Annotated in this window: 108 protein-coding genes, 4 tRNA genes and 1 pseudogene (1 of these 113 cut by a window edge); 68 read left to right on the top strand and 45 right to left on the bottom strand. The window is 72.1% G+C overall.

Features of this window, described 5'->3' with window-relative positions:
- Positions 1 to 2: 2 nt before the first annotated feature.
- On the top strand, positions 3 to 407 hold the full coding sequence (locus ACZ518_RS18155; RefSeq protein ID WP_469114024.1) for an aggregation-promoting factor C-terminal-like domain-containing protein: 405 nt from the start codon (positions 3 to 5) through the stop codon (positions 405 to 407).
- 116 nt (positions 408 to 523) lie between these two features.
- On the opposite strand, the gene ACZ518_RS18160 is transcribed toward ACZ518_RS18155, so the two are convergent.
- Positions 524 to 1,693, bottom strand: a complete 1,170-nt coding sequence (locus ACZ518_RS18160) for a steroid 3-ketoacyl-CoA thiolase (protein ID WP_469114025.1) — start codon at positions 1,691 to 1,693, stop codon at positions 524 to 526.
- A gap of 265 nt (positions 1,694 to 1,958) precedes the next feature.
- Between ACZ518_RS18160 and ACZ518_RS18165 the strand changes: the two genes are divergently transcribed.
- Positions 1,959 to 3,203: a cytochrome P450 gene (locus ACZ518_RS18165; protein ID WP_469114026.1), complete on the top strand. Its 1,245-nt coding sequence runs from the start codon at positions 1,959 to 1,961 to the stop codon at positions 3,201 to 3,203.
- A gap of 342 nt (positions 3,204 to 3,545) precedes the next feature.
- Here the strand turns inward: ACZ518_RS18165 and ACZ518_RS18170 are convergent, their stop codons facing one another.
- A complete protein-coding gene (locus ACZ518_RS18170; RefSeq protein WP_469114027.1) occupies positions 3,546 to 5,561 on the bottom strand; it encodes a bifunctional glycosyltransferase 87/phosphatase PAP2 family protein in 2,016 nt (671 codons plus the stop codon).
- Between the two features lie 118 nt (positions 5,562 to 5,679).
- Between ACZ518_RS18170 and ACZ518_RS18175 the strand changes: the two genes are divergently transcribed.
- Positions 5,680 to 6,015: an antibiotic biosynthesis monooxygenase family protein gene (locus ACZ518_RS18175; protein ID WP_388936087.1), complete on the top strand. Its 336-nt coding sequence runs from the start codon at positions 5,680 to 5,682 to the stop codon at positions 6,013 to 6,015.
- 128 nt (positions 6,016 to 6,143) lie between these two features.
- On the opposite strand, the gene ACZ518_RS18180 is transcribed toward ACZ518_RS18175, so the two are convergent.
- The gene (locus ACZ518_RS18180; protein ID WP_469114028.1) at positions 6,144 to 6,539 is read right to left on the bottom strand and encodes a nuclear transport factor 2 family protein; all 396 of its coding nucleotides are present in this window, start codon (positions 6,537 to 6,539) and stop codon (positions 6,144 to 6,146) included.
- Between the two features lie 106 nt (positions 6,540 to 6,645).
- On the opposite strand from ACZ518_RS18180, the gene ACZ518_RS18185 reads away from it, so the two are divergent.
- Positions 6,646 to 7,185: a GNAT family N-acetyltransferase gene (locus ACZ518_RS18185; RefSeq protein ID WP_469114029.1), complete on the top strand. Its 540-nt coding sequence runs from the start codon at positions 6,646 to 6,648 to the stop codon at positions 7,183 to 7,185.
- Positions 7,186 to 7,238: 53 nt separating this feature from the next.
- Here ACZ518_RS18185 and ACZ518_RS18190 read toward each other — a convergent pair whose 3' ends face one another.
- Positions 7,239 to 9,314 carry a DHA2 family efflux MFS transporter permease subunit gene (locus tag ACZ518_RS18190; RefSeq protein WP_469114436.1) on the bottom strand — a complete coding sequence of 692 codons (2,076 nt, stop codon included), beginning with the start codon at positions 9,312 to 9,314 and terminating at the stop codon, positions 7,239 to 7,241.
- Between the two features lie 499 nt (positions 9,315 to 9,813).
- Here ACZ518_RS18190 and ACZ518_RS18195 point away from each other — a divergent pair, with 499 nt between their 5' ends.
- Positions 9,814 to 10,917, top strand: a complete 1,104-nt coding sequence (locus ACZ518_RS18195; protein WP_469114030.1) for a peptidoglycan-binding domain-containing protein — start codon at positions 9,814 to 9,816, stop codon at positions 10,915 to 10,917.
- A 132-nt stretch (positions 10,918 to 11,049) separates the two neighbouring features.
- A complete protein-coding gene (locus ACZ518_RS18200) occupies positions 11,050 to 11,739 on the top strand; it encodes an HAD-IA family hydrolase (protein WP_469114031.1) in 690 nt (229 codons plus the stop codon).
- Between the two features lie 204 nt (positions 11,740 to 11,943).
- Here the strand turns inward: ACZ518_RS18200 and ACZ518_RS18205 are convergent, their stop codons facing one another.
- The gene (locus ACZ518_RS18205; RefSeq protein ID WP_469114032.1) at positions 11,944 to 12,525 is read right to left on the bottom strand and encodes a TMEM165/GDT1 family protein; all 582 of its coding nucleotides are present in this window, start codon (positions 12,523 to 12,525) and stop codon (positions 11,944 to 11,946) included.
- Positions 12,526 to 13,049: 524 nt separating this feature from the next.
- On the opposite strand from ACZ518_RS18205, the gene ACZ518_RS18210 reads away from it, so the two are divergent.
- The 4 genes from ACZ518_RS18210 (at position 13,050) to ACZ518_RS18225 (ending at position 17,009) form a co-directional block, all read left to right on the top strand.
- A complete protein-coding gene (locus tag ACZ518_RS18210) occupies positions 13,050 to 13,724 on the top strand; it encodes an HNH endonuclease family protein (protein ID WP_469114033.1) in 675 nt (224 codons plus the stop codon).
- 179 nt (positions 13,725 to 13,903) lie between these two features.
- Positions 13,904 to 15,565, top strand: coding sequence for an alkaline phosphatase D family protein (locus ACZ518_RS18215; RefSeq protein ID WP_469114034.1), 1,662 nt, complete (start codon positions 13,904 to 13,906; stop codon positions 15,563 to 15,565).
- A 103-nt stretch (positions 15,566 to 15,668) separates the two neighbouring features.
- Positions 15,669 to 16,286, top strand: a complete 618-nt coding sequence (locus ACZ518_RS18220) for a DedA family protein (protein ID WP_469114035.1) — start codon at positions 15,669 to 15,671, stop codon at positions 16,284 to 16,286.
- 222 nt (positions 16,287 to 16,508) lie between these two features.
- A complete protein-coding gene (locus ACZ518_RS18225; protein ID WP_469114036.1) occupies positions 16,509 to 17,009 on the top strand; it encodes a hypothetical protein in 501 nt (166 codons plus the stop codon).
- Positions 17,010 to 17,020: 11 nt separating this feature from the next.
- On the opposite strand, the gene ACZ518_RS18230 is transcribed toward ACZ518_RS18225, so the two are convergent.
- Positions 17,021 to 17,251 carry a DUF2277 domain-containing protein gene (locus ACZ518_RS18230; RefSeq protein ID WP_469114037.1) on the bottom strand — a complete coding sequence of 77 codons (231 nt, stop codon included), beginning with the start codon at positions 17,249 to 17,251 and terminating at the stop codon, positions 17,021 to 17,023.
- Positions 17,252 to 17,258: 7 nt separating this feature from the next.
- A complete protein-coding gene (locus tag ACZ518_RS18235) occupies positions 17,259 to 17,912 on the bottom strand; it encodes a TRADD-N-associated membrane domain-containing protein (RefSeq protein WP_469114038.1) in 654 nt (217 codons plus the stop codon).
- A gap of 101 nt (positions 17,913 to 18,013) precedes the next feature.
- On the opposite strand from ACZ518_RS18235, the gene ACZ518_RS18240 reads away from it, so the two are divergent.
- From ACZ518_RS18240 to ACZ518_RS18255, 4 genes are all read left to right on the top strand, one after another.
- Positions 18,014 to 18,088 carry a 50S ribosomal protein bL37 gene (locus ACZ518_RS18240; RefSeq protein ID WP_099895366.1) on the top strand — a complete coding sequence of 25 codons (75 nt, stop codon included), beginning with the start codon at positions 18,014 to 18,016 and terminating at the stop codon, positions 18,086 to 18,088.
- Between the two features lie 783 nt (positions 18,089 to 18,871).
- Positions 18,872 to 19,354, top strand: a complete 483-nt coding sequence (locus ACZ518_RS18245) for a DUF4365 domain-containing protein (RefSeq protein WP_469114039.1) — start codon at positions 18,872 to 18,874, stop codon at positions 19,352 to 19,354.
- Positions 19,355 to 19,734: 380 nt separating this feature from the next.
- Positions 19,735 to 20,562, top strand: a complete 828-nt coding sequence (locus ACZ518_RS18250; protein ID WP_469114040.1) for a hypothetical protein — start codon at positions 19,735 to 19,737, stop codon at positions 20,560 to 20,562.
- 332 nt (positions 20,563 to 20,894) lie between these two features.
- Positions 20,895 to 21,248 (top strand): hypothetical protein, encoded by a 354-nt coding sequence (locus ACZ518_RS18255; RefSeq protein WP_469114437.1) that lies wholly within the window; start codon positions 20,895 to 20,897, stop codon positions 21,246 to 21,248.
- A gap of 1,119 nt (positions 21,249 to 22,367) precedes the next feature.
- Here ACZ518_RS18255 and ACZ518_RS18260 read toward each other — a convergent pair.
- Complete coding sequence (locus tag ACZ518_RS18260; protein WP_468622558.1) at positions 22,368 to 23,021, bottom strand: YdcF family protein; 654 nt, start codon at positions 23,019 to 23,021, stop codon at positions 22,368 to 22,370.
- Positions 23,018 to 23,812, bottom strand: a complete 795-nt coding sequence (locus ACZ518_RS18265) for a GntR family transcriptional regulator (RefSeq protein WP_468622560.1) — start codon at positions 23,810 to 23,812, stop codon at positions 23,018 to 23,020. The genes ACZ518_RS18260 and ACZ518_RS18265 overlap by 4 nt, the downstream gene beginning before the upstream one ends.
- A 148-nt stretch (positions 23,813 to 23,960) precedes the next feature.
- On the opposite strand from ACZ518_RS18265, the gene ACZ518_RS18270 reads away from it, so the two are divergent.
- The 13 genes from ACZ518_RS18270 (at position 23,961) to ACZ518_RS18330 (ending at position 31,206) form a co-directional block, all read left to right on the top strand.
- Positions 23,961 to 24,293: an SCO3933 family regulatory protein gene (locus tag ACZ518_RS18270; RefSeq protein ID WP_469114041.1), complete on the top strand. Its 333-nt coding sequence runs from the start codon at positions 23,961 to 23,963 to the stop codon at positions 24,291 to 24,293.
- Positions 24,294 to 24,295: 2 nt separating this feature from the next.
- Positions 24,296 to 25,645 carry an FtsK/SpoIIIE domain-containing protein gene (locus tag ACZ518_RS18275; protein WP_468622563.1) on the top strand — a complete coding sequence of 450 codons (1,350 nt, stop codon included), beginning with the start codon at positions 24,296 to 24,298 and terminating at the stop codon, positions 25,643 to 25,645.
- A 78-nt stretch (positions 25,646 to 25,723) separates the two neighbouring features.
- Positions 25,724 to 25,915 (top strand): hypothetical protein, encoded by a 192-nt coding sequence (locus tag ACZ518_RS18280; protein ID WP_468622565.1) that lies wholly within the window; start codon positions 25,724 to 25,726, stop codon positions 25,913 to 25,915.
- Positions 25,916 to 25,937: 22 nt separating this feature from the next.
- Complete coding sequence (locus ACZ518_RS18285) at positions 25,938 to 26,642, top strand: DUF2637 domain-containing protein (RefSeq protein WP_468622567.1); 705 nt, start codon at positions 25,938 to 25,940, stop codon at positions 26,640 to 26,642.
- Positions 26,643 to 26,658: 16 nt separating this feature from the next.
- Positions 26,659 to 26,847, top strand: coding sequence for a mobile element transfer protein (locus ACZ518_RS18290; RefSeq protein WP_468622569.1), 189 nt, complete (start codon positions 26,659 to 26,661; stop codon positions 26,845 to 26,847).
- 21 nt (positions 26,848 to 26,868) lie between these two features.
- Positions 26,869 to 27,024 (top strand): hypothetical protein, encoded by a 156-nt coding sequence (locus tag ACZ518_RS18295; RefSeq protein ID WP_468622570.1) that lies wholly within the window; start codon positions 26,869 to 26,871, stop codon positions 27,022 to 27,024.
- Positions 27,025 to 27,036: 12 nt separating this feature from the next.
- The gene (locus ACZ518_RS18300) at positions 27,037 to 27,354 is read left to right on the top strand and encodes a SpdD-like protein (protein WP_469114042.1); all 318 of its coding nucleotides are present in this window, start codon (positions 27,037 to 27,039) and stop codon (positions 27,352 to 27,354) included.
- 95 nt (positions 27,355 to 27,449) lie between these two features.
- Entirely contained in the window at positions 27,450 to 27,629 is a 180-nt protein-coding gene (locus tag ACZ518_RS18305) for a hypothetical protein (RefSeq protein ID WP_468622574.1), read from the top strand.
- A 5-nt stretch (positions 27,630 to 27,634) separates the two neighbouring features.
- Positions 27,635 to 27,805 carry a hypothetical protein gene (locus ACZ518_RS18310; protein ID WP_468622575.1) on the top strand — a complete coding sequence of 57 codons (171 nt, stop codon included), beginning with the start codon at positions 27,635 to 27,637 and terminating at the stop codon, positions 27,803 to 27,805.
- The gene (locus tag ACZ518_RS18315; protein ID WP_468622577.1) at positions 27,802 to 28,467 is read left to right on the top strand and encodes a methyltransferase domain-containing protein; all 666 of its coding nucleotides are present in this window, start codon (positions 27,802 to 27,804) and stop codon (positions 28,465 to 28,467) included. Before ACZ518_RS18310 ends, ACZ518_RS18315 begins: the two co-directional genes overlap by 4 nt.
- Positions 28,464 to 29,867, top strand: coding sequence for a replication initiator protein RepSA (gene repSA, locus ACZ518_RS18320; RefSeq protein ID WP_469114043.1), 1,404 nt, complete (start codon positions 28,464 to 28,466; stop codon positions 29,865 to 29,867). Before ACZ518_RS18315 ends, repSA begins: the two co-directional genes overlap by 4 nt.
- A complete protein-coding gene (locus tag ACZ518_RS18325) occupies positions 29,864 to 30,052 on the top strand; it encodes a helix-turn-helix domain-containing protein (protein ID WP_344333450.1) in 189 nt (62 codons plus the stop codon). The genes repSA and ACZ518_RS18325 overlap by 4 nt, the downstream gene beginning before the upstream one ends.
- A complete protein-coding gene (locus ACZ518_RS18330) occupies positions 30,052 to 31,206 on the top strand; it encodes a tyrosine-type recombinase/integrase (RefSeq protein ID WP_468622581.1) in 1,155 nt (384 codons plus the stop codon). The genes ACZ518_RS18325 and ACZ518_RS18330 overlap by 1 nt, the downstream gene beginning before the upstream one ends.
- Positions 31,207 to 31,293: 87 nt before the next feature.
- Here the strand turns inward: ACZ518_RS18330 and ACZ518_RS18335 are convergent, their stop codons facing one another.
- Together ACZ518_RS18335 and ACZ518_RS18340 are read right to left on the bottom strand one after the other, a co-directional pair.
- Positions 31,294 to 32,307, bottom strand: coding sequence for a NaeI family type II restriction endonuclease (locus ACZ518_RS18335; RefSeq protein ID WP_468622583.1), 1,014 nt, complete (start codon positions 32,305 to 32,307; stop codon positions 31,294 to 31,296).
- A gap of 198 nt (positions 32,308 to 32,505) precedes the next feature.
- Positions 32,506 to 32,580: transfer RNA gene (locus tag ACZ518_RS18340), tRNA-Val, on the bottom strand.
- 103 nt (positions 32,581 to 32,683) lie between these two features.
- Between ACZ518_RS18340 and ACZ518_RS18345 the strand changes: the two genes are divergently transcribed.
- The 3 genes from ACZ518_RS18345 (at position 32,684) to ACZ518_RS18355 (ending at position 34,938) form a co-directional block, all read left to right on the top strand.
- Positions 32,684 to 33,931 carry a hypothetical protein gene (locus ACZ518_RS18345; RefSeq protein WP_469114438.1) on the top strand — a complete coding sequence of 416 codons (1,248 nt, stop codon included), beginning with the start codon at positions 32,684 to 32,686 and terminating at the stop codon, positions 33,929 to 33,931.
- Between the two features lie 248 nt (positions 33,932 to 34,179).
- Positions 34,180 to 34,716, top strand: coding sequence for a DUF4383 domain-containing protein (locus ACZ518_RS18350; protein ID WP_469114439.1), 537 nt, complete (start codon positions 34,180 to 34,182; stop codon positions 34,714 to 34,716).
- Positions 34,717 to 34,725: 9 nt separating this feature from the next.
- A complete protein-coding gene (locus ACZ518_RS18355) occupies positions 34,726 to 34,938 on the top strand; it encodes an FmdB family zinc ribbon protein (RefSeq protein ID WP_125816540.1) in 213 nt (70 codons plus the stop codon).
- Positions 34,939 to 34,953: 15 nt separating this feature from the next.
- Here the strand turns inward: ACZ518_RS18355 and ACZ518_RS18360 are convergent, their stop codons facing one another.
- From ACZ518_RS18360 to ACZ518_RS18375, 4 genes are read right to left on the bottom strand one after another with little or no spacing between them, the layout of a single operon-like run.
- Positions 34,954 to 35,613: an O-methyltransferase gene (locus ACZ518_RS18360; protein ID WP_469114044.1), complete on the bottom strand. Its 660-nt coding sequence runs from the start codon at positions 35,611 to 35,613 to the stop codon at positions 34,954 to 34,956.
- Between the two features lie 37 nt (positions 35,614 to 35,650).
- Positions 35,651 to 36,484 (bottom strand): HAD family hydrolase, encoded by an 834-nt coding sequence (locus tag ACZ518_RS18365; protein ID WP_469114045.1) that lies wholly within the window; start codon positions 36,482 to 36,484, stop codon positions 35,651 to 35,653.
- Positions 36,481 to 39,015 (bottom strand): phosphoribosyltransferase, encoded by a 2,535-nt coding sequence (locus tag ACZ518_RS18370; RefSeq protein ID WP_469114046.1) that lies wholly within the window; start codon positions 39,013 to 39,015, stop codon positions 36,481 to 36,483. Before ACZ518_RS18370 ends, ACZ518_RS18365 begins: the two co-directional genes overlap by 4 nt.
- 11 nt (positions 39,016 to 39,026) lie before the next feature.
- A complete protein-coding gene (locus tag ACZ518_RS18375) occupies positions 39,027 to 40,202 on the bottom strand; it encodes an HpcH/HpaI aldolase/citrate lyase family protein (RefSeq protein ID WP_469114047.1) in 1,176 nt (391 codons plus the stop codon).
- Positions 40,203 to 40,396: 194 nt separating this feature from the next.
- On the opposite strand from ACZ518_RS18375, the gene ACZ518_RS18380 reads away from it, so the two are divergent.
- Entirely contained in the window at positions 40,397 to 41,179 is a 783-nt protein-coding gene (locus ACZ518_RS18380) for a TerD family protein (protein ID WP_469114048.1), read from the top strand.
- Positions 41,180 to 41,257: 78 nt separating this feature from the next.
- Here ACZ518_RS18380 and ACZ518_RS18385 read toward each other — a convergent pair whose 3' ends face one another.
- From ACZ518_RS18385 to ACZ518_RS18410, 6 genes are all read right to left on the bottom strand, one after another.
- Positions 41,258 to 41,998: a TerD family protein gene (locus ACZ518_RS18385; protein ID WP_469114049.1), complete on the bottom strand. Its 741-nt coding sequence runs from the start codon at positions 41,996 to 41,998 to the stop codon at positions 41,258 to 41,260.
- A gap of 117 nt (positions 41,999 to 42,115) precedes the next feature.
- Positions 42,116 to 43,249 (bottom strand): DUF475 domain-containing protein, encoded by a 1,134-nt coding sequence (locus tag ACZ518_RS18390; protein WP_042800857.1) that lies wholly within the window; start codon positions 43,247 to 43,249, stop codon positions 42,116 to 42,118.
- 25 nt (positions 43,250 to 43,274) lie between these two features.
- Positions 43,275 to 43,850, bottom strand: coding sequence for a TerD family protein (locus ACZ518_RS18395; RefSeq protein WP_362461002.1), 576 nt, complete (start codon positions 43,848 to 43,850; stop codon positions 43,275 to 43,277).
- 126 nt (positions 43,851 to 43,976) lie between these two features.
- Positions 43,977 to 44,552 (bottom strand): TerD family protein, encoded by a 576-nt coding sequence (locus ACZ518_RS18400; RefSeq protein WP_385769365.1) that lies wholly within the window; start codon positions 44,550 to 44,552, stop codon positions 43,977 to 43,979.
- Between the two features lie 171 nt (positions 44,553 to 44,723).
- A complete protein-coding gene (locus tag ACZ518_RS18405; protein ID WP_007263894.1) occupies positions 44,724 to 45,182 on the bottom strand; it encodes a peroxiredoxin in 459 nt (152 codons plus the stop codon).
- Positions 45,183 to 45,405: 223 nt separating this feature from the next.
- Complete coding sequence (locus tag ACZ518_RS18410; RefSeq protein ID WP_469114050.1) at positions 45,406 to 45,831, bottom strand: DUF3052 domain-containing protein; 426 nt, start codon at positions 45,829 to 45,831, stop codon at positions 45,406 to 45,408.
- Between the two features lie 438 nt (positions 45,832 to 46,269).
- On the opposite strand from ACZ518_RS18410, the gene aceE reads away from it, so the two are divergent.
- Both aceE and ACZ518_RS18420 read left to right on the top strand, forming a co-directional pair.
- Entirely contained in the window at positions 46,270 to 49,002 is a 2,733-nt protein-coding gene (gene aceE / locus ACZ518_RS18415) for a pyruvate dehydrogenase (acetyl-transferring), homodimeric type (protein WP_469114051.1), read from the top strand.
- Positions 49,003 to 49,073: 71 nt separating this feature from the next.
- Positions 49,074 to 49,874, top strand: a complete 801-nt coding sequence (locus tag ACZ518_RS18420; protein WP_469114052.1) for a potassium channel family protein — start codon at positions 49,074 to 49,076, stop codon at positions 49,872 to 49,874.
- Here ACZ518_RS18420 and ACZ518_RS18425 read toward each other — a convergent pair.
- Together ACZ518_RS18425 and ACZ518_RS18430 are read right to left on the bottom strand one after the other, a co-directional pair.
- Positions 49,855 to 50,235 carry a peptidase inhibitor family I36 protein gene (locus ACZ518_RS18425; RefSeq protein WP_469114053.1) on the bottom strand — a complete coding sequence of 127 codons (381 nt, stop codon included), beginning with the start codon at positions 50,233 to 50,235 and terminating at the stop codon, positions 49,855 to 49,857. The genes ACZ518_RS18420 and ACZ518_RS18425 overlap by 20 nt on opposite strands.
- Before the next feature lie 199 nt (positions 50,236 to 50,434).
- On the bottom strand, positions 50,435 to 52,033 hold the full coding sequence (locus ACZ518_RS18430; protein WP_469114054.1) for an MFS transporter: 1,599 nt from the start codon (positions 52,031 to 52,033) through the stop codon (positions 50,435 to 50,437).
- A gap of 184 nt (positions 52,034 to 52,217) precedes the next feature.
- On the opposite strand from ACZ518_RS18430, the gene ACZ518_RS18435 reads away from it, so the two are divergent.
- The 3 genes from ACZ518_RS18435 (at position 52,218) to ACZ518_RS18445 (ending at position 55,229) form a co-directional block, all read left to right on the top strand.
- Positions 52,218 to 52,880: a TetR/AcrR family transcriptional regulator gene (locus ACZ518_RS18435; RefSeq protein ID WP_469114055.1), complete on the top strand. Its 663-nt coding sequence runs from the start codon at positions 52,218 to 52,220 to the stop codon at positions 52,878 to 52,880.
- 229 nt (positions 52,881 to 53,109) lie between these two features.
- Positions 53,110 to 54,279, top strand: coding sequence for an alpha/beta hydrolase (locus ACZ518_RS18440; protein WP_469114440.1), 1,170 nt, complete (start codon positions 53,110 to 53,112; stop codon positions 54,277 to 54,279).
- A 95-nt stretch (positions 54,280 to 54,374) separates the two neighbouring features.
- Complete coding sequence (locus tag ACZ518_RS18445; protein WP_469114056.1) at positions 54,375 to 55,229, top strand: DUF4429 domain-containing protein; 855 nt, start codon at positions 54,375 to 54,377, stop codon at positions 55,227 to 55,229.
- 81 nt (positions 55,230 to 55,310) lie between these two features.
- Here ACZ518_RS18445 and ACZ518_RS18450 read toward each other — a convergent pair whose 3' ends face one another.
- Together ACZ518_RS18450 and ACZ518_RS18455 are read right to left on the bottom strand one after the other, a co-directional pair.
- Positions 55,311 to 56,333, bottom strand: a complete 1,023-nt coding sequence (locus ACZ518_RS18450) for an aldo/keto reductase (RefSeq protein WP_469114057.1) — start codon at positions 56,331 to 56,333, stop codon at positions 55,311 to 55,313.
- The gene (locus tag ACZ518_RS18455) at positions 56,330 to 56,782 is read right to left on the bottom strand and encodes a MerR family transcriptional regulator (protein ID WP_469114058.1); all 453 of its coding nucleotides are present in this window, start codon (positions 56,780 to 56,782) and stop codon (positions 56,330 to 56,332) included. The genes ACZ518_RS18450 and ACZ518_RS18455 overlap by 4 nt, the downstream gene beginning before the upstream one ends.
- Before the next feature lie 54 nt (positions 56,783 to 56,836).
- On the opposite strand from ACZ518_RS18455, the gene ACZ518_RS18460 reads away from it, so the two are divergent.
- Positions 56,837 to 57,655: a serine hydrolase domain-containing protein gene (locus ACZ518_RS18460; protein WP_469114441.1), complete on the top strand. Its 819-nt coding sequence runs from the start codon at positions 56,837 to 56,839 to the stop codon at positions 57,653 to 57,655.
- 3 nt (positions 57,656 to 57,658) lie between these two features.
- On the opposite strand, the gene ACZ518_RS18465 is transcribed toward ACZ518_RS18460, so the two are convergent.
- A complete protein-coding gene (locus ACZ518_RS18465) occupies positions 57,659 to 58,318 on the bottom strand; it encodes a pirin family protein (protein ID WP_469114059.1) in 660 nt (219 codons plus the stop codon).
- Positions 58,319 to 58,399: 81 nt separating this feature from the next.
- On the opposite strand from ACZ518_RS18465, the gene ACZ518_RS18470 reads away from it, so the two are divergent.
- The 5 genes from ACZ518_RS18470 to fabF all read left to right on the top strand — a co-directional run bounded on the left by ACZ518_RS18470 (position 58,400) and on the right by fabF (position 63,293).
- Positions 58,400 to 59,611: a PucR family transcriptional regulator gene (locus ACZ518_RS18470; protein ID WP_469114060.1), complete on the top strand. Its 1,212-nt coding sequence runs from the start codon at positions 58,400 to 58,402 to the stop codon at positions 59,609 to 59,611.
- 89 nt (positions 59,612 to 59,700) lie between these two features.
- Positions 59,701 to 60,618 carry an ACP S-malonyltransferase gene (locus ACZ518_RS18475; protein ID WP_469114061.1) on the top strand — a complete coding sequence of 306 codons (918 nt, stop codon included), beginning with the start codon at positions 59,701 to 59,703 and terminating at the stop codon, positions 60,616 to 60,618.
- A 19-nt stretch (positions 60,619 to 60,637) separates the two neighbouring features.
- A complete protein-coding gene (locus ACZ518_RS18480; protein WP_469114062.1) occupies positions 60,638 to 61,642 on the top strand; it encodes a beta-ketoacyl-ACP synthase 3 in 1,005 nt (334 codons plus the stop codon).
- A 54-nt stretch (positions 61,643 to 61,696) separates the two neighbouring features.
- On the top strand, positions 61,697 to 61,948 hold the full coding sequence (locus tag ACZ518_RS18485; protein WP_469114063.1) for an acyl carrier protein: 252 nt from the start codon (positions 61,697 to 61,699) through the stop codon (positions 61,946 to 61,948).
- A gap of 79 nt (positions 61,949 to 62,027) precedes the next feature.
- Positions 62,028 to 63,293 carry a beta-ketoacyl-ACP synthase II gene (gene fabF / locus ACZ518_RS18490; RefSeq protein WP_469114064.1) on the top strand — a complete coding sequence of 422 codons (1,266 nt, stop codon included), beginning with the start codon at positions 62,028 to 62,030 and terminating at the stop codon, positions 63,291 to 63,293.
- 66 nt (positions 63,294 to 63,359) lie between these two features.
- Here fabF and ACZ518_RS18495 read toward each other — a convergent pair whose 3' ends face one another.
- Complete coding sequence (locus ACZ518_RS18495; protein WP_007263912.1) at positions 63,360 to 63,854, bottom strand: DUF3145 domain-containing protein; 495 nt, start codon at positions 63,852 to 63,854, stop codon at positions 63,360 to 63,362.
- 248 nt (positions 63,855 to 64,102) lie between these two features.
- Here ACZ518_RS18495 and ACZ518_RS18500 point away from each other — a divergent pair, with 248 nt between their 5' ends.
- Positions 64,103 to 64,993: an SGNH/GDSL hydrolase family protein gene (locus ACZ518_RS18500; RefSeq protein ID WP_469114065.1), complete on the top strand. Its 891-nt coding sequence runs from the start codon at positions 64,103 to 64,105 to the stop codon at positions 64,991 to 64,993.
- Between the two features lie 100 nt (positions 64,994 to 65,093).
- Here the strand turns inward: ACZ518_RS18500 and ACZ518_RS18505 are convergent, their stop codons facing one another.
- A complete protein-coding gene (locus ACZ518_RS18505; RefSeq protein WP_469114066.1) occupies positions 65,094 to 67,595 on the bottom strand; it encodes a beta-glucosidase in 2,502 nt (833 codons plus the stop codon).
- A 155-nt stretch (positions 67,596 to 67,750) separates the two neighbouring features.
- Here ACZ518_RS18505 and ACZ518_RS18510 point away from each other — a divergent pair, with 155 nt between their 5' ends.
- The 3 genes from ACZ518_RS18510 to ACZ518_RS18520 are packed head-to-tail and all read left to right on the top strand — an operon-like array spanning position 67,751 to position 70,304.
- Positions 67,751 to 68,326, top strand: a complete 576-nt coding sequence (locus ACZ518_RS18510) for a TetR/AcrR family transcriptional regulator (protein ID WP_469114067.1) — start codon at positions 67,751 to 67,753, stop codon at positions 68,324 to 68,326.
- 54 nt (positions 68,327 to 68,380) lie between these two features.
- Entirely contained in the window at positions 68,381 to 69,583 is a 1,203-nt protein-coding gene (locus ACZ518_RS18515) for a low temperature requirement protein A (protein WP_469114068.1), read from the top strand.
- A gap of 4 nt (positions 69,584 to 69,587) precedes the next feature.
- Complete coding sequence (locus ACZ518_RS18520; RefSeq protein ID WP_469114069.1) at positions 69,588 to 70,304, top strand: carbon-nitrogen hydrolase family protein; 717 nt, start codon at positions 69,588 to 69,590, stop codon at positions 70,302 to 70,304.
- On the opposite strand, the gene ACZ518_RS18525 is transcribed toward ACZ518_RS18520, so the two are convergent.
- Positions 70,279 to 70,782: a winged helix-turn-helix transcriptional regulator gene (locus ACZ518_RS18525; RefSeq protein WP_469114070.1), complete on the bottom strand. Its 504-nt coding sequence runs from the start codon at positions 70,780 to 70,782 to the stop codon at positions 70,279 to 70,281. The two genes, ACZ518_RS18520 and ACZ518_RS18525, sit on opposite strands and share 26 nt — an antisense overlap.
- Positions 70,783 to 70,850: 68 nt before the next feature.
- On the opposite strand from ACZ518_RS18525, the gene ACZ518_RS18530 reads away from it, so the two are divergent.
- Positions 70,851 to 71,744, top strand: a complete 894-nt coding sequence (locus ACZ518_RS18530) for an imine reductase family protein (protein ID WP_469114071.1) — start codon at positions 70,851 to 70,853, stop codon at positions 71,742 to 71,744.
- 186 nt (positions 71,745 to 71,930) lie between these two features.
- Here the strand turns inward: ACZ518_RS18530 and ACZ518_RS18535 are convergent.
- The 3 genes and pseudogenes from ACZ518_RS18535 to ACZ518_RS18545 form a co-directional block, all read right to left on the bottom strand.
- A pseudogene (locus ACZ518_RS18535) lies at positions 71,931 to 72,755 on the bottom strand (EI24 domain-containing protein); the annotation flags it as partial.
- Positions 72,756 to 72,842: 87 nt separating this feature from the next.
- Positions 72,843 to 73,268, bottom strand: coding sequence for an organic hydroperoxide resistance protein (locus ACZ518_RS18540; protein ID WP_007263921.1), 426 nt, complete (start codon positions 73,266 to 73,268; stop codon positions 72,843 to 72,845).
- 65 nt (positions 73,269 to 73,333) lie between these two features.
- Complete coding sequence (locus tag ACZ518_RS18545) at positions 73,334 to 74,356, bottom strand: NADP-dependent oxidoreductase (RefSeq protein ID WP_469114072.1); 1,023 nt, start codon at positions 74,354 to 74,356, stop codon at positions 73,334 to 73,336.
- Between the two features lie 95 nt (positions 74,357 to 74,451).
- Here ACZ518_RS18545 and ACZ518_RS18550 point away from each other — a divergent pair, with 95 nt between their 5' ends.
- On the top strand, positions 74,452 to 74,874 hold the full coding sequence (locus tag ACZ518_RS18550) for a MarR family winged helix-turn-helix transcriptional regulator (RefSeq protein WP_469114073.1): 423 nt from the start codon (positions 74,452 to 74,454) through the stop codon (positions 74,872 to 74,874).
- 95 nt (positions 74,875 to 74,969) lie between these two features.
- Here the strand turns inward: ACZ518_RS18550 and ACZ518_RS18555 are convergent, their stop codons facing one another.
- Positions 74,970 to 75,656, bottom strand: coding sequence for an SCO2400 family protein (locus tag ACZ518_RS18555; protein ID WP_469114074.1), 687 nt, complete (start codon positions 75,654 to 75,656; stop codon positions 74,970 to 74,972).
- A gap of 78 nt (positions 75,657 to 75,734) precedes the next feature.
- On the opposite strand from ACZ518_RS18555, the gene ACZ518_RS18560 reads away from it, so the two are divergent.
- On the top strand, positions 75,735 to 76,313 hold the full coding sequence (locus ACZ518_RS18560) for a hypothetical protein (RefSeq protein ID WP_469114075.1): 579 nt from the start codon (positions 75,735 to 75,737) through the stop codon (positions 76,311 to 76,313).
- 48 nt (positions 76,314 to 76,361) lie between these two features.
- Here ACZ518_RS18560 and ACZ518_RS18565 read toward each other — a convergent pair whose 3' ends face one another.
- Entirely contained in the window at positions 76,362 to 77,063 is a 702-nt protein-coding gene (locus ACZ518_RS18565) for an esterase/lipase family protein (RefSeq protein ID WP_469114076.1), read from the bottom strand.
- Between the two features lie 222 nt (positions 77,064 to 77,285).
- Here ACZ518_RS18565 and ACZ518_RS18570 point away from each other — a divergent pair, with 222 nt between their 5' ends.
- The 4 genes from ACZ518_RS18570 to ACZ518_RS18585 all read left to right on the top strand — a co-directional run bounded on the left by ACZ518_RS18570 (position 77,286) and on the right by ACZ518_RS18585 (position 83,132).
- Positions 77,286 to 78,323, top strand: a complete 1,038-nt coding sequence (locus ACZ518_RS18570; RefSeq protein WP_405980805.1) for a rod shape-determining protein — start codon at positions 77,286 to 77,288, stop codon at positions 78,321 to 78,323.
- Positions 78,320 to 79,945 carry a sensor histidine kinase gene (locus tag ACZ518_RS18575; RefSeq protein WP_469114077.1) on the top strand — a complete coding sequence of 542 codons (1,626 nt, stop codon included), beginning with the start codon at positions 78,320 to 78,322 and terminating at the stop codon, positions 79,943 to 79,945. The genes ACZ518_RS18570 and ACZ518_RS18575 overlap by 4 nt, the downstream gene beginning before the upstream one ends.
- Positions 79,946 to 81,402: 1,457 nt before the next feature.
- A complete protein-coding gene (locus ACZ518_RS18580) occupies positions 81,403 to 82,746 on the top strand; it encodes a carboxyl transferase domain-containing protein (RefSeq protein ID WP_469114078.1) in 1,344 nt (447 codons plus the stop codon).
- Between the two features lie 83 nt (positions 82,747 to 82,829).
- Complete coding sequence (locus ACZ518_RS18585) at positions 82,830 to 83,132, top strand: putative quinol monooxygenase (RefSeq protein ID WP_469114079.1); 303 nt, start codon at positions 82,830 to 82,832, stop codon at positions 83,130 to 83,132.
- Positions 83,133 to 83,250: 118 nt separating this feature from the next.
- Here ACZ518_RS18585 and ACZ518_RS18590 read toward each other — a convergent pair whose 3' ends face one another.
- Positions 83,251 to 84,507, bottom strand: coding sequence for an MFS transporter (locus tag ACZ518_RS18590; protein ID WP_469114080.1), 1,257 nt, complete (start codon positions 84,505 to 84,507; stop codon positions 83,251 to 83,253).
- 213 nt (positions 84,508 to 84,720) lie between these two features.
- Here ACZ518_RS18590 and ACZ518_RS18595 point away from each other — a divergent pair, with 213 nt between their 5' ends.
- Positions 84,721 to 85,866, top strand: a complete 1,146-nt coding sequence (locus ACZ518_RS18595) for a carboxylate-amine ligase (protein WP_469114081.1) — start codon at positions 84,721 to 84,723, stop codon at positions 85,864 to 85,866.
- A 63-nt stretch (positions 85,867 to 85,929) separates the two neighbouring features.
- Here ACZ518_RS18595 and ACZ518_RS18600 read toward each other — a convergent pair whose 3' ends face one another.
- Positions 85,930 to 86,916, bottom strand: coding sequence for a helix-turn-helix transcriptional regulator (locus ACZ518_RS18600; protein WP_469114082.1), 987 nt, complete (start codon positions 86,914 to 86,916; stop codon positions 85,930 to 85,932).
- A gap of 291 nt (positions 86,917 to 87,207) precedes the next feature.
- Here ACZ518_RS18600 and ACZ518_RS18605 point away from each other — a divergent pair, with 291 nt between their 5' ends.
- Positions 87,208 to 87,429, top strand: a complete 222-nt coding sequence (locus ACZ518_RS18605) for a hypothetical protein (protein WP_469114083.1) — start codon at positions 87,208 to 87,210, stop codon at positions 87,427 to 87,429.
- 159 nt (positions 87,430 to 87,588) lie between these two features.
- Here ACZ518_RS18605 and ACZ518_RS18610 read toward each other — a convergent pair.
- The 3 genes from ACZ518_RS18610 to ACZ518_RS18620 form a co-directional block, all read right to left on the bottom strand.
- Positions 87,589 to 87,662: transfer RNA gene (locus ACZ518_RS18610), tRNA-Ile, on the bottom strand.
- Positions 87,663 to 87,846: 184 nt separating this feature from the next.
- Positions 87,847 to 87,919: transfer RNA gene (locus ACZ518_RS18615), tRNA-Asn, on the bottom strand.
- Between the two features lie 5 nt (positions 87,920 to 87,924).
- A tRNA-Asn gene (locus ACZ518_RS18620) sits at positions 87,925 to 87,997 on the bottom strand.
- Positions 87,998 to 88,142: 145 nt separating this feature from the next.
- On the opposite strand from ACZ518_RS18620, the gene ACZ518_RS18625 reads away from it, so the two are divergent.
- The 4 genes from ACZ518_RS18625 (at position 88,143) to ACZ518_RS18640 (ending at position 93,703) form a co-directional block, all read left to right on the top strand.
- A complete protein-coding gene (locus tag ACZ518_RS18625) occupies positions 88,143 to 88,442 on the top strand; it encodes a YtxH domain-containing protein (RefSeq protein ID WP_469114084.1) in 300 nt (99 codons plus the stop codon).
- 40 nt (positions 88,443 to 88,482) lie between these two features.
- Complete coding sequence (locus tag ACZ518_RS18630; protein WP_469114085.1) at positions 88,483 to 89,928, top strand: FGGY family carbohydrate kinase; 1,446 nt, start codon at positions 88,483 to 88,485, stop codon at positions 89,926 to 89,928.
- Positions 89,929 to 90,050: 122 nt separating this feature from the next.
- Positions 90,051 to 91,784: an ABC transporter ATP-binding protein gene (locus ACZ518_RS18635; RefSeq protein WP_469114442.1), complete on the top strand. Its 1,734-nt coding sequence runs from the start codon at positions 90,051 to 90,053 to the stop codon at positions 91,782 to 91,784.
- The gene (locus tag ACZ518_RS18640; RefSeq protein ID WP_469114086.1) at positions 91,781 to 93,703 is read left to right on the top strand and encodes an ABC transporter ATP-binding protein; all 1,923 of its coding nucleotides are present in this window, start codon (positions 91,781 to 91,783) and stop codon (positions 93,701 to 93,703) included. The genes ACZ518_RS18635 and ACZ518_RS18640 overlap by 4 nt, the downstream gene beginning before the upstream one ends.
- A 72-nt stretch (positions 93,704 to 93,775) precedes the next feature.
- Here the strand turns inward: ACZ518_RS18640 and ACZ518_RS18645 are convergent, their stop codons facing one another.
- Together ACZ518_RS18645 and ACZ518_RS18650 are read right to left on the bottom strand one after the other, a co-directional pair.
- A complete protein-coding gene (locus tag ACZ518_RS18645) occupies positions 93,776 to 94,927 on the bottom strand; it encodes an RNA polymerase sigma factor (RefSeq protein ID WP_469114087.1) in 1,152 nt (383 codons plus the stop codon).
- A gap of 106 nt (positions 94,928 to 95,033) precedes the next feature.
- Positions 95,034 to 97,109 carry a molybdopterin oxidoreductase family protein gene (locus ACZ518_RS18650; protein WP_469114088.1) on the bottom strand — a complete coding sequence of 692 codons (2,076 nt, stop codon included), beginning with the start codon at positions 97,107 to 97,109 and terminating at the stop codon, positions 95,034 to 95,036.
- Between the two features lie 163 nt (positions 97,110 to 97,272).
- Between ACZ518_RS18650 and ACZ518_RS18655 the strand changes: the two genes are divergently transcribed.
- Positions 97,273 to 97,845 (top strand): Uma2 family endonuclease, encoded by a 573-nt coding sequence (locus ACZ518_RS18655; RefSeq protein WP_469114089.1) that lies wholly within the window; start codon positions 97,273 to 97,275, stop codon positions 97,843 to 97,845.
- A 7-nt stretch (positions 97,846 to 97,852) separates the two neighbouring features.
- Here ACZ518_RS18655 and ACZ518_RS18660 read toward each other — a convergent pair whose 3' ends face one another.
- Positions 97,853 to 98,617 (bottom strand): glucose 1-dehydrogenase, encoded by a 765-nt coding sequence (locus ACZ518_RS18660; RefSeq protein ID WP_469114443.1) that lies wholly within the window; start codon positions 98,615 to 98,617, stop codon positions 97,853 to 97,855.
- 66 nt (positions 98,618 to 98,683) lie between these two features.
- On the bottom strand, positions 98,684 to 99,460 hold the full coding sequence (locus ACZ518_RS18665; RefSeq protein WP_469114090.1) for a SanA/YdcF family protein: 777 nt from the start codon (positions 99,458 to 99,460) through the stop codon (positions 98,684 to 98,686).
- Between the two features lie 313 nt (positions 99,461 to 99,773).
- Here ACZ518_RS18665 and ACZ518_RS18670 point away from each other — a divergent pair, with 313 nt between their 5' ends.
- The 4 genes from ACZ518_RS18670 to dnaG all read left to right on the top strand — a co-directional run bounded on the left by ACZ518_RS18670 (position 99,774) and on the right by dnaG (position 105,162).
- Positions 99,774 to 100,487, top strand: coding sequence for a sirohydrochlorin chelatase (locus tag ACZ518_RS18670; RefSeq protein WP_469114091.1), 714 nt, complete (start codon positions 99,774 to 99,776; stop codon positions 100,485 to 100,487).
- A gap of 56 nt (positions 100,488 to 100,543) precedes the next feature.
- Positions 100,544 to 101,857, top strand: a complete 1,314-nt coding sequence (locus tag ACZ518_RS18675; protein ID WP_469114092.1) for a deoxyguanosinetriphosphate triphosphohydrolase — start codon at positions 100,544 to 100,546, stop codon at positions 101,855 to 101,857.
- Between the two features lie 94 nt (positions 101,858 to 101,951).
- Complete coding sequence (locus ACZ518_RS18680; protein ID WP_469114093.1) at positions 101,952 to 103,226, top strand: NAD(P)/FAD-dependent oxidoreductase; 1,275 nt, start codon at positions 101,952 to 101,954, stop codon at positions 103,224 to 103,226.
- A 34-nt stretch (positions 103,227 to 103,260) separates the two neighbouring features.
- Positions 103,261 to 105,162 carry a DNA primase gene (dnaG, locus tag ACZ518_RS18685; protein WP_469114094.1) on the top strand — a complete coding sequence of 634 codons (1,902 nt, stop codon included), beginning with the start codon at positions 103,261 to 103,263 and terminating at the stop codon, positions 105,160 to 105,162.
- Between the two features lie 16 nt (positions 105,163 to 105,178).
- On the opposite strand, the gene ACZ518_RS18690 is transcribed toward dnaG, so the two are convergent.
- Positions 105,179 to 105,634, bottom strand: coding sequence for a gamma-glutamylcyclotransferase family protein (locus tag ACZ518_RS18690; protein ID WP_469114095.1), 456 nt, complete (start codon positions 105,632 to 105,634; stop codon positions 105,179 to 105,181).
- Positions 105,635 to 105,803: 169 nt separating this feature from the next.
- On the opposite strand from ACZ518_RS18690, the gene ACZ518_RS18695 reads away from it, so the two are divergent.
- From ACZ518_RS18695 to ACZ518_RS18710, 4 genes are all read left to right on the top strand, one after another.
- Positions 105,804 to 106,472, top strand: coding sequence for a hypothetical protein (locus ACZ518_RS18695; protein ID WP_469114096.1), 669 nt, complete (start codon positions 105,804 to 105,806; stop codon positions 106,470 to 106,472).
- A complete protein-coding gene (locus tag ACZ518_RS18700) occupies positions 106,469 to 107,776 on the top strand; it encodes an ATP-binding protein (protein WP_469114097.1) in 1,308 nt (435 codons plus the stop codon). The genes ACZ518_RS18695 and ACZ518_RS18700 overlap by 4 nt, the downstream gene beginning before the upstream one ends.
- 166 nt (positions 107,777 to 107,942) lie before the next feature.
- Positions 107,943 to 108,485 (top strand): hypothetical protein, encoded by a 543-nt coding sequence (locus tag ACZ518_RS18705; RefSeq protein WP_469114098.1) that lies wholly within the window; start codon positions 107,943 to 107,945, stop codon positions 108,483 to 108,485.
- Between the two features lie 130 nt (positions 108,486 to 108,615).
- Entirely contained in the window at positions 108,616 to 109,314 is a 699-nt protein-coding gene (locus tag ACZ518_RS18710) for a class F sortase (protein ID WP_469114099.1), read from the top strand.
- Positions 109,315 to 109,318: 4 nt separating this feature from the next.
- On the opposite strand, the gene ACZ518_RS18715 is transcribed toward ACZ518_RS18710, so the two are convergent.
- A protein-coding gene (locus ACZ518_RS18715) for a sulfite exporter TauE/SafE family protein (RefSeq protein ID WP_469114100.1) crosses the window boundary here: on the bottom strand, positions 109,319 to 109,864 show its 3' portion. Its footprint extends 234 nt past the window's final position; only the last 546 of its 780 coding nucleotides appear in the window; its start codon lies off the right edge, out of view; it ends in the stop codon at positions 109,319 to 109,321.

Consider the following 109,864-nt stretch of genomic DNA (forward strand, 5'->3'; position numbering starts at 1 on the left):
CCGTGTCCAACGCCGTCATCCGCCGCATCGCCGCTTCGAAGAAGACCCTCGCCGGTACTGTCCTCGCTCTGGGTGTCGCGGGTTCCATGCTCGCCGCCGTCCCGGCGCAGGCCGCTCCGACGGGTGCCAAGGCGATCGCCCAGCAGATGATCAAGGACCCGGCCCAGTTCGCCGCCTTCGACAAGATCGTCACGCACGAGAGCGGCTGGGACTACACCGCGACGAACTCCTCCTCCGGCGCCTACGGCCTGGTCCAGGCGCTGCCCGCGTCGAAGATGTCCTCCGCGGGCTCGGACTGGAAGACCAACCCGGCCACCCAGATCAAGTGGGGCCTGGACTACATGAACGAGCGCTACGGCAGCCCGGTCGAGGCCTGGAACTTCTGGCAGGCCAACCACTGGTACTAAACCCACCAGCGGACGAGCAGACATGTGAAGGCCCCGGTGGCCGGCCTCCCCAGGTCCGGCCACCGGGGCCTTCCGCATCCCATCCCAGGGGGTTCAGCGGGCGCCCGGAGCGGTGGTCACAGGCGCTGGATGATCGTGCCGGTCGCCAGCGCGCCGCCCGCGCACATGGTGATCAGCGCGAATTCCTTGTCGCGCCGCTCCAGCTCGTGCAGCGCGGTGGTGATCAGCCGGGCGCCGGTGGCGCCGACGGGGTGGCCGAGGGCGATTCCCCCGCCGTTCACGTTGACCTTCTCCAGATCCTGGCCGAAGACCTGCGCCCAGCTGAGGACCACGGAGGCGAAGGCCTCGTTGATCTCGACGAGGTCGATGTCCTTGAGGGACATCCCCGCCTTGCCGAGTACGGCCCGGGTCGCGTCGATCGGGCCGTCCAGGTGGAAGTGGGGGTCGGAGCCCACCAGCGCCTGCGCGACGATCCGGGCGCGCGGCTTGAGCTTGAGCGCGCGGGCCATCTTGCGCGAGGCCCACATCACGGCGGCGGCACCGTCGGATATCTGGGAGGAGTTCCCGGCTGTGTGCACGGCCGTCGGCATGACCGGCTTGAGCCGGGCCAGGCCCTCCATGCTGGTGTCGCGCAGCCCCTCGTCCCGGTCGACCAGCCGCCACATGCCCTGCCCGCCGGCCTGCTCCTCCTCCGTCGTCGGGACCTGGACGGCGAAGGTCTCGCGCTTGAAGCGCTCCTCGGCCCAGGCGGTGGCCGCCCGCTCCTGCGAGAGCACGCCGAGCCGGTCGACGTCCTCGCGGGTCAGACCCCGGTGGCGGGCGATCCGCTCGGCGGCCTCGAACTGGTTGGGGAGGTCGACGTTCCACTCGTCCGGGAAGGGCTTGCCGGGCCCGTGCTTGGAGCCGGAGCCGAGGGGGACCCGGCTCATGGCCTCGACCCCGCAGGCGATGCCGATGTCGACGACCCCGCCGGAGATCATGTTGGCGACCATGTGGTTGGCCTGCTGGGAGCTGCCGCACTGGCAGTCGACGGTGGTCGCGGCGGTCTCGTAGGGGAGTCCCATGGCGAGCCAGGCGTTGCGGGCGGGGTTCATGGACTGCTCGCCGGCGTGGGTGACGGTGCCGCCGACGATCTGCTCGACGCAGTCGGGCTGGATTCCGGTACGGGCCAGCAGCTCGCGGTAGGTCTCGCCGAGCAGGTAGGCGGGATGGAGGTTGGCCAGGGCTCCCCCGCGTTTCCCGATGGGGGTGCGTACGGCTTCGACGATGACGGGTTCCGCGGCCATGAGCTCGTCCTCTCCTGCACACTCTGCACAGCGCCGGCGTGGCGGGCCGTCCGGCGACTGCCCCGCGCGAACTAGTACGCGTTCTACTTCTCCCCCGCAGTCTTATGACCTCGACGCCCGGCACGCAAGGGTCTTGCACGCGCCTTACACGGATTCCACACGCAACAGTTGGCGCGAGAGCCCTTGTGACTTCTAGAACTCGTTACTACCTTCAGGCCAACATCTGATGGGCCGTCAGACCCTCGTCAGACCTTGGAGTCGCCCGATGCCCTGTCCCGCGCTGCCCGAAGGCTTCGACGCCACCGACCCCGACATCCTCCAGGACCGCGTCCCCTTCCCGGAGTTCGCTCAGCTGCGGCAGACCGCGCCCGTGTGGTGGTGCCCGCAGCGGCGGGGCGTCACCGGGTTCGACGACGAGGGCTACTGGGCCGTCACCCGGCACGCGGACGTCAAGTACGTCTCCACGCACCCGGAGCTGTTCTCCTCCACCACCAACACCGCCATCATCCGCTTCAACGAGCACATCCAGCGCGAACAGATAGATGCCCAGCGCCTGATCATGCTGAACATGGACCCGCCGGAGCACACCCGCGTACGCCAGATCGTGCAGCGGGGCTTCACCCCGCGCGCCATCCGCAGCCTGGAGCGGGCACTGCGCGACCGGGCCCGGAAGATCGTCGAGGAGGCCCGGGCGGCCTCGGCGGACGGATCGTTCGACTTCGTCACGCAGGTCGCGTGCGAACTCCCGCTCCAGGCGATCGCCGAACTGATCGGCGTACCGCAGGAGGACCGCTCCCGGATCTTCGACTGGTCGAACAAGATGATCGCGTACGACGACCCGGAGTACGCGATCACCGAGGAGGTCGGCTCCAACGCCGCCGTGGAGCTCATCGGCTACGCGATGAACCTCGCCGCCGAGCGCAAGGAGTGCCCGGCCAAGGACATCGTCACGCAGCTGGTGGCGGCGGAGGGCGAGGGCAACCTGCGCTCCGACGAGTTCGGCCTCTTCGTCCTGCTGCTGGCGGTCGCGGGCAACGAGACCACCCGCAACGCCATCAGCCACGGCATGCACGCCTTCCTCACCCATCCCGAACAGTGGGAGCTCTACAAGGCGACCCGGCCGTCGACCGCCGCGGAGGAGATCGTGCGCTGGGCCACGCCCGTGGTGTCCTTCCAGCGCACCGCCACCCGGGACACCGAGCTGGGCGGCCAGAAGATCAAGGCCGGTGACCGGGTGGGTCTGTTCTACTCCTCGGCCAACCACGACCCCGAGGTCTTCGAGGACCCGGACGCCTTCGACATCACCCGCGACCCGAACCCGCACCTCGGCTTCGGCGGCGGCGGCCCGCACTTCTGCCTCGGCAAGTCCCTGGCGATCCTGGAGATCGACCTGATCTTCAACGCCCTGGCCGACGCCCTGCCCGACCTTCGCCCCGCCTCCGACGGCCCGCGGCGGCTCCGCGCGGCCTGGCTCAACGGCATCAAGGAGCTCCGGGTCAGCGCGGGCTGACGGGCCCACAAGGCTGCGGGCCGGTGCGAACCGGCCCGTGAACCAGGACGGCAGGGGCCGCACACCCACGCCCCGGCCCCTGCCGTCCGCCGGTGAGGTGATCGCCCGAGTGGCGGTATCCCGGGACCTGGCCGATCCTGACAGGACGCGACGATCCACCGGAGGGGCGCCGGGGACACCATGCCCCGGCGTTCCTTCGGCCAATCCGCGCCCCGCTCGGGCCGGACGCCCCTCCGTCGGGCGGGCCGCAGGATCGCGCAGGTCGTCGTCCCGTGGGCGCAGAGCTCGCCGTCGTGCGTGCCGACGCCACCGCGGCCCCGGCCCTGATCCGCCGGACAGGCCCTAGGGCCGTCCCGAGCGCGCGGGGGTGCGTACGGGATCCGCGGCGGTCCCTCGCTGGACGGGGAGGGGCGCCTTCAGCCCGCGCGGCCCGGACAGCGCGTGGACCAGCCCGAAGCCGGCGGCGACGACGGCCGCGCCGCCGACCGCGTCGAGGACCCAGTGGTTGGCGGTGGCGACGATCGCGCACACCGTGATCAGCGGGTGGAGGACGCCGAGCAGCTTCTGCCACCGGCGGGGCGCGAGGACCACGATCACGATCCCGCACCACAGGGACCAGCCGAAGTGCAGCGAGGGCATCGCCGCGTACTGGTTGGAGATCGCGGTCATCGCCCCGTAGGAGGGGTTGGCCAGGTCCTGGACCCCGTGCACGGTGTCGACGAAGCCGAGGCCGGGCATGAGGCGGGGCGGTGCGAGCGGGTACAGCCAGAAGCCCGCCAGTGCGAGGACGGTGGCCAGCCCGAGGGAAGCGCGCGCCCAGCGGTAGTCGGCGGGGCGGCGCCAGTACAGGACGGCGAGGAGGGCGAGCGGGACCACGAAGTGGAAGGAGGTGTAGTAGAAGTTGAAGAAGGCCTCCAGCCAGGGCGTGTTCACCACGGCCTGGTTGACGGCGTGTTCGATGTCGATGCCGAGCGCCCGCTCGAACCCGTGGATCTGGCTGCCGTTGCCCTCGGCGAGGGAGCGGCTGGCGGGGGCCGCGGCACGGATGTGCGAGTAGATCGAGTAGCCGACCCGTATCAGCAGCAGTTCCAGCAGGACGTTGGGGCGCGAGGTCACCCGCCGCCAGAACGGCAGCAGCGGGACCCGGGACCAGCGCGCGTCGGCGGGTCGCGCGTAGGCGGTGGGCACGGGCGCACGCCAGTACGGGGAGGAGCGCGGCAGGAACGGCACGGCGCAGGCCGCCGCGAGGGCCGCGAGGAGCAGCACGTTGTCGCGTACGGGGGCCAGCGCGGCCAGGTTGGGCAGCAGTACGGCGCTCGGCAGGCTGATGGCCAGCACGACGGCGACGGGCCATACCGGGCGGTCGGCGGCGCGCCTGCCCACCTTGCCGGCCACGGCGAGGAGCACCCACAGCAGCTGGTGGCGCCAGCCGACCGGGGACACGGCGACGGCGACGCAGCCGGTGACGGCGACGGCGAGCAGCAGCTGGCCGTCGCGGGCGTAGCGGACCGCGCGGCGCAGGCCGGTCCAGGCGACGGCGGCGGCGAGGGCGAGGGCGAGCGCGATCTCGCCGGGGCCGCTGAGGCCGAGGCGCAGGAGGGCGCCGTGCAGGGACTGGTTGGCGAGGGCGTCGGGGGCGCCGCCGAGGCCGGTGCCGGCGAGGTACTCGACCCAGTACGTCCACGAGTCGCGCGGCAGTGAGGCCCAGGACAGCGCGGTGGCGCCGGCGAAGGTCACGGCGGCGGCCCGGGCGGCCGGGCGGCGCCCGGTGAGCCACAGCAGCGGGGCGAAGAGCAGCAGCGCGGGCTGGAGGGCGGCGGCGAGGCCGGCGAGGAAGCCGGCGGGCCGCCCGCCGGGGACCCGGAACACGGCGAGGAGCACCAGCAGTACGGGCAGGACGGCGGCCTGCCCGGGGGAGGCGGCCTCGCGGACGGGGAGGGAGGCCATCATCAGCGCGACCAGCGCCGGCGCGGCGAGCAGTGCGGTGCGGCGGGGCACGGGGTCGGGGAGCGCCCGCGCGGCGACGAGGCCGACGCCGGCGACGAGGAGCAGCGTCACGCAGGTCCAGGCCACCTCCAGGGAGGGGGCGGTGAGCCCGGTCAGCGGCTTGAGGACGAGCCCGGCGAAGGGGGTTCCGGTGAACTGCCCGGCGCCGTAGAGCGATCCGGGCAGGCTGCCGGGGAGGTCGAGGCCGCTGAGCCACTCGCCGGGCGGCACGCGCAGCACCGCGGCGGCCTGTCTGGCGCCGAGGACCGCGGCGAGCGCCCACAGCAGGATCCGTACCGCCCCGAGCCTGCCGCCACCGCCTATGACCCCGGCATGCCCCCCGGCACCGCCGCGCTCCACCGCATCAGCCACGCCCCGCCGCCCTCCGCCCTGTCGACCGCCACTGTCGCTTCGCCTGGCTGCCGCGCGTCGTGCCCCGTTCCATTACCTGGACGACGATATCCCGGGCGGGATCCCTAGGATGGCGGGCATGAGCATCGTGAAGATCAACGCGCTGACCGTCCCCGACGAGCAGCGGGAGCTGCTGGAGCAGCGGTTCGCCTCGCGGGCGGGCGCCGTGGAGGGTTCGGACGGGTTCGAGTGGTTCGAGCTGCTGCGGCCGATCGAGGGTACGGACCAGTACCTCGTCTACACCCGGTGGCGGTCGGAGGAGGACTTCCAGGCGTGGATGGAGGGTCCGATGAAGGCGGCGCACCAGGGTGGCGGCGCGGGCGGGGCCGGCGGTGAGCGGCCGAAGCCGGCGGCTTCCGGGTCGCAGGTGTGGTCGTTCGAGGTCGTGCAGCAGGCGGCGCCGAAGAAGGCCTGAGGCCCATCGGGTGTGAGGCCCATCGGGTGTGAGGCCCGTCGGGTGTGAGCTGTGAGGTGTGCGGAGGGGCCCGGGGCGCGCGTCGGCCCGGGCCCCTCCGGTCTGTTCTCGTCCGGCTCGGGCCCCCTTCAGCCCCAGAAGGCGTCGTTCTCGTCGATGTCCTGGGTGCACTGGTCGATGTCGGTGATCTTGCCGCCGACGATGGTGAAGAAGAGCCCTTCGTGGATCTCGATGCCCCGGTCGCCGCGGTCGCCCTGGGCGACGTGCACGGACATCGCGTGGCCCCGGCCGTCCACCATGACGTTCTCCAGGCGGACCCGGAGGGTGCCGTTGGTCTCCTCCCCGAGGCGGCGGTAGAGATCGAGGACGGCTTCCCGGCCCTTGTGGTGCCCCGAGAGCGCGTTGTTGCCGGGCACGTGGTGGATGACGTCGGCCGTCATCAGCGTGCCCAGGGTCTCCATGTCGCCCTTGCCGAAGGCCTCGTAGCCGCGGCGGATCAGGGCACAGTCCGGATGCTCCGACATGACGGTTCACACCCTCCGTTTGTGCGATTTACGCCTTTCCTCATCATCGGCCCGCGCCTGTGGATATTCCACGCGGGGGCTCCGGCGGGCGCTGCACAATGACGCCATGGACAGGAAACCGATCATCAGGACAGGCTCCACCACCACCGGAAACACCAGGTGGGAGGTGGTGGCGGAGCCCTTCGCCACCCCGGACGCGACGGCGCTGCGCCGCGCCTACTACGCGGAGGTCGCCGGGCGGTACTGGGAGCGGTCCGTCACCGAGGCCGAGATCGACCAGGGGATGCTGGACTACCCGGCCGACGGGCTCGTACCGCCGACGGGTCAGTTCGTGGTCGGCCGGCTCGACGGCCGGCCGCTGGCGTGCGGCGGCATACGCCTGCTCGACCCGGCCACCGCCGAGCTCACCAGGGTGTACGTGGACCGGCGCGCCCGCGGCACCGGCGGCGGGGCGGCCCTGCTCACCGCTCTGGAGGAGGCCGCCCGCGGGCTTGGCGCCACCCGGATGCGCCTGGACACCCGTACGGACCTGGTGGAGGCCCGCGCCCTGTACACGCGCCACGGGTACCGGGAGATACCGGCGTACAACTCCGGTCCGTACGCCCAGCACTGGTTCGAGAAGGCCCTGGACCTCGCGGCTGCCTAGTGCTGCGGCCGGGAAGGTTTGCCGGGTCGCGGTGGACCTTTCCGGGCACGGCACTAGGTGGCGGAGTGGTCGCGGCGCGGCAGCGCGTCGTAGGGCTCCTCGGAATCGGATCCGCAGAGCTCCCGGTTGAGTTCCTCGACCAGTTTGATGAGGTCGGTGGGCCGGTCCGGGCCCCACCAGTCGCCGAGCAGCTCGGCCAGGGACTCCTGCCGCGCCTGCGCCAGCCTGCCCGCCACCTCCCGGCCCCGGTCGGTGAGGACGAGCGCGAGCCCGTCGCGGGTGGCGAGTCCGCGTTCCTCGGTCTGGCGCGCGGCATCCGTGACGATCTTGAGCGGGATGGCGGTGCGCTCCGCCAGCACGGCCGGCTCGACGGAGCCGTACTTGTTGATCCGCAGCACCAGCCAGCTGGCGGCGGGCAGCAGGTCGTAGCCGGCCTTCGCGGTGATCTTCTCGTAGACGTGGCGGCGGCCTTCGCGGGTGCCGAGCACGGACAGCGCGCGGGCCACCTCCTCGTGCGAGGAGCGGTGCACGGGGTTGGAGGCGAGGGTCTCCGTCACGTCGGGGGCGGTGACGGACGCGCGGAGCTTGTCCTCCTTCAGGAACCACGAGACGAGGAAGGCGAGCAGGACCACGGGCACCGCGTAGAGGAAGACGTCGGTGATGGCGGAGGAGTAGGCGTCCAGCACCCTGGGGCGCAGCTCGGGCGGGAGCGCGCCGATGGCCCGGGGGTCGGCCTCCAGCCGTGCGGGCGTCGCGGCGGGCGGCAGCGGGATTCCGGCGAGGGTGGCGGACAGTTTGTCGCCGAGCCGGTTGGTGAAGACCGTGCCGAAGATGGCGACGCCGAAGGACGCGCCGATGGAGCGGAAGAAGGTGGCTCCGGAGGTGGCGACCCCGAGGTCGGCGTAGCTGACGGCGTTCTGCACGACGAGGACGAGCACCTGCATGACCAGTCCGAGGCCGGCGCCGAAGACGAAGAAGTAGACGCTCGTCTCCCAGTCGGAGCTGGTGCGCTCCAGCTGGTGCAGGAGCAGGAGGCCGACGGCGGTGACGGCCGTACCGGCGATCGGGAAGACCTTCCAGCGGCCGGTGCGGCTGACGATCTGCCCCGAGGCGGTGGAGGCGATCAGCAGGCCGAGCACCATCGGCAGCATGTGGACGCCGGACATGGTCGGTGAGACGCCCCGCACGACCTGGAGGAAGGTCGGCAGGTAGACCATCGCGCCGAACATCGCGAAGCCGATGACGAAGCTGATCACCGAGCAGAGGGTGAAGGTGCGGATCCGGAACAGTCCCAGCGGCAGGACGGGCTCGGCGGCCCGTCGCTCGACGAGGAGGAAGGCGACGAGGAGGACGGCGCCCAGGACCGCCAGCCCGATGATCCGGGCCGAGCCCCATCCCCAGGTGCCGCCGAGGGAGGCGACGAGCACGAGGCAGGTGGCGACGGAGGCGATGAGGAAGGTGCCGAGGTAGTCGATGGTGTGCCGGGAGGAGCGGGCCGGGATGTGCAGGGCGGCGGCGATCACGACGAGCGCGACGAGTCCGATGGGGAGGTTGATGTAGAAGACCCAGCGCCAGGAGAGGTGGTCCACGAAGAGGCCGCCCAGCAGGGGCCCGAGCACGCTGGTCGCGCCGAAGACCGCGCCGAAGAGTCCCTGGTACTTGCCGCGCTCGCGGGGCGGGACGATGTCGCCGACGATCGCCATCGACAGCACCATCAGTCCGCCGCCGCCGAGGCCCTGCAGGGCTCGGTATCCGATGAGCTGGGGCATGTTCTGGGCGAGGCCGCAGAGGGCGGATCCGATGAGGAAGATGACGATGGCGGCCTGGAAGAGCTTCTTGCGCCCGTACTGGTCGCCGAGCTTGCCCCACAGGGGTGTGGCGGCGGTGGAGGCCAGCATGTAGGCGGTGACCACCCAGGACAGGTGCTCCATGCCGCCGAGGTCACTGACGATCGTGGGGAGCGCGGTGGAGACGATGGTCTGGTCGAGTGCGGAGATCAGCAGGCCCAGCAGCAGGGCCCCGATCGAGACGAGCACCTCGCGTGAGGCGTGCTCGGCGGTGGGCTTCGGGTTTACGGCCGACGCGGTCACATCCTGAGCCATCGGCTCCTCCTCAGGCCGGATCAACATCTCCATCCTGAGCGGTGTGTCCGGTTATGGCCTCTCGGAAGGGTTGGGTGGGGCCAGAGGGGTCTGCATAATCGCTGGCAGTGTCCAGGGAGGGGTGCCAGTGAACGCAGAGCGCTGTCCGGAATGCGGCGCCGTGGGCGTCGGCTGCGAATGTGCGCGGGGGGTGGGGTTCAACCCGCTGCGCATTCGCCCGTACGTGTCCATGCCGGAAGCGGATCAGGGCCCGCCGCCGCCCCAGCCGGTCCTGGGGGCCATGGCCCCACCGGGCTCGGACCCCACCGCGCCTTTCCCCACCCTCCCCCCGCCCTCCGCTCCGGCGGCCCCGGCGGAACCCCCGTCGGCGGCCCCGGCACCGCCGACAGGAGCCTTGGCGCCCGCGGCCGAGGGCCCGACTCCCCCGGCTGAGACCTGGGCGGCCCAGCCGGGCGTCCCGACACCCCAGCCGACACCCCAGCCGGCCGCTCCGACGGCCCCGGGCGAACCGCTCGCGGCTCCGCCCGTGGTGGCTGGCACCGGGCCGGGGTCCGTGCAGCCGGGGCTGCCCGCGCCCGACGGCGCCCTGACGCCCCCGCCCGGGGGCCCGGTGCACCCGGCCGGGGCGTTCACGACGCAGCCGGGTGACTTCGGTGGACCGGCCGACGGTCCGACGGCTCGGCCGGGGGCCGCCGACGCCGCAGCCGGCGGCTTCGCGGGCGGCGGGTTCGCGGGCGGCGGCTTCGCGGGCGGGCCCGGGGATCCCACGCCGGGGACCCCGGTTCCGGATCCGGCCGCCGGGGCTCCGTGGCCCGCTTCCGGTGCGCCGGGGGGCGGTCCGCAGAGCCCGGACGCGGCAGCGCAGGGGCCCGGCGTCGGGGGCGACGAGGCCCCGACCGCCATGCTCGCGCCCGTCCCGGCCGGACCGCCGGCGGACCCGGACACGCCGGCGTTCGGGATACCCGTAGCCGCGCCCGTATCCGTACCGCCTGGACCCGTACCGCCGGCGGAGCAGACGGTTCAGCTGCGGGCCGTCCCCCTGCAGCGGTCTGGCGGCCGCCGCGCCGAGCAGCCGCGCTCCCGGCGGGTGCCGCTGCTGGCCGCGGCGGGTGCGGCGGTGGCCGTCGGCGCGGTGGCACTGGCCCTGGTGGTGTTCACGGGGTCCGACGAACACGACGCCGCGCTCGTGGACCCCAAGCCGTCGTCGCCCGTCACCGAGTCGGCCCCGGCCGGCCCGTCCGAGGCGCCTCCCAGCCCGACGGCGAGTTCCTCCGCGCCGGCCTCGCCCTCCCCCTCGGCGAGCGTCTCCCGCTCCGCGTCCGCCTCCCCGAGCGCGTCCCGCTCGGCGTCCCCCTCCCCCTCCGCGCCGACGGGGACGACCCGCGCTCCGAGCCCCACCTCCCCCGCGAAGCCCGTGAAGCCGGTGACGCTGCGTCCCGGTGACTCGGGGCCCGAGGTGGAGAAGCTCCAGCGGCTGCTGTCGGAGCGCGGAATGTACGGGGGCAGGTTCGACGGCCGGTACGGCCGCGGCGTGGAGCGGGCGGTGGCGGGCTTCCAGATGGAGTACGAGGTGTACGACGACGAGTTCGGCGTCTACGGCCCGGCGACCCGCCGCGCTCTGGAGGGATAAGTCACTCGGCCGTCGGTGGCGCGCACCCCGCCCGGTTTTGTATCGTGAAGAAACAAAGTGGTTCCGTCCGCAATCCCTGACCGGTGGACGGAACCGCTTGTTCTCTTTAACCGCCCGTCTGGAGCCCCGCCGATGCCGGCCAGCACCACCACGACCACCGCCCCCGCCGTCCTCACCGCCAGGGCGCTGCTCCTGGACATGGACGGAACCATCGTCAACTCCGACGCGGTGGTCGAGCGCTGCTGGCGCGAGTGGGCGCTGTCGCACGGGCTGGACCCGCAGGAGGCCCTGAAGGTGGTCCACGGCCGCCAGGGCTACGCCACGATGGCGATCCTGCTGCCCGAGCGCCCGATGGAGCTCAATCACGCCGAGAACGCGGTGATGCTGGCCCGCGAGACCGCCGACACCGACGGCGTGGTGCCCGTCGCGGGTGCCCCCGAGTTCATGGCGTCGATCGCGGGCCTGCCCCACGCCCTGGTCACCTCGGCCGACGCCGCCCTGGCCGAGGCCCGGATGACGGCCGCCGCGCTCCCGATGCCGCACGTGCGGATCACCGCCGAGTCCGTGGGGGCCAGCAAGCCCGACCCCGAGGGGTTCCTCAAGGGCGCCGCCGAGCTGGGCGTGGACCCGGCCGACTGCGTGGTCTTCGAGGACTCCGGGGCCGGTGTCGCGGCGGGCCTGGCGGCCGGCATGCGCGTGATCGGCATAGGCCCCCGCGCCGCTGCCCACGGCCCGACGGCCCACGTGCCCGACCTGACCTCGGTCCGCGTCGAGCCCGCCGCCGACGGCACCCTCCGCCTCACCCTCGCGCCGCTCGGCTGATCCCGCGCCGGGCGCTCCCGCCGCACGTCCGGCGTGGGCGGCGGGCCCGGGCCGTCACCGCCGGCAGCGGCCCCGGGCGGGGATCGGGGCGTAGACCGAAACGCCGCCGCCCGACCGGCGGGGCGGGGGTGGGGCTCCCACCCCCTCAGAACCCGGCCCCTCCGGATCCGCGCGCCGCTGGGGGCACGCGGCCCCCGGCCCGGATCAGCCCGCGATCGCCTCGTACAGCGAGAACGCGGCCAGCGCGGCCATGACGGCCGCCGCGATCTTGGTGATGAGCCGCAGCGGTACGTACTTCATGAGCGTGCGCCCGCCCAGGATGCCGATGCCGGCGACCGCCCAGAGCGCCAGCACCGCGCCGAGGCCGACGGAGAGCGGGTTGTCGTACCGGGCCGCGAGGTTCGCCGTCATGATCTGGGTCAGATCGCCGAACTCGGCCACGAGGATCAGCATGAAGCCGGCCCCCGAGACCTTCCAGAAGGACTGGTCGGCGGGCGGCTTGACCTCCTCGTCCTCGTCGTTCTTCTTCAGGAGCAGCATGGCCGCGCCCGCGAGGAAGAGGAGGCCGACGACGGCTTGGACGAGCCGGTGCGGGAGGAGCGTGAGCACGCTGCCCGCGGCGATGGCGAGCGCGACGTGCACGGCGAAGGCGGCGGCGACGCCGGCGAAGACGTAGGAGGCGCGGTAGCGGGTGCCGAGCATCAGGCCGGCGAGGGCCGTCTTGTCGGGGAGTTCGGCGAGGAAGACGACGCCGAAGGCGATCGCGAGGACGCTGAAGCTGAACACGGGGTGGAACCTCGATCGGTCGGTCGGGCAGGACGCCGTCGGACCGAGAGACCTGGGGTGTTTCAGGGGTCGCTTCGGCTCAGCGGCGCCCTGGGAGGCGTGAACACGTCACGCGCCACGCATCAGCATGCGTCGCACGCGCCGCGCCACATGGACAGGGCACTGCGGCCGAAGGTCTCGCTGGCCTACCGCTGACGCGGTCTGCCTCCGGGCGCCGGCTGGGTGACCCAGCAGTATGTCGACGGTCCGGCGAAGAGCTACTCCCCTTCTGCTCCGTCCAGGGTACGCGACGGCACCGACAGGGCGAAGACGCCCGTTATGTGAGCTTGGCCCCACTCGACCCCCTCCCCGGCTGCCGGAATCTCAACTTCCCCTTGAATGCGGGGGATTGATTGCCTTGATGTGACGTGCCCATGTCGGCAATCTGTCACCTGGTGCCCGTCCCAGCGACACCTGGCGCCGCCACCATGGCCGCGCCCCACCGGGGTTCGCACGGCCACCACCCCCGCACCAGGGAGCCCTCCATGGCCCTCATATCCACCCGCACGCCCTCCGTCTACGCGCGTCGCATCGGCCGCGCGGGCATGCTCGCGTCCGCCGTCGCCCTCGCCTCCCTCACCTCGCTGGTGAACGCCCCGGCCGCCCTGGCCGCCCCGCCCACCCCCATCACCGCCGCCGAGGCCCGCTCCTACCTGGCCACGGTCACCCCCGCCGCCGAGGGCTCCCTCACCGGCTACAGCCGCTCGCAGTTCCCGCACTGGAGCACGGTCTCCGGAACCTGCAACACCCGCGAGACGGTCCTCAAGCGCGACGGCGTGAACGTCGTGACCGACTCCTCCTGCGCCTCCGTCAGCGGCAGCTGGTACTCGGAGTACGACGGGGCCACCTGGACCGCCGCTTCCGACATCGACATCGACCACATGGTCCCGCTCGCCGAGGCCTGGCGCTCGGGCGCCAACTCCTGGACCACCACCAGGCGCCAGCAGTTCGCCAACGACCTGACGCGGCCCCAGCTCATCGCGGTCACGGACAACGTCAACCAGGCCAAGGGCGACCTCGACCCCGGCAAGTGGCTGCCGCCGCGCACCGAGTACCGCTGCACGTACGCCCGCATGTGGGTCCAGGTGAAGCAGTACTGGGGCCTGCGCATGGACTCCGGGGAGAAGACCGCCCTGGTGAACATCCTCAACGGCTGCTGACCCGAGCCCCCTCCGGCCCTCCACACCCTTCCCGGGGAAGCGGACGGGGAAGCGGACGGGGAAGCGATCGGGGTTTTCGCCCTCGGGGTTTTCACCCTGCCAATCCCCCGCGAGGGGGAGGCCTGCCCCCGCCCCGCCCCGTACCGTGATCGAAAGGGCTTCCGAGGAGGGGGAATTGGATGGCCGGGCTGCGACTGGGACCACTGCTGCGCCACGTCGACTGGGACACGGGCGACTCCGCCACGATATGGGTCGAGGCGGACCGCCCGTGCACCGCCGAGGTGCGGTGCGCCGACGGCTCGGGCGGCAGCGTCCGCACCTTCCAGATAGCCGGCCACCACTACGCGCTGGTGCCGGTCACCGGCCTGACCCCGGGCACGGCCACGGCGTACGAGGTACTGCTCGACGGGGTCCTGGTCTGGCCGGAGACCGGCGGCGGCTTCCCGCCGAGCACGATCAGCACACCCGCCGTCGGAGGCCGCCCCGGGCGGTCCGCGCCCGGGCTGCGCGTCACCTTCGGCTCCTGCCGGCAGGCGGCACCGCCCGCCGGCCGGCGCGGACCGCACGGGGCCGACGCCCTCGACACCCTCGCGGCGCGGCTGGCCCACGACCCCGAGGAGGTCCGGCCGGACGTCCTGCTGCTGCTCGGCGACCAGGTCTACGCGGACCACCTCTCGCGGGAGACCCGCCAGTGGCTCGCCGCCCGCCGCGACCTGCGGGAGGCGCCGGGCGCGCAGGTCGCGGACTACGAGGAGTACACCCGGCTGTACTACGAGTCCTGGCTCGACCCCGAGATCCGCTGGCTGCTGTCGACCGTCCCCAGCCTGCACGTATTCGACGACCACGACGTCATCGACGACTGGAACACCAGCGCGGCCTGGCTGGCGGAGATGCGGGCGACCGCATGGTGGCCGGAGCGGGTGCTCAGCGGGCTGATGTCGTACTGGGTGTACCAGCACCTGGGCAACCTCTCCCCCGCCGAGCTCGCGGCGGACGCGCTCTACGCCGCCGTACGGGCCACCCCGGACGGCACCGACGCGCTGCGCGCCTTCGCTGCCGAGGCGGACGCCGACCCGGCTTCGGCACGCTGGAGTTACCGGCGGGACTTCGGCCGGTCGCGGCTGCTGATGGTGGACACCCGGGCCGCCCGGGTCCTCGCCGAGGACGGCCGGGCCATGCTCGACCCGGCGGAACAGCTCTGGCTCCGGGAGAACGCGCTGGACGGCCACGGGGATTACGACCACCTGCTGATCGGCTCCTCGCTGCCGTGGCTGATGCCGCCGCTGATCCATGACGCTGAGGTGTGGAACGCCGCGCTCTGCCGGGGCGAGCGCGGGCCGCGGTGGGCGCGGATCGGGGAGGACCTGCGGCGGCGCAGCGATCTGGAGCACTGGGCGGCGTTCCCGGCGTCCTTCGCCGCGCTGAGCGACCTGATCGAGGAGGTGGGCACGGGCCCGAAGGCTCCGGCGACGGTCTGCGTCCTGTCCGGGGACGTCCACCACGCGTACGTGGCCGAGCCGCGAATACCCAGCACCGCCCGGGTGTTCCAGCTGACCTGCTCACCCGTGCACAACTCCATCCACACGGCGGTGAAGTGGGGGTTCCGGCTGGGCTGGTCGCGGCTGGGCCGGTGGCTGGGGCGCGGCTTCTCCCGGCACGGCCGGACGGGCCGGCCGCCGGTGAGCTGGCGGCGTACGGGTGGCCCGTGGTTCGGCAACCAGCTGATGACGCTGGCGCTGGCGGGCCGGAGTGCCCGGCTGCGGCTGGACCAGGCCCGTTCGGGCCGCCCGGGGGCCCGGCTGGTGACGGTGCTGGACCGGGAACTCACCGCCGCGGAGTAGGGCGGGCCGCCTCCGGACCGACTGCGGGCGTACGCTGTATGGCTGTCAGCCGCCCCTGCCGCTCCCCGCGAACATGCGGCGCTTCGGACTGGGGAGTCCCGCTTTGCTTGAGAGTCTGGGGTCGTTGACCGCGAGCCCCTGGATCTACGCCGCGGTCGCGGTGTCGGTGGTGCTCGACGTGTTCCTGCCGGTGCTGCCGAGCGGGGTGCTGGTGATCAGCGCCGCCGCGGCCGCTGCCGCGGCGGCGGCCACGGGCTCGCCGGCGCAGGCCCCGGACATCAGGCTGCTGCTGGTGATCGCCGCCACGGCCTCGGTGCTGGGTGACATGGCGGCATACCGGCTGGCCCGGCGCGGCGGGGCCCGGCTGGACCGTACCGTCGCCCGTTCACGCCGGCTGACCCGGGCACAGGAACGCCTGGGCACCGCCCTGGTGAGGGGCGGCGGCGCGCTGGTGGTCATCGCCCGCTTCGCCCCGGCCGGCCGCTCGGTGGTCTCCCTGGGGGCGGGCCGGACCGGGCGGAAGGTGACGGAGTTCCTGCCCTGGTCGGTACTGGCGGGCATGAGCTGGGCGAGCTACAGCGTGTCGCTGGGCTACTTCGGCACCCAGTGGCTGGGTACGGCCTGGCTCGGTACCTCGGTCTCCACGGTCGCCCTCTTCGCCGCGGGCTCCCTGGCCGCCTACCTCGTCCGCCGCCCCTCCGCGGGCCCGGCGCCCGCGTAACGCCGCCCGCGGCCACCTGCCGACGGGGCCGGACGGAACCGGGGCACGCCCACACCCACCGCTCCCTCCCCTCCCCCGGAGGGAGCAGGCCGGTCACCCGTTCACCCGGCAGCGATCGCCGCCACGCCCCGGGGCTTCTAGCGTCCGGAGAACGGCACGGCCGAACCGCGTCACGCCCCAGCCCTGGCCGCGCCGTTTCGACGAGCCCGAGGAGTTCCCTCCATGCCCCCCACGCGAACGCGCAACCGGCGCCGCCTGACCGGGATCGCGGCCGCGGCACTCGTCGCCGCGACCGTCACACCCGCCACGCTCGCCTCCGCCGCCCCCTCCGCCACCGTCTCCCCGGGCACCGTCGCTCCCGGCAGCCGCGTCACCCTCAACGTCGACGGCTGCGACGGCTCGAGCGCCAGGGCCTCCTCCCGCGCCTTCGGCGACGTCGGCCTCTCACCCGCCAGCCGGAGCGTGAACAGCTTCTCCGGCACGGCCATCGTCTACCGCGACGCCTCCGCCGGCTCCTACCCCGTCACCTTCGAGTGCGGCGGAAGCGGGGGCCGCCGTGTCACGGTCACCCTCCAGGTCAGCCCCGGTGCCGCCCGTGGCGGCCTCGGCGGCAGCGTCGAGTCCATGAGCCCGGGCCAGATCGCCCTGGGCGGCACCCTCGCGGCCGGCGCGCTCGGCACCGGCATCTGGCTGCTGCGCCGCCGCTGGGCCCACACCGGCTGACGGCCGACCGGTCAGACCGTCGCGGCGGCCGTCCGCCCCCGGACCTGCACGCCGTCGAGCAGAGCGGCGGTCGCCTCCGCGACGGCGTCCACGGCCGCGTCGAACACCTCCTGGTTGTGCGCGGCCGGAGCGCGGAAGCCGGACACCTTGCGCACGTACTGGAGCGCGGCCGCGCGGATCTCCTCCTCGGTGGCCTTCTCGGGGATGGCGGGCGGGCGCAGGGTCTTAATGGAGCGGCACATACCTCCACTATGGCGCGGCCGGCGGCAGCCCGGCCCCGGAAAGCTTCATGATGAGCCCGGCCTGGAGCCTTCCGCGCAGCTCCGGGTCGGTGACCTCCTCCAGGAGCCCCATCGCCTGCTGGATGGTCTCCGCGGCCCGCCGGTCCTCGCGCAGGGCGGCGGTCTGGGCGGCCATGTGCCGCAGGGCGAGGTCGGCGCGCCGGTGGAACAACTGCCCGACGAGGGTGACGACCAGGCCGACGGAGCTGGTGACGACCCCGAGGTACGCGTCCCCTGCGCTCTCGGCCTTCCACACCGCGAGCCCGACCCCGAAGAGCAGCACGGCCGCGCCGACCCCGGAGAACAGCTGGCTGGTCGCGAAGCTGCTGCGCGCCTGCGTCAGCCCGTAGGCGTAGTACTCGACGAGGATCGGGGTGAAGTCGTCATGCCGGTCCCCCAGCTCGGCCGACGCCCCCCGGTGCGCCCCGGCATCGACCAGCCGCGGCTCCCCCGCCCCCGCCCCCGCCTCCCGCGACCCGCCGCCCAGCGCCGCGAGCAGCCGCTTCCGCTCGGCGTCCCGCTCCCGCTCGAACCGGACCCGGCCCATCACCCCGGCCCCGAGCAGCCCGAGCCCGGCCACTCCGAGCCCCACGACCCACACCCACTCCACTGCGCCTGCCACACCTTCCAGTTCCCCGCCCCACCGCGCGGGAAACCGACCCGGAACCTAGACTGGCGAACGCCCGATTCATCCGGCATGAGGTACCCCCTAGGGAGCCACACATGGCCAAGCGAGGAAACAAGAAGCGCGCCCGCAAGAAGAAGAAGGCCAACCACGGCAAGCGCCCCAACGCCTGAGCCGCACACCCCCGGACACACGGAAGGCCCCCAACCATGATCGGTTGGGGGCCTTCGTGCTGGTGGGCGTGGACGGTTTCGAACCGCCGACATCTGCTTTGTAAGCTCGCCCAGAGGCAACCCGTCACAGCCTGAGCCCAGGCTTCAGAGCCTCTCCCCGGCTGCTCGCGAGTGCCACGGTCCGCCCACGTTGATGTCAGCTACGGATGTCAGCGGGCGGTCACCACCAAGACCACTTCTTCTTCCGAAGCGCCTGCTTCTTCGCCTTGGCTTCCGCCGCCTCGCGGTCCACCACCCCACGGGGCGTCCACTTGCCCTGATGCTGGTAGCACTGACCGCTGCCTACGATGGCCGGCCTCGCGCACCGGCCACCGCCCTTCTTCGCAGCTCCACACTTCGGCTGGGTCACTCCCTCGCGCCTCCTTCCCCTGGCCACACGGACGATGGCAGCGTCTCGCTGGCTATACAGGCTGGGAAGGCGCACACGGGAGCACAGCAGGGCACACGGCTCCGGAGGCCCCGTGCGTCTCGCACGTTCTGCAGGTCAAGGTCTCGGATGGTGTCGGTCCTGGCACGCCGGTCCGCAAATCGGCCGGGAGCCCCAGCCTCCCCCTCTCCAGCTGCCGGCCATACGTGACGACGGTTCACCAGATGGGCTACCAAGGCTCGCCTCGCGCCCCCTATCCTGTGATCTACGCAACAGCGTGGGGGGAATGGGTGATTGAGGCAGAAGTCAGCACTCCGCTAGGGCCACTCCGGGGAGAGCTTCCCAAGAAGCAACGAATGGAGATGCTTCAGGACAGCTACCTGAGGGCCGTGGCGGCTGCAGCCGGATGCACGATGGCGAAACCGGAACCCGATGACGGAATCGACTGGGTCCTGTCGCACGCCTCGAACGCCCATACAGCAGATTGCCAGATCGATCTCAAGATACAACTCAAGAGCACTTGGACCAGCGGCCCGAACCCAAAGAACGGGTTCGTCTCAGTGAACCTCTCAAACAATCGACTTAAATTGCTTGCGCAGAGCCCAGTAATTGTTCATCGCATCCTCGTGGCCATGATCATTCCGGAAGACGTGGCCAAATGGGTCGAGGCGAGCCACGACATTTTCTCCCTGCGCCATTGTGCATACTGGAGTAGCGTTACAGGGCTCCAGCCGTCGGGAGTTGAGAATACGGCTGTCAGGGTGCCGACCAGTCAAATATTTGACGATAAGGCACTCTGTGACATAATGGCCCGTGTTGGAGTAGGGGGGACTCCTTGACTGCGCCTGATTTCCGCGAGGTTGCCCAACATTTGACCGACTCTCAGTTGGCGATCGCTTTGCAGGCGAACGGGTGGGAGAGGTACGGAGGGCAAGCCCTTTCATATAGTCGATGGCGTCCCGCAACGACAGAGGGTGAATCAATTCGTGGCCTCCTACTACCCGAAAATCGGGATGCCGGAGACTATTTTGAGCTGCTGAGTCAAGCTGTAGCGCGAGCCTGGAATCTCGGAGACAATCAAATCCGATCCATCTTGAGGCGTGCGGCTTCTGTGCGCGCACTCGGCGATGAGATGAAGTTCCATAAGGAGTCAAGGACAAGGCGGGGTACGATCGCCTGGACTGCGGGTGAGGATCTACTTGCAGGCGCGCATAAATCAATGACGGTCGCCGCCAAGACGCGCAGGTCGAAGGCTGCTTACTACGGAAACTCAAACTCCTACCTAGCGAAGTCCTTCCTCGATTCAGTGCTCATGGGGCAGACGGAAGTCGGCAGTTACGTCGTAACTGCCTACGCTCCCCCAGATGAAGTCTTTACGGAGCGCAAGGTCCCTGCCAACGGCGCGATTCCCCTCATCGGGACCCACAGCGGTCGCGAAATTACCCAAGGCCTAGTGTCCGTCCTTGAAGCAGCAAGAGAGTCCGTCGACCATTTCAACGAATCCGGCTCCACGAGCGGGTTCATAGAATATGTCGGACGCGGTCTCTGTTACGAACTCACCCAGGCTGTTCGCAGCCTAATTCGAGACTCCGATGGTGCCGAAGTTGAGGTGGAGTTCAATTCGGCCGAAGATCTTCTTTCAGGGGGCTCCGGAGAAAGGCGAAAGCTCGAATTTTCGCCGGCAGACTACAGTGCACTCGAAACTGCAGGCACACTTCTGGCTGCTACGGCACAGGTCGAGTTTGTTACCGTCCTTGGCACGGTAACGCTTCTGGAGCGCCCGAAGCCGGGGAGTCCAGGAGTAGCTCGACTCGATGTAGTCGGCGGGACGGCCGCACGCAAAATGCGAGTGCGCCTGAAAGTTGAGGACTACGACATGGCGGTGGACGCACACCGCAACAATCTAGCTTTGCGTATCTCGGGGCGGCAGGAGTTGGAAGGAAACTTCTATTGGCTTTACGATCCGCAAATCATTGAGCTAGTTCGACTTGCCCCCGACGAAGTGGGTGCCTCGTTGGAGGCGCATCCGCAAGACCCACTCTTTTAGGACGCGGCGTGCAGCGCGGGAAATGGAGCACACACTCAGCATCCTCCAGGTGGAGGTGGCCGATCTCGTCGAGCCGTTGTGGGCCGGCGACCTGGAGGAGGCCCGACGTGTGGCCAGCCCCCTTCACGCCGACGTGGGGAAGGCTCCTGTGCGACACCGCAGCACTTTAAGCCCACGGCATCCCCGACCCTTCTGATCCGTAGCTCTAGCCAGACCGGTCAGCGAAGGTCATACCGTCCACTTCAAGGCTCCGGAGGAGCGCTACCGGACGCAGGCGATTGCTGGGGTTGCGGTACCTGCTTGCTGTACCGCAGGATCGCGACGGGGTGACCATGGAACGGCATGTGTTGGAACAGCTGTTGGCCGGTGGCGACGAGGCGTCCGCGCTCGCTCTGGCCGCCCTCCGCAGCGGCGCCACCTACGACGTGGGAGACAGGGCACATCCCGCAGTGCGGCATGCCGGAGTGTTCGGGCACCGACTTCAGCGCATGCGAATGCACGGACTCGAACCTCTTGGGCTGGAACGAGCAGTGCAACTCCTCCGCGAACACGACCGGCCGGTGCGCGTAGGCCTGATCGATTCCGCCGATCGAGAATGGACCTTTCTGCTCTTCCTCACCGAGGACGGCAGCGCGCTGGTGGCCTGCGCCGGCTGGCAGCCGGTTACTAGGCAATCACCGCTCTAGGAGTTCGATCCTCGCCTCATCCCGGCTGATCCGCAGCTCCCGTGTGATCGGTCAGCGGCGATCATTCCGGCCGCTACCGACCGAGCGCCGAGACCATCGGTGCCACTGGCCGGTGAGGAACCTGTTGCAGGCCATCAGAAGAGCTAGGCACAGGATGAGCAATCCCAGCCCTTGGAAGAGCTCAACGCTCAAGCCCCGGTGGGAGTAGGCAAGCAGACCACAGGCCAGGGCGAGGACCACGAAGGCCAGGGTGAGAACGAATGCGAAGAACACAACCAGCGGACGTAACGCGTGCATGCTCGCCTCTCTGTTCGGCTCAGAGTTCGGGACCCTAGCAGCCTGTCCCAGTAGCTCAACCCACCACCTACCCCAACTCCCATCCCGTCTGCCGTCGACCCACACGTATGTGGAGCGGGCGCGGTGCCGGGCGTCCAGGTGGAGCGCCCAACTGGACGTACGACCTGGACGCCCGGTGCCGTGGCTGCTCGGCTTGCCTGGGTCGATGGCAGACGGGATGGGAGTTCCCCCGCCTCAGCCCCCATGCGGCCGGCACTCGCGAGCGGTGCCCCGGCCATCCCGGAGTCGGAGCGCCCCCGCCGGAGGCATGTTCGGTGAGGGAGGGAACCAGCGGCCCGTAGGGCTCGACTCATGCCTTCGGACCTATCCCGTCTTGCAGGGGCGGGCGGCGGCGCAGCGCGCGCGGAGCGGGCCGAAGGCAGGAGCGTCGCGCGGAGCGGAGCCGGGAAGCCCGCCCGGCGGAGCGGAGCGCAGCCGGGTGCCTTGATGAGGTAGAGAAACCTGTAACAGGTCCGCGTGGCTCCTACGGCGAAGCCGTGGGGAAGGCCCCGGCAATGGCGTGCATAGCGTCGGTGCGGCGTCGGCTCCCGCCTCGGCGAAGAGCGCGGCCTTGTGAGGCTTGTTGGCGTAGGCCACCACCGTTGCCGCCGGCGGCGTGAGCAGCCTGGACGTCGGCGAGCGAGTCACCAATGAGGGTGCAGTCCGCTACCCCACCCGCACCCGCTCCGCCGCCATAATGATCGGGACCGGGTTGGGCTGCATCGGGTGGGCAACGTTTCCGCCGTCGCCCGTCATCCTCACACTTGCCTCCCTCCCCGCCCCCTATTCCCCCTTCAGCAGCCTGCTTGTGAACCCGCGTCGGCACAGCTGTTCGTATGCCTCGATCACGTCGTTCGGCACCTGCTGGCTGATCATGAACCCCTGTTCCGGGTAGAGCAGAAGCCGCTGCAAAGCGCCCACAAGCATGTCGATCACCAAGCGGGCGTCCCCGATGGAGCTCACGTACTCCTCCAACGTCATCGGGCTCGAAGCGCTGACGATCTCGACTTCGGGCCACAGTTGCCGCGCCGTGGCGTATGCCCGTCGTTCCTCGTAGGGCTTGCTGATCAGCAGTACGGAGGAAACCTCCACCCCGGCTTCTCGGAGGAGTTCGCGGCTGAAGCGGATGTTCTCGCCGGTGTTCCGAGCGCGCGGCTCCACCAGTACGGCTGAGCTGGGGACCCCCAGTTCGATCGCTCGCTCCTGGTAGTGGACGGCCTCGCCGCGCGGCATCCGTTCGCGCGTCGTGGGGCTGGTGGCTCCGGTGAACAGGAGTAGCGGAGCCATGCCTCGGCGGTACAGATCGACCGCGGTGTCCGCCACCCCCAGGTCGTGGCTGCCCAGCCCGATGGCGACCGAGCAGGGCCGCGGCATGTGGCCCATCTGGTGGTAGTCCCACAAGCGCCGAGTGTCTGCCCAGTCCTGCGCCGAGATCACGACTGGCCTTCCCCGTCATTCGCCGAGTCGGGGACCTTGAAGTCGTACTCCCAGGCGAACCGCGACGCAGCGTGCACTCCAATGGCGAACTCGACCACTGTGCCGGATGCGGTGCAGGTCGTGCGATGCAGCTCCACGACTGGTTCGCCGGCCGGAAGCTGGAGAAGCTTCACCTCGTCCGCCGTGGGGGTCCGGGCGAAGATCCGTTCCTTCATGTGGTCGATCTCGTAACCCGCGTCGTACAGGACGCGGAACCCGCCACCTCGGCCGGCCGGGCCAGGCGTCGGATCCACCAGACGCGTACCTTCAACGTGCTCGGGCCGGTAGTAGCTGGTCAGCGTATGCGTCGGCTGGTCGCCTTCCTTGACCAGCCGTGCACGTGCGTAGACCGGAGCCCCCAGCGCGAGACCGTGTGCGGCTGCCACCTCGGCTGACGCTTCAACGAGGCTGACCGACTGGGTCTGTTCGTTGCGGCGGTACGCCCGGCCGGAGGCCACACGGTCCGCGATGAACGCCACTTCGTCGCCGTCGCGCCACTTGGCCTTGTCGTACCGGGCGATACCCAGGCGCTTCAGTGGAACCTGGTGCCGCACGACGGTGCCGTGGCCGCGGGACGAGGTGACAAGACCTTCAGCTTCCAGGGCCTTGTAGGCGGCGTGGACGGTGGCCTTGGAGCCCTTGCCCTGATCGACCTGTTCTCGGATGTGGGGCAACTGCTGTCCAGGCCGGTAGACACCGCTTCTGATCTCTTCGGCCAGCCTGTCCGCCAGCTCTCGCCACTTGGGCGCCATCACGAACTCCTCTCGACGGAATCTAGTCAAGCACAGTCCTAGGACTAGACAGTCCTAGGACTGTGCGCCACTATTTCTCTCAGCGACGCAGTCCTAGGACAGCGAGCCAAAATGGGCTCACTAGGGCTGCCTGACATTGGGAGCATCCATGCCCGCTTTCAAGATCGACCTCTCGACCGCCGTCGTCTTCGTCGCGACCGCTCCCACGCCGAAACTCGTGAGCAAGCAGACCGGTGAGCGGGCCACCGACCGGGAGACCGGTGCGGGTCTGTCCACGGTCGGCCTGCTGATCTCGGACGAGGGGGAGGGCAACCTCTACCAGGTGACCGTCCCGGAGACCGGACTGCCCGCGGGGCTGGTGCCGGGCATGCCGGTGTCGGTGATCGGGCTGAAGGCCCGGGACTGGGAGAACACGTTCAACGGCCAGACCCGGCACGGCATCTCGTTCCGTGCCGTCGCCCTCACCACCGTCGGGGCCTGACCGTGGCTGACCTGACGACCTTATGGGACGTCGCCGTCCCCCTGGCCGGGGCCGGTGGAGGCCTCCGCTACGCGAAGGCCCGCGCGCCGCGCGTGTACTGGTCGCTAGTGGGGTTGCCGGTGGCGCGGGTGCGGTTCGCGGTGACGTATCGCTCCACGATGGACGTGTGCGGGCTGACAGTGCAGCCGTCGCGCCTGCGGGCGTTCCTGGTCCGCAACGTCACCCGGCACGGTGACGTCCAGCCCGTCCCGCCTCGGGTCCGCCGCGTCCGTCCCTCCGCGACCGGGATGCGGGTCACCCTGCGGCTGCCGGCCGGACTGGAGCCCGCCGACGTGATGGCGGCCTCGGAACGGCTGCGGCACGCCTGGGGCGTCCGCTCGGTCAACGTGATCGAGGTCCGGCCCGGGTTTGTCGAGCTGCGGATGACTGGCTACGACGTGCTCCAGCGGGTGAGGATGCCGCGCCGCCTGCCTTCCGGGCCGATGACGGTGGCGGTCGCGCTGCGGGAGGACGGCACCGCGTTCGTCCGGGACTACCTCAAGGTCCCCCACGCCCTGACGCTCGGCGCCAACCAGTCGGGCAAGTCCATGTATCAGCGCAACCTCGTTGCCGGCCTTGCCCGGCTGCCGGTCGCCCTCGTCGGCATCGACTGCAAGCGCGGGGTCGAGCAGCGGCGTTACGCCCCGCGCCTGTCGGCTCTCGCGGTGACGCCGGACGAAGCCGCGGGGGTTCTGGACGCGCTCGTGGACGACATGGAGACCCGATTCGACCTGCTGAGCGAGTACGGGGCCGCCGACATCTGGGGGCTGCCCGAAGAGGTCCGGCCGGTGCCGGTCGTGCTGCTGGTGGACGAGATCGCGGAACTGTTCCTCGTCGCCGGAAAGAAGGACGAGGAACGCCGGGACCGGATGGTCACGCAGATGATCCGGCTCGGGCAGATGGCCCGCGCCGCCGGAATCTACCTGGAGATCTGCGGCCAGCGCTTCGGCTCCGACCTCGGCAAGGGCGCCACCACGCTCCGCGCCCAGCTCACCGGCCGCGTCGTCCACCGCGTCAACGACAAACAGACCGCCGACATGGGCCTCGGCGACATTGCCCCGGACGCGGTGATCGCGGTGACCACGATCCCGCCCGACCGCCCCGGCGTCGCCGTGGCCGGCGACTCCTCCGGCGGCTGGTCCCGCATCCGCACCCCCGAACTGAGCGCGGACGAAGCCGGTGAGATCTGCACGCAGTACGCCTACCTGACCCCGGACCTTCCGGCCCTCGCCCCGTACCGGCCGGTGCTCCCCGCCGAAGCCGCGGCGAACGGGTCCGTTCCGCTGGTGAAGCCGATTCCAGCGACAGACTGATCCCTTATCCCCTCGGTTGGCGTGACCGTCTCACGCCAGGTCCCTACCCGACCCATGCCCGAATCCGAAGGGAACCCCATGTCCGCCACGAAGAAGCCCCCGGGCCCGCGTCGCCGTACGTCCAAGCCCGCGTCCACCCCGCCGTCCTGCGGCACCTGCTCCGGCACTGGGGAGACCACGACGACGGTCCGGGTGGGGCGCAAGCGCCGGGAGATCGACGCCACCCAGACCGCGCTGTGCCTGGACTGCCTCGGCACCGGCACCGCCTAACCCCCAGGAAGGAGACGGCCTCGTGTTACGCACCCTCCGCTTCGACGCCGTACTCATCCAAGCCGTCATCGCCGGGGCCCTGTCCTTCGCCCACCTCCACGACCTCGCCGCCGCTGCCGGGCAGGACGGCTGGAAGGCCTGGGCCTACCCGGTCAGCGTCGACCTCCTGTTGGTCGCCGCCTGGCGCCGAATGCGCACCGACGTCGAGAACCGCGATGCCTGGCTGTGGTTCGCCATCGCCCTCATCGCCTCACTCGGCGCCAACATCGCCACCGCCGGGCTCCTCGACCTCCAGAACGTCCCGGCCTGGCTGCGCATCCTCGTCGCCGGATGGCCCGCCCTCGCCTTCCTCGGCGGCACCCTCCTCGCCCACAGCCCGGCACCAGAGCCGAAGGTGCCGGAACCGGAGCCCCTGGATCGGCCTCACAGCGAACCTGAGCCGGAACTCACCGTGGAGCGGATCCCGGAACCGGCCACCGAACTTCCGCCGGCCGAACCCGCCCCGGAAGAACCGGACGAAGAAGCCCCAGCGGAACTTACTCCCGTCGCCAAACCTGCGCCCCCCGCTACCGCTGTGGCCGTTCCGCCTGCGCTGCTCGATCACGCCCGGAAGATCGCGGACGCCCACCGCGTCCAGACCGGCGCCCCGATCGACGCGACGACCCTCCGGACCCGTCTCGGTGTCCCGGCCGCGCTCGCGGACTCGATCGCCCTCCAACTCGCCTGACAGGAGATCGCCACCCATGCGCCCGAAGCACTTCTACAACGTGATCCGCATCGGACCCGTCCGCGTCGGCACCTACCGCGACGGCCTTGGCCGTGCCAAGCACACCGCCGCCTGCACCGCCCCCGAGTGCGGCTTCTCCGCCGACTACTCCAGCCGCGCCGCCGCTGAACTCGCCGCCCGCACCCACCGCTGCAACCCGCGCTGACCCGCGAAGGAGACCCACGTCATGGACGTCCCGCTCTGGCTCGCCCTGATCGTCGTCGGCGCCCTCGGCATCAAGCTCATCCGCCCGCCCTGGTGGCTTGTCGCCGTGATCCTCCTCGGCGGCTACCTCCTCGCCGACAGCTTCCTCGCCCCGATCGCCGACCCCATCACCAAGTAGGGAGACACCGCCATGTTCCGACCGCACATCCCGGTCAACCCGCTCCCGACCGGCATCGTCACCCCGCTTACCCAGACCGCCCCCACCACCGGCGTCGAGTCCCGCCACCAGTCCTCGCCCATGGTCGCCCCGCCGGCCGCCCCGACCCGGCCCACGGTCCAGCTCACCCCCGGCAGCGTTCTCGCCCTCGCCGCCGGCGGCGGTGCCGCGGTCCTGGTCGTCGGCGCCGTCCTCGTCTCGATGCTCCTCGCCGTCGCCATCACCGGCGTCTCCATCGCCCTGATCGCGGTGGTCCTGCGCCTGCTCATCAAGGACCTGCACAAGCACTGAACGGCCCCCGGGGCGGCCTCGGTCGCCAAACTTCCGCCGCCCCGGGCGCCTGCACCCATCCCAGATCCAACGGACCCGAAAGGGAGAGCTTCATCATGCCCGAGCACACCCCTGCCCCGCGCGTCTGCCACCACTGCGACGGCTTCGCCACCGCCACCATCACCACCGGCCTGCTCACCGCCAGCGGCACCCGGGACACCATCCCCGTCCACTGCCCCGCCTGCCGAGGCCTGGGCCACACCGTCCCCGCCGCCCGCGTCCGCGTCGGGAGGTGACGGCTGTGGCTCTCCTCGACTGGCGCTCGCCCGAGCACTTCGACCACACCGGCGACAAGCCCTGCGTGATCTGCACCAAGCCCACCCCGCTTCGCTCCGACCGGGGCAAGCCCGTCCACAAGGTGTGCGCCGAGGAGTGGATCGACAACCACCCCACGAAGGAGGACGGCCAGTGAACACCGCCCTCCCCAACGGCCTGAAGGTGCTGGACCTGTTCTGCTGCCAGGGCGGAGCGGGCATGGGCTACCACCTCGCCGGCTTCGACGTCACCGGCGTCGACCTCGCCCCCCAGCCCCGCTACCCCTTCGACTTCGTCCAGGCCGACGCGATCGAGTACGTCTACGAGCACGGCCCTGAGTTCGACTTCATCCACGCCTCCCCGCCCTGCCAGCGCTACACCCTCGCCCAGCGCATCCAGAACCGCACCCACCCCGACCTCATCGCCCCCGTCCGCGCCGCGCTCGAAGCCACCGGCCGCCCCTGGGTGATCGAGAACGTCGAAGACGCCGCATCCCAGCTGCGTACCCCTGTCACCCTGTGCGCGGCCGCGTTCGGGATGCGGACCTACCGCCACCGGCTGTTCGAGACCGGCGGAGGCTTCGCCCTCACCCAGCCCCGCCACCGCCCCCACACCGCGCCCCTGACCAAGATGGGCCGCCCCCGCGCCGAGGGCCACTTCGCCCACTACGTCGGCAACTTCTCCGGCGTCCAGGAAGCCCGCACCGACATGGGCGTCCCCTGGATGAACCGCGACGGGATCCGCGAGTGCATCCCGCCGGCCTACACCGAACACATCGGCACCGCCCTGCTCGCCTCCCTCCTGGAGGTGGCTGCGTGACCGATGCCGCCACCCTGGCGGGCCTGGACCCGGCCACCCTGAGCGACCTGCTTCGGGTGGCCGGGGCTCCCGGTTTCGACCGCCTGACCGAGCAGATCCGCCGCACCGGCGGCTGCGCCGCCCCCATCCGACTGTCCGGCGGCACCAAGCTCCTCGACCCCGCCACCAAGACCGTGCTCCACGCCTACACCACCGACACCGAACCCGGCGGCGTCCTGCGCGTCGCCTGCGGCAACCGCCGCGCCTCCCGCTGCCCGGCCTGTGCCTGGACCTACGCCGGCGACACCTACCACCTCATCCGCGCCGGACTCGTCGGCGACCGGGCCAAGGGCACCCCCGAGACGATCCGCGACCATCCCCGCGTCTTCGCCACCCTCACCGCCCCGTCCTTCGGCCCCGTCCACAACCGCCCCGGCGCCCGCCCCTGCCGCTGCGGCGTCCGGCATACCGAGGACGCGCCCGAGCTGGGGACCCCGCTCGACCCGGACGGCTACGACTACGCGGGTGCGGTGCTGTGGAACAACCACGCCTCCGAGCTGTGGCGCTACTTCACGATCTACCTCCGCCGCGAGATCGCCGCCCGCGCCGGCCTCACCCAGAAGGCCGCCCGCGAACAGTCCCGGGTCTCCTTCGGCAAGGTCGCCGAGTACCAGAAGCGCGGGGCCGTCCACTTCCACGCCGTCATCCGCTTCGACGGACCCGACGGGCCCGAGTCCCCGCCGCCCGCCTGGGCGACGCTCGATCTCCTCACGGACTCCATCCGGGCCGCAGCCGCCCGCGTCCGCGTCGTCGTCCCTGCCGCCCCGGACCACGGGATCGCGGACGAGTGGGAGCTGCGGTGGGGCGAGCAGCTCGACGTCCAGCCCATCGGCGCCTTCGGGAACGGCGAAGAGCTGACGGAACAGGCGGTCGCCTCCTACGTCGCCAAGTACGCCACCAAAGCCGCCGAGACCACCGGCACCGTCGACCACCCCGTCGGCAACAAGGAGGCACTCGTCCTCCTCGGCGTCCCCGACCACCCCCGTCGGCTCATGGAAGCCTGCATGGACCTCGACCGCGCCTACCCCGACCGGCGACTGAGGGCCTGGGCTCACATGCTCGGCTTCCGCGGCCACTTCTCCACCAAGTCCCGCCGCTACTCCACCACCCTCGGCGCCTTACGCCAGATCCGCGCCGACTACCGCGCCGCCCAGCAACGCGCATCCCTCGGCCTGCCCGACCCCGACGAGAACCCGGAAGCCACCCTCCTCGTCATCGCCCACTGGTCCTACGCCGGCCACGGCCACACCCCCGGTGAGTCCTGGCTCGCCGCCAACATCCGCCGCGACATCCAGCACAACCGCGAGATCGCCCGCGAAGGCCTACACGACCAGCTCGCCCTGGAAGGAGACGTGTCCTGACCACCGCGACCGCCGAACTGCTGACCGTGCCCGAGGTCATGCAGCGGCTCAAGCTCGGGCGCTCGACCGTCTACGACCTGATCCGCTCGCGAAGGCTCGTCTCCATCACCATCGGCCGGGCCCGCCGGATCCCGGCTGACGCCGTCCGGGAGTTCATCGACCACGAGATCGAGGAGGCTGCCTGATGGCGACCCAGCGCAAGCGCAACCCCAACGGCGCCGGGACCATCACCCAGCGCAAGGACGGACGGTTCCAGGCAGCCGTCTACGTCCTCCAGCCCGACGGAACCCGCGCCCGGAAGTTCGCCTACGGCAAGACCTGGGCCGAGTGCGACGTGAAGCGCCGGGAACTGCTCGCCAAGGTGGACCAGGGCGTGCCCGTGCCCACTCGTTCAGCCAAGCTCTCCGAGTGGCTGCCGTACTGGCTCGACAACGTCGTGAAGCCTCACCGCAAGCGCACCACCTTTGCCAAGTACGAGATCCACGTGCGGCTTTACCTCGTCCCGCTGCTCGGCTCGAAGCGTCTGGAGTCGATGAGCGTGGCCGATGTCCGGCGGGCCCTGGCGCAGTTGCAGAAGAAGACAAGCGCGGCGACGGCCAAGGAGTCGCACCGGGTTCTGCGGACCGCCCTCACCGCGGCGTGCCGTGAAGAGCTGGTGAGCCGGAACGTGGCCACCCTGGTGGAACCGCCCAAGGTCGACTCGCCGGAGATGGACCCCTGGAGCCTCCAGGAGACGCTGGACTTCTTGGCTGCCGCGCGGGCGGACCCGCTGTACCCGGCGTTCGTGATCGCCATCGCGCTCGGCTTCCGGCGCGGGGAGATAGCCGGTCTGCGCTGGGAGAACGTGGATCTCGACAAGCGGGAGATCCGCGTGCGGACACAGCGGCAACGGGTCGGCGGAGAGGCGTACGAGGACGATCCCAAGGGTCGTCGGCGCCGGCAGACGCTGCCGCTGCCCGGGATCTGCGTCGCTCCCCTTCGCTGGCAGCGAATGAAGCAGGCGGCCCAACGCGCGAAGGCGGGCGACTCCTGGCAGGAGACCGGGTACGTCTTCACCACCCGGACCGGGCGGCCGATCGAGCCGCGCAATGTGTACCGGTCGTTCACCCGCGTGGCCAAGGACTCCGGGCTGCGGGTGATCCGGCTGCACGACGCCCGGCACGGGACTGCGACGCTGCTGACTGCCGCCGGCGTACCGCCCCGGGTCGTGATGGAGATCCTCGGGCACTCGCAGATCGCCGTGACGATGAACGTGTACACCCACGTCGTCCAGGACACCCAGCGCGAGGCTATCGGACACATAGACCGGCTCCTCAGGCACCAGCCTGCCAGAGGCTGATATCCCCCTATCCGAACACCCTTGAGGGCCTCGACCTACTCAGGCCGAGGCCCTCAAGACATTTAGCGGGGCAGCCACAAAACAGATCTACTCTCGCGGGATTTCGGGAGCTTCATGAGGTCGATCACCCTGTCCCGCTATCCGGTACTCCACCCCATCAATCGGGTAACTTGGCTGCACATTTCCGACTTCCGCAGGACACACCCGCACAGACACCCATTCGCCCTGACTGACGCCGGGCAGACCCAAAGCCTCTGCGATCTCTCTATGCTGCCGCTGATACCCGAGGATGAGAATCCCGTCCTCACGGAGATCCAGTCTGGCATCACGCACTCTCTTGGAGCTGTCTTCCTGGGAGGCCACCGTCTGAACCGTTGTGCGGTTTACCAGCGTCTTCTGCAGGCGGCGGAAAAGCTCATTGACGCGCTTCTGCCCACTGCTCGAAGAGGCGAATATGGCATTCACCGCGTTGAGGTCTGCTCGACGCAGCTCCATGAGCTGGTTGCGCGGGTACTCGGCCTCTCTGACCAGCCACCTGATGGATGACTTGCCAGCCGCCCGGAACGACCTCTTGCTGTCACGGGTAGCCCCCGGCCTGAGCAGATCCGCCCGGGCTCGCACCACCCCGACACTGAATCTGGAACTGTCCTCAGACGCCTGCATCACCAGGCATATTTTTTCCACGTTCTTTGGCGCAATCATCCACTCGCCGGCCGCGCTGAACTTGGCGTCAACCTCATGGCCCGCGATCAGATAGTCAAGGTCAACTCCATGACCGAAATCAAATTCTTCCCGCGCAAGAATCTCAGCCTTGGCGCCAAGATACGATCGCTCGACGTTAGACACCTTGCCATCAAGAAAGTTGTAGCGCTGAGTGCGTCGGCCATCCAAGATCTCATCAACGGATCTCCGGAATACCTGACCAAATCGATCAGAGAGGCTTCCCCGACCTTTCTCTTTAATGGCCGCTACCACTTCATCCAGCGCCGAATCAGAGTCCGCGCTAGCCCCAGCCAAATTGGATGCGGCAGCAGAATCCCCTGCCACATCAAAAAGAAACCCGTCCGGCACAGTCCCCCCTAGCAGCGGATGATCTTCCACTGTGATCCTAGGCCCCGCGCTGGCCAGCCAAGGGGCTATTCTTCTGCCCCGGCAGGGGGGCTGGCTGATCTGGTCCGGGGCGCATCGCCGGCGGCTTGAGTCTCCGCGGGGGTCGCTGGGCTATCCCTGCCCGTCCCCGTTGATGTCAGCCGTGGATGCAGAAGACCCCCAACCATGATCGGTTGGGGGTCTTCTTGCTGGTGGGCGTGGACGGTTTCGAACCGCCGACATCTGCTTTGTAAGAGCAGCGCTCTACCCCTGAGCTACACACCCGTGGACGAGTGGACAGCCTACATGCAGGGCAGACCCCCCACGCAATCCCGTTCCCTTGGGGGAGAATGGACCGGGGCACGGGTGGACGGGGTACGGGAGAGGGATTGTGACGACGGCATCCCGGCGGTGGTTCGGCGGGCGGGACGAGGGTCGGCGGGCGGATGCGCAGGCGGCGAAGGATGCCGCCGCGGCCGCGTTCTACGAGCTGGACACCGCGCAGCGGGATCTGCGGATCTCCATCGAGACCATCTCCGCCGCCGACGGGTCTCCCGCGGCGCGGCAGGCCGCCGAGGGGTTCGCGGCACTCGGGCGGCGCATCGACGAGGTCAGCCACACCTACATCGAGGCCGTCGACGCGCACGACCTGGACCGGGTCGACCTGGAGGGCTCCGTCGCCGCGCAGGCGCGGCAGCAGCTGACCCGGGCGCGGGACGAGCTGGTGCGGGTCAAGGGGGAGCTGGAGCGGTTCGCGCAGGGGTTGCAGCCGCTGCTGGACAAGGCGGAGACGCAGCTGGCGCGGGTCGCGCCGGCGCGGGAGCGGGCGAGGGCCGCGCTACTGGCGGCGAGTGAGGCGCTGGACGCGGTGCGGGCCCAGGGGATGCGGGCCGACGACCTGGCGGCGCGGCTCGCGGCGCTGGGGCCGGAGCTGACGAAGCTGAACCAGGGTGCGGCCCTGCACGGGGTGCAGGAGACCGTGCAGCGTGCCGACCGGATCCTGCGGGACGCGGAGGGCGTGCGGGCCGAGGCGGCGCGGCTGCCGGAGCGGGCCGCGGAGATCGACCGGCGGCTCGTGAGCCTGCGGACCCGGGCGCAGGCGCTGCGCAACCGGGCGGATCGGGTGGATCCGGTCCTCAGCGAACTGAGGCGCCGGTTCAGTGCGGCCTGCTGGCAGGACCTCCAGCACGTCCCCGACCAGGCGGTACGGGACGTCGCGCAGGCGGAGGACCGGCTGGGGGAGGCTGCCCGGGCGCGGCAGGAACAGCGCTGGGCCGACGTAACGGCACTGGTCGAGGCGGTGCGGGCCGCGCTGGACGCCACCGACGAGGCGGTGTCGGCCGCACAGGACCGGCTGACGCGGCTGGAGGCGGTGGCGCGGGACCCGAAGGCCGAGGTGGAGCGGACCCGCTTCGCGATCCGGGACGCGCAGCGGCTGGCGATGGCCGGCCGGAGCGTGCCCGATCCGCGGCACGCCCGCCCGCTGGACGAGTCGGTGGCGCGGATGGAGCGGGCGCTGGCCGGGCTGGAGGGGCGGCACCCGGACTACTGGCACTTCCTCCAGGAGCTGGAGGAGGTCCGGGCGGCGGTGGGCCGGGTGGTGTCGGACATCCGCGACCAGCGCGCCGTGGGGTAGCCAGGGCGCGGGCGGCGGCGGATGCTGGAACGGAACAGCGGACTGAGGAGGGCGCCATGGCTGCCCACGCTTTCCACCGGCCCCGCACGCGGCGGGAGGCTCCCCCCGTACCCCACGAGCCGTATGTGGCGCACGCGGCGTACGGGTGCACCGAGCCCCACGAGCACTACGCGCCCTACGTGCCCCACGAGCCGTACGAGCCGTACGGGCCGCCGCCGGAGCGGCAGGGGCCGCGCCTGGTGGAGCGGATGCTGCACCCGGTCAACGCCCGGCTGAACGAGCACCTGCCCACCGACCACAAGCTCAGCAGGGTGTACCGGGTCGGCGCGGGCCTGACCGGGCTGCTGCTGGTGGCGTTCGGCATCCTGGGGCTGATCGACCGGATCGGCTTCTTCGACACGGGCGGCGACACGGTGCTCGCCCTGAACACGAACGGGGCGCTGAGCGTCCTGTCGATCTGTATCGGCGCGCTGCTGTTCGCCGGGATGGTGATCGGCGGAACCTTCGCCTCCACCCTGAACATCGTGCTCGGCATCGCCTTCATCGTGAGCGGGTTCGTCAACCTCGCCCTGCTGGACACCGGCCTGAACTTCCTGGCGTTCCACATCCAGAACGTGCTGTTCAGCTTCGTCGTCGGCGTGATGCTGATGTGGTTCGGGATGTACGGGCGGGTGGGCAGCGCCCTGCCGCACGACAATCCCTACTGGCGCGCCCGCCACCCGGAACAGGCGGCGCGCGAGACCCGGGTCCGCGAGGGATTCCGGTCCGGGCACCGCACTGCGTAGCCTGTGCGCATGCCTCGTTACGAATACCGCTGCCGGACCTGCGACGACACCTTTGAGGTCAGCCGGCCGATGGCCGAGTCGTCCGCGCCCGCCGACTGCCCCGCCGGGCACGCCGACACCGTCAAGCTGCTCTCCGCCGTCGCCGTCGGCGGGACCAGCAGCGCCCCCGCGGCCGCGCCCGCCGGCGGGGGCGGCTGCTGCGGCGGGGGCGGCTGCGGCTGACGGACCCGGAACGCCTCAGCGCTTGCGCGAGAGGGTGAGGCCGTCCGAGATCGCCAGCAGGACGGAGTCCATGCGGGTGTCGGCCATGGCGTGCTCGTTGAACGCGCGGACGCTCGCCCCCCTGCTCTGCGGCGACTCGTCGAGGACGGTGCCGTGGAACAGGGTGTTGTCGGTGACGATCAGACCGCCCGGGCGCAGCCTCGGCACCAGTTCCTCCCAGTAGAGGATCTGGTTCTCCTTGTCCGCGTCGACGTACGCCATGTCGATGTGCGGTTCCGCCGGCATGGCGCGCAGCGTCTCCAGCGCCGGGGCGATGCGCAGGTCGATCCGGTCCGCGACGCCGGCCGCCTCCCAGGCCTGGCGGCCGTACGCGGTCCACTCCTGCGAGACGTCGCAGGCGATCAGGCGGCCGTCGGTCGGGAGGGCCTGGGCCATGGACAGGGCCGAGAACCCGGTGAAGGTGCCGACCTCCACGATGTGGCGGGCGCCGGTCAGCCGGACCAGGAAAGCCAGCAGCGGTCCCTGTTCCTCCGCGGACTGCATGCCTGCCGACTCGGGGAACTTCTCCCAGGTGGTCCGCACCAGCCCCCGCTGGATCTCGTCCAGCGGGGGGTTGTGGGCGAGGACGTACTGGTAGAGCTCGTCGGTGATCTTGGTGCTGTTGCCCTTGGTCATGCGGTCAGTGTGCCAACCGCCCGGGGCAGCCCGCGGGTCATGCGGCCGGTGTGCCGACCGCCCGGACGAACTCCCGGACGATCTCCTCGCCCGCCAGGACTCCGGCCGTGCTCAGCGCCGTCACCGTGGGGGCGGTCCAGCCCGCGTCGGCCAGCTCGCCGTGCCCCGGCTGCCAGGCCCGGTCGGCCGCGAGCAGCAGGTCGGCGTCGAGCAGGGAGTCGCCGGCGGCGAGGGTGGTGGCCGCTCCGGTGCGGCGGGCGACCTCGCGCATCGCGGCGCTCTTGGTGAGCGGGCGCGGGACGGCGTAGATCTTGCGGCCCTGGAGGGAGACCGTCCAGCCGCGGGCCTCCGCCCACTCCGTCAGGGCCTTCAGCCACTCGTCGGGCACCAGCGCCCGCTCGACGACCAGGTACGCGAAGAGGTCCTCGGCCAGGCGCGCCTTGCGCAGCCACACCGGGTCGGACACGGCCAGCAGGTGCTGGTGCACCTCCTCCAGAGGGGCGCACTCCGCCGCGAGTCGTCCGGCCACCGCGCGCCGCCAGTCCCGGTCCGGGACCCCGTCCACCAGCAGCTGGCCGCCGTTCGCGCAGATGGCGTACCGAGCCGGGGGGCCGGGGAAGCGGATCCGCTGGTACTGCTTGCGGGTGCGGGTGGTGGTGGGGACGAAGACCGCCGCCGGGTCGGCGGCCAGTTCCGCGAGCAGCGCCGCCGCCGTTTCCGTCATGTAGGACAGCGGCTTGCCCTCGTGCACCTCGACGCACAGCAGCCGGGGGGCCTCCGGGTCCGGCATGGTCAGGGCCAGGGCGGCCGACGAGTAGATGAGCGTACGGTCGAGGTCACTGGCTACGAGGACGGTCTCTTGGCGGGTCACTGGGAGGCCACTGCCTTTCCGTCGGCGCCCGTGGCGCCGCGCGTGAAGCGGGGGTGGATGAGTCCTACACAGGTGTACGGAAGGCCGTCGACCTCCTCGACCGGTACCCCGCGCTGCTCGGCGAGCAGGCGTACGTGGTCCAGGTCGGAGCCGGCCCCGCGCTGGGCCAGGATCTTCCACGGCACGCGGCGCAGCAGCACCCGCGTCGTCTCCCCGACGCCGGGCTTGACGAGGTTCACGTCGTGGATCCCGTACTCCTCGCTGATCCGCTCCACCGCCGCCCAGCCCACCCAGGTCGGGGTGCGGTCGGCGGCGAGGAGCTCCTTCACCTCGGCGGCGACCGCGTCCGCGACCTCGTCGAAGCGGGCGGCGACGGTGTCGACGAAGGCGGCGGAGACATCGGCTCCGGCCAGCTCCCGGTAGAACTTCGCGCCGTGGAAGTCCTGGGGGCCGACCAGGTCGGACCTGAGCACCGTACGCGAGACGAGTCCGGAAACGGTGGAGTTGAGGCAGGCGGAGGGGATCAGGAAGTCCTCGCGGGTGCCGTACGTCTTGACGCAGGAGCCGGGGTCGGCGAGGACGACGATCTCCGGGTCGAAGCCCGGGCCCCCTTCTTCCGGCTGATGGGCGGCGAGGGCCTCGCGCAGCTCGCGGGTGATGGCGCCCTTGCCGGTCCAGCCGTCGACGAAGACGACGTCGGCGGGGTCGTGGTGGGCGGCGAGCCAGCGCAGGGCGTTGGCGTCGATGCCCCGGCCGCGGACGATGGAGACGGCGTAGTGCGGCAGGTCCAGCCCGTGCCGGGCGCGGGCCCAGCGGCGCATCAGTACGCCGACGGGCGTGCCGGCGCGGGCCAGGGAGACCAGTACGGGTGAGGGGGAGCGCTCGGCGAGCACGGTCTCGGTGACGGTGCCGACGGCGCGGGCGATCCGGACGGCCGAGGCGTCGAGCGCGCTGCGGTAGAGCTCCTGGTACTGCGGCGAGGGCTGGTACTCGACGGGCAGGGACTCGGCGTAGTGGGCGCCGCCCGCCTGTATGGCCTCCTCGCGTTCCTCGGTCGGGGCCTCCAGCCGGACGTCCGAGAGGTCCTGGAGGAGCCAGCCGACGTCCTCGGGGGCGTACGAGGAGAAGGCCGGCCCCCGCAGCGGTTCGGGCAGCGGCGGCTCGGTCACGGTCGGCTCCTGCCGGTCTTCGGGTGTGTAGGACGGGACGACGGCCAGGACGACCCGGCCGGTGTGCGGGGCGAGCCGGGCCAGCAGCCCGGCGTGCAGCTCGGGGGTGTCCCCGGCGGAGTCGACGACGGCGACGACGGTGTCGAAGCCGGCACCGGCGACGTTGTAGGCGTAGCGGTCGCCGGGCCCGTCGGCGGGGACGTCGTGCGCGGGGAAGACCAGCCGGGTGCGGATGGCGTAGCCGGGGTCGTCGACGGCGAGGACGGGCGAGCGGGTGGTGGTGGAGAACCGCACCTCGCGGGCCGTCCCGGATTCCTCCAGGGCCCGCGCGAGGCGCAGCGGCGCGTACATCAGCTCCTCGTTGCCGAGTACGAGGACCCTTCCGGGCTCCGCGCCCAGCGCGTCGGCGAGCCGGGCGGCCATGGCGGGCAGGGCGGCCTCCAGCGCCTCGCGGTGGGCGGCGGTGAAGCCGTGGCGGCCGCCGTCCGGCAGCCCGGCGGGCCAGCCGAGCAACACCCGGGTGGCCGGACGCGCCGCGCGGGACGCGCCGGCGGCGAAGGCACCGCCGGTGACCTCGCCGCCTGTGGCCTCGCCGACCTCGCCGCCTGCGGCCACGGCGTCCCCCGCCTCGTACTCCTCGACCAGTGCCCGCCCCTTCTCCAGCACCCCGTCCGGGAGGGAGACCGTCCCGCTGGCCAGGGCGATCAGGTCCACGCGCGCGCCCAGCTCGGCGGCGAAGGCGGTGAGCCGGTCGCGGTCGGCGGCGGAGCGCATGTCCACGAGGGCGACGACCACGTAGTGCGCGCGCGGGTGGCGGGCGTGGAGGTCGCGGATGGTGTTCAGGACCGTGTTGCCGGTGGAGAACTCGTCGTCGACGAGGACCAGCGGGCCGTCCCCCGCCAGCAGCGCGGGGTCCTCGGGCAGCAGGAGGTGCGAGGTGGCGTGCGAGTGGGCCTCCTCGAACCCGCCGGCGGGCCGCATCCCGGGCACCGGGCGGCGCGTGGAGTGCAGGTAGGGGGCGGGTCCCAGGCCGTCGGCGACGCAGTGGCCGAGTCCGGTGGCGGTCTCCGCGTAGCCGAGGACCACCGCGTCGGCGGCGGAGTCGCCGAGCAGCTCGCGGACCCGGACGCCGAGCCCGTGGCCGGCCGCGTACACGGCTTCGGGCGACTGGGGGACGTGCTTGCCCAGCACCTGCGAGACCAGCAGGTGGGCCCGCTTCGGGTTGCGCCGCAGTGCCAGCCCCAGCAGCTCCTTCAGCTCGGGCGACGCGCCGCCGCCGGCTCCGCTGAGGTCCACGCCCAGCCGCTCGGCCACCCAGGTTCCCGACCACAGCGTGTCGATCGTCTTGCCCTTCCTCGTCATCGCCGGCCCGCTCACACCTGGAGTCCGGCCGTCAGGAGGTCGACGAAGCCGACCTCCTCCTTCGCCACACCGAAGACCTCGGCGCGCAGCATGGTGCGCTCGGCCCAGGCCCGGTGGGGCTTCACCTCGTTCATCTTGTTCGTATAGGCGGAGCGCATCACTCCGCCGCCGCCGCGCTCGGGGCGCAGGATGTCCTGGGCGTCGCTGAACTCCTCGTGGGAGACCACCGACAGCGCGTGCACCGGCGTGACGTGGGCCGGGTGGATGCAGGTCTTGCCGAGCAGCCCGTTGGCCCGGTCGAGCTCGATCTCGCGGAGCAGGCCGTCCAGGTCGTGTTCGATCAGGGCGGTGCGCAGTTCCTCGACGCCCTCCTCCAGGAAGGGGCTGCGGCGCAGCTGCGGCTTGAAGAGGCGCTGCTGGCTGCGGAAGTACTCCCAGACGGGGCCGGTGACGGTGAAGCCGGTGCCGTCGGCGCGGCTGAGGACGTTGACCACGTCGGCGATGACGCCGGCGACGATCTGGACGTCGTAGGCGGTCATGTCGGGGGTGCGGCGCAGTCCGTACACGGAGCAGAAGTCGGTGACGCCCAGGCGCAGGGCGAGGACCCGCTCGCGGTGGCGGTTGACGGTGCGCTTGATGCCGGCGAGGGCCTCGACGCGGGTCTCCAGGTGGAGGAGGTCGGGGGTCTCCAGGACCGGCATGGCGTACAGGCGGGGCAGTCCGGCGGCGGCCTCGGCGTGGGCGACTGCGTCGAGGAAGGCCGTTCCGCGGCTTTCGGTGAACTTCGGTAGTACGAATCCGGCCAGGTTCCGGACGTGGCCGCCGAGCCGCCGGACGAGGTCGGGTATCTGCTCGGGGGTGCGCACGCGGATGAAGAGGAGCGGGAGCCCCGCGGGGCCGGGGCCGTCGGCGTCGAGGGCCGCGAACTGCCGGACGAGGTTCTCCTCGCCGTCCACGACCTCGGCGTCGCTGATGGAATCCTCCAGGCAGAGGACCATGGAGACGACGCCCCGGCCGGCCTGCTTGCGGATGTCGTCGGCCAGCCTGGGCCGGATGGCCGGGCTGTAGAGGGTGGCTCCGAGCGCGGCCGCCAGGGTGCGGGCCGGGGAGGCCAGGTCGAACTCCGCCGGCTCCTGGTGGAAGAGGTCCCTGCGGACGGTGGGCGATATGTGCCCGAAGTGACGCATGTGCTTCCCCCGTACTGCCTCGGCGGCCCAACTGGCGTGGCCGGTAATAGTACGTACGAACGCGAGTCAAGAGTTCCTCAAGCACATGAAGTTCAGGTAACCCTCTTGCACCATGCCCAGCTCTCGCGTTCGGGACAAGGCCCTACGGGGGGCCGCATTGTCCCGGTCGGGCCCGGGAGGGCAGGATGACGGGCATGACGCACGCGATGCAGAAGGGCTCCAACATCCCGGTGACCGCCACGGCGGTCCGGGCGGTGCTGCGCTGGACCACCGGACCCGAGGTGCCGGACGTGGACGCCTCCGCGCTGCTCGTGGGAGCGGACGGGCGCGTGCGCTCGGACGAGGACTTCGTGTTCTACAACCAGCCCCGGCACCCCTCGGGGTCCGTGTGGCGGCTGGGCAAGAAGCAGGTGGGTGACGGGGTCACCGACGCGGTCCAGGCGGACCTGCGGGTGGTGCCGCCGACCGTGGACCGGGTCCTGGTGGTGGCCTCCGCCGAGGACGTGCCCTTCGAGCAGGTCCGCGACCTGCGGATCCAGCTGTACGACGCCACTCCGGGCGGCGCTCCCGAGCCGCTGGCCCACTTCGACGTCCGCCCGGAGACCGGCGCCGAGACGGCGCTGATCTGCGGGGAGCTGTACCGCCGGGGCGAGGGGTGGAAGTTCCGCGCACTGGGCGAGGGCTACTCCGACGGCCTGGTGGGGCTGGCCACCGACCACGGGATCTCCGTCGACGAGAACGCCGCCGAGGCGGCCGCCTCCGCCCCGGAGCCGGCCCCGGCCGCCGCCGTCGCCCCCGGGGGCGACCAGACCGCCGCGATGCGCCCGCCGGCGGCGGCTCCGGTCACCCAGGCCCCGCCGGCCGCCCAGCCCGCCTACGGGTACCCGCAGCCGGTGTCCCCGGTCCCGGTGCCGGCTCCGGGCGGGGACCCGTCGTTCCGGCTGCCGGTGCAGGGTCCGCAGTTCATCCGCCGCTGACGGGGCGGGGGCCCGCCCGGCCCCCGCCGGCCCCTTCCCTGCCCGTGCCCGGCCCCCGACCGGGGACCACACCCGGCTTCAGGCCTTGGTGCTCTTGTAGCCCCGGCCCCACTGGAGCCCCCAGCCGTACAGCCGGTCCAGCTCGGCCTGGAACCCGTACACGAACTTCACCTCGCGGCGCACGACCAGCTCGCCCTTGACCTTCTCCACGGACAGGACCGCGCAGGAGCGGGCCTGCGGGTGCCGCTCGTCCAGCGGGATCTCGATCCTGGGCCCGGCGGTCGGGTACAGGGTGACCAGGGCGTGGGTCCGGTCGAAGGCCGGGGTCTGGTCGTAGATGTAGACGAAGACCAGCAGCCGTTTGATCTCGTCGGCGTGGTCGAGGTTGATGTAGAGGGTCTCCCCCGAGGCCGAGCCGAACCGGTCGTCCCCGCTGAGCTTCACGTACGGCGGGTCGTTGAGGTCCCCGAGCAGGTTGCCCAGGGGCTGTACGGCGCCCCGGGTACCGTCGGTCAGCTCGTAGAGGCAGCCCATGTCCAGGTCCACGTTGACCATGCCCTGGGTGTGGGCCTGCACCATGTCGGGTTTGAAGAGTTTGAACGGGTGCCGGAAGAGCTGCCCGCTCTGGCCGGAGCGGCCGCCGAAGTCGGAGGTGCGCATCCGCCAGGAGAGGTTCACGCGCAGGTTGCCGTGAACGGCCTGCTGTTTGGTGAGCGACACCGTGGGCTGCCGCTTGGTGAGCTCGATGGCGTTCGACGAGGCGTTGCCCGAGTCGAAGCCCATGGCGCGAGCGCCCCTGATCCCGTCGAAGAACCCCATGTTCCAACCCCCCAGGTCGGTCCGTGCAGCGGAGAATGCGGCGGGGCGGCCGCGCGGTCCAGTGGATCCGCGCGGCCGCCCCGTCGTTACCGGAAGCGTTCCGCAATCAGGGCCGGGTCACACCCCGGCTCCGACCTCCGCGGGGCTGTCGCCGCCCTCGGCCTCCAGCCGCTTGTTGCGGCGTACGGAGGACCAGAAGGACCAGGCGATGAGAACGACGCCGACGAGGCCGGTGATGACCTCGTTGATCTCGTACTGGATGGTGACGAGCAGGATCACGGCGAGGGCGCCGATCGCGTAGTGCGCGCCGTGCTCCAGGTAGACGTAGTCGTCGAGGGTGCCCTGGCGGACCAGGTAGACCGTGAGCGACCGGACGTACATGGCACCGATGCCGAGGCCGAGGGCCATCAGCACGATGTCGTTGGTGATGGCGAAGGCGCCGATGACGCCGTCGAAGGAGAAGGAGGCGTCGAGCACCTCCAGGTAGAGGAACATGAAGAACGCGGCCTTGCCGGCCATGGCGACGGCCGAGACGGGCTTGCCGCTCTTCTTGGCCGCTTCCTCCGCCTCGTGCTCGGCCTCTTCCTCTTCTTCGAGCTTGTTCTCGAAGTAGCCGGAGAGACCACCGACGATCATGTAGGTGATCAGGCCGAGGACACCGGAGACCAGGACGGTCTGCGCCTTGTCCACGTGGGTGCCGCCGTGCTGGTGGGCGTTGGCGGCGAAGGTCATCGAGGTGATGACCAGGACGATCAGCGCGATGCACGCCGACAGCATGTCGATCTTGCCGAGCTTGGCGAGCGGGCGCTCCAGCCAGGCGAGCCACTTGATGTCGCGGTCCTCGAAGATGAAGTCGAGGAAGATCATCAGCAGGAACATGCCACCGAAGGCGGCGATGGACGGGTGGGCGTCCGTCACCAGCTGCTTGTACATCTCCTTGTCGGTCATCGCCAGGTCGACGGCCTCGATGGGCCCGATCTTGGCGCTGATCGCCACGATGACGACGGGGAAGACCAGGCGCATGCCGAACACGGCGATCAGGACGCCGACCGTGAGGAAGATCTTCTGCCAGAAGGCGTTCATCTTCTTCAGGATTCCGGCGTTGACCACCGCATTGTCGAAGGACAGCGAGATTTCGAGGATCGACAGGATCGCCACGATCCCAAAAGCGGTCCACCCCCCGTAGAACACCGCTGCGACCAGACCGAGCGCAGTGACTGCGAACGACCAGCCGAAGGTTTTGAGAACCACTGGCACCCCATCGTCTTGTACGGCTTTACGAAACGTTGACCCCGAAGTCTAGAGCGATGCCCCGCAGCCCCGACGCGTACCCCTGCCCTACCGCACGGAACTTCCATTCGCCCCCGTACCGGTAGACCTCGCCGAAGATCATCGCGGTCTCGCTGGAGGCGTCCTCGGTCAGGTCGTAGCGGGCGAGTTCCTGGTCGTCGGCCATGTTCACCACGCGGATGAAGGCGTTGCTCACCTGGCCGAAGCTCTGCCGGCGGGAATCCGCCTCGTGGATCGAGACCGGGAAGACGATCTTGTCGACCTGGGCGGGGACCTTCGTGAGGTCGATGATGATCGACTCGTCGTCGCCTTCACCCTCGCCGGTGAGGTTGTCCCCGGTGTGTTCGACGGAGCCCTCGGGGCTCTTGAGGTTGTTGTAGAAGACGAAGTACTCGTCCCCCAGCACCCGGCCGCTATTGCACAGCAGTGCGCTGGCGTCGAGGTCGAAGTCCGCCCCCGTGGTCGAGCGCGCGTCCCATCCGAGACCGATCAGAACCCGGGTGAGGTTCGGTGCGGCCTTGGACAGGGAGACGTTGCCCCCCTTGGCGAGTGTGACGCCCATGATGTGGTCCTCCCCGGACGACGTGGTGATGGTGGCCGAGCCACCCGCTCATGGTGGCAAAGCCGGTCCGGCGCCGTACACAGGGGTGCACGGCGCCGGACGGTCGAACTGCTCTGGGGTTTCGGCTCAGACGTTGACGCCGAAGTCCTGCGCGATGCCGCGCAGGCCCGAGGCATAGCCCTGGCCGATGGCGCGGAACTTCCACTCCGCGCCGTTGCGGTACAGCTCGCCGAAGACCATGGCGGTCTCGGTCGAGGCGTCCTCGGAGAGGTCGTAGCGGGCGAGCTCGGTGTTGTCGGCCTGGTTCACGACGCGGATGTAGGCGTTGCGGACCTGGCCGAAGCTCTGCTGGCGGCTCTCGGCCTCGTAGATCGAGACGGGGAAGACGATCTTGGCGACATCGCCCGGGACGCCGGCGAGGTTGACCTTGATGGCCTCGTCGTCGCCCTCGCCCTCACCGGTGGTGTTGTCACCGGTGTGCTCGACCGACCCGTCCGGGCTCTTCAGGTTGTTGAAGAACACGAAGTTCGAGTCGTTGGCCACCTTGCCCTGGTCGTTGGTCAGGATCGCGCTGGCGTCGAGGTCGAAGTCGACACCGGTGGTGGTGCGAGCGTCCCAGCCCAGACCGACGATGACCGCCGTCAGGTTAGGCGCGGCCTTGGTCAGCGAGACGTTGCCGCCCTTGCTGAGGCTGACTCCCACGGGTCCTCCATTGGTGTTCGTTGGGGCGGGGCCCCGTCGTGCGTTGCTACCGGATCAACGGTTCGATCCTAGTGACGGGTTCCCGCCCACAGGCGGTTTTCGTGCGGAAGCCGCCGACGGGTCCGCGGCCCGGGGCCGGGCCGGGCCCGGCCGGGAGCCCTCGGGGCCGTCTCAGAGGCTGTCGAGGGCCTTGATGTACTCGTTCAGGTCGCGCGCGTCGGGCAGGCCGTTGACGACGGTCCAGCGCACGATGCCGTCCTTGTCGATGACGAAGGTGCCGCGGACCGCGCAGCCCTTGTCCTCGTCGAAGACGCCGTAGGCGCGGGAGGTCTCGCCGTGCGGCCAGAAGTCGGACAGCAGCGGGTACTCCAGGCCCTCCTGCTCCGCGAAGACGCGCAGGGTCGGGACCGAGTCGTTGGAGACGGCCAGCAGCTGCACGTCGTCGTTCTGGAAGCGGGGCAGCTGGTCGCGCAGCTCGCACAGCTCGCCCGTGCAGACGCCGGTGAAGGCGAAGGGGTAGAAGAGCAGCACCACGGCCTTCTCGCCGCGGAAGTCGGAGAGCCTCACGGTGGCGCCGTGGTTGTCCTTGAGCTCGAAGTCCGGGGCCTTGTGTCCGACCTCGATCGCCATCTCTCGCATCCCTTCGTTTCCTGTGTCCCCGCACGGGGCCGTTCGGGTGAGACCCACCCTACGGCCCGCCCCCGCGGACCGGACCGGACCGGCACGCCGCAAGCGCACCCCCGCCGCAAGCGCACCCCGCGCCGGCGCGCACCGGCCCCGGAACGCGCACACCCCGCCGGCCGGGGGGTCCCGGTCGGCGGGGTGTGCTTTCCGCTTGGCTGCGGGGCGCAGATCAGCGCTTGGACTTGGCTGACTTCGGCGTCACCAGCTTGGTGGAGGTCCACTCCTTGCCGACGGGCCCGCCCTTGGCGAGCGACAGGCCGGCCGTCTCGGCGGCCTCGCTGATGTCGCTGGCCACGACGTAGCCGTCACGGCCCGTCTTGGGGGTCAGCAGCAGGATCAGTGCGCCGTCCTCGACCATCTCGGTCGCGTCGACCAGGGCGTCCGTCAGATCGCCGTCCTCGTCACGGAACCACAACAGCACCGCGTCGGCGCCCTCGTCGTAGTCCTCGTCGACGAGCTCGCTGACGAGGCTCTCGACGACGTCACGGAATTCCTGATCGACGTCCTCGTCGTAGCCGATCTCCTGGACCACCTGTTCGGACTGGAAACCCAGCCGGGCGGCCAGGCTCTCCGCGTGGTCCGCGGTCGCGCTCACGGGGTGCCTCCTGCTCATGTTCGGTGAATGTCTTTCGGCGGCGCGCGTACGCGCAGCATTGGGCGTAGTCCACACGGGCGCGGCGGATCGCGCAAGTACCCGGCCGCCGAGACCGTCGAAACGGTGACGTTTACGGCCGTCTCGCCGCAACTTTCAGGCTTCCCCGGTGGACCACCGGTGATTCATCCCACACCATTCCAGCTCATTCGGCATCGCATGAGGACTTTCCTACCTGTTTGAGGGACGAACGTCCTTACGAACCCGCTGATCGACTTGGGCGTATGGTTGCGATTTGGCGCGGCACCGGCCGAGGCACACCGGCCCGCTCCTTCGCCGCTCCAGGTGTTACCCAGTGGTAGAGGTGAAGATTTCGGCCGGGCGTAAGACCATGGGAGGCGGCGACCCAGGGCACGACTCCCCCGACAGCGAAGGAACAGCGTGGCTTCCGCATCCGATCGCAACCCGATCATCATTGGCGGTCTCCCGAGCCAGGTCCCGGACTTCGATCCGGAGGAGACGAAGGAGTGGCTCGACTCCCTTGACGCCGCCGTCGACGAGCGGGGCCGCGAGCGCGCCCGCTACCTGATGCTGCGGCTGATCGAGCGGGCCCGCGAGAAGCGCGTGGCCGTGCCGGAGATGCGCAGCACGGACTACGTCAACACCATCGCCACCAAGGACGAGCCGTTCTTCCCCGGAAACGAGGAGATCGAGCGCAAGGTCCTGAACGCCACCCGCTGGAACGCCGCGGTCATGGTCTCCCGCGCCCAGCGCCCCGGGATCGGCGTCGGCGGCCACATCGCCACGTTCGCCTCCTCCGCCTCCCTCTACGACGTGGGCTTCAACCACTTCTTCCGGGGCAAGGACGAGGGCGACGGCGGCGACCAGATCTTCTTCCAGGGCCACGCCTCCCCCGGCATCTACGCCCGCGCCTACCTCCTGGACCGGCTTACCGAGCAGCAGCTCGACTCGTTCCGGCAGGAGAAGTCGAAGGCCCCGTACGGCCTGTCGAGCTACCCGCACCCGCGCCTGATGCCGGACTTCTGGGAGTTCCCGACGGTCTCGATGGGCCTCGGCCCGCTGGGCGCCATCTACCAGGCGCGGATGAACCGGTACATGGAGGCGCGCGGGATCGCGGACACCTCCAAGTCCCACGTTTGGGCGTACCTCGGCGACGGCGAGATGGACGAGCCGGAGTCGCTCGGCCAGCTCTCGCTGGCCGCGCGCGAGGGCCTGGACAACCTGACCTTCGTCGTGAACTGCAACCTCCAGCGCCTCGACGGCCCGGTGCGCGGCAACGGCAAGATCATCCAGGAGCTGGAGTCGATCTTCCGCGGGGCCGGGTGGAACGTCATCAAGCTGATCTGGGACCGCTCCTGGGACCCGCTGCTGGCGCAGGACCGCGACGGCATCCTGGTCAACAAGATGAACTCCACCCCCGACGGGCAGTTCCAGACGTACGCCACCGAGTCGGGCGCGTACATCCGCGAGCACTTCTTCGGCGGTGACCAGCGGCTGCGCGCGATGGTCGAGAACATGACCGACCAGCAGATCCAGCACCTGGGCCGCGGCGGCCACGACCACAAGAAGGTCTACGCCGCGTACGCGGCGGCCAAGGCCCACAAGGGCCAGCCGACGGTGATCCTGGCGCAGACGGTCAAGGGCTGGACGCTCGGCCCGAACTTCGAGGGCCGCAACGCCACGCACCAGATGAAGAAGCTGACGGTCGACGACCTCAAGCGCTTCCGCGACCGCCTGCACATCCCGGTCACGGACGCCCAGCTGGAGAGCGGCGCGCCGCCGTACTACCACCCGGGCCGCAACTCGCCCGAGATCCAGTACATGCACGACCAGCGCAGCGCGCACGGCGGCTACGTGCCGACCCGCGTGGTGCGCGCCAAGCCGCTGCAGCTGCCGGACGACAAGGCGTACGCGACCGCCAAGAAGGGCTCCGGCCAGCAGTCGATCGCCACCACGATGGCCTTCGTCCGCATCCTGAAGGACCTGATGCGGGACAAGGAGATCGGCAGGCGCTTCGTGCTGATCGCGCCGGACGAGTACCGCACCTTCGGCATGGACGCCTTCTTCCCGAGCGCCAAGATCTACAACCCGCTGGGGCAGCAGTACGAGGCGGTCGACCGCGACCTGCTCCTCGCGTACAAGGAGTCCCCGACCGGCCAGATGCTGCACGACGGCATCTCGGAGGCGGGCTGCACGGCCTCGCTGATCGCCGCGGGTTCGGCGTACGCGACGCACGGCGAGCCGCTGATCCCGGTCTACGTCTTCTACTCGATGTTCGGTTTCCAGCGCACCGGTGACCAGTTCTGGCAGATGGCCGACCAGCTGGCGCGCGGCTTCGTCCTGGGCGCGACCGCCGGCCGGACCACCCTGACGGGTGAGGGCCTGCAGCACGCCGACGGTCACTCCCTGCTGCTGGCGTCGACGAACCCGGGCTGTGTCGCGTACGACCCGGCCTACGGCTACGAGATCGCGCACATCGTCAAGGACGGTCTGCGGCGGATGTACGGCCCCGACGCCGAAGACGTCTTCTACTACCTGACGGTCTACAACGAGCCGATCCAGCACCCGGCCGAGCCGGCGGGCGTCGACGTGGACGGCATCCTCAAGGGCATCCACCGGGTCTCGCAGGGCACCGAGGGCGCCGTCGGCGCGCAGATCATGGCCTCGGGCGTGGCGGTGCCGTGGGCGCTGGAGGCCCAGCGGATCCTGGCGGCCGAGTGGAACGTCCGGGCGGACGTCTGGTCGGCGACCTCCTGGAACGAGCTGCGCCGCGAGGCCGTCGAGGTGGAGGAGCACAACCTGCTCCACCCTGAGGAGGAGCAGCGCGTCCCGTACGTGACGCGGAAGCTGTCGGGCGCGGAGGGGCCGTTCGTGGCGGTCTCGGACTGGATGCGCGCGGTGCCGGACCAGATCTCGCGCTGGGTGCCGGGTACGTACACCTCGCTGGGCGCGGACGGCTTCGGCTTCGCGGACACGCGCGGCGCGGCGCGGCGCTTCTTCCACATCGACGCGCAGTCGGTGGTCCTGGCGGTGCTCACCGAGCTGGCCCGTGAGGGCAAGGTGGACCGCTCGGTGCTGAAGCAGGCCGTCGACCGGTACCAGCTGCTGGACGTGGCGGCCGCCGACCCGGGCGCGGCGGGCGGCGACGCGTAGCGGCCACTCTTCCGAGGGGGCGTTGGGACACGTGTCCCAGCGCCCCTTTCCGGTTCCCTACGATGCCTGACATGAAGGAACCCTCACGTCAGGCGCGGTGGGAGCGCCGCACGCAGCTGCCCCTGCTGGTGCTCGCCGGGGCTTTCGCCGTCGCCTACGCCGTGCCCATCGTCGCGCCGGACGCGGGGGAGGGCCTGCACCGGGCGTGCACCCATCTGGAGTGGGTGGTGTGGGGCGCCTTCGCCCTCGACTACCTCGTGCGGCTGGGCCTGACGCGGGACCGGCGGCACTTCGTGCGGACGCACTGGCTGGACCTGGCCGCGGTGGTGCTGCCGCTGGTGCAGCCGCTGCGGCTGCTGCGGCTGGTGGCCACCTTGCTGCTGGTGGGGCGGCGGGCGCGGATGGCTCCGCAGATCCGGCTGACCACCTATGTGGCGGGGGCCGTGGTGGGGCTGCTGATGTTCGGGTCGCTCGCGGTGCTGAGCGTGGAGCGGGACGCCCCGGACGGGAACATCAAGAACCTGGGCGACGCGGTGTGGTGGTCCTTCACCACGATGACCACGGTCGGGTACGGGGACCACTCCCCCACCACCGGCCTGGGCCGGGTACTGGCGGTCGGGCTGATGCTGTCGGGGATCGCGCTGCTCGGCGTGGTGACCGCCAACATCGCCGCCTGGTTCATCGCCCGCTTCGAACGGGACGACCAGGCGGAGCGGCTCCAGCTGGCGGCGATCCGGGAACTCCAGGCGGAGGTACGCGCGCTGCGCGCCGAGGTCGCGCTGCTGGGCGGCGGCCAGGGCACGATGCCCGCCCAGGCCGCCTCCGGCGTCCCCGCCGAGGAGCAGGCCGGGACTAGCGCTCCCAGATCTTGAACGCCCTGATCTGGAAGGCGGACTGCGGCAGCCAGGTCCCGTCGCCCGGGTAGGTCTGGAACTCGCCGGTCTCCGCGCACTCCGCCGACTGGTACGTGGTCACCGGGCGCCCGGTCCGGTTGATCAGCGACTGGTAGGCGGGCGCGGCGGGGAGGGCGGTGCAGCTGTTGATGTCGAGGGTGCTCAGGTCGTAGACCTGCTTGGTGCCCTTGAAGTCCGGTTTCGCCCACAGGCACAGCTGCCCGGTGGCACAGGGCGGGCCGGCCGCGTGGGCGCCGGCCGCGGTGCCGGGTACGAGGGTGGCGGCGGCCAGCAGGACGGCGGCGAGGGCGGTGGCTCGTGCGGTGCTCCACGTACGCATGACGGGGTCAACTCCTCCTTGACGGACGGGCTCCGGACTCCTTCCGGCGCTCCGTCGACACCACGCTGACCTGCGGTGACGGCCGGGCGGAAGGGGCTGCGGGCGGGTCCACCCGGATAGGCGACAGCCCCGCCGGAACCGTCCGGCGGGGCTGTGGCGGACGCGGGGTTGACGTACCCGTAACGCGTCGGCGGGCTGCTCAGATGTGGGCCGCCGCCCCACCCGCTCCGGCGTCGGCGTTCTGTCCGCGCTTGGTGAAGCAGGCCACGACCGCGGCGAGGACGGCGACGACCGCGGCGCAGGTGAAGGCCGTGCTCATGCCGGACACGAAGGTGTCGTGCGCGACGCCGGCGATGGTCTGCGCCACCGGCTCGGGCACGCCGGGCGGAACGGGGGCGATGCCGACCTGTACGGCCTTCTCCGCGGGTTCGAGCTGTTCGGGGGTGAGCGGGGGCAGGCCCGCGCCCTGCCAGTTGTCCCCGAAAGTGTCACCGACCTCGGCCGCCATGACCGCTCCGAGGACGGCGGTGCCGAGGCTGCCGCCGACCTGCATGGCGGCCTGCTGGAGGCCGCCCGCCACACCGGACAGCTCCAGGGGCGCGTTCCCGACGATGACCTCGGTGGCACCGACCATGACGGGCGCGAGGCCCAGGCCGAGGAGGGCGAACCAGAGGGACATGGTGAGCGTGCCGGTGCCGGGGGTGAGCCGGGCCATGCCGAAGCAGGCGGCGGCGGTGGCGGCCATGCCGGCGACCAGCGGGATCCGGGGGCCGACCTTGGTGATGGCGGCGCCGGCCAGCGGCGAGCCGACGATCATCATGCCGGTGAGGGGCAGCAGGTGCAGGCCGCTGTCGACCGGGCTCATGCCGTGCACGTTCTGCAGGTAGAAGGTGACGAAGAACAGGCCGCCCATGAAGGCGAAGGCCATCAGGACCATCAGCACGGTGCCGGCGGACAGCGGCAGCGAGCGGAACATGCCGAGCGGGATCAGCGGCTCGGCGACCTTGGTCTCCCAGACGGCGAAGAGCACGAAGCACAGCAGCGAGCCGCCGAGGAAGAGCAGTGTCCTGGCGTCTCCCCAGCCCCACTCGGCGGCCTTGATCAGCGCCCAGACCAGGGAGAACATCGCGGCCGACAGGAGCACGACGCCCGGCAGGTCGAAGGAGCGCGGAGCGTTCTCGGCGCGGTGGTCGAGCAGGATGACCAGGCCGAGGACCAGCGCGATCACGCCGACCGGCACGTTGACGAAGAAGACGGACTGCCAGCTGACGTGTTCGACGAGCAGGCCGCCGACTATGGGACCGGCGGCGGTGGAGGCGCCGATGACCATGCCCCAGATACCGATGGCCATGTTGAGTTTCTCGGCGGGGAAGGTGGCGCGCAGCAGGCCGAGGGCGGCCGGCATCAGCAGGGCGCCGAAGAGGCCCTGGGCGACGCGGAAGCCGATGACGAGCCCGACGCCGGTGGACAGGCCGATCGCGGCCGAGGAGAGGGCGAAGCCGGCGATGCCCACGAGGAAGGTCTGGCGGTGCCCGAAGCGGTCGCCGAGCTTGCCGGCGGTGATCAGGGAGACCGCGAGGGCCAGCAGGTAGCCGTTGGTGATCCACTGCACCTCGGCGAGGCTGGCGCCGAGGTCCTTCTGGATCGCGGGGTTGGCGACGGCGACGATCGTGCCGTCGAGGGTGACCATCATGACGCCGACGGCCACGGCGAAGAGCGTGAGCCAGGGATGCCCGCGCAGACCGGCGCGCGCCGGATCCGGGCCCGTTTCCTTGGCGAGCGTGATCTGACCAGTCATACGAAGAGGGTAATGACAGTCACTGACACTTCACAAACGGCTTAACGCGACAGCGGCTGTCAGGTCCGTCACAGGTACCCTGACCGCTTACTCAGCGTCAGATCGAGCACGTGCGGTCCCGGGAGGTCCAGGCCTCCGGGGACCCGGCGTGCGCGATCGCAGGATCAGAGAGGACCCCGCGGCGATGACCGACCAGCGGCCCGCGGCGGCGGCCGGACTGCGCGAGCGCAAGAAGCGCCGCACCCGGGACGCGCTGCTGCGCGCCGCCCTGCTCCTGTTCATCTCGCAGGGCTACGAGCGGACCACGGTCGACGAGATCACCGACACCGTCGAGGTCTCGCAGCGCACCTTCTTCCGGTACTTCGCCAACAAGGAGGAGGTCGCGTTCGCCGTCCAGGACGTGGTCGAGTCCCACTTCCTGGCCGCCCTGCGGGCCCGGCCGGCCTCCGAGGCCCCGCTGGAGGCCATGCGCAACGCGGTGCTCGCCGCCTGGGACACCGTCGAGGAGGCCATCTCCGACGTGGTGCCCGTCGACCTCTACATGCGGAGCTACCAGCTGATCGAGTCCACCCCGGCCCTGCTCGCCGTGCACCTGCGGCGCTCCACGGAGCTGGAGGAGGAGATCGCCCGGCTGATCGCCGCCCGCGAGGGGCTCGACCTGGACGCGGACCCGCGCCCCCGGGTGGCGGTGGCGGCGTTCTGCGGCGTGATGCGCGTCACGGGCCGGCTCTGGGGGCAGGGTGAGGACACCAGCGTGGCCGCGATCCGGCGGATGACCGGGGCCTACCTCGACCAGATCGGCCCGGCCCTCGCGGCGGACTGGCGCCGGGCGCCCGCGACGGGCTGATCCGGGCCGGTCCCGGGAGTGGCGCCGGGCACACCCTCCGCGCCCCCGCGGAGCCTCCTGGCCGCAACAGAGCGTGATCGGCGGGGAGATGCGTCCCACGACCGGCCGTGAGTCCGGTCACCCGGCGCGCCGCAGCCTCCACCGGTCTCCTAGTCTGGCTCCAGTGAACCTGCCCGGCCGCCCCGCCCCCACCCCCCTGGACGCCCCCGCGCGCCCCGCCGCCCTGCGCATGCTGCTCGCGCTCGGCGTCGTGTTCCTGATGCTGGCGACCACCGGCTGGACCGCCGTGCACCGCCCCGACGCAGGGATCCAGGCGCGGGCCGCCGAGCTCGTCGCGTGGGCCTCGGCCCGGATCGACGGCCGGGCCGTACCGCCCGCCGACGCCCCCGTACGGACGGTCGCCCGCTTCTTCGCCGACCTCGACGGCACCCAGCGCAACCACCTCGCCGACGGCTACCCGCTCGTGGTCGGCAACCTCGACGGGGTCCCCGCCGAGCTCCGCTACCGGGCCAACCGCCGCTCCCTGGCGCTGGCCGCACGGCTGGAGGAGTCCCGGGGCCGGGACGTCGCCCTGACCCCCGCCGACCGCGGCACCGCCGTCCGGCGCGCGCACCGCTTCGAGTCCCTCGCCGAGCCCGGCCGGCAGATCCTCGTCTTCGACCCCACCGGCAGCGGCCTCGTGGCCGAGGTCTTCGGCGACCTCGACGCGGCCCGCCGGGTCTCGGTGATCGTCCCCGGCGTCGACACCGACGCGCTCACCTTCGAGCGCTCCCAGCGCCGCCTCACCGCCCCCGCCGGCATGGCGCGTTCGCTGTACGAGGCCGAGCTCTCGACCGCACCGGCCGGCCGCACCGCCGTCATCGCCTGGGCCGGTTACACCGCCCCCACCGGGGTCGGCGTGGACGCCGCCACCGGCAGGCTCGCCGTCCAGGGCGCAGCACGTCTGGAGTCCCTGGCCGCGGCCCTGCCCGGGGACGCGGGGGTGGCCCTGTTCTGCCACAGCTACGGCTCGGTGGTGTGCGGCGTGGCCGCGCACCGGCTGCCCGCGCGGGTGACCGACCTGGTGGTCGCCGGCAGCCCCGGCATGCGCACCGAGAACGTCGCCGGACTGCACACCTCGGCCCGGGTCTGGGCGATGCGCGACGAGGGCGACTGGATCTCCGGCGTACCGCACATGGAGGTCGGCGGGGTCGGCCACGGCGCGGACCCGGTGTCCCCGGACTTCGGCTCGCGGCTGCTGTCCTCGGAGGGGGCCGGGAGCCACACCGGTTATTTCGAGCCAGGCACGGCCTCGCTGGACAACTTCGCCAAGATCGGAACCGGCACCTTCGGTTCCGTCGCGTGCGCGAACGGGAGCGACGACTGCCGGCTCGGAATTTCCGCCACGGACGGTAACTGACGGGGGCATCCCCCGCCACGGACCCGTAGCAGCAGAAAAATCGGGCGCGGAGACGAGGGGGACGCGCGGGGGCGCGTCCCTTTACCATGTGCCGCATGGGTGACGTACTGGCCGGAAATCATGCCGTCTGGGAGTTCGACTCGGACTCGGTGCTCATCCGCTTCGCACGGGGGATGCGAACTCCACGGCTCTGGCACGCGCTGGGCGAGCGCCGGATCCCCCTGGAAGCGTTGTCCGGGGTGAACGTGAGCGCCGCCGCCGGGGCGATGGGCCGGCGGGACACGGTGGTGCTGCGCGCCGTCCCGCGCGCGGGCGCCGATCCGCTGATGGAGGCTGCCGCCGGGCAGCTGAAGGAGGGCTGCGATCCGTACCGGCTGGTGCTGCCCGGGGACCGGGCGCCGCAGGCCGCCGCCTTCGCCGACGCCGTGCGCGAGCGGCTGGGACCCGGCTCCGCCGAGCCCGCCCACCGATTCCTCGTCGAGGTGCCGCAGCCGCCGCTCCAGCTGAAGGCGTACGACGCCCGGGTGGGCTTCGACGGCTCCGCGGTCACCTTCCACTGGTCCCGTACCGGTGCCAGCAGCGCCAAGTGGCGGGCGGGCGACCAGCGTTTCGCGCTGGGCGGCCTGTCCGGCGTCGAGTGGGCCTCCCCGGACCGCCCGGGCGGCGGGTACCTGCGGCTACGGCCCCGGGACACCGCCGCGGACCCCGGCCCGCCGGACCACGACCTCGCGGCCGCGGTGTTCGGGGTGGGGTACGGGGCGGTGCACGAGTCGCTGCCGTTCGCGGCCGCCGTGCTCGCCGCGCTGCGCGAGCGGGCCCCGGTGGCGGCGGTCCCGCACGCGCGGGGGTCCGACGACCGGCTGACCCACCTGAGCGAGCTGCACAGCACGGGCCTGCTCACGGACGCCGAGTACGCGACGCTCCGCGACCGCTTCGCCGCCGGGGCCTGAGCCGCCCGGGGCCGAACCGCCCCGGGGCCTGAACCGCCCGAGGTCGAGCCGCTCGGGGCCCGGGCACCCGGGGCCCGGGCGCTACGCCTCGCGGGAGTCCGAGGTGAAGGCCATGTCCGGGTAGCGGGCGCCGGCCACCTGCCCGGCGAGCGGCTCCAGCAGGGCGAGTTCCGCGTCGGTCAGGGTGATCCGGGTCGCTGCGGTGTTCTCCAGCAGCCGGCCCGGCTTGCGCGTCCCGGGGATCGGGACGACCGTCAGGCCGTGCACCGCCGCCCGCTGCTGCACCCAGGCCAGCGCGACCTGCGCCGCCGTGGCCCCGTGTGCGGCCGCGACCTCCCGGACCGGGGCCAGCAGGGCCGCGTTGGCCTTGGCGTTCTCCCCCGTGTACCGGGGCTGGTGCTGCCGGAAGTCGCCGGCCGGCAGCTCCGCCGCCGCGTCCGCGAACGCTCCGGTCAGGAACCCCCGCCCGAGCGGGGAGTACGGCACGAAGGCCACGCCCAGCTCCGCCGCCGCGCCGACCGCGCTGCGCTCCACGTTCCGGCTGAACAGCGACCACTCCGACTGGATCGCCGCGATGGGATGCACGGCGTGCGCCTCGCGCAGCTCGGGCCCGGTGACCTCGCTGAGGCCCAGGTGGCGCACCTTCCCCTCGCGCACCAGCTCGGCCATGGTGCCCACCGACTCGGCGAACGGGACCTCCGGGTCGCGGCGGTGCATGTAGTACAGGTCGATCACCTCGACGCCGAGCCGCCGCAGGCTGTCCTCGACCGCCTGGCGGATGTACGCCCGGTCGTTGCGGATGCCCCGGTACATCGGGTCGTCGTTGCGCTCGATGGCGAACTTCGTGGCGAGGGTGATCTCGTCCCGGTGGGCGGCCACGAAGGGCGCCAGGAACTCCTCGTTCGCGCCGCGCCCGTAGACGTCGGCGGTGTCGAAGAGGGTGACCCCGGCGGCCAGCGCCGCGTCCAGGGTCTCGCGGGCGGCCGTCTCGTCGGTCTCCCCGTAGAACTCGCTCATGCCCATGCAGCCGAGGCCCTGGACGCCGACGACCGGCCCGCCCCTGCCCAGTTCGGCCTGCTCGATGGGGGTGTCGTACTCCGTCATGACCGTGCCTTCCCCGCGACCGTTTCGGCGCTCGTCGTCTGTGTGCTCGTCGTCTGTGTGCTCGTCGTGCTGATCGTGTTCATCGCGTACAGGTTGATCTTGAAGTCGAGTACGCCGAGCGCGTCCGTCAGCTCCGCGAGCCGCGCCCGCACCTCGCGGCGCGTCCGCTCCAGCAGCTCCCGGCGCTCGCCGACGGTGTGCTCCCCCTCGCGGACGAGTTCGGCGTAGCGGACCATGTCCGCCACCGACATCCCCGTCGCGCGGAGCTTGCCCACGAAGGACAGCCAGACGAGGTCCTGTTCCGTGAACCTCCGCTGCCCCGAATGGGAGCGGTCCACGTGCGGCAGCAGGCCGATCCGCTCGTACCAGCGGAGCGTGTGCTGGGTCAGACCGGTCCGCGCCTCGACCTCGCTGATCGTGTACCGCGTCTCCGTCAGGTCCATGGCCATACGCTAGAACCCTGGAGTGCACTCCAAGCAAGTAGGCTCGGCCGCATGGAGACCATGCACAGCCTGCGGACCATCGAGACCTGGCCGGTACCCGCCGCCGCGGCGGCCGTCGTACGCGCCGACGGGAGCGTCGCCGGCTCCCACGGGGACACGGCCCGCCGCTTCCCGCTCGCCTCGGTCACCAAGCCGCTCGCCGCGTACGCCGTCCTCGTCGCGTACGAGGAGGGGGCGCTCGAACTGGACGAGCCGGCCGGCCCCGAGGGGTCGACGGTCCGTCACCTCCTCGCCCACACCAGCGGCCTGGCCTTCGACGAGCACCGCGCGACGGCCCCGCCCGGGCAGCGCCGGCTCTACTCCAACGCCGGTTTCGAGGTGCTCGGCGACCACCTCGCCAAGGCCACCGGGATCCCCTTCGCGGAGTACCTGCACCAGGCCGTCTTCGAGCCGCTGGGCATGACCTCCTCCAGCCTGGAGGGCTCCCCCGCCAAGGACGGCGTCTCCACCGTCGCCGACCTCGTGCGCTTCGCCGCCGAGCTCCAGGCGCCCCGGCTGCTCGACGTCCGCACCGTCGCCGAGGCCACCTCCGTGGTCCACCCCGGCCTCAAGGGCGTCCTGCCGGGGTACGGGCACCAGTCCCCCAACGACTGGGGCCTCGGCCTGGAGATCCGCGACGGCAAGTCCCCGCACTGGACGGGCCTGACCTCCTCCCCGCGCACCTTCGGCCACTTCGGCCAGTCCGGGACCTTCCTGTGGGTGGACCCCGACGTCCGCGCCGCCTGCGTGGCGCTGACCGACCGCGCCTTCGGGCCGTGGGCCGTGGAGGCCTGGACCCCCTTCACCGACTCGGTCCTCGCCGAGCTGCGCGCCCGCTAGGGACTACGCCGGCAGCTCCCAGATCAGCAGCTCCCCCGGGGACCCGGCGGTGATCTCCAGGCCCTTCTCGCCGGTGATCCGCGCCGAGTCCCCCGGGCCCAGCTCCTGCCCGTCGATCCGCAGGTCCCCGCGCACCACGTGCAGGTAGACCCGCTCGCCCGCCGGTACGGGGACCCGCTCGCCCGCGCCCGGCCGCCGGACGTGCAGCACCGCGCCCGCGGCCGGGACCTCGTACGGGGTACCGTCCGCGAGGTCCCGTACGACCTCGTACGCCGGCTCCCCGCCCGCGGTCAGCGGCGCGAGCCACATCTGCACGAACCTCAGTGGAACCCCGGCGTCGTTGCGCTCGACGTGCCGCGCCCCGGATCCGGCGCCGAGCCGCTGGACGTCCCCGGGCCGCACGGTGGCGGTGTGCCCGCCGGTGCTGTCCTCGTGGGTGAGCTCGCCCTCCACCACCCAGGTGACGATCTCGGTGTGGCTGTGCGGGTGCTCGTCGAAGCCCGCTCCGGGCGCGAGGCTCTCCTCGTTGCAGGCCAGCACCGGACCGAACCGGATGTTGTCGGGGTCGTAGAAGGACCCGAAGGAGAAGGCGTGGCGGGTGGTGATCCCGGCGTCCGGATCCCCGCCCGCGTACCGGTCGGCGGCGCGGCGTACATCGATCATGTGGGCCACCGTAGCCGCCGCCCGGGGACCTCGGCGCGGGCCCGAGTCCGAGCCGGGCCGCCGATAAGGCAGTCTTGTCCCGTGCCCCAACCCGAACGTGAGCAGTCCCCCGAGGTGCGTCCCGCGCATCCGGTCCACCCGCACACCGCGACGCTGCGCCGACTGGAGAAGTCCTCCGGCCGGCTCGCCGCCAACGCCATCGCGCGGATGGACGAGAACCTGCCCTGGTACCGGGCGATGCCACCGGAGAACCGGTCGTGGATCGGCCTGGTGGCGCAGGCCGGCATCGCCGCCTTCACGGAGTGGTTCCGGCACCCGGAGACGCCGCAGGCCATCTCGACCGACGTCTTCGGGACGGCTCCGCGCGAGCTGACCCGGGCGATCACGCTGCGCCAGACCGTCGAGATGGTGCGTACGACGATCGAGGTCATGGAGGCCGCGATCGACGAGGTGGCGGCCCCCGGCGACGAGTCGATCCTGCGCGAGGCGCTGCTGGTGTACGCCCGGGAGATCGCGTTCGCGACCGCCCAGGTCTACGCGCAGGCCGCCGAGGCGCGCGGCGCGTGGGACGCCCGGCTGGAGTCCCTGGTCGTGAACGCCGTGCTGTCGGGCGAGGCCGACGAGGGCGCTCTGTCGCGGGCGGCGGCGCTCGGCTGGAACTCCCCGGACCACGTGTGCGTGGTCCTGGGCACCGCCCCGGAGGGGGACAGCGAGCTGACGGTGGAGGCGATCCGCCGCGCGGCCCGCCACCACAAGCTCCAGGTGCTGACCGGGGTGCTCGGCGACCGGCTGGTGGTGATCGCGGGCGGCAGCGACAACCCGATGCAGGTGGCCAAGCACCTGATCGGACCGTTCGCCGCCGGCCCGGTGGTGGCGGGTCCGGTGGTGCCCGACCTGCTGAACGCCACGAAGTCCGCGCAGGCCGCGGCGGCCGGCCTGAAGGCCTGCACGGCCTGGCAGGACGCGCCCCGTCCGGTGCTGGCGGACGATCTCCTGCCCGAGCGCGCGATCGCCTCGGATCCCTCGGCCAGGGAGCAGCTGGTGGAGGAGATCTACAGACCTCTGGAGGAGGCGGGCTCGGCGCTGCTGGAGACGCTGAGTGTCTACCTGGAGCAGGCCAGCAGCCTGGAAGGGGCGGCGCGGATGCTGTTCGTGCACCCCAACACGGTGCGCTACCGGCTCCGACGTGTGACCGACGTCACCGGCTGGTCGCCGTCCGATGTCCGTTCGGCGTTCACGCTGCGGATCGCCCTGATCCTCGGGCGTCTGGCCGACGGAGATCAGCAGCCCTAGACTTTTGTCGGACCTCAACAATTAGCCCGGCGGTTCTTCGTCCCTGTCCCCACGGGCGGCGGAGACCATCAACAAGAGAGAGTGTGAGGGTGCTCGTACTCGTCGCTCCCGGCCAAGGCGCTCAGACGCCCGGCTTCCTGACTCCCTGGCTCGAACTCCCCGGCGCCGCCGAACGCGTCGCGGGGTGGTCCGACGCCATCGGGCTCGACCTCGTCCACTACGGCACGAACGCCGACGCGGACGAGATCCGCGACACGGCGGTGGCCCAGCCGCTGCTGGTGGCGGCCGGCCTGCTGTCCGCTTCCGCGCTCGGTTCGCCGTCGGCCTTCGGTGCCGTCGCGGGCCACAGCGTGGGTGAGATCACCGCTGCCGCCGTCGCCGGTGTGCTGAGCGAAGGCGACGCGCTGTCCTTCGTCCGCACCCGCGGCCTGGGCATGGCCGAGGCCGCCGCCGTCACCGAGACGGGCATGGCCGCTGTGCTGGGCGGTGACCAGGACGTGGTCGTCGCCCACCTGGAGAAGCTCGGCCTGACCCCGGCCAACATCAACGGCGCGGGCCAGATCGTGGCCGCCGGCACCGCGGAGCAGATCGAGGCCCTGGTCGCCGAGAAGCCCGAGGGCTCGATGAAGGTGGTGTCCCTCAAGGTCGCGGGCGCCTTCCACACGCACCACATGGCCCCGGCCGTCGCCACGCTGGAGAAGGCCGCCGAGGCCCTGGCTCCGGCGGACCCGGCGCTGAAGTACGTTTCGAACAAGGACGGCCTCGTCGTCGCCTCGGGTGCCGACGTCGTCGCCCGCCTGGTCGGCCAGGTCGCGAACCCGGTCCGCTGGGACCTTTGCATGGAGAAGTTCGCCGAACTGGGCGTCACCGGGATCATCGAGCTGTCCCCGGGCGGCACCCTGACGGGTCTGGCCAAGCGCGCGCTCAAGGGCGTACCCAGCGTGGCACTGAAGACGCCGGACGATCTCGACAAGGCCAAGGCGCTCATCGCCGAGCAGACGGCCTGAGAGAAGGAGCCCACACAGCATGTCCAAGATCAAGCCGGCCAAGGGCTCCCCTTACGCCCGCATCCTCGGCGTCGGCGGCTACCGCCCGACCCGGGTGGTGCCCAACGAGGTCATCCTCGAGACGATCGACTCCTCCGACGAGTGGATCCGCTCCCGCTCGGGCATCGCGTCCCGGCACTGGGCCTCGCCGCAGGAGACGGTCGCCGCGATGTCGGTGGAGGCCTCCGGCAAGGCGCTCGCCGACGCCGGCGTGTCCCCCGAGCAGATCGGTGCGGTGATCGTCTCGACGGTCTCGCACTTCAAGCAGACCCCGGCCGTGGCGACGGAGATCGCGCACCGGATCGGCGCGGTCAAGCCGGCCGCGTTCGACATCTCGGCGGGCTGTGCCGGCTTCGGCTACGGCCTGACGCTCGCCAAGGGCATGGTGGTGGAAGGTTCCGCCGAGTACGTGCTCGTCATCGGCGTCGAGCGGCTCTCGGACCTGACCGACCTGGAGGACCGCGCGACGGCCTTCCTGTTCGGCGACGGCGCCGGCGCCGTGGTCGTCGGCCCCTCGGACGAGCCGGCCATCGGCCCCACGGTGTGGGGTTCGGAGGGCGACAAGTCCGAGACCATCAAGCAGACCGTGCCGTGGGACGAGTTCCGCAGCACGGACAGCGCCCAGAAGTTCCCGGCCATCACGCAGGAGGGTCAGGCGGTCTTCCGCTGGGCCGTCTTCGAGATGGCCAAGGTGGCCCAGCAGGCGCTCGACGCCGCCGGGATCACCCCGGATGACCTGGACGTCTTCATTCCGCACCAGGCCAACATGCGGATCATCGACTCGATGGTGAAGACTCTCAAGCTGCCGGAGCACGTCACGGTCGCCCGTGACGTGGAAACCACCGGCAACACGTCGGCCGCCTCGATCCCGCTCGCCATGGAGCGGCTCCTGGCGACCGGAGCGGCGAAGAGCGGCGACACCGCGCTCGTCATCGGCTTCGGGGCGGGGCTCGTCTACGCCGCGACGGTCGTTACCCTCCCCTAGGGCCGGGATCACTTCCCGCCCTGATCCACCAGTTAGCTACAGAAGGAGCGCCACATGGCCGCCACGCAGGACGAAATCGTCGAGGGTCTCGCGGAGATCGTCAACGAGATCGCGGGCATCCCGGTCGAGGACGTCGAGATCGACAAGTCCTTCACCGACGACCTGGACGTCGACTCGCTGTCCATGGTCGAGGTCGTCGTCGCCGCTGAAGAGCGCTTCGACGTGAAGATCCCGGACGAGGACGTCAAGAACCTCAAGACGGTCGGCGACGCCGCCGAGTACATCCTGAAGCACCAGGCCGCCTGAGCCTGACGAGCGTTTGTCGCCACCTGGCGGTGGCGCCGTGACAATTCAGCACCCCCTTAGACGTGGAGAAAGAATTCCTGTGAGCCCGACCAATCGCACCGTGGTCGTCACCGGTATCGGCGCAACCACTCCGCTGGGTGGCGACAGCGCTTCGACCTGGGAAGGTCTGCTCGCCGGCCGGTCCGGCGTCTCGCCCCTGGAGGGCGAGCGCTTCGCCGAACTGCCGGTCCGTATCGCCGCCCAGGCCGCCGTGGACCCGAGCGAGGTACTCCCCCGCCCGCTGGCCCGCAAGCTCGACCGCTCGGCACAGTTCGCCCTCATCGCGGCCCGTGAGGCCTGGGCCGACGCGGGTTACACCGCCCCGGCCGGCGAGGGCGAGGCCGTCGTCCCCGAGCGTCTGGGCACCGTGATCGCCTCCGGCATCGGCGGTGTCACCACCCTGCTCGACCAGTACGACGTACTGAAGGAGAAGGGTGTGCGCCGGGTCTCCCCGCACACCGTTCCCATGCTCATGCCGAACGGCCCCTCGGCCAACGTCGGCCTCGAGGTCAACGCCCGCGCCGGTGTGCACACCCCGGTCAGCGCGTGCGCCTCCGGCGCCGAGGCCATCGGCTACGCCGTCGAGATGATCCGTACCGGTCGTGCCGACGTGGTCGTCGCCGGCGGTACCGAGGCGGCGATCCACCCGCTGCCGATCGCGGCGTTCGCCAACATGATGGCGATGTCCAAGAACAACGAGAGCCCGACCACGGCCTCCCGCCCGTACGACAAGGCCCGCGACGGCTTCGTCCTCGGCGAGGGCGCCGGCGTCGTGGTGCTGGAGTCCGCCGAGCACGCGGCCAAGCGCGGCGCCCGCGTCTACTGCGAGGTGCTGGGCCAGGGCCTGTCCGCGGACAGCCACCACATCGCGCAGCCGGAGCCGACGGGCCGCGGTGTCGCCGCCGCCCTGCAGAACCTGCTCGACAACACGCAGCTGGACCCGTCCGAGCTGGTCCACGTCAACGCGCACGCCACGTCCACCCCGCAGGGTGACACGGCTGAGGTGAAGGCCCTGCGCAAGGTCCTGGGCGACGACCTCGACCACATCGCGATCTCCGCGACCAAGTCGATGACCGGTCACCTGCTGGGCGGCGCCGGCGGTATCGAGACCGTCGCGACCGTGCTGGCGCTGTACCACCGGATCGCCCCGCCGACGATCAACGTCGACGAGCTGGACGACGACATCGACGCGGACATCGTGCTCGGCGAGCCCCGCAAGCTGCCGGTCGACGGCCCGATCTCCGCGATCAACAACTCCTTCGGCTTCGGCGGCCACAACGTCTCCCTGGCGTTCCGAACCGTCTGATCCCGTACCACGACGAAGGCCCCGCCCGGCAGCTGCCGGGCGGGGCCTTCGTCGTGCGCGGGGCGGCTAGACGACCTGGTGGAGCCAGCGGACCGGGGCGCCCTCGCCGGCGTAGCGGAAGGGCTCCAGTTCGTCGTCCCAGGGCTTGCCGAGCAGCTTGGCGATCTCCGCCTCCAGGTCGGTCTCGCCGCGCGCTGACCGGGCCAGCGCCGCGCGCAGCCGGTCCTCGGGGATCAGGATGTCCCCGTGCATGCCGGTGACGGCGTGGTAGATGCCCAGCTCCGGGGTGGAGCTGTAGCGCTCGCCCTCGGCGGTGGGGCAGGGTTCGGCGGTCACCTCGAAGCGGAGCAGGTGCCAGCCCCGCAGGGCGGAGGCGAGTTTCGAGGCGGTGCCCGCCTCGGCCTGCCAGGAGAACTCGGCTCTCCAGGTGCCGGGGGAGGCGGGCTGCCTGATCCAGTCGAGGTTCACCCGCACCCCGAGCACGCCCGCAACAGCCCATTCCACGTGCGGGCAGAGCGCACGCGGTGCGGAATGCACGTACAGAACTCCACGTGTCGTCACCTGGACCTCCAGTGTGGGACGAGGTCGGGAATAATCTCCAGAAAACGGACAGTATGTGACGTGATGTAATGTAACGGAAATTATTTGACATTGCGCTACGGCACCTGCGGCCGAAACGCCACGGGAAAAAGCTACCGTGCGCCAGGGGTCATGGTGTGACGTACGGTCGCTCCGAGACCCCTAAACACAGAGCATTCACTCAGCAGGACGCCCCCGGAAGCACGAGGGCGACGAGGGAGGACCACCCGATGCGCACCACCGCCGCCCGCCGTCGCGCGAGCCGGACGTTCGCGGGCCTGGCGGTGGCCTTCCTGGCCGCGACGGTCACGGGCTGTGACTCCGCCACCCCGCCGGCCGGCGGCGAGCGGGGGGCGCATGCCGCGCCCCGCTGGAACACCGCCCCCGCCTCGGTCGCCGCCGTCGGCGACTCCATCACCCGTGGTTTCGACGCCTGTTCCGTGCTGGCCGACTGCCCGGAGGTCTCCTGGGCCACCGGCAGCGATCCCGCCGTCCGCTCGCTGGCCGCCCGGCTGCTGGGCGAGGCCGAGGTGCCCGCGCGCAGCTGGAACTACGCGGTGACCGGCTCACGGATGGCGGACCTCCCGGGGCAGGTGGCATCGGCCGCCCAGCACAAGCCCGGCCTGGTCACGGTCATGGTGGGCTCGAACGACGCCTGCCGGCCCACGCCTTCGTCGATGACCCCGGTGGCGGAGTTCCGCACCGATTTCGAGCGCGCCCTGAAGGACCTGCGGAGCGCGTCCCCCGAGTCCCAGGTGTACGTGTCCTCCGTGCCGGACCTCCAGCGGCTGTGGCAGCAGGGCAAGGACGACCCGCTCGTACGGCAGATCTGGAAGCTGGGGATCTGTCAGTCCATGCTGGCCGAACCGCTGTCGGCCGAACCGGGGGCCACCGCCCGCCGGGAGAAGGTGCGGGCGCGGGTGGTCGAGTACAACGAGGTGCTGCGCGAGGTCTGCACGGCCGACGCCCTGTGCCGCTACGACGGCGGCGCCGTCTTCCAGTACCCGTTCGGGGCGGACCAGCTGAGCCACTGGGACTGGTTCCACCCGGGCCGGGACGGGCAGGCGCGGCTCGCGGAACTCGCGCACCGACAGGTGACCGCGGCGGCGCCGCCGCGTTGACGCGCGGAGGACCGGAGGCGGTGTCAGGGTCCGCCTCCGGCCCGGTTCACGGGTTGTTTCCGGCCAATTCCGCGCTACGGCGTGTCGCGGCGGCCCGCCGTCACAGGTCGAGGGTGGCGGTCAGCCGGGTGTCGGCGTGCGAGCGGCTCGCACGGACCTCGTAGGTGCCGCCGATCCGCCGCCAGCCGTGCGCGTCCTCGTCCCAGATCTCGAAGGCCCGGGCGGGCAGCTCGATCTCCGCCTCGACGCTCTCGCCGGGGCCCGCCTCCACGCCCGCGAAGCCGGCCAGCCAGCTCGCCGGGCGACCGTCGAGGTCGGCGGCGGGAGCCAGGTAGACCTGGACCACCTCGCGGCCCGGCCGGGTCCCGGTGTTGGTGAGCCGGACCCGCACCCGGCCGGGGCCCGCCTCCAGGGACTCGTACGCCCAGTCCGTGTAGCCGAGGCCGTGCCCGAACGGGTAGGCGGGCTCCACCCCCTGGGCCTCGTACGCCCGGTAGCCGATGAACAGGCCCTCGCGGTACTCCAGCCGCCCGCCGGCGGGGACGACCTCGGTGACGGGCGCGTCGGCGAGAGCGGCGGGCCAGGTGGTGGGCAGCCGCCCGCCGGGCTCCGCCTCCCCGAGGAGTACGTCGGCCAGCGCGGCCCCGCCCTCCTGCCCGGGGAACCAGGTCAGCAGCACGGCGGCGACGTCCCCGCGCCAGGGCAGTTCCACCGGGGAGCCCGCGTTGACGACGACCACGGTGTTCGGGTTGGCGGCGGCGACGGCCCGCACCAGGTCGTCCTGGCGGCCCGGCAGGGCCAGGTCCCCCCGGTCGAAGCCCTCGGACTCCACCCGCTCGGTGGTGGCGACGACCACGACGGCCGTGTCGGCGGCGCGCGCGGCCGCCACCGCCTCGGCGATCAGCTCGTCGGCGTCGCGCCGCGGCCCGAGGTGGAGCAGGGAGAACATGACCGCCCGCAGTGGCAGCGCGCTCATGTCGGGGACCTGGTAGGTCAGCGACACCTCGACCGGCTCGCCCTCGGTGAGGACGGCCCTGGCGCGCTCGCTGGGCGCTCCGAAGAAGGCCTCGAAGGGGTCGGCCTCGTCGCCCATCTCCTGGACGCCCTCCCACAGGACGCGGCCGCCGACGGCGAGGGTGAAGACGCCGAGGCCGCGGGTGCCGAAGGCGTGCTCGCCGCTCTCGCGCGGCACGTACGTACCGGTGACCTCGATGGACGCCATCGTCTCGTACGAGGCCCCCTCGGGCAGGTCGTCGCCGATCCACTGGACCTGGCCGCTCGGCAGGCCGCCCTCGCCGACGACGGCCCCGGAGGCGTCGCGGCAGACGGCGCGCAGCTCGAAGCCCTGTCCGGCCGGGACCAGTTCGTCGCTCGGGTCGGCGCCGACCGCGAAGGTGAGCGCGCCCTCGGGCAGCGCGGCGGTGAGCCCGTCGAGCGGGGAGAGCACCCGCTCGGGGAAGACGGTCGCGGACCCGCCCCCGAGGACGCGGGCGTCGCGGGCGGCGGCGCCGATCAGGGCGACGGTGCGGCCGGGCCCGGCGTCCAGCGGCAGGGCGCCGGCTTCGTTGCGCACCAGGACGAACCCGCGGGCGGCCAGCTCGCGGGCCAGCGCCTGCCCGTCGACCGGGGCGGGCGGCTGGGCGACGGCGGCGGGGGCGCCCTCCAGCAGGCCCACGCGGGCGGCGAGCCGCAGTACGTTGCGCACGGCCGTGTCGACGGCGGACTCGGGGACCTCCCCGGCGCGGACGGCGGCGGCGAGGGCGGGCCCGTACACGGTCTGCGGGCCGGGCATGGCCACGTCGAGGCCGCCGAGGACGTCTCCGGCGGTGGAGCGGGCGGCCATCCAGTCGGAGACGTTGCAGCCGTCGAAGCCCCACTCGGCGCGCAGGACCTCGTTCACCAGGTGCTGGTGCTCGGTCATGGTCGTGCCGTTGACCCGGTTGTAGGCGGTCATGATGCCCCAGGGGCGGGCGTTCGCGACGATGGCCTCGAAGGGGGCGAGGTAGACCTCGCGCAGCGGGCGGGGGGCGATGACGCTGTCGACGGTGAAGCGCTCGGTCTCGGCGTCGTTGCCGACGAAGTGCTTGACGGTGGTGCCGACGCCGCCGTCCTGGACCCCGTTGACGTAGCCGCTGCCGATGGCGCCGGTGAGGTACGGGTCCTCGGAGTAGCACTCGAAGTGGCGGCCGCCGAGCGGGGAGCGGTGCAGGTTGACGGTGGGCGCGAGGAGGACGTGGACGCCCTTGCGGCGGGCCTCCTGGGCGAGCAGCCGGCCCGCGCGGCGGGCGAGGTCCGGGTCCCAGGAGGCGGCGAGGGCGGTCGGGGAGGGCAGGGCGATCGAGGGGTCGTCGGCGGTCCAGCGCACGCCGCGGACCCCGATGGGCCCGTCGGACATGACCAGGGAGCCGAGCCCGATCCCGGGGAGGGCGGGCAGGGTCCACATGTCCTGGCCGGCCAGCAGGCGGGCCTTGGTGTCGAGGTCCAGCTTGCCCAGCGCGGCTTCCACGGCGTCCTCGCGGGCCTGCTCCTCGCGGGCCTGCTCCTCGCTGGCCTGCTCCTCGCGGGCTTCGCTGTCGTCGCGTACCTGATCGGCATCGGTCACGGCCGTGCCTCCTCGTCGATTGCGTGCGGGTGCGGGTGCGGACGGCCCCCATCGTGGACCCGTTACCTGTAGAGCGGTAGGTCTTGTAATCTTTTCGTGATATCGCCATGCCGTACGGTCCTGCTGGCAGGTGTGAGCGGAAGGAGTGCCGGGCGATGGCCAGAGCGAAGAGCGAGGAGCGGCGTGGCGAGATCGTCCGCGCGGCGGTCGAGGTGATCGCCGAACGCGGCTACCGGGGCGCCTCCCTGGGATCCGTCGCCGAACGCGTGGGCCTGACCCAGCAGGGCCTGCTGCACTACTTCCCCACCAAGGAGGCCCTGCTCGTCGCGGTCCTGGAGGAGCGCGACCGCTGGGACACCGGGGGCGGCTCGCGCACCGCGGCCGGGACCTGGCGCCTGGACCTGCTGGAGTCGCTGGTGGAGTACAACGCCATGCGCCCCGGCATCGTGCAGACCTTCTCCGCACTGCTCGGCGAGAGCGTCACCGACGGCCACCCGGCCCGCGAGTTCTTCACCGACCGGTACGCGCAGGTGCGCGCCGAGATGGCCGCGCTGCTGCGCACCGAGTTCGGCGACCGGCTCCCCTCCGGCCTCACCCCGGAGCAGGCCGCTCCGCTGCTGACGGCGGTGATGGACGGCCTCCAGTACCAGTGGCTGCTCGCCCCGGAATCGGTGGACATGCCCGCCGCGTTCCGCTCGTTCATCACCCTGCTGAGGGGCCCCGGCGCATAGCGGCGCCGCCCGACCGGGCATCCTTTCCCCGAACTTCGAGCGGGGGGACACGAGATGGAGTCACGAGAGCCGGCCGGGCACGGGGCCGGGACGCAGGATCAGCCAGGGGAACACGCGCAGCCGGAGAAGAAGGTCGCCTGGTCGGAGCTGTTCTTCGACCTGGTGCTCGTCTTCGCCGTCACCCAGGTCTCCGCCCTCCTGCACCACGACCACGGCTGGGCCGGCACCGGCCGCGCCCTGATCGTCTTCGTGCCCGTCTACTGGGTGTGGGTGGGCAACACCGTCCACGCCAACACCCACGACGCGGACCGGCCGCTGAACCGGATCGCCCTCTTCGCGGCCGGGCTGTGCGGCCTGCTGATGGCCCTGGCCCTGCCCGAGGCCTTCGGTGACCGCGGACTCCTCCTCGCCGGCGCCTACTTCTGCGCCCGCCTGGTGCTCGCCGCCCTCGCCCACGGCCGCAGCCGGCGCCTGAGGCTCACCCCGGTGACCCTGTCGGTGCTGATCAGCGGACCGCTGCTGCTGGCCGGAGCCTTCCTCGACGGCGGGCTCCGGGTCGGTCTGTGGGCCCTGGCCGCCGCCGTGGACCTGGCCGCGCCCCGGCTGACGCGCGCCAACATGGTCCGGCTGAACTTCGACTCGGGCCACCTCGCCGAACGGTTCGGCCTGTTCGTGATGATCGCGCTGGGCGAGTCGATCGTCGCCGTCGGCGCGCCCGTGGCCACCTCCCCCGAGCTCGACGCGGGCTCGCTGACGGCCGTCGCCGTGGCCTTCGTGCTCGTCTGCAGCCTGTGGTGGGTGTACTTCCACCTGGCCGCCGGAGCCGTCCGGCACGGGCTGGAGACCGCCGCCGTACGCGCGGACGTGGCCCGGCAGGTCCTGTCGTACGGGCACCTCTCGCTGATCGCCTCGGTCATCGCGGTGGCCGTCGGCATGGCCGAGGCCGTCGCCCACCCCGGGGCCCGGCTCCCGCTCGGCGTCGCCGCCCTGCTGTACGGCGGCTGCGCCCTCTTCCTGGCCACCTTCGGCTACACCCGCTGGCACCTGTTCCACGCCTGGTCGGTGACCCGGCTGGCGGCCGCCGCGGCCGTGCTGGTCCTGCTGCCGGTGGCCGCGCTGCTGCCCTCCCTCGGGGCGCTCGCGCTGCTGACCCTCCTGGTCACCGCCCTGAACCTGGTGGAGCTGGGCCTGGTGCGCCGCCGCGGCCGGCTTCCCGGAGGCCGGGAGGAGGAGGCCCCGGAGGCGTTGGCATCCTGAGGGCATGAAGATCGCCGCCGCCCAGCTGACCTGCGTCCCCGCCGACGTCACCGCCAACTCCGCCAGTGCCGCAGCCCTCGCCGCCCGGGCCCGCGGGCAGGGCGCGGAGCTGGTGGTGTTCCCGGAGTTCACACTCACCGGGTACGAACTGGAGCACCTCGCCGCCGACCCCGGCCTGTGGCTGGCCGACGCCGAGGACCCCCGCCTGGACGGGCTGCGCTCCGCCGGCCTCGCCGTGGCGGTCAACGCCGCCCTGCGCACCGACGGGCCGCTGCCCGCCATCGCGACGCTGGTCTACGACGCGGACGGCCGCCACGTGACGACGTACGCGAAGCAGCACCTCTACCGGCACGAACAGGGCGCCTTCACGGCGGGCACCGCCGACGGCCGCTTCGAGCTCGGCGGCATCCGCTTCTCGCTGGGGGTCTGCTTCGACAACCACTTCCCGGAACTGGCCCGCCGGGCCGCCGCCGACGGCTGCACGGTGCACCTGGCCAGCTCCCTGTACGGCACGGGCGACGGGATCACCGAGCGGGCGACCGTGCACCCCGGGCTCGCCGAGGAACACGGTCTGTACGTGGTCCTCGCCAACCACGTCGGCCCGGCGGGCCCCTGGACGGGCTGCGGCGGCTCGGCCGTATGGGCCCCGGGCGGCGCGCTGCTGGCCGAGGCCGACGACCGCGGCCCGGACGTGGTCACGGTCGACGTCCCCGCGGCCTGAGCCGTTCCGGGCCCGGGTCCCGGTCCGGGTCCACGGCCAGGCCCAAGTCCCGGTCCGGGTCCGGGTCCGGGTCCGGGTCCGGGCCCGGGCCCGGGTCCCGGTCCAAGTCCCGGTCCGGGTCCGGGAGGAGGTGCTTCTTGCCCCACTCCCCCAGCGCCTCCAGAGCCCCGTTCAGCTCCTCGCCGAGCGGGGTCAGCGAGTACTCCACGCGCGGCGGCACCTCGTCGTACACCTCGCGGTGGACTATGCCGTCGGTCTCCAGCTCACGCAGCTGCGCCGCGAGCACCTTCTCCGACACCCCCGGGACCAGCCGGCGCAGCTCGCCGAAGCGGCGGCGCGGGCAGCGCTCCAGCTCCCACAAGAGGGAGACCTTCCACTTGCCGTCGATCACCGACATCGCCGCGGCGATCCCGCAGTGATCCGCCCCCGGCCTCCGTGCCACCGCCATCGCGCCCACCCCTCCCACCTGCTCGCTCACCTCGGGGTAACCACCCACTCCGAAGTGCGTACTTGAGCGCGTCACTGCCCGCCACCAGGCTAAACGGCATGACCGACACGCACGTGACGAACCGTCCGCTCACCCTGCTCGGCCTCGGCGACATGGGCACCGCCCTGGCCCGCACCTGGCTCGCCGCCGGGCACCCCCTGACCGTCTGGAACCGCACCGCCTCCAGGGCCGAGGCCCTGGAGGCCGAGGGCGCGGCAGTCGCCGCGAGCGCCGCCGAGGCCGTCGCCGCGAACACCCTCGTCGTGCTCTGCCTGCTCGACGACGCCAGCATCGGGGCCACCCTCGACGGCATCGACCTGACCGGCAAGGACCTGGTCAACCTCACCACCGGCACCCCCGCCGAGGGGCGCGCCCGGGCCGCCTGGGCCGAGGCCCGCGGAGCCCGCTTCCTGGACGCCGGGATCATGGCCACGCCCGCGATGATCGGCGTCCCCGAAGCCGGCGGTTACGTCTTCCACAGCGGTTCCCGCGCCCTCTTCGACACGCACCGGGCCACCCTGGAGGTACCGGCGGGGGCCCGCTTCGTGGGCGAGGACCCCGGCCACGCGGCCCTGCACGACGTGGCGCTGCTCAGCGCGATGTACGGGCTGTTCGCCGGGATCTCGCACGCCTACGCCCTCATCGAGGGCGAGGACATCGCCCCCGCGTCCCTCGCGCCGCTGCTGTCGGAGTGGCTGGGCGCGATGGGCTTCTTCGCCGGCAACGCCGCCGCGCGGCTGACCTCGCGGGACTTCACCACCGGGGTGGTGTCCAACCTGGCCATGCAGGTCGCCGGCAGCGGCACCCTGCTGCGCACCTCCGCCGACCAGGGGGTCAGCGCCGAGCTGCTCAGCCCGTACCTGGACCTGATGCGCGAGCGGCTGGAGGCCGACCCGGCGGCCCACGCGGGCGAGGACACCACCGGGGCGATCACCCTGCTGCGGCGGCGTTAGCCCCGGTCAGGCCTGGCCGTAGGGATTGGGGGTCTGGCCGTAGGGTGCGCCCGGGGCCTGGCCGTAGGGGTTGGCGGCCTGGCCGTAGGGCGTACCGGAACCCTGGCCGTAGGGGCCCTGCCCGTACTGCTGGCCGTGGCCGTACTGCTGGCCGTACTGGCCGTGCTGCTGGCCGTACTGCTGCCCGTACGGCCCCTGGGGCGCAGCCGGGTCCGTGCCGTACCGCTGCCCGCCGTCCCCGTCGGCCTCGTCCTCGTCCCCGCCCTCGGAGGAATCCGCGCCGACCAGCTCCCGCGCCATCAGGGTCGCCCCCGCCACCGCGCCGGGCATCAGGAACACGGCGACGAACGGGATCAGGAACGCCAGCACCAGCGGCACGCCGAAGCCCAGCGCCTGCGCCCGCCGCCCGCGCAGCAGGACCAGCTGCTCGGCCAGGTCCACCCGGCGCCGCTGGAGGGCGACGGAGGTGAGCTCCTGGGTGAGGAAGAATCCGGAGACGCAGAACCCGATCGCCGGCACCACGGTCTGCCCGAGCACCGGGATGAAGCCGAGGGCGAAGAGCAGGATCCCGTACAGCAGCACCCGCACCAGCAGCCGCACGCTGTCCCGGGCGGAGATCCACAGGTCCTCCCAGAACGAGCGCCCCGATTCGGGGACCTCGCCGCCCTCGGTCCGGTCGACCTGCTCGGAGAGGGACTCGTAGAAGGGCTGCCCGACCAGCAGGGTCACGGCGGTGAAGGTGATCACCGAGAGGAAGAGCCCGAGGGAGACGACCACGGCCGTCAGGAAGCCGCGGAAGAGCCGGAGCCAGGTCGAGGACCAGTCCGAGGCGAAGGGCGTCGCCCACTGGACGAAGTCGTCGGCCCCGTAGAGGAGGCCGACGAGCGCGGCGGCGTACAGCGCCAGCGCGACGAGGCTCGGCAGCAGGCCGAAGCCCAGCCAGCGGCCGTTCCGGAACACCCATCTCTGTCCGGCCAGCAAGTACCGGAAGCCCCCCGCAAGATCACGCATGGGGCCAGTTTATGGGCCGGGCACGGCGAAGGCCGCACCCCCTCGGGGATGCGGCCTTCACCAGGCGTGCGACGCGGTCGTACGACGTCAGGCGACGTTCAGCTCGACCGTGATGTTGCCGCGGGTGGCCTTGGAGTACGGGCAGATCTGGTCGGCCTTCTCGACCAGGTCCTTGGCCGTGGCGGCGTCCACGTTCGGGATCGAGGCCGTCAGCTTGACGATGATGCCGAAGCCCTCGTCGTTCTTGCCGATGCCGACCTCGGCGGTCACGGTGGAGCCGGTGACGTCGAGGTTCTCGTTGCGGGCGGCGACGCTGAGGGCACCCTGGAAGCAGGCGCTGTAGCCAGCGGCGAACAGCTGCTCCGGGTTGGTGCCGGCGCCGCTGCCGCCGAGCTCCTTCGGCGGGTTCACGACGACGTCGAGCTGGCCGTCGTTGGTGGCGACGCGGCCGTCACGGCCGTTCTCGGCGGTGGCGACGGCCGTGTACGCGACGTCGGTCTGCGTGATGGACATGAAGAACTTCCTCCAGATGAATCGCCGCGATGCGCGCCCACGATCGCGACGGTCGTGGAGTGAGCCTAACCCGAGAAGGAAACGATCATCTTTCCGGTGTTCTCCCCGCGCAGCATTCCGAGGAAGGCTTCGGTGGCGTTCTCGACGCCCTCGACGACCGTCTCGTCGTAGCGGAGCTCGCCGGAGGCCAGCCAGCCGGCCACGTCCTTGACGAACTGCTGCTGCAGTCCGTAGTGGTCGCCGACGAGGATGCCCTGCAGGCGCAGGCGCTTGCCGATGACCATCATCAGGTTGCGCGGGCCGGGCGCGGGCTCGGTGTCGTTGTACCCGGCGATGGCGCCGCAGAGGGTGGCGCGGCCGTGGACGTTCATGGCGGAGATGGCCGCTTCGAGGTGGTCGCCGCCGACGTTGTCGAAGTAGACGTCGACGCCGCTGGGGGCCGCCGCGGGCAGCTGCTCGGCGACGGGGGCGTTCTTGTAGTTGAAGGCGGCGTCGAAGCCGTACTTCTCCGTGAGGAGCGTCACCTTCTCGTCCGAGCCGGCGGAGCCGATCACCCGGGAAGCGCCCTTGATCTTCGCGAACTGGCCGACGAGGCTGCCGACCGCGCCCGCCGCGCCGGAGACGAAGACGGAGTCGCCCTCCTTGAAGGAGGCGACCTCGAAGAGGCCCGCGTAGGCGGTCAGACCCGGCATGCCGAGGACGCCGAGGTAGGCGGAGAGCGGGGCGAGGGAGGCGTCGACCTTGGTGGCGTGCTGCGCGTCCACATCGGCGTACTCGCGCCAGCCCAGCGGGTGCAGGACGTGGTCGCCGGCCTGGAAGCCCTCGGCGGCGGAGGCGACGACCTCGCCGACCGCACCGCCCTGCATCGGCTGGTCGAGCTCGAAGGGCGCGATGTAGGACTTGCCCTCGTTCATCCGGCCGCGCATGTAGGGGTCCACCGACATGTGGAGGTTGCGGACCAGGATCCGGCCGGGGGCGGGCTCCGCGGAGACGGGTACCTCGCGCAGGGCGAAGTCCTCGGCCACGGGCCAGCCCTGCGGACGGCGGACGAGGTGCCACTCGCGGCTGACGGCGGGGATCTGAGACATGAGGGGCTCCTGAGGAACGAAGATTTACTTCAGAACGTGAAACAACCATGCGCCTGGATATTTCATGTTGTCAAGTAAACGGGTACCCTGGAGCCATGCCCAGTCGTCGCGCAGATCCAGTGACCGTCGAGGTCGTCGAGCTCATCGGCGATGTCGTGGCCCGCTACCACATGGAGTACGAGGAGGCGGCCGGCCGCCACCAGCTCACCGGCGCCCAGGCCAAGGTGCTGAACCTGCTGTCCCTGGAGCCGCTGCCCATGCGGCGCATAGCGCAGAAGCTGCGCTGCGAGCCCTCGAACGTGACCGGCATCATCGACCGGCTGGAGACCCGCGGCCTGGTCGAACGCCGCCCGGACCCGGCCGACCGCCGGGTGAAGCTGGCCGCCCCCACCGAGGAGGGCGTCGAGACCGCGGAGCGGCTGCGCGAGTCCCTGGACTTCGCGCGCGAGCCGCTGGCCGGGCTCTCCGAGGAGGAGCGCACGGCGCTGCGCGACCTGCTCAGGCGGATGCTGGCCTGAGCCCGGGGGGCCGGCTCAGGCCACACCGGCTCAGGCCACACCGGCTCAGGCCGGGCCGCCCCCGGTCGGGGCAGGCCGGGCCGGGTCGGGCCGGATCAGCAGAAGATCCAGAAGACGCAGGTGTCGGCCGGATCGGGCTCCGTCTTGCCCGGCTTGGTCTTCGTCGGGGACGGCTTCACCGTGCCCGTGGGGGCCGGCGCGGGCTGCCCCGGCCTGGACGACTGTACGGACGTCCCGCTGCTGGAACCTTTCTGCGAGGGCGTGGCCGCCGAGGCGGAGGCGCTCCCGCTCGCCGAAGGCGTCGCCGACCCGCTCGGGCTCCCGCTGGGCCGGGCCGTCTTCGACACCCCGCCGGAGGCCTTCGGCAGGACCGCCGGCACGGAGGGTCCCGCCACGCTCGGCAGCGCGTCCGGCTGCTTGGGCCCGCCGTCGGTCAGCACCACCTTGTCGGCCCGGTCGACGCCCTCGTCGTCGCCGACGATCCGGGCCACGGCTATCGAGCCCCCGGTCGCGAGCACCAGCCCCAGCCCGAGCGCGAGCACGCCCCGGCCCCGTCTGCGGCGGGTGGCGGCCCGCTTGCGGGTGCCCGCGCGGCCCTCGTGGGGGCCCGACAGCACGACGAGCGAATCGGCGAACACCTCGGCCAGCGCGGGCTGCGGCTCGGGGCCCGGGGCCGGCGCGCTGGGCGCGGCGACCACCAGGTGCTCGGCCGGGGTTCCGCACCCGGCGCAGGCGAGCGCGCCGTTGAGGTGCCTCTGACAGGCGGGGCAGAAGTAGTTCATGGCGCCCACAAACTATGCGGTCCCCGGCAACATAAGCATTCCGGGATCGTAAGGATCCTGTGTGGAATCGTTACGTCCATGACAGCGACCCCGAATCCGGGACGGCCGGGAGCCTTCGGTCCGGCCGCCTTCCAGCTGGTGCTGCTGCGCAGGATGGCGGACTTCCAGCCCGGCCTCGCCGAGGAGGCCCGGCTGCGCCTGGGCGCCTCGCTCGCGGAGCAGCGGGAAGCCAACCGGCGCTGGCAGGCCATGGTCCGCTCGCCCCGCTCCCGCGGGGCCCTGGCGCGCTACCGGTCGGTGCTGGGCCCGCCGGAGTCCGCGGAGCGGCGCAGCATCGGGGACCTGGAGTGCGAGGCCCTGCTGTGGCCGGTGCCGCTGTGGCCGGAGCTGCGGTTCGAGGTGCTGGCCGCGCCGGACGGGGCGGTGTGGAACGAGTGGCTGGTCCGGGCCCCGGGCGCGCGGGGGCCCGTACTGGAGACGGCCGGGGACCTGCTGCCCTGGTCGGCGACGGTGGACGAGGTGGCCCGGGCCTTCGCGCCGGCGCGGCCGATGGAGGGCACGGCGCCGACGCGCTGGCGCCTAGCGTTCACCGCGTCGGGCCGGCCGCTGGTCGCGGAGTTCACGTACGGGCTGCTCCAGCGGGTGGAGCCGGGCTGATCCGGAAGAGACCGCGCCGCGACCCTGTGGACCTTTCCGGGCACGGCACTAGCTGCGCAGGAAGGCCCGGACTGCGGCCGAGGTGGCGTCGTCGCCGAGCAGGTCGTTGTGCTTCAGGCAGCCGACCGGCGTGTTGAGGGCTCCCGCGAGCGGGACGCTGCTGTCGGGGTTGACCACCTCGTCGCACTCCGACCAGAAGGTGGCGTACGTGACCGCGCCCGGCGTCTCGTCGCCCGCGGCCAGGTTCTTCGCCACGTACGAGCCCGGGGTCATGTCCCGGCACGCCTGGTCCCACAGGGCGCAGGCCCAGGCGGTGGACGTGCCGTGGTTGGGGCCGGCCAGGGAGACCCAGTGGTCCACGGCCGCCGTGCCGCCGCCGTACTTGACGTACCAGCGGCTGACGAGCGATCCGAAGGAGTGCCCCACGATGTCCACGCGCGCGGCGCCGGTCTGCTGCCGCACCTGGTCGACGTAGGCGGCGAGGCGGCCGGAGAGCACCTCGTTGACGGACTGGTGGGTGTCGTAGCCGAACGAGAAGAGCTGGGAGTCGGCGTACCCGTCGGCCCTCAGGTCCTCGCGCAGGGACCCCCAGACCCCCGGGTCGGCGTTGTAGCCGTGCACGAAGACCACCGGATTGCGGGCGGCGGGCGTGTCGGCCGCCCGTTGGGCGGCCGCCTGGGCGGGAAAGGGCGCCAGGAGGGCCAGGCAGAGGGTCAGGAACGCCAGGATTCTCTGGCGGGGCGTCAGCATCGGGTCCCCTTTACCTTGTTACGGGTGAGTAGCGCGGATGGTCCGCGCATGCTGCTGCCTGTCGGTACAGAAATCCACCCCCGTGCAGCACCCCTCACCCGTACGACACACCCCACCCGGAGCATTCCAACGGGCGATATGTCCTATTTATCCGAGAAGATGTGGAGTGCGATCGGCAGCCGCCGGTCTCATCCTTCGTCAGCGCTCTCGGGAGGATCTGCCGTGACCGTCAGTCTTGAGCAGTTGCGCCGCTGCCACGTCGCCGTCGACCTGGGAGCCGCGAGGACCCGCGTCTACGTCAAGGGAGCCGGACTGGTCGTCGACGAGCCCAGCGTCGCCGCGGTCAACACCCGCACCGGCGCCCTCATCGCCGTCGGCACCTTCGCCGAACGGATGACCGGACGCACACCCGACTACATCCGCGTCGCACGCCCCGTCTCCGGCGGCACCGTCGTCGACATCGAGATGGCCCAGCGGATGCTGCGTCACCTGCTCGGCGAGAAGCTGCGCCGCGCCCTGCGCCGCAAGCCCCGGCTGCGCGCCGCCTGCTGCACCCCGCACGACGCCGACCCGCTCGCCCAGCGGGCGGCCGTGGAGACCATGGTCGGGCTCGGCGCCCGGCGCGTCGAACTCGTCGACACCCTGATCGCGGCGGCCGTCGGCTGCGGCCTGCCCGTGGAACAGCCGACCGCGACCATGATCATGGTGTGCGGCGCGGCGGCCACCCAGATCGCGGTGCTCTCCCTCGGCTCGATCGTCACCGCCGAGCGCATCCCCGTCGGCGGCGAGGCCATCGACCACGCCGTCGTCCAGCACCTGCGCCACGCCCACGAGCTGATGCTGCCGAGCCAGGCCGTACGCCCCCTCCAGCTGGCCCTGCACGGCAACGGCATCACCCCCGAGGGCCCCGCCTCCACCCTGATCCACGGCCGCGACGTGGCCACCGGACTCGCCCGCTCCGTCCACGTGGACACCGCCGCCGTCCGGGACGCCATCCACACCCCGCTGACGGCCGTCCTCGACGGCATCGGCAAGGTGCTGCGGGACTGCCCGCCCGACCTGGTCGCCGACCTGACGGACCGGGGGATCATGATGGTGGGTGGCAGCGCCCTGCTGCCGGGCCTCGACCAGATGCTGAGGGACTCCACCGGAATGCCCGTGGCCATCGCCGAACGGCCAGACGTGTGCGCCGTGCTGGGTCTCGGCGCGATGCTGGAAGGAAAAATCGCCCCCATGGTCCTCAACCCGCTGGCCGGATGACCCTGGACGGACCCGCCGGAGCCGCCGGAGCCGCCGGAGCCGACGACTCCACCGGACCCGGCGGGGCCGGTGCGCCATCGAGCCTCCCGGTACTGCTGGAGGCGGTGCTCAGCGTCGGCTCCGAACTGGAGCTGCACACCACCCTCCAGCACGTCGTGGACTCCGCCACCGACCTGTGCGGGGCCCGGTACGGAGCGCTCGGGGTCGTCGACCCCGAGCGCTCCCGGCTGACCCAGCTGTTCACCTCCGGCATGACCGAGGCCGAACGGGCCGCGATCCCCCGCCTCCCCGACGGCCGCACAGGCGTGCTCGGAGCCCTGATCAGCGACCCCCGGCCACTGCTGCTGGACGACCTGACGAAGGACCCCCGCTCGGCCGGCTTCCCGCCCGGCCACCCGCCCATGCGCAGCTTCCTCGGCGTGCCGATCCGGGTGCACACCGAGGTCTTCGGGAACCTCTACCTCACCGAGAAGCGCGGCGGCGGCCCCTTCACGGACGAGGACCTCGCGCTGATGCGCGTACTGGCCTCGCAGGCCGGGATAGCGATCGGCAACGCCCGGCTGTACGAGACCGCGCGCCGGCGGGAGCGCTGGATCGAGGGCGCCGCCGCCGTCACCACCACCCTGCTGGCGGGACGGCCCGCGGCGGACGCCCTGATGTGCGTGGCCGAACGCGCCCGGCTGCTCGCCGACGCGGCCGCGGGCGTCGTCCTCCAGCCCACCCCGGAGGGCGGCATGGAGATCGTCGCCGCCTCCACCCACGGGGACCCCGGCGACCTGGTCGGCACCGCCATCGCGCCCGGCTCGCCGGTTCTGGAACAACTGCTGGGCGGGGAACCCGTCTTCATAGAAGACTCCGCGACCGACCCCCGGATGACCACCCACGTCCGGGAACGCTTCGGGCCGAGCATGATGCTGCCGCTGCAGAGCGGCGGACAGCTGATCGGCACCCTCGCCCTGCCCCGGGCCCGGGGCGGACCGCCGTACGACGCGGTGGACCGGCTGCTGGCCTCCCAGTTCGCCTCCCAGGCCGCACTGGCCCTCGTCCTCGCGGACGCGCAGCACGACCGCGAGCAGCTCGCCGTCTACGAGGACCGCGACCGCATCGCGCGCGACCTGCACGACCTCGTGGTGCAGCGGCTGTTCGCGACGGAGATGATGCTGGAGAGCACGCGGCGGCGCTCGGCCAACGCGGCCGCGGGCGACGAGGTCGGCGGCGACGAGGTCGGGGAGGAACTGGGCCGGGCCGTGGACGAGCTGGACTCCACCATCCAGGAGGTCCGCACGGCCATCTTCGCCCTCCAGCAACCCCCGAGCGACGCCCCCACCACCTTCCGGGGCCGGGTGCTGCGCGAAACGGGCGGAGCCGCCGTCCTGCTCGGCTTCCAGCCGTCGGTGCACTTCGCGGGCGCGGTCGACGCCCTGCTCCCGGACCCGGTCACCACGGCCCTGCTGTCCACCCTGCGCAGCGCCCTGGCGGCGGCCCACCGCCGCAGCGAGGTCACCTCGATAGAGGTGGAGGTCGACGCCACCCCCTCCCGCGTCCGCCTCACGGTCTCCGACGACGGCCGCACGGAGACGGGAACCCAGGGCACGACGGTGGTGTGGGAGGCGGAGCTGTAGGGGGTACGCGGCCTGCGGCGCGGGCCCGCTATCTCCCCCTCGAGGGGTGGGGGCCGGGCTGCCCACCCGCCCCCGGGTGCGGGTGGGTGGGTGTGGGGGGGGCCTTGCGGGGCGGTCTCACAGCCGGTTTGGGGGTTTCCCGTCAGTCCCATCGTCCTTCCGGTTCGGGCCGGCCTGTCAAGGGCGCTCCCTTCGGTCGCGTCACTTCGTGATCGCCTTCGGCGACCCTTGACCGACCGACCCGCCCCGGAAAGCCGAAAGACTGCCGGGAACCCCCCAAAAGAACGGCACGGTCCAAAGGGGGAGGGACGGGTCCGTCAGGGATGAGGCGAGGGGCCGGGCGTCGGCAGGCCGGGCATCCGGGCCCTCAAGAGCCGAGATTCCGGGCCAGGGGCGCGACTAGGCGCACGAGAGGCTGATCAGAGCGACCTGCGGAGCACCCAGGCGCGCCAGATCGCTACGCGCTTCTCATTTATCAGCGTCCGGCCACCGTCTGTGACTGATACCCGCACCAGAGGACGAACAGAGCAGCGCGGGGAGCGGATGGGCGCGCCAGATCGCTACGCGCTTTTCCCATCTCGGCGGCCGGCGGCCGTCTTGGGCTGGTCATAGGCCACACAGGAGACCAACTCACCCCTTTTGCACCCATTTCTGAGGCCGTGGCGAGGGTGGAAGGCCACCTGTCGGAGTCTGCGGTTGAAAAGGACACTCTCAGACTCCGACAAGCCGTCAAAGGCCCTGCGAGAGGCACCATTCACCCCTCGAAAGCACCCGATGATCCCTTTCTCACCCATCCCGGCCCCAGACGGCCGTCCGACGCCGAGACGGGAGAAGCGCGTAGCGATCTCACGCGCCCAACAGCTCCCCGCGCTGCCCTGATCAACCTCTGGTGCGGGTATCAGCCACGGACGGTCGCCGGACGCCGAGATGACAGGAGCGCGTAGCGATCTGGCGCGTCTGGGGGCTCCGGAGGTCGCTCTGATCAGCCTCTCGTGCGCCTAGGCGCGCCCCCGGCCCCGAATCCGGCATCCACGGGCCCGGATGCCCGGCCGGCCAACGCCCGGCCCCGCCGCCTCATCGCTGACGGACCCGCTCCTCCTCTCCTGCCCCGTGACCGTTCTTTTGGGGGGTTCCCGGCAGTCTTTCGGCTTTCCGGGGCGGGTCGGTCGGTCAAGGGTGGCCGAAGGCCATCACGAAGTGACGCGACCGAAGGGAGCGCCCTTGAGGGACCGGCACGACACGGAAGGACGATGGGACTGACGGGAAACCCCCCAAGCCTCCCTGAGACCGTTCAAGGAGATCCGGCCCCCGGCCCCCCGGCCCGCGGACAGGGAGGCGGGTGAGCAGCCACCGCCCCGCCCCCACCCCCTCGAGGGGGAGATAGCGGGCCCGCGCCGCAGGGCCCGCGTCGGCGGCGGTGGATGGCCCCGCGAGCGGGTGCCGCCTAGGGTGGCCGGGTGACGACCCGCCTCTCGGCCCGTGCCGCCATCGCCGCCCTCATCGACCCCGACTCGTTCGCCGAACTCCCCGCCCCGCGCGCGGAGTCGCCCGCCGACGGGCCCATCGGCTGGGCCGGCTACGACGCCTCCCGGGCCCGGGCCGCCGCGCGGACCGGCGAGCCGGAGTCCGTGGTCATCGGCACCGCCCTCGTCGGCGGCCGGCCGGCCACCGTGATCTCCTTCGAGTTCGGCTTCCTCGGCGGCTCCCTCGGGCAGCGCACCGGAGACCGGCTCGAAGCCGCGTACACGCACGCTCGGGAGCAGCGGCTGCCGCTGGTGTCCCTGATCGCGACCGGCGGCTCGCGGATGCAGGAGGGGATGCTCGCGCTGACCCAGCTCCAGCGGGTGGCGCGGCAGTGCGTGCTCACCCGGGCCGCCGGGCTGCCGCAGATCGCGGTGCTGCGCGACCCCACCACCGGCGGCGGGTGGGCCACCCTCGGGGCGGGGGCCGATGTCGTGCTGGCGCTGCCCGGGGCGCAGGTCGGCTTCGCCGGGTCCCGGGTGCGGCCGGCGGACGCCGATCCGGCGGCGTACACCGCCGAGGGGCAGTACGGGGCCGGGCACGTCGACGCGGTCGTACCCGCGGCGGAGCTGCCGGGGACCGTGGCGGACTGGCTGCGGGTGCTGGCCGCGCCCCGGGCCGCCGACCCCGTCGAGCCCCCGGCCGCGCTGGCCGCCGTAACGCCCCCCGGGACCGGCTGGGACGCCGTCCGGCAGGCCCGGCACCCGGACCGCCCGCGGGCGGAGGCGTACCTGGACGCGTACTTCGAGCTGCGCCTGCCGCTGCGCGGGGACCGGGCCGGGGCCGCCGACCCCGGGATGCTGTGCGGGTTCGGGCTGCGCGAGGGGCGGGCGGTCGCGTACGCCGCCCAGTGCGGCACCGCGACCCGTCCGGCGGGCTACCGTACGGCGGCCCGGGTGATCCGGCTCGCGGACCGGTTCGGGATCCCGGTGCTCACCCTGGTGGACACCCCGGGCGCGGCCAACGACGCGGCCGCCGAGCACGCCGGTGCCGGCCCGGCGATCGCCGACACGTTCGCGGCGCTGGCGGAGGCCTCCGTACCGGTGACCACCCTGCTGATCGGGGAGGGCGGCTCCGGCGGGGCGCTGGCCCTGGCCGCGCCCGGGAACACCTGGGTCACCCCGGACAGCTACTTCTCGGTGATCGCCCCGGAGCTGGCGGCGGCCATCCTCAAGCGTCCCGCCGAGGAGGCGCCCGCCACGGCTGACCAGTTGCGCATCCGGCCGCAGGACCTGGTCGCGCTGGGCGTGGCCCGGGGAATCGTTCCTCCCTTGCGCTGATCCCGCCCGCTGATCCCGCCCGCTGATCTCACCCACTGAACGCCGCTTCCCGCCGCCGGAGTTGGGGACGTACGCTCCGCCGCATGTCACAGCCCGTGCAGCTCGTCGTCCTGATCACCACCCTCCCCGGCCGGGGCCCGGAGCAGGTCGAGGCGTACCAACGCCTCGCGCCGGTCGTCCGGGCCGAGGAGGGCTGCCTGCGCTACGACCTGCACCGGGTGAGCGGCGACCCCGACCGCTTCGTCCTCATCGAGCGGTGGGCGTCGCAGGCGGCTCTGGCCGCTCACGACGCCGCCCCGCACATGGCCGAGTCCGACGCCGCCTGTGCCGGGTTCCGGGCGGGCCCGGCGGAGGTGATCCGGCTGGCGGCCGATCCGCTCGCCTGACGCGGTCAGCCGAAGCGGCGGGCCGCAGTCCGGGGCCCTCGCCGGCGTTGCCGTCTTCGAGGTGTCGCTCGCCCCGAGCGGGTCGGCGAGGTGCAGCCCGTCCGTGATCGCGAACCCGCTACGCCTGTGGCGAGCGGGCGTCGTAGCGGGCGAACGCGCGCCACCGCGCGGCGAGGGCGCACAGCACGAGTACGCACGCCAGCCCGCCGCCCGTGACGGCCACCGTCGGAGAGGCCAGGTCGGCGACCGAGCCGGCGAGGAAGTCGCCCAGGCGGGGTCCGCCCGCGACGACCACGATGAAGACGCCCTGCAGGCGCCCCCGCATCGCGTCCGGCGTGGCCGCCTGGAGCATCGTGCTGCGGAACACCATCGAGATGGTGTCGGCGCAGCCGGCCACGGCCAGGAAGACCAGCCCCAGCCAGAGGTTCCGCGTCAGGCCGAAGACGGCGATGGCCAGCCCCCACGCCCCGACGGAGAGCAGGATCGCCAGCCCGTGCCGCCGGATCCGGCCCTGCCAGCCGGAGAACAGCCCGCCCAGCAGCGCTCCCACCGCGGGGGCTGCCACCAGCAGGCCGACGGTCTTGGCGTCACCGCCGTACCAGAGCACGGCGACGGCCGGGAACAGCGCCTTCGGGTGCGCCAGCACCATGGCGGCCATGTCGGAGAAGAAGGTCATCCGGACGTTCGGCCGGGTGCCGAGGAAGCGCAGGCCGTCGAGGACCGAGGCCCGCCCGCCCTTGCCGCCCTCCGGCAGCATCGAGGGCAGCCGCCACATGGCGTACAGAGCCGCGACGAAGGTCACCGCGTCGATCAGGTACGCCGCCTGGTAGCCCCACCAGCCGACGATCACGCCGCCCAGCACCGGACCCAGCATCGTCCCGGAGGTCATGGTGACGGAGCTCAGCGCGTTGGCGGCGGGCAGCTGCTCGGGCGGCAGCAGTTTCGGGATCATGGCCGAGCGGGCGGGTCCGTTCAGCGCCCCGCAGACGGCCTGGAGGGCGACGACGGTGTAGAGCAGCCAGACCCGGTGGTAGTCGAGGAGGGCTGCGGCGGCCAGGCCGACGGAGAGGACGGTGAGGCCGGTCTGGCTGTAGAGGCCGAGCTTGCGCCGGTCGACACTGTCGGCGATGGCTCCGCCGTACAGCCCGAAGGCGACGAGCGGGACGAGCGAGAACAGTCCGACGAGGCCGACGGAGAAGTTGGAGCCGGTGATCTCGTAGACCTGGAGCGAGATCGCGAGGGCGGTCATCGCCTGGCCCATCGAGGAGATGGTGCCGCCCACCCACAGCCGCCGGTAGTCGGCGGAGGTGCGCAGCGGGGTCAGGTCGGCGAATATGCGTCGCTTCGGTCGGGGAGGGGAGGCGGTTCCGGTCACACGGGATGGTAACCAGGCCCTGCTGGGGCGGCTCTGGAGACCGGGGAGCGTTCACCCACCCGCAACGCCCTCACCACGCGGACCCGGGGCCCCAGGCAGGGACCGGCCTTGCCGCTAACCCGCCACTGTCACCAGACATTTGACCAAATCGGCGTACCCTCCACGCCCCCTGTCCGCTCATGATGAAAAGACTCGTATGTCCAGGGAGGCGTAGTGATCGAACCTGGCAACAGCACCACGAGCACCACCGTGAGCGGCGTTCCCACCCCCCTCACGGTCGGGGTCGAGGAGGAGTTCCTGCTCGTCGACGCCACCACCTTGCGGGTGGTCCCGGCCGCACCGCTCGTCCTCGCCACCGCCGCCGGGCTCCCGCAGCAGCTGCACGCCGAGGGGACCCGGTACCAGGTGGAGCTCTCCACCCCGGTCGCGGATTCGGCGGTGACCCTCCGCGAGGAGCTCGCCGTCCTGCGGCGCGCGCTGTCCGCGGCGGCCCGTGCGCACGGCTGCCGGCTGCTGGCCGCTCCCTCGCCCGTCGTGGCGGTGGAGGGGCCCCTGCACCTGACCGACGACGAGCCGCGCCAGCGGGAGCAGCACCGGCGGTTCGGCGCGCTGACGGACACCCTGGTGAGCTGCGGCCGCCACATCCACATCGGCACCCTCGACGTGGACACCGCGGTGGCCGTGTCCAACCGGGTCAGACCATGGCTGCCCACGCTGATCGCGCTGGCCGCCAATTCCCCCTTCTGGGGCGGCCGGGACACCGGCCACTCCAGCTGGCGGGCGATGGCCTGGTCGGGCTGGCCCTCGGCGGGGCCGCCCCCGCACTTCACGTCCACGGCCCATTTCCGGCACTCGGTGGAGACCCTGCTCGGCTCCGGAGCGGCCCTGGACACCAAGATGGTCTACTGGGACCTCCGTCCGTCCGGGCACTGGCCCACGCTCGAACTCCGGGCGCCCGACATGTCCCCGGACATCGACACGGCCGTGCTCCAGGCGGAGCTGGGGCGCGCCCTGGTGACGTCGGCGCTGCGTGCCATCGCCGAGGGGCGGCCGGATCCGCCCGCACGGGACGACGTACTGCGTCTCGCGCGCTGGCGGGCGGCACACGACGGTCTGGAGGGCTTCGGCCTGGACCCGTACACGGGTGCCGAGGTGCCGGCGGCCGACCTGGCGGAGGCGCTGCTCGACCTGGTCGCCCCGGACCTGGCCGCAGTGGGCGACCTGGACCACGCGGCGAAGACCCTGGGCGGGCTGCTGCGCGACGGATCGGGGGCCGCCCGGCAGCGTCAGGTCTTCGCCCGCCGTGAGGACCTCACGGACGTGCTGCGCCATCTGGTGGAGGAGACGGAGAACTTCTGACCGGTCCGTCCGGCGGCCGCGGCCGCGGGTGCCCGCTCGGGGCGTCCGCGGCCGCGGCGCGTCTCAGAGCCAGCCGCGCTGGGCGGCACGCAGTCCGGCCTCGAAGCGGCTGGTGGCGTTGAGGCGTTCCATCAGCGCGGACATCTGGCGGCGGACGGTGCGCAGGGAGACCCCGAGCCGCTTGCCGGCGGCCTCGTCGGTCAGGCCGGAGGCCAGCAGCTTGAGCAGTTCGCGTTCGCCGGCGGTGATCCCGTCCTCGGCGGCCTGTTCGCGGGCGGCCCCGAGCGGGACGGCCTGCTCCCAGGTCTGCTCGAAGAGGCTGACGAGGGAGGCGACGATGCCGGGGGAGGTGGTGCAGAGGGCGCCGAGCCGGGAGTTCGCGGGGTCGATGGGGACCACGGCGGTCTTCCGGTCGAAGATCACCAGGCGGGGCGGCAGTACCGGGCTGGTGCGGACCTGCCCCCCGAGGTCGGTGCACCACTGCACGTAGGCCAGGTTGGCGGGGTCGTTGCGGACGCTGTCCTGGTAGACGGACCGGAGCTGGATGCCGCGCCGCAGGGCGTCCTCGTCGAGGGGCCGTGAGGCGTCCAGGCTCGCCTGGGACTGGGCTCCGCCGGGAATGATCGAGAGGCATTCGACGGTGAGGTCCCGGGCGAGGACCTCCAGCCGGGACTGGATGGCGTCGAGGCCCACGAGCCGTTCGGCGCCGTCGGATTCGGTGTTGGGCCGCAGGCCCGCGAACTCCGCGACGGCGCGGGCCGCCGCGGCCTTGCTGGCCGCCAGTTCCTGCTGGCGGCGGAGCAGGTCCTCTTCCTGGCGGCGCAGTATCTGCTCCAGCCCGGCCTCGGGGCTGACCGCCCGCAGCCCGCCCGCGTGGTCGCGCGAGGGGGTGAGCAGGTCGAGGTCGACGAGCCGGTCGAGCCCCTCGCGCACCTCCGCCTCGGTCATCCCCAGCCGTGCGCCCAATTCGGCCACTCCGCCGGTCGGATCGGCGAGCATCTCCCGGTAGACAGCCTCTACGAGGGTGTCAAGTCCCAACGCTTCCAGCATGCTTGTGCCCCCCGGCCTGTTGGTGCGACGGATGACTTTCCGCCGATTGTCTTGATCCTAAAGGTGCGCAGGTCGGGCCATAGACAGTCTCTTTCGATCTTCCCTCGGCGGCACCTTGGTGCCTGTCACCTTGGTGCCATCCGATTCCTCTTCTGCGCCTGTACGCGGGCCAGCAGGATGGTGTTCACCGGGACGGCGGGGCACGGAGCCCCAGGCCAGGGCCGAGAGGCCGGACCGGTGCAGTGCGCCAGCCGTACAACGCCGCAACCGCTTCGTGTTCCAGGGGGATCCATGTCTCGCACCGCTCGCCTGATCGCTGCCGCCGGCCTCACCGCCCTGCTGTCCTGCACCGCCGCCGTCACCGCCTTCACCGCCGGCCCGGGCCACATCACCTGGGACTCGGTCCAGGCGGCCACTGCGCCGGGCCACATCACCTGGGACTCGGTGCGGGCGGCGGGCCCCCAGACGATCGGCTCGGCCTCCGTCGGCGCGGACGAGCGCCTGATCGGCTGAGACCGGCCGCCGACGCCCAGGCGCCGAACGGGCGAAGACCGGCGGCGGGAGCCGACCACCCCGGCCCTGCCGTGACGTACGCCACACCCCGCCCGCACGGCCTCCCCCCGAAAACGCCGAAACCGCAGGTGCAATCGTTTCTGCACCTGCGGCTTGCGGTGGGGCGGGTGGGACTCGAACCCACGGCCGACGGATTATGAGTCCGCTGCTCTAACCGGCTGAGCTACCGCCCCTTTACGGCGTGGCGCGTACATGTGTGCGCGCCGTCTGCCGCAGCATAGCCGCTCATACGATCTCCTGCCTCGGATGCCCCGCATGATCGGCTGCGCTTGTTCAGAGAGACCGCACTGAAGGCTGCCCGGTTCCCGGATCAGGACAAAAAGAAAGAGGACCCTCCCGGGTCCTCTCCTCTTCCTGCTCCCCCGACTGGACTCGAACCAGTAACCTGCCGGTTAACAGCCGGCTGCTCTGCCAATTGAGCTACAGGGGACCGCGCTCCCCCGACTGGACTCGAACCAGTAACCTGCCGGTTAACAGCCGGCTGCTCTGCCAATTGAGCTACAGGGGATTGCTGCGGTGCACCGAACAGCCCACCTCCGGCCTTGCCGGGGGGCGAGCGCCCGTTGCGAGTCATAGATTAGCGCAAGCAGGGGGGTGCTCCGCCAATCGGTATCTCAGCAGGCCGGGCACCGAGACAACGAAGGGTGGCAGGCATGCGCTACAAGGTCACGTTCCTCGCCGGAGTAGCCCTCGGATACGTGGTGGGCGCGGCGGCGGGACGCGAGCGGTACGAGGAGATGAAGAAGTCCGCCCGGCGCATCGCGCAGAACCCGGCGGTGCGCAACGCCGCCGAGACCGCCGGGCAGACCGGGCGGCAGTTCGCGGGCAAGGCGTTCGCGGCGGTGGGCGACAAGGTCGGCGACGCCGTTCCCGACTCCGTGGCGAAGCACGTGCGGTCGCTGCGGGAGCGGAAGCAGGGCGTCGAGGACGAGTGGGGCACGAGCAACACCTGAGGCGGCTGGTTCCGGCCCGGCGTGCGGCAGAATTCTCCGCATGGGGATAGTCGCCGGGCTGGACAGCTCTTCCGCCTTCACTCGCATCGTCGTCTGCGACACGGACACGGGGGCCGTGCTGCGCCAGGGCTACGCGCCCCATCCGCAGCCCGCCGGTGAGACCGTCCCGTACGAGACCGACCCGCAGGCCTGGCTGCTCTCCCTCGGCGAAGCCGCCGGGGGCGGGCTGCTGGAAGGCGTCCAGGCCATCGGCGTCTCCGCGCAGCAGCACGGCATGCTGCCGCTGGACGCGCAGGGCGTGCTGGTCCGCCCGGCCCTGATCGGCAACGACAAGCGCGGCCAGGTCGCCGCCGCCGACCTGATCGGGGCGCTCGGCGGCAAGGCCGCCTGGGTGGCCGCCGTCGGCGCCGTCCCGCACGCCGCGCAGCCGATCACGAAGCTCGCCTGGATGGCCCGCAACGAGCCGGAGGCGGCGCGCCGGGTGGCGGTGGTGATGTCCCCGCACGACTGGCTCGTCTGGCAGCTGCTCGGCCGGCCCGCGCGCCGCACCACCGACCGGGCCGCCGCCTCGGGCACCGGGTACTGGTCGGCGGCCACCGGTTCCTACCGGCCCGACCTGGTCGAGCTGGCGCTCGGGCACCAGGCGCTGCTGCCCGAGGTGCTCGGCCCGTCCGACGCCGCCGGGATGACCCCCGAGGGGCTGCTGATCTCCGCCGGGACCGGGGAGACCACGGCCGCCGCGCTGGGGCTCGGCATGGCCCCGGGGGACGCGGTGGTCTCGCTGGGCGCCTCCGGTTCGGTGATGGCCGTGCACCACGAGGCCCTGTCCGACCCGGGCGGCCTGATCACCTCCCTCGCCGACGCGGGCGGCATGCACCTGCCGGTGGTGAACACCTCCAACGCCGTACGGGCCCTGCGCGGCACCGCCGACATGCTGGGCACCGACCTGGAGGGGCTGAGCGCGCTCGCGCTGAAGTCGACCCCTGGTGCACACGGGCTCGTGCTCCTGCCGTATCTGGAGGGAGAGCGGACCCCGAACCTGCCGCACACCGCCGGAACGCTGTCGGGGCTGCGCCGGGACTCGATGAAGCCCGAGCACCTCGCGCGGGCGGCGTTCGAGGGCATGCTGTGCGGGCTGGTCGACGCCCTCGACGTGCTGCGGCACCGGGGCGTGGGGATCCGCCGGGTGTTCCTGCTCGGGGCCGCCGCCGAGCTGCCCGCCGTACAGGCCGCCGCGCCGGGGCTGTTCGGGACCCAGGTGGTCGTGCCTGCTCCGGCGGACTACGCGGCGCTGGGCGCGGCCCGCCAGGCGGCCTGGGCGCTCGGGGTGCGGCAGGGCACGCTGGCCCCGCACGTCCCGCCGCTGTGGCCGGCCCCGCCGGCCCAGGTGTTCGAGCCGGGCGAGGACTACCCGGCCTGGCAGGCCGTCCGCCAGCAGTACGTCACCACGCGGGAGCAGCTGCACCCGGGGGCCTTCGGGTTCTAGGGCGGGGGTCCGGACATCCCCTAGTCCTTTTGACCGGGCTTTGCGAAATCCGGTGGGGTTCGGGCCACCCGTTGGCAGAAGATGGGGTGAACCCCCTCGATCTTGCCTACCGGAGCCTGCGCGTGCTCATACGACTGCTGCGGACCCACCTGGATCCGTACAAGAAACCCATCGCCGTACTGGTGCTGCTGCAACTCCTGCAGACCAGTGCGAGCCTCTACCTGCCCACCCTCAACGCCGACATCATTGACAACGGTGTCGTCAACGGGGACACCGGCTACATCCTGCGCTTCGGCGCGCTGATGCTCGGGGTCTCCCTCGTCCAGCTCGTCTGCAACGCCGGGGCGGTCTACTACGGGGCCCGCACCGCGGCCGCTCTCGGCCGCGACGTCCGCGCCTCCGTCTTCGACCGGGTGCAGAGCTTCTCGGCGCGGGAGCTGGGCCAGTTCGGCGCCCCCTCGCTGATCACCCGTACGACGAACGACGTCCAGCAGGTCCAGATGCTCGTGCTGATGACCTTCACCCTGATGGTCTCGGCGCCGATCATGTGCATCGGCGGCATCGCCATGGCGCTCTCGCTCGACGTGAAGCTGTCGGGCGTCCTGCTCGCGGTGGTGCCGGTGCTCGGTCTCTCGGTCGGCGCGATCGTATGGAAGACGCGGCCGCTGTTCCGCCAGATGCAGGACCGCCTCGACGTCGTCAACCGCGTGCTGCGCGAGCAGATCACCGGCAACCGCGTCATCCGCGCCTTCGTCCGCGACGGCTACGAGGAGGAGCGCTTCCGCCGGGCGAACTCCGAGCTGACCGCGGTCTCGCTGGCCTCCGGCAAGCTGCTGGCCCTGATGTTCCCGGTCGTCATCCTGGTCGTGAACATCTCCAGCGTCGCCGTCATCTGGTTCGGTGCGATGCGGGTGGACGGCGGCGGCATGGAGATCGGCCAGCTGACCGCTTTCCTCGCCTACCTGATGCAGATCGTCATGGCCGTGATGATGGCCACCTTCATGTTCATGATGGTGCCGCGCGCCGAGGTCTGCGCCGAGCGCATCCAGGAGGTCCTGGACACCGAGTCCAGCGTGGTCCCGCCCACCGACCCGGTGCGTACGCTCGCCCGGCGCGGGCAGCTGGAGCTGCGCGGCGCCGACTTCCGCTACCCGGGCGCCGAGGCCCCGGTGCTGCGCGGGGTGGACCTGGTGGCCCGTCCCGGCGAGACCACCGCGGTGATCGGCTCCACCGGCAGCGGCAAGTCCACGCTGCTGGGCCTGGTGCCCCGGCTGTTCGACGCGACCGGCGGTGACGTGCTGGTCGACGGGGAGGACGTGCGCCGGATCGACCCGGAGCTGCTGGCCCGGACGGTCGGCATGGTCCCGCAGAAGCCGTACCTGTTCTCCGGGACGATCGCCTCCAACCTGCGCTACGGGCGCCCGGACGCGACCGACGAGGAGCTGTGGCGGGCCCTGGAGGTCGCCCAGGCCAAGGACTTCGTGTCCGAGCTGGAAGGCGGCCTCGAAGCGCCCATCGCCCAGGGCGGGACGAACGTCTCCGGCGGCCAGCGCCAGCGCCTGGCGATCGCCCGCACGCTCGTGCAGCGCCCGGAGATCTACCTGTTCGACGACTCCTTCTCGGCCCTGGACTACGCGACGGACGCGGCGCTGCGCGCGGCGCTCGCCCTGGAGACCGAGGACGCGACGGTCGTCATCGTCGCCCAGCGGGTCTCCACGATCCGCGACGCCGACCGGATCATCGTCCTCGACGAGGGCCAGGTGGTGGGCGAGGGCCGCCACCACGAGCTGATGGCCGGCAACGAGACCTACCGGGAGATCGTGCTCTCCCAGCTGACGGAGGCGGAGGCCGCATGAGCGGGCCCGGAGGACGGATGATGATGGGGCCCGGCCAGCGGTCCCTGGACTTCAAGGGGTCCGGCAAGCGCCTGCTGGGCCAGCTGGCGCAGGACCGGGCCAAGCTGTGGGGCATGGTCGCCGCGGTGGTCGGCAGCGTCGGCTGCGCGGTGGTCGGGCCGAAGATCCTCGGCGAGGCCACCGACCTGGTGTTCGCGGGGCTCGTCGGCCGGCAGATGCCGGACGGCCTGACCAAGCAGCAGGCGCTGGACGGGCTGCGCGACAAGGGCCAGGACGGGACGGCGGACATGCTGTCCGGCACCGACTTCACCCCCGGGCAGGGCATCGACTTCGGTGCCGTCGGGGTCACGGCGCTGTGGGCGCTGGTGGTGTTCACCCTGGCGGGCCTGCTGATGCTGGTCGCCACGCGGCTGTCGAACCACGTGATGAACGGCACCGTCTACCGGATGCGCGAGGAGCTCCAGGCGAAGCTGTCGCGGCTGCCGCTGTCGTACTTCGACCAGCAGAAGCGCGGCGAGGTGCTGAGCCGGGCGACGAACGACATCGACAACATCGGCCAGACCCTCCAGCAGACGATGGGGCAGCTGATGAACTCGCTGCTCACGATCGTCGGCGTGCTGGTGATGATGTTCTGGATCTCGCCGCTGCTGGCGCTGGTCGCGCTGGTGACCGTACCGGTGTCGGTGGTGGTCGCGGCGAAGATCGGCAAGAGGTCGCAGCCGCAGTTCGTGGCGCAGTGGAAGAGCACGGGCGCGCTGAACGCCCACATCGAGGAGATGTACTCCGGCCACTCGCTGGTGAAGGTCTTCGGGCGGCAGAAGGAGTCGGCGGCGGTCTTCGCCGAGCAGAACGAGGAGCTGTACCGGGCCTCCTTCAAGGCTCAGCTGGTCAGCGGCATCATGCAGCCGGCGATGTTCTTCATATCGAACATCAACTACGTGCTGGTCGCGGTCGTCGGCGGTCTGCGGGTGGCCTCGGGCACCCTGTCGATCGGTGACGTGCAGGCCTTCATCCAGTACTCGCGCCAGTTCTCGATGCCGCTGTCGCAGGTGGCGTCGATGGCGAACCTGGTGCAGTCGGGCGTCGCCTCGGCGGAGCGGGTGTACGAACTGCTGGACGCGCCGGAGCAGGAGCCGGACGCGGAGGTCCCGGAGCGTCCGGAGGAGCTGCGCGGTCAGGTCACCCTCGACAAGGTGGCGTTCCGCTACGAGCCGGACAAGCCGCTCATCGAGAACCTCTCGCTGACGGTGGAGCCGGGCCAGACGGTCGCCATCGTGGGCCCGACGGGCGCCGGCAAGACCACGCTGGTGAACCTGCTGATGCGGTTCTACGAGGTCACGGGCGGGGAGATCGCCCTGGACGGGGTGGACATCGCGAAGATGACCCGCGAGGAGCTGCGCGGTGGGATCGGCATGGTGCTCCAGGACACCTGGCTGTTCGGCGGCACGATCGCGGAGAACATCGCGTACGGCGCCTCGCGGGAGGTGACGCGCGCCGAGATCGAGGAGGCCGCACGGGCGGCGCACGCGGACCGCTTCATCCGTACCCTGCCGGACGGCTACGACACGGTGCTCGACGACGAGGGCGCGGGCGTCAGCGCGGGTGAGAAGCAGCTGATCACCATCGCGCGGGCGTTCCTGTCGGACCCGGTGATCCTGGTGCTCGACGAGGCGACGAGTTCGGTGGACACCCGTACCGAGGTGCTGATCCAGAAGGCGATGGCGCGCCTGGCGCACGGCCGTACGTCCTTCGTGATCGCGCACCGGCTGTCGACGATCCGCGACGCGGACGTGATCCTGGTGATGGAGAGCGGCTCGATCGTGGAGCAGGGCACGCACGAGGAGCTGCTGGCGTCCGGCGGCGCGTACGCGCGGCTGTACGCGGCGCAGTTCGCGCAGGCGGTGGCCGAGGTCGACTGACCGGGCCGTGAACGGGTGGGGGCGTCCTGGGGGGGCGCCCCCTTTCCGTTTGCCGGTCCCGCTGGGGCGGGGTCAGTCGAGGTAGCCGCGCAGTTGGTCGGCGAAGGCGTGGTCGCGCAGCTTGTTGAGGGTCTTGGACTCGATCTGGCGGATGCGTTCGCGGGTGACGCCGAAGATCCGGCCGATCTCCTCCAGGGTGCGGGGGCGGCCGTCGGCGAGCCCGTAGCGGAGCTGGACGACCTTGCGTTCGCGTTCGCCGAGGGTGGAGAGGACGGCTTCGAGGTGTTCGCGCAGCAGGAAGAAGGCGGCGGACTCCATGGGGGAGGCGGCGTCGCCGTCCTCGATCAGGTCGCCGAGGGCGACGTCGTCCTCCTCGCCGACCGGGGCGTGCAGGGAGACGGGCTCCTGCGCGAGGCGGAGCACTTCCAGGACCCGCTCGGGGGTCAGTTCCAGGTGGACGGCGACCTCTTCGGCGGTGGGTTCGTAGCCGCGTTCCTGGAGCATGCGGCGCTGGACGCGGACGACGCGGTTGATGAGTTCGACGACGTGGACGGGGACGCGGATGGTGCGGGCCTGGTCGGCGAGGGCCCGTGACATCGCCTGCCGGATCCACCAGGTGGCGTAGGTGGAGAACTTGTAGCCGCGGGCGTAGTCGAACTTCTCGACGGCCCTGATCAGGCCGAGGTTCCCTTCCTGGACGAGGTCGAGCATGGTCAGTCCGCGGCCGACGTAGCGTTTGGCGACGGAGACGACGAGCCGCAGGTTGGACTCGATGAGCCGGCGTTTGGCCATCCGGCCCATGACGACGAGTTTGTCGAGGTCGACGGCGAGCTGGGAGTCGAGGTCGGTGGCGCCGGCGAGTTTCTCCTCGGCGAAGAGTCCCGCTTCCACGCGCCGGGCGAGTTCGACCTCTTCGGCGGCGGTGAGCAGCGGGATCCTGCCTATCTCGCGCAGGTACTGGCGGAAGAGGTCGGCGGAGGGCCCGGTCCCGGCGCCGTTGTCGCGGGCGCGCACGCGCTGCGGGGGTACCGGTTCGATGAGTTCGAGGACCTCGGGCTCCTCGTCCCCGGTGTCCTCCACCGTGTCGGCCTCGGCCTCGGGATCCGGATCGGAGGCGTCGTCGGCGGGGCGGCTCGCGTTCACGGTCAGGGTCTGGGTCTGCACGGGGGCGACCTCCAGGGCTCCGAGGACGGTGGCACCGCACCTCAGTGTGGGGTACGACACATCGCTGCCACGAGGGGCGTGCGAGCACTTTCTGAGCCCGCTGCGTGACGGATGGTTACCCCCTGGCGGGAATCCCGATGCGGATCGGACTCATGTCCGACCGGAGTTACGCGGGTTCCACGCGGACCGCGCAGACCTTGAACTCGGGCATCCGCGAGACCGGGTCCAGGGCCGGGTTGGTGAGGGTGTTGGCGCGGCCCTCTCCGTACCAGTGGAACGGCATGAACACGGTGTCGGCGCGGACGGTGTCCGTGACGCGGGCCGGGGCGACGGCCCGCCCGCGGCGGGAGGTCACCGCGAGCGGGGTGCCGTCGGTGACGCCGAGGCGGGCGGCGAGGCGCGGGTGGAGTTCCACGAAGGGGCCGGGGGCGGCGGCGTTGAGTTCGGGCACGCGGCGGGTCTGGGCGCCGGACTGGTACTGGGCGACGACGCGGCCGGTGGTGAGCAGCAGCGGGTACTCGGCGTCGGGGACCTCGGCGGCGTCGCGGTGGGAGACGGGGGTGAAGCGGGCCCGGCCGTCGTCGGTGGCGAAGCGGTCGAGGAAGAGCCGGGGCTGTCCCGGGGAGCCTTCGGGGCAGGGCCAGAAGACGCCCTGTTCGGCTTCGATGCGGGAGTAGGAGATGCCGGAGTAGTCGGCGGGGCCGCCTTCGGAGGCGCGGCGGAGCTCTTCGAAGACCTCTTCGGGGTCGGTGGGGAAGCCCTTCTCCACGCCGAGGCGGGCGGCGAGTCCGTGCAGGACGTCCAGGTCGCCGCGGACGCCGGGGGGCGGGGTGAGGGCGCGGCGGCGGAGCAGGACGCGGCCCTCCAGGTTGGTGGTGGTGCCGGTCTCCTCCGCCCACTGGGTGACGGGCAGGACCACGTCGGCGAGGGCGGCCGTCTCGGAGAGGACGACGTCGGCCACGGCGAGGAAGTCCAGGGAGCGGATCCGGTCCTCGACGTGGGCGGCGCGGGGGGCGGAGACCACCGGGTTGGAGCCCATGAGGAGGAGGGCCTTGACGTCGCCGCCGAGGGCGTCGAGGAGTTCGTACGCGCTGCGGCCGGGGCCGGGCAGGCTCTGCGGGTCGACGCCCCAGACGCGGGCGACGTGTTCGCGGGCGGCGGGGTCGGTGAGCTTGCGGTAGCCGGGGAGCTGGTCGGCCTTCTGGCCGTGTTCGCGGCCGCCCTGGCCGTTGCCCTGGCCGGTGAGGCAGCCGTAGCCGGAGTGCGGGCGGCCGGCGCGGCCGGTGGCGAGGCAGAGGTTGATCCACGCTCCGACGGTGTCGGTGCCCTTGGACTGCTGCTCGGGTCCCCGGGCGGTGAGGACCATGGCGGAGGAGGGGGTGCAGAACAGCTCGACGGCGCGGCGCAGTTCCGGGACGGGGATCCCGGTGATGCGCTCGACCAGTTCGGGCCAGTGGGCCATGGCGGCGGCCCGGGCGTCCTCCCAGCCGGTGGTGCGCTCGTCGATGAACTCCTCGTCGGCGCGGCCTTCGGCGACCACCAGGTGCAGCAGTCCGAGGGCGAGGGCGAGGTCGGTGCCGGGGCGCGGGGCGAGGTGCAGGTCGGCCTGCTCGGCGGTACGGGTGCGGCGGGGGTCGACGACGATCAGGGTGCCGCCGTTGGCTTTGAGTTCGGTGAGGTAGCGCACGAAGGGGGGCATGGTCTCGGCGGGGTTGGAGCCGACGAGGATGACGCAGCCGGTGCGGGGGATGTCTTCCAGCGGGAAGGGCAGCCCGCGGTCGAGGCCGAAGGCCTTCTGGTGCGCGGCGGCGGCCGAGGACATGCAGAAGCGGCCGTTGTAGTCGATCTGGGAGGTGCCGAGGGCGACGCGGGCGAACTTGCCGAGGGCGTACGCCTTCTCGTTGGTCAGGCCGCCGCCGCCGAAGACGCCGACGGCGTCGGGGCCGTGGGCGCGGCGGGTACGGGCGAGGCCCTCGGCGACGGCGTCGAGGGCCTCCTCCCAGGTGGCCGGCACGAGCGGGCCGCCGGCGTGGGTGCGGATGAGCGGCTCGGTCAGGCGTACCCGGGAGGAGAGCACGGCGGGGGCGGTGCGGCCCTTGCCGCACAGCGCGCCCCGGTTGACGGGGAAGTCGGCGCGCTCCTCGACGGTCACCGCGTCGCCTGCGGGGGCGGGGCGCAGGTTCATGCCGCACTGCAGGGCGCAGTAGGGGCAGTGGGTGGGGGTCGCCGTCGCGGTGTGCATGTCCCCAGGGTGTGCCGGGGGTGTTACGAGGGGGCTTCACCTCGCGTTACGTGTGGGGTACGGCGGTCTCCCTGCCCCCGGCCCCGCACGGTGAGCCGGACCCGATGACGCCCCGGCCGCCGCCGGGCGTGGCTACGCTGGCGGGGCCAGGGCTGGAGGAGACATGACCGCCACGCTTCCCGAGTGGCTCTACCCGCCGCGCCCCAGCGGCTGGGAGGCCGACGACCTCGACCACATCCCGAACCTGCCCCGTCACACCGAACTGATCGACGGAGCGCTGATCTTCATGGTGTCGCCCCAGCGGGCCTGGCACGACCGTGTCATCCGCCGCCTGACCGCCGCATTGGAGGACCAGGCATCGGAGGACAACACGGTCGCGGCGCAGATGACCGTGCGCCTGAGCGTGAAGAGCCGTCCGGAGCCCGATGTCATCGCCGCGACCGTCGCCTACGACCCGGACCGGACCTGTTTCCTGCCCGAGGACGTCGCGCTGGTCGTCGAGGTGGTCTCCGACGAGTCGCAGGAGCGGGACCGGGAGACGAAGCCCTTCAAGTACGCCCGGGCCGGGATCCGGCACTTCTGGCGCATCGAGGAGGAGCACGGCCTCCCGGTGGTCCACGCGTACGAGCTCGACGACACGACCCGCGCCTACGTCGCCACGGGCATCCATCGGGACCGGGTCAAGACGAGCGTGCCCTTCGACATCGACATCGATCTGGCACGCCTCGCGCGGTGAGGCCGGCTCACTGCCCGGTGAGGTGCTTCACGGTCAGGCCGGCCGTCCAGCCGCCGTCCACGGCGAGTTCGGCGCCGGTCATGTAGCCGGCGGCGTCGGAGAGGAGGAAGGCGACGGCGGCCGCGATCTCCTCGGGGACGCCGACGCGGCCCAGTGGGGCGCCGGGGTAGTTGCCCTCGCCGGCCTGGATGCCGACGGGGGCGGTCATCGGGGTCAGCGTCATGCCGGGGTGGACGGAGTTGACGCGGATCTTCGCCTCGGCGAGCTCTACGGCGCCGATCTTCGACAGTCCGCGCACGCCCCACTTGGAGGCCCCGTACCCGGCGGTCAGGGCGAGTCCGGTGAGGCCGGCCGCGGAGGAGATGTTGACAACGGATCCGCCGCCGTTCGCCCGCAGCAGGGGTATCGCGGTCTTGATGCCGATGAACACGCCGACCAGGTTGACCTCGATGACCTGGCGGAAGTGCTCGACGCTCTCGTGTTCCAGGAACTGGCCGGTGGGGATGCCGGCGTTGTTGACGAGCCCGTCGATCCGGCCGAACTCGGCGACGGCGTACTCCAGCGCCGCCCGCCAGTCCGCCTCGCTCGTCACGTCGTGCCGCAGGAAGCGGGCCGCGTCGCCGAGCCTGGCGGCGGTCTCGGCGCCCTCGGCCTCCAGCAGGTCGGTGATCAGCACCCGGCCGCCGCCGTCGACGACCGCCTGCGCGGCCGCCGCGCCCAGGCCCCGGGCCCCGCCGGTGATGACGACGACCTTGCCGCTCAGATCCACCACAGCCACGATCCACACCCCTGACGCCGCACATCGGTATATGACTAATCGGCATACGCCGACGCGGCGTCAGTCTGCCAGAGCGGCCAGGACCCGCGACACCCCCTCTTCCTTCGGGCCGAGGAACCTCGGCTCCGGCTGGAACGCCGCGTCCAGGACCGCCTTGCCGGCCGCGAGGACCTCGCGGGCGCCGCCGTAGTACCAGGTGGAGTCGTGCTCGTCGTCCACTCCGACGCCGTAGGAGTCCACGCCCGCCGCCTGGCACAGGGCCACGGCGCGGTGGATGTGGAAGTGCTGGCTGATCAGCACCGCCCGGCGCACCCCGAATATCTCCCGGACCCGCACGCAGGAGTCCCAGGTGTCGAATCCGGCGTAGTCGCTGACGATCCGGTCGTCGGGTATGCCGTGCCCCCTGAGGTACGACCGCATCGCACCCGGCTCGTCGTACTCCGTGCGGCTGTTGTCCCCGGTCACCAGGATCACCTTCACCTTGCCCGCGCGGTAGAGCTCCACGGCCGCGTCGAGCCGGTACGCCAGGTACGGGGTCGGGCGGCCCTTCCACAGGCCCGCCCCGAAGACCACCGCCACCCCCGCGTCGGGCGCCGCGGCGGTGGTCCGCAGCCGGTCGGCTGCCGCCGCGTGCGTCCACGTCGACGGCAGCAGGGCCAGCACGCACAGCGCCATCACCGCCTGCACGGCCCGCCGGCGCCCCCGGACCGTCCGCACGGCCCGCACGGCCCGCCCGGCCCGCAGCCGCGTCCTCCACCGGCCGACGCCGAACCGCCCCGCCCGCTCCCGCCCCCGCTCCTGCTCCTGCTCCTGCTCCTGCTCCTGCTGTTCCCCCATGACCGCTCCCCCTCGTCCCGCACGCCTTTCGCACGGATTGACGAACCACCCCCACCCCCCAGTTCCACCCACCCCGCCTTTCACTCGTACGAATGACCGAGTGAGCAGCAGGAAACCACCCGTGACCCCCGCGCAACGCCCACGCAATCCGGACCCCGCAGGATCGGTCCATGACGGAGCCGGTGCACCCTCCCGCCACCCAGTCCTTCCCCTTCGGCAGCGCGGCCGAGCTGCTGACCCTGATCACCGACCAGCTCGGCACCCAGCTCAGCGGCCTGCGCCCGCCACGCGCCCGGCACCACGGAGTCCCCACATGCACCCCACCCTCGTCGCCGTGGCCCACGGCAGCCGCGACCCGCGCGCCCCGCACACCGTCCTCGCCCTGCTCGAACGGGTCCGCGAGCTCCGCCCCGCCCTCGACGTCCGCCTCGGCCACATCGAGCTGAACCGGCCACTGCTGGCCGACACCCTGCGGGACACCGCCGGACCGGCCGTCCTCGTGCCGCTGCTGCTCGGGCGCGGCACCCACGTCAAGCGGGACCTCCCCGCCGCCGCGGCCCGCGCCGGGCACCTGCGGATCCGGATCGCCGACCCGCTCGGCCCCCACCCGCTGCTCGTGGAGGCCCTGTTCGAGCGCCTCCTGGAGGCCGGCTGGACCCCGGGCACGGCCGTCGTGCTGGCCGCCGCCGGGTCCCTCGACCCCGACTCCGCCGCCGGCACCCGCCACAGCGCCGACCTGCTCTCCGAGCGGCTCGGCGGGGTCCCCGTGGTCCCCGCGTACGCCTCTGCGGCCGCCCCGAGCGTGCAGGACGCCGTCCGGGCGCTGGCCGCCCGGGGGCACCACCGGGCGGCCGTGGCCTCGTACTTCGCCGCCCCGGGCCGGTTCGCCTCCGCGAGCGCCGCCGCCGCCCCCGGTCCGGCGGCGGCCCCGCTCGGCGCCCACCCGGCACTCGCCCGGCTGGTGCTGCACCGCTACGACGAAGCGCTCGCCCGCAGCGCGCGGCAGCCGGAACTGGCCACGGCGTAAAGGCCGCGCAGGTTCGGATTGCTCGGATTGTCGGTGACTCCGGTTAACGTCTCAGCATGGAAGGCACCGCGCACGTCCCCGCCTACGAGTCCTACGGTCCGGCCGCCACCGAGCGATGGGCCGCCGAGCCGGACAAACGGCCCGGCCGCACCGCCTTCCAGCGCGACCGCGCCCGGGTGCTGCACTCGGCCGCGCTGCGCCGCCTCGCCGGGAAGACCCAGGTCGTCACCCCCGGCACGCGTTCCTTCGACTGGGACGCCAGCCCCCGCACCCGGCTGACGCACTCCCTGGAGTGCGCGCAGGTCGGCCGGGAGCTCGGCGCGGCCCTCGGCTGCGATCCGGACCTGGTCGAAGCGGCCTGCCTCTCCCACGACATGGGCCATCCTCCGTTCGGGCACAACGGCGAGGAGGCGCTCAACGAGTTCGCCAAGGACTGCGGCGGCTTCGAGGGCAACGCCCAGTCGCTGCGCCTGCTGACCCGGCTGGAGCCCAAGCGGTTCGTCGCCGGCCCCGACGGCGAGCAGCTGAGCGTCGGCCTCAACCTGACCCGCGCCTGCCTGGACGCGGCCACCAAGTACCCGTGGGCGCGCGGTGGCCACCCCACCGACCCGGACTCGGTGAAGTTCGGCGCCTACGAGGACGACCTGCCGGTCTTCGAGTGGCTGCGGCGGGGTGCGCCCGCCGACCGCAAGTGCTTCGAGGCCCAGGTCATGGACTGGGCGGACGACGTCGCGTACTCCGTGCACGACTTCGAGGACGGGCTGCACGCGGGGCACCTCGACCCGAACCTCCTCTTCGCCGAGCCCGAGCGGACCGCCATCTGGCGGGTCGCGATCGGCCGCTACGTGCCCGCCGACACCTCCCCGGAGGAGCTGCGCGAGGCACTGGACCGGCTGATGGAGGAGGACTGGTGGCCCCACGGCTACGACGGTTCGGCGGTGGCGCAGGCCCGTCTGAAGGACGCCACCAGCCAGCTGATCGGCCGCTTCTGCCTGGCCGCCGAGGGCGCCACCCGCGAGGCGTACGGCTCCGGCCGGCTCACCCGCTACGCGGCGGAGCTGGTCGTACCGCGCGAGGCGCGCAACGAGTGCGCGGTCCTCAAGGCGGTGGCCGACCTGTACGTGATGCAGCGCGACGAGCAGGAGCGGCTGCGGGCCGACCAGCGCATCGTCCTGGCCGAACTGGCGGAGGCGCTCAGCGGCCGCGCGCCGGAGGGCCTGGACCCCCAGTTCCGGGCGATCTTCGATGCGGCGGCGGACGACAAGGCCCGCAAACGCGCGGTCATCGACCAGATCGCCTGCCTGACCGACGCGTCCGCCCGTTCACTGCACGCACGCCTCACCCGACGGGGGCGGCGCGCCGAAGGGTGAGCCGATCGGGCCACTCCCCCTTCACGCGGCAGGCTGGGTGCGGGACGCTCGCAAGGTGGCCGCAAGTGGCCGATAGGTTATGAGGAGGCATCAGGTGGTCGACGCAAACCAGACGTTCATCATCGTCGGCGCGGGGCTGGCCGGGGCCAAGGCCGCCGAAACGCTGAGGGCGGAGGGGTTCACGGGCCGGGTGATCCTGATCGGCGACGAGCGCGACCATCCCTACGAGCGGCCCCCGCTGTCCAAGGGCTATCTGCTGGGCAAGGAGGAGCGCGACAGCGTCTTCGTGCACAAGCCGTCCTGGTACGCGGGCGCCGACATCGAGCTGCACCTCGGCCAGCCCGCGGTGCACCTGGACCGGGACGCCAAGACGGTGCGCCTGGGCGACGGCACCCTGATGCACTACGACAAGCTGCTGCTGGCCACCGGTGCCGAGCCGCGCCGCCTGGACATCCCGGGCACCGGCCTGGCCGGGGTGCACCACCTGCGCCGGCTCGCCCACGCCGACCTGCTGCGCAAGGCGCTGGCCTCGCTGGGCCGGGACAACGGCCACCTGCTGATCGCGGGCGCGGGCTGGATCGGCCTGGAGGTCGCGGCGGCCGCGCGCGGCTACGGCGCCGAGGTGACCGTGGTCGAGCCGCTGGCCACCCCGCTGCACGCGGTGCTCGGCCCGGAGGTCGGCCGGCTCTTCACGGACCTGCACACCGAGCACGGGGTGCGGTTCCACTTCGGCGCGAGGCTGACGGAGATCGTCGGCCAGGACGGCATGGTGATGGCCGCCCGCACCGACGACGGGGAGGAGCACCCGGCGCACGCGGTGCTCGCCGCTATCGGGGCGGCGCCGCGCACCGCGCTCGCCGAGACCTCGGGGCTGGCCCTGGTGGACCGGGAGCACGGCGGCGGCATCGCCGTGGACGCCTCGCTGCGCACCTCCGACCCGGACGTCTTCGCGGTCGGGGACGTGGCCGCCGCCCACCATCCGGCGCTGGGCACCCGGCTGCGCGTGGAGCACTGGGCCAACGCCCTCAACGGCGGCCCGGCCGCCGCGCGGGCGATGCTGGGACAGGAGGTCTCGTACGAGCGGGTGCCGTACTTCTTCTCCGACCAGTACGACGTGGGCCTGGAGTACTCCGGGTACGCCCCGGCGGGCGGCTATGACCAGGTGCTGGTGCGCGGGGACGCGGGCAAGCGGGAGTTCGTCGCGTTCTGGCTCTCGGACGGCCGGGTGCTGGCCGGGATGAACGTGAACGTGTGGGACGTCGTCGAGCCGATCCAGGCCCTGATCAGGTCGAAGGTGCCGGTGGACCGCGAGAAGCTGGCGGATCCCTCCGTTCCGCTTGAGTCCCTGGTGCCGGCGGAGGGGGCCTGACGGGTTTGCCGCCGCCCGGCCGTAGAATTCACGGGTGGCAGGACGGATCAACGACGACGACGTGAAGGCGGTACGGGACGCGGTCCCGATCGACGCCGTGGTCTCCGAGTACCTCCAGCTACGCAACGCCGGCGGCGGCAACCTCAAGGGCCTGTGCCCCTTCCACGACGAGAAGTCCCCGTCCTTCCAGGTCAGCCCCAGTAAGGGCTTCTACCACTGCTTCGGCTGCCAGGCCGGCGGGGACACCCTCGACTTCATCATGAAGATCGACCACCTCTCCTTCTCCGAGGCGGTCGAGCGGCTGGCCGGCCAGGCCGGCATCACCCTGCGGTACGAGGAGGGCGGCTACACCGCCGGCACCAGCGGCCGCGGCGAGCGGATCCGCCTGGTCGAGGCCCACAAGGCCGCCGCCCTCTTCTACGCGGAGCAGCTCGGCGGCGCCGAGGCGGAGATCGCCCGCCGCTTCCTGGCGGAGCGCGGCTTCGACCAGGCGGCGGCCCACCACTTCGGCGTCGGCTACAGCCCGGCCGGCTGGGACCACCTGACCCGGTTCCTGCGCGGCAAGGGCTTCACCGACAAGGAGCTGATCCTCTCCGGGCTGGCCCAGGACAGCCGCAGCGGCAAGCCCATCGACCGCTTCCGGGGCCGGCTCATGTGGCCGATCCGGGACATCAGCGGCGAGGTGGTCGGCTTCGGCGCGCGCAAGCTGCGCGACGACGACAACGGGCCGAAGTACCTGAACACCCCCGAGACGGCGATCTACAAGAAGTCCCAGGTGCTGTACGGCATCGACCTGGCGAAGAAGGAGATCGCGAAGACCTCCCGGGCGGTGGTCGTCGAGGGCTACACCGACGTCATGGCCTGCCACCTGGCCGGGGTCACCACTGCCATCGCCACCTGCGGCACGGCCTTCGGCGGGGACCACATCAAGATCCTGCGGCGGCTGCTGATGGACAACGCGACCGCCGAGGTGATCTTCACCTTCGACGGTGACGCGGCCGGGCAGAAGGCGGCCCTGCGCGCGTTCGAGGACGACCAGAAGTTCGCGGCGGAGACCTCCATCACCATCGCCCCGGGCGGCATGGACCCCTGCGACCTGCGCCTCGCGCAGGGCGACGCGGCGGTGTCCGGGCTGGTGGACGCCCGCACCCCGCTGTTCGAGTTCGCGCTGCGGCACATCGTGGGCCGGCACAACCTGGAGAACCCGGCGGGGCGGGCGGCCGCGCTGGCCGAGGCCGCGCCGGTCGTCGCCAGCATCAAGGACCTCTCGATCCAGCACGAGTCGGCCGTCCAGCTGGCCGGGATGCTGGGCATCCTCGACGAGCAGTTCGTGGTCAAGCGGGTGGCGCAGCTGGCGCGCTGGGCACGGGAGCGCGGCAACCAGCCGCAGCAGCAGGGCCGAGGCCGCGCGCAGGAGCCGTCCTCCGCACCGCCGCCGGCGGCCGTCGGCGGCGGGCCCGCGCTGAACCTGCGCAGCCCCGCCCACCGCACCGAGCGCGAGCTCCTCAAGCTGGCGCTCCAGCGCCCGGCCCTGGTCTCCCCCGCCTTCGACGCGTACGGGATCGACGAGTTCACCGCCCCGCCCTACGCGGCCGTCCGCCAGGCCATCCAGGACGCCGGCGGCGCCTCGCAGGCCGCCGAGGACTACCTGGTCCGGGTCCGCGAGGCCGCTCCGAACGACACCGTCCGCGCGATGGTCACGGAGCTGGCGGTGGAGGCCATCCACGCCAAGACGGTGGACGAGGTGTACGCGGGGGTCCAGCTCGTGCAGGTCCGGCTGCGCGCCGTCGACCGCCGGGTCCTGGAGATCCAGGGCGCCATGACCCGGCTGAGCCCGCAGGCCCCGCCGGAGCAGCACGCGGCGATCCAGCAGGAGCTGTGGGTGCTCCAGCAGTACGGACAGCGCCTGCGCAACCGCGGCGCCGAAGGGCTGTAGCGGCCTCGGGCCCCGCTCAGCGCCGCAGCCAGTCACCGCCCGGGATCTCGGTGCCGGTCTCCGCGAGGCGGCGGGCCAGCGGGGCCGCCGCCAGGTAGACCCAGGCCCGGACCCGGCTGCCGTCGGGGCGGACGGCGTCGCGGGCGACCCGGTCGTAGACGTTCCCCGGGCGCCCGGGGCCGGCGTACTCCTCCAGCAGGTCCAGCGCGGCCAGGAGTTCCGCGTACGCCCCCGGCGCGGCGGTGATCAGCTCCCCGGCTATGCCGGAGCCGGGGCGGTCGACGGCGTACGGGTAGCCGGGGCCCTCGTACAGCGCCGCGTCCGGCAGCCGGGCGGGCTCCTCGGCCGCCGTCCGGCCCTTGAGGAACCGGTCGTGGTTGACCTCCCCCGGCCGCAGCGTCCCGTAGACGAAGAACGGCAGCACGCCGGAACCGCTTCCCGGTCCGGATCCCGGCCGATCGAACGATGCCACAGGGCCCTCCCTCGACTGCTGATGGACGGTGCGGGGTCCGGGCCCAAAGGCCCCTCTTCGCCGCACGCCCCCACCGTACGCACCGCTGTTACACAATCTCCCGGCTCCTGTGACGGGCGCCCCATATCGTCTGATTCCGCCCGTTTCCCGACCCCACCCGGCTCCCTCGATGACGCGATCTCCCCACCGCCCCCGCGGCACCGGCGCCGCCACCGCCGTCGCCCTCCTGCTCTGCGCCGCCGCGTCGGCCTCGGCGGGCTGCGCCGCGCCCGGCGGGCTCGCCCCGGGCGAGCCCGTGGCGCCGGTGTCCCCGCAGCCGCAGCCGGAGGCGCTGTGGCCGGCCTGGTCCGAGGACTCCCCCCGCGCGCCCGGAGCGGCCACCGGCACCGGCCAGCCGCCGCCCGCGCCCCTGCCGGACGCCCCCGAGGCGGGTCCCGAGGGGCTGGCCTCGGTGGACGTGATGGCCGTGGTGAAGGCGGACAAGCGGATGAAGCTGCTCACCGGCAAGGGGATGATCGACGCCCCGGGCCGGGCAGGTATCCGCCCGCCGGTCCGCCTCGACCTGACCGGGGACGGGAAGAAGGAAATGGCCGTCGCCGCCGACACCGAGACCGGCCGCACCGCGCTCACCGTGTACGCCGCCCGGGGGAAGGGGATCGTCCCCATCCTGTTCACCATCGGACGGCGGATGGCCGCCGAGTCCATCGGCCAGGACCTGCTGGTCCGCACCGCTCCCGACGACGGCTCCGAGCAGGTCGTCCGCTACCACTGGGACGGCACCCGGATGACGGTGGTCAGCGACGAGCGCCGCTACACCAAGCCCCAGGACCCCTCGTGAGGGCCCGGCTCCCGGCCGCGTCCGCCGGCTGCCGGCGCCGGCTGCGCGCCCTCGGCCTGCGCTGGAAGATCGCCGCCCTGCTGGCGGCCGGCTGTTCGCTGGTCGCCGTCACCATCGGCGTGCTGATCCACGAGGCCCGGGTGCGGCAGGTGTCCGACTCCGCCCGCAAGAGCGCGGTCGAACAGCTGGTCCGCGTACGGCAGATCTACGAGATCACCGGACGGCTCGACTCCGACAAGGTCGGGGAGGCCGACGCCCGGATCGACTGCCCGTCCACCCCGGAGCAGCTGCGCGGAGCTGCCCTGGGCGGCCGCCGCACCACCTACCTCGACCTGACCGGCCCGGACCCGGCGGTGTGGGCGGCCCGGCCGGTGGGCAGCGGGCACGTGCTGACGGTGCGGCAGTCCCTCGCGCCGGAGCAGGCCGAGCTGGAGGAACTGGACGCGCAGCTGATCGCCTCCGGGACGGGCGTGGTGGCACTGGCGGCGGTCGGCGGGGCGCTGCTGGCCAGCCGGCTCAGCAAGGACCTGCGGACGGCCGCCGAGACGGCCCGGCGGATCAGCGCGGGCGATCTGGACGCCCGGATCGGCCCGTCGGGACCGCCGGGGACCCGGGACGAGGTGGCCGAGCTGTCCTCGGCGGTGGACACCATGGCCGCCAGCCTCCAGCGGCGGCTGGAGGCGGAGCAGCGGTTCACGGCGGACGTGGCGCACGAGCTGCGCACCCCGCTGACGGGCCTGCACACGGCGGCCGAGCTGCTGCCCGCCGGGCGGCCGACGGAGCTGGTGCGGGACCGGGTCGCGGCGCTGCGGACGCTGACCGAGGACCTGCTGGAGGTGGCCCGGCTGGACGCCGACCGGGAGGAGGCGCGGCTGGAGGCGCACGCGCTGGGACCCCTGGTGGCCTCGATCACGGAGCGGTCGGGGGTCGCGGCGGAGGTGGTCGGCGCGGGCGGGGCCCCCGGAGGGCCGGGCGGGGTGCGGGTGCGCACCGATGCCCGGCGCCCGGAGCGGATCCTGACGAACCTGCTGGTCAACGCCCGGCGGCACGGGAGCGGCCCGGTCACGGTGACGGTGTCGGGGACCTCGGTGACCGTCCGGGACCAGGACGGCCCGGGCTATCCCCGGACCCTGCTGCGCGAGGGGCCGCGGCGGTTCGTGACGGGTACGCCGGAGCGGGGCCAGGGCACCGGGCTCGGGCTGACGATCGCCTTCGGGCAGGCCCGGGTGATCGGCGCCGAAGTGGCCCTGTCGAACCCGGAACCGGCGGGCGCGGCGGCCGTGGTGACCCTGCCGCCGGCCTGAGGTCACCCGGACGGCGTGGGCGCACACGGATGCCCCTGCACGGCCCTGACCTGCGTGGACACCGTTCGGCTGGGCACCGGGGGCGGGATCTGACGCAGGCTCAGCAGGCGGTGGGCGGGCGTGCGGGTTTACCTCGGAACACGACCCCGTGTCCCCTGGAGTACCCATGCGCCGCAGCACCGCCCACGTGCTCACCGCCACCGCGCTGACCGCCGTCGCCTTCGCCGGGCCGGTCGCCGGGGCGGTGGCCGCCGCGGAGCTCGGCATGACGGCCTTCGCGCCCGGGGACTTCGCCGTGCTGGAGGTCTGGCCGAAGTCGGCCGCCCCGGGGGCCACCGTCACCGTGCACACCAAGGCGTGCGGCCGGGGCAGCCGGGCCGAGGGCGATGCCAGCACGGTGGAGGGCGGCCGCTTCGAACTGGCCCCGGGCAGCCGCGAGGACGTGGTCACGGGCCGGTTCCGGATCGGCCAGGGCCTGCGGCCGGGCACCTACGGCATCGGCGCCACCTGCGCGAACGGCAAGTTCGCCACCGGCGACCTGGTCGTCACCGAACGCGGCCCGCAGGGCCACGTACGGACCGGGGTGGGTGGTGGCACGACCACCGCCACCGACCCCGCCAAGATCACGGCGGGAGCGGCAGTGCTGGCCGCGGCCGCCGTCGGCGGTACCTGGCTCCTGCGTCGCCGGGCGAGCGGCACGCGGAGCTGACGGGCGCCCACCGCGGCTGCGGCCGCGGTCCGACCGGTACCGCCCCCCGTCGCCCGCCCCGCGAGGTCCCCCCGTTCGCGGGGACGGGCGACGGCCACTCCAGGAACGGCGAGACGAGGGGGTACGGCGCATGCGTGGCGGCTTCCCGGGCCTGCGGGGACGCCCCCGACCCCGGGGAAGCGGACGCCCCGGAGCCCGCGCGAGGGTCTCCGCCGGGGCGCTCGCGGCACGGGCCGGGCTGGTCGCGGCGGCCGTCTGCCTCGGGGTCTGGCTCATCGGCAGCGGCTCGGCCGTGACCGTGCGGCCCCCGCTGCCCTCCCCCGCCGAGGCGCTGAGCGCGCAGCTCCTCTACCCCGGGAGCATCGACCCGCTCCCCGGCTCCCCGCCCGTGCGGATCAGGATCCCGTCGATCCGGGTGGACGCCCCGCTGACCGGGCTGGGCCTGGACCGCGACGGCAGCCTCGAAGTGCCCCCGCCGGACCGCCGCGAGCTCGCCGGCTGGTACCGGGACGGGACCACACCCGGTGCGACGGGCACCGCGGTGATCGCGGGGCACGTCGACCACGCCAGCGGCCCGGCCGTCTTCTACCACCTGGGCGCGCTGCGCCGGGGGGCCGCGGTCGAGGTCGACCGCGCGGACGGGCGTACGGCCGTGTTCACCGTCCACGCGGTCGAGGTGTACGACGCCGGGGCGTTCCCGGACCGGCGCGTGTACGGGCCCTCGCCGCGCGCGGAGCTGCGGGTGATCACCTGTGGCGGCGCGTTCTCCCCGCGCACCGGCTACCAGGGCAACGTGGTCGTCTTCGCCCACCTCACGGGGACGTACTGAGCCGCTACCCCCACTGTTCGAGGCCGAGCTTGACCACCAGGGCGCCCACCACGGTGAGCAGTACGCCGCGGACGAAGCCGCTGCCCTTCTTCAGTGCCAACCGGGCGCCGGCCATGCCGCCGGCCAGGTTGAAGACCGCCATCAGGGCGGCCAGCTGCCAGAACACCATCCCCTGGTAGGCGAACATCGCGAGCGCCCCGGCGTTGGTGCAGCAGTTGACGATCTTGGCGGTCGCGGAGGCGGTGACCAGGTCGAGGTGGAGCAGGGCGGTCAGGGCCAGCACCAGGAAGGTGCCGGTGCCGGGTCCGATGAGGCCGTCGTAGCAGCCGATGCCCAGGCCGGCGAGGCCGATGGTGAGGAGCACGCGGCCGCGGGAGACGGGTGAGGCGGCGGGGGCGGCGGTGCCGAAACCCGGTTTGAAGATGACCACGGCGGCGACCACCACCAGGACCCCCATGATCAGCGGCCGCATGGCGTCCTTGCTGATCCCGCCGGCGAGCGCGGCCCCGCCCATCGATCCGGCGAGCGCGGCCAGTCCGATGCGGACGGC

The sequence above is a fragment of the Streptomyces sp. NPDC033966 genome, assembly GCF_055575955.1.

What these genes read in the sequence shown, in the direction of transcription:
- ACZ518_RS18430 (WP_469114054.1), bottom strand. Translation starts at nt 52,033, where the DNA reads ATGACTGGTCAGATCACGCTCGCCAAGGAAACGGGCCCGGATCCGGCG.
- ACZ518_RS18270 (WP_469114041.1), top strand. Translation starts at nt 23,961, where the DNA reads ATGCCCGCTTTCAAGATCGACCTCTCGACCGCCGTCGTCTTCGTCGCG.
- ACZ518_RS18675 (WP_469114092.1), top strand. Translation starts at nt 100,544, where the DNA reads ATGGAAGGCACCGCGCACGTCCCCGCCTACGAGTCCTACGGTCCGGCC.
- ACZ518_RS18710 (WP_469114099.1), top strand. Translation starts at nt 108,616, where the DNA reads ATGCGTGGCGGCTTCCCGGGCCTGCGGGGACGCCCCCGACCCCGGGGA.
- ACZ518_RS18585 (WP_469114079.1), top strand. Translation starts at nt 82,830, where the DNA reads ATGTCACAGCCCGTGCAGCTCGTCGTCCTGATCACCACCCTCCCCGGC.
- ACZ518_RS18530 (WP_469114071.1), top strand. Translation starts at nt 70,851, where the DNA reads ATGACCGACACGCACGTGACGAACCGTCCGCTCACCCTGCTCGGCCTC.
- ACZ518_RS18510 (WP_469114067.1), top strand. Translation starts at nt 67,751, where the DNA reads ATGGCCAGAGCGAAGAGCGAGGAGCGGCGTGGCGAGATCGTCCGCGCG.
- ACZ518_RS18265 (WP_468622560.1), bottom strand. Translation starts at nt 23,812, where the DNA reads ATGGCGCCCAAGTGGCGAGAGCTGGCGGACAGGCTGGCCGAAGAGATC.
- ACZ518_RS18385 (WP_469114049.1), bottom strand. Translation starts at nt 41,998, where the DNA reads ATGGGGTTCTTCGACGGGATCAGGGGCGCTCGCGCCATGGGCTTCGAC.
- ACZ518_RS18655 (WP_469114089.1), top strand. Translation starts at nt 97,273, where the DNA reads ATGACCGCCACGCTTCCCGAGTGGCTCTACCCGCCGCGCCCCAGCGGC.
- ACZ518_RS18160 (WP_469114025.1), bottom strand. Translation starts at nt 1,693, where the DNA reads ATGGCCGCGGAACCCGTCATCGTCGAAGCCGTACGCACCCCCATCGGG.
- ACZ518_RS18255 (WP_469114437.1), top strand. Translation starts at nt 20,895, where the DNA reads ATGGAACGGCATGTGTTGGAACAGCTGTTGGCCGGTGGCGACGAGGCG.
- ACZ518_RS18575 (WP_469114077.1), top strand. Translation starts at nt 78,320, where the DNA reads ATGACCCTGGACGGACCCGCCGGAGCCGCCGGAGCCGCCGGAGCCGAC.
- ACZ518_RS18425 (WP_469114053.1), bottom strand. Translation starts at nt 50,235, where the DNA reads ATGCGTACGTGGAGCACCGCACGAGCCACCGCCCTCGCCGCCGTCCTG.
- ACZ518_RS18395 (WP_362461002.1), bottom strand. Translation starts at nt 43,850, where the DNA reads ATGGGCGTCACACTCGCCAAGGGGGGCAACGTCTCCCTGTCCAAGGCC.
- ACZ518_RS18375 (WP_469114047.1), bottom strand. Translation starts at nt 40,202, where the DNA reads ATGCGTCACTTCGGGCACATATCGCCCACCGTCCGCAGGGACCTCTTC.
- ACZ518_RS18665 (WP_469114090.1), bottom strand. Translation starts at nt 99,460, where the DNA reads ATGGGGGAACAGCAGGAGCAGGAGCAGGAGCAGGAGCAGGAGCGGGGG.
- ACZ518_RS18485 (WP_469114063.1), top strand. Translation starts at nt 61,697, where the DNA reads ATGGCCGCCACGCAGGACGAAATCGTCGAGGGTCTCGCGGAGATCGTC.
- ACZ518_RS18165 (WP_469114026.1), top strand. Translation starts at nt 1,959, where the DNA reads ATGCCCTGTCCCGCGCTGCCCGAAGGCTTCGACGCCACCGACCCCGAC.
- ACZ518_RS18695 (WP_469114096.1), top strand. Translation starts at nt 105,804, where the DNA reads ATGACGCGATCTCCCCACCGCCCCCGCGGCACCGGCGCCGCCACCGCC.
- ACZ518_RS18380 (WP_469114048.1), top strand. Translation starts at nt 40,397, where the DNA reads ATGACGCACGCGATGCAGAAGGGCTCCAACATCCCGGTGACCGCCACG.
- ACZ518_RS18230 (WP_469114037.1), bottom strand. Translation starts at nt 17,251, where the DNA reads ATGTGCCGCTCCATTAAGACCCTGCGCCCGCCCGCCATCCCCGAGAAG.
- ACZ518_RS18520 (WP_469114069.1), top strand. Translation starts at nt 69,588, where the DNA reads ATGAAGATCGCCGCCGCCCAGCTGACCTGCGTCCCCGCCGACGTCACC.
- ACZ518_RS18650 (WP_469114088.1), bottom strand. Translation starts at nt 97,109, where the DNA reads ATGCACACCGCGACGGCGACCCCCACCCACTGCCCCTACTGCGCCCTG.
- ACZ518_RS18630 (WP_469114085.1), top strand. Translation starts at nt 88,483, where the DNA reads ATGGGGATAGTCGCCGGGCTGGACAGCTCTTCCGCCTTCACTCGCATC.
- ACZ518_RS18370 (WP_469114046.1), bottom strand. Translation starts at nt 39,015, where the DNA reads ATGACGAGGAAGGGCAAGACGATCGACACGCTGTGGTCGGGAACCTGG.
- ACZ518_RS18190 (WP_469114436.1), bottom strand. Translation starts at nt 9,314, where the DNA reads ATGTTGATCCGGCCTGAGGAGGAGCCGATGGCTCAGGATGTGACCGCG.
- ACZ518_RS18185 (WP_469114029.1), top strand. Translation starts at nt 6,646, where the DNA reads ATGGACAGGAAACCGATCATCAGGACAGGCTCCACCACCACCGGAAAC.
- ACZ518_RS18515 (WP_469114068.1), top strand. Translation starts at nt 68,381, where the DNA reads ATGGAGTCACGAGAGCCGGCCGGGCACGGGGCCGGGACGCAGGATCAG.
- ACZ518_RS18550 (WP_469114073.1), top strand. Translation starts at nt 74,452, where the DNA reads ATGCCCAGTCGTCGCGCAGATCCAGTGACCGTCGAGGTCGTCGAGCTC.
- ACZ518_RS18200 (WP_469114031.1), top strand. Translation starts at nt 11,050, where the DNA reads ATGCCGGCCAGCACCACCACGACCACCGCCCCCGCCGTCCTCACCGCC.
- ACZ518_RS18420 (WP_469114052.1), top strand. Translation starts at nt 49,074, where the DNA reads ATGAAGGAACCCTCACGTCAGGCGCGGTGGGAGCGCCGCACGCAGCTG.
- ACZ518_RS18565 (WP_469114076.1), bottom strand. Translation starts at nt 77,063, where the DNA reads ATGCTGACGCCCCGCCAGAGAATCCTGGCGTTCCTGACCCTCTGCCTG.
- ACZ518_RS18540 (WP_007263921.1), bottom strand. Translation starts at nt 73,268, where the DNA reads ATGTCCATCACGCAGACCGACGTCGCGTACACGGCCGTCGCCACCGCC.
- ACZ518_RS18350 (WP_469114439.1), top strand. Translation starts at nt 34,180, where the DNA reads ATGCTGCACCCGGTCAACGCCCGGCTGAACGAGCACCTGCCCACCGAC.
- ACZ518_RS18300 (WP_469114042.1), top strand. Translation starts at nt 27,037, where the DNA reads ATGTTCCGACCGCACATCCCGGTCAACCCGCTCCCGACCGGCATCGTC.
- ACZ518_RS18705 (WP_469114098.1), top strand. Translation starts at nt 107,943, where the DNA reads ATGCGCCGCAGCACCGCCCACGTGCTCACCGCCACCGCGCTGACCGCC.
- ACZ518_RS18355 (WP_125816540.1), top strand. Translation starts at nt 34,726, where the DNA reads ATGCCTCGTTACGAATACCGCTGCCGGACCTGCGACGACACCTTTGAG.
- ACZ518_RS18280 (WP_468622565.1), top strand. Translation starts at nt 25,724, where the DNA reads ATGTCCGCCACGAAGAAGCCCCCGGGCCCGCGTCGCCGTACGTCCAAG.
- ACZ518_RS18670 (WP_469114091.1), top strand. Translation starts at nt 99,774, where the DNA reads ATGCACCCCACCCTCGTCGCCGTGGCCCACGGCAGCCGCGACCCGCGC.
- ACZ518_RS18225 (WP_469114036.1), top strand. Translation starts at nt 16,509, where the DNA reads ATGCCCCCCACGCGAACGCGCAACCGGCGCCGCCTGACCGGGATCGCG.
- ACZ518_RS18215 (WP_469114034.1), top strand. Translation starts at nt 13,904, where the DNA reads ATGGCCGGGCTGCGACTGGGACCACTGCTGCGCCACGTCGACTGGGAC.
- ACZ518_RS18295 (WP_468622570.1), top strand. Translation starts at nt 26,869, where the DNA reads ATGGACGTCCCGCTCTGGCTCGCCCTGATCGTCGTCGGCGCCCTCGGC.
- ACZ518_RS18480 (WP_469114062.1), top strand. Translation starts at nt 60,638, where the DNA reads ATGTCCAAGATCAAGCCGGCCAAGGGCTCCCCTTACGCCCGCATCCTC.
- ACZ518_RS18625 (WP_469114084.1), top strand. Translation starts at nt 88,143, where the DNA reads ATGCGCTACAAGGTCACGTTCCTCGCCGGAGTAGCCCTCGGATACGTG.
- ACZ518_RS18445 (WP_469114056.1), top strand. Translation starts at nt 54,375, where the DNA reads ATGGGTGACGTACTGGCCGGAAATCATGCCGTCTGGGAGTTCGACTCG.
- ACZ518_RS18560 (WP_469114075.1), top strand. Translation starts at nt 75,735, where the DNA reads ATGACAGCGACCCCGAATCCGGGACGGCCGGGAGCCTTCGGTCCGGCC.
- ACZ518_RS18465 (WP_469114059.1), bottom strand. Translation starts at nt 58,318, where the DNA reads ATGATCGATGTACGCCGCGCCGCCGACCGGTACGCGGGCGGGGATCCG.
- ACZ518_RS18290 (WP_468622569.1), top strand. Translation starts at nt 26,659, where the DNA reads ATGCGCCCGAAGCACTTCTACAACGTGATCCGCATCGGACCCGTCCGC.
- ACZ518_RS18250 (WP_469114040.1), top strand. Translation starts at nt 19,735, where the DNA reads ATGACGGTCGCCGCCAAGACGCGCAGGTCGAAGGCTGCTTACTACGGA.
- ACZ518_RS18440 (WP_469114440.1), top strand. Translation starts at nt 53,110, where the DNA reads ATGCTGCTCGCGCTCGGCGTCGTGTTCCTGATGCTGGCGACCACCGGC.
- ACZ518_RS18405 (WP_007263894.1), bottom strand. Translation starts at nt 45,182, where the DNA reads ATGGCGATCGAGGTCGGACACAAGGCCCCGGACTTCGAGCTCAAGGAC.
- ACZ518_RS18600 (WP_469114082.1), bottom strand. Translation starts at nt 86,916, where the DNA reads ATGCTGGAAGCGTTGGGACTTGACACCCTCGTAGAGGCTGTCTACCGG.
- ACZ518_RS18500 (WP_469114065.1), top strand. Translation starts at nt 64,103, where the DNA reads ATGCGCACCACCGCCGCCCGCCGTCGCGCGAGCCGGACGTTCGCGGGC.
- ACZ518_RS18305 (WP_468622574.1), top strand. Translation starts at nt 27,450, where the DNA reads ATGCCCGAGCACACCCCTGCCCCGCGCGTCTGCCACCACTGCGACGGC.
- ACZ518_RS18605 (WP_469114083.1), top strand. Translation starts at nt 87,208, where the DNA reads ATGTCTCGCACCGCTCGCCTGATCGCTGCCGCCGGCCTCACCGCCCTG.
- ACZ518_RS18175 (WP_388936087.1), top strand. Translation starts at nt 5,680, where the DNA reads ATGAGCATCGTGAAGATCAACGCGCTGACCGTCCCCGACGAGCAGCGG.
- ACZ518_RS18210 (WP_469114033.1), top strand. Translation starts at nt 13,050, where the DNA reads ATGGCCCTCATATCCACCCGCACGCCCTCCGTCTACGCGCGTCGCATC.
- ACZ518_RS18640 (WP_469114086.1), top strand. Translation starts at nt 91,781, where the DNA reads ATGAGCGGGCCCGGAGGACGGATGATGATGGGGCCCGGCCAGCGGTCC.
- ACZ518_RS18555 (WP_469114074.1), bottom strand. Translation starts at nt 75,656, where the DNA reads ATGAACTACTTCTGCCCCGCCTGTCAGAGGCACCTCAACGGCGCGCTC.
- ACZ518_RS18180 (WP_469114028.1), bottom strand. Translation starts at nt 6,539, where the DNA reads ATGTCGGAGCATCCGGACTGTGCCCTGATCCGCCGCGGCTACGAGGCC.
- ACZ518_RS18545 (WP_469114072.1), bottom strand. Translation starts at nt 74,356, where the DNA reads ATGTCTCAGATCCCCGCCGTCAGCCGCGAGTGGCACCTCGTCCGCCGT.
- ACZ518_RS18360 (WP_469114044.1), bottom strand. Translation starts at nt 35,613, where the DNA reads ATGACCAAGGGCAACAGCACCAAGATCACCGACGAGCTCTACCAGTAC.
- ACZ518_RS18435 (WP_469114055.1), top strand. Translation starts at nt 52,218, where the DNA reads ATGACCGACCAGCGGCCCGCGGCGGCGGCCGGACTGCGCGAGCGCAAG.
- ACZ518_RS18245 (WP_469114039.1), top strand. Translation starts at nt 18,872, where the DNA reads ATGGAGATGCTTCAGGACAGCTACCTGAGGGCCGTGGCGGCTGCAGCC.
- ACZ518_RS18450 (WP_469114057.1), bottom strand. Translation starts at nt 56,333, where the DNA reads ATGACGGAGTACGACACCCCCATCGAGCAGGCCGAACTGGGCAGGGGC.
- ACZ518_RS18455 (WP_469114058.1), bottom strand. Translation starts at nt 56,782, where the DNA reads ATGGCCATGGACCTGACGGAGACGCGGTACACGATCAGCGAGGTCGAG.
- ACZ518_RS18460 (WP_469114441.1), top strand. Translation starts at nt 56,837, where the DNA reads ATGCACAGCCTGCGGACCATCGAGACCTGGCCGGTACCCGCCGCCGCG.
- ACZ518_RS18330 (WP_468622581.1), top strand. Translation starts at nt 30,052, where the DNA reads ATGGCGACCCAGCGCAAGCGCAACCCCAACGGCGCCGGGACCATCACC.